Here is a 111,007-nt window from a genome sequence, read left to right as displayed (position 1 = left end):
CCGGAGCCGGCGGAGCTCAGCCGATCGACACCGCGGTCCAGGAGACCGGCGGCAGCTCGATGGTGATCGTGTCGCCGTCGCGACGGACCGTGTCGTTCGTCCGCAGCCCGACGCGCTCGCGGTTCCCGAGGTCGTTGACGGCGTGCACGTCGTCGTCCCAGACGCCCTCGGCACGGACGTCACCGTCGACCTGCAGGCCGGCCAGGTCGATCGTGACCGTGGTGGTCTCGGTCTGGTGGCGGTTCACGAGGAACACCGCCGCCTTGCCGTCCTCGACCGTGGCGGCCGAGTCGACGACCGGGACCTCGCCGTGCTTGCCGCCGTCGACGGTGTCACCGGAGGCCTTCACCTGCAGCGACGTGCCGTTCGCCAGGCGCGACGTGAGCGAGAACGGGAAGAACGTGGTCTGGCGCCAGGCCGGCCCGCCGGGCTCGGTCATGATCGGGCCGATCACGTTGACGAGCTGCGCGAGGCTCGCCGACGCGACGCGGTCGGCGTGGCGGAGCAGCGTGATGAGGAGGCCGCCGACGACGACCGCGTCCGCGACGGTGTAGACGTCCTCGAGGAGGCGCGGCGCGACCGGCCAGTCCTGGAGCTCGAAGGTCTTCTGCTGCTCGTTCCACTTGCTGAGCGACCAGACGTTCCATTCGTCGAACGAGATGTCGATCCGCTTGTCGGACTTCTTGTGCGCCTTGACGTGGTCGGCGGCGGTCGTGACCGTGTCGATGAAGTGGTCCATGTTCACGCCGGACGCCAGGAACGAGGACATGTCGCCCTCTTCCTCGTAGTACGCGTGGGCCGAGATGTAGTCGACGTCGTCGTACGCCTGCTCGAGGAGCCCGCCGACGAGTCCGATGGGGAGGGCGACTAGTGATGCGACGGTCGAGAGGACACCGATGACCGCCAGGGGCACGTCGGTGGTGATGGTGAAGTAGACGATCGTCAGCGGCAGCGTGAGGCCGGCGCCGATGGTGTCGGTCAGCACCGCGAACGTGACGAAGCGGTGTTCGCGCAGGTTCGCGAGTGAAGCCCGGAATCGGGCAGGGGCGAAGAGCATGGAGATGTTCCCGTGAAGTCAGCGCGCCGCCGCTGGGCGACGGCGCGGGCATGCAGAAGCACGCGAGCAGAACGCTCGCGGCGAGGAAGGCTGACCCTTGCTGGTCAGCTCAGTGCTGCGTTGCCATGACTCCGGGAGGGATCGGCCGCGGTCCGACAAGCTCGGGCGCAGGCTTCGTGGGGAACAGTCCACGAGGGGCGGTGAACGGCATCGTTGCCACCTTCCCCTCATCGGACCAGTCGTCGATCGCTAGCAGCGTTCATGTCCACAGATCAACGTCGCCGTCTTGGTTAGCGATAGCCCACTGAGACGACGAACGGCCGACCAGCGCTGGTCGGCCGTCCGTCGTCGAGCTTGTGCTCAGTGGGGCGGAAGAAGTCTCCGTACGCGGGTTCGGTGGACAAACGCCGACCTGCATCGTCGACTCCGAGCGTGACGACCTGCGGGCGAGCGGCGCGGCGTTCACCGGGAGCTGCGTGCCGCCGGGGTACCGGTGGTGTACGCGGTCGAGCCGGGGACCTTCCACGGACATCTCAACGACGACGGCACCGCCGAGGCCCTGCGCACGATCGACCGGTTCGCGGCGTTCCTGCTGGCGGACTGACCGCGGGCCCGGCTGGTGCGGCGGCGGCGGTACCGAGCCAGGTCAGTCGCCGGTCTGGGTGTCGGGGGCCGCTACCGGCTTGGACTGGCTCGAACCCCGCTGGCGCAGCCAGACCGTCGCGACCACCATCACCGTGATGACGAGGAACTCGGACTGCCAGTTCTGCATCGACTCGAACCAGAACTGCGACGTTCCGAGGTACTGCCAGCCGGTCACGACCGCGCCGCCGTGCTCGACCTGCTCCTCGTTGTACGCAGCGGCACCGCCGATGACGTGCCCGACGATGCTGCCGACGAAGAGCACGGCGAAGAGCAGCAGCAGCGAGTTCTCGTACAGCACGAGCGCCACGCCGCCGCGACGGACCGGCCACGGAGCGCGGTGTTCGCCCGATTGCTCCCGGGGATCGGCGTCCTGCGGTGCGTCGTCGTCGAGCGGCTTCGACTCGCTCGACCCCTTCTGGAAGAGGAACGTCGTGAGCACCACGTAGGACCCCATCTGGAGGAACTCGCTCTCCCAGTTCTCGAACGTCGCCTCGGCGAAGTCGCCGCTCGTGAGGAACCCCCACAGCGACTCGACCGCCTGACGGTGCAGCAGCGCGTCGTGCACGGACACCCGCCACCCCGCGAGCACCATGCCGACGAAGCACAGCAGGAAGACGATGGCGTTCGCGAGGAACAGTCCGTTCCGGCGGGCCCACGTCCATTCGCCGGGTCGATCCCGGAGCAGCACACTCATCAGCTCGGCCTCCCGTCGTCGTCCGGACGGGCCCGACCGTACTGCGGTCGGCCCGATCGTCGGTGCAGGAGGGGACACGGTGCGCGCGGGCACACGACACTGGCACGGCGCGAAAGCCGACACCTGGTTCTCCCACATCGCGTTCGTCACCCCCGGCAAAGACGTCCGAACGGAGTGGTTTGAACCAGTAGAGGATGCGGCGTACGGGCAACTTCAGCCCAGCACCACGGCTTGCTAGCGCCAGCGCAACGAGCAGAAATCGCCACTCCTGTGCCCGATAGCCGATCCACTACTGAGACAACACGACAGCTCATGCTGCGGCGTCTGGTACCTGAATGAGCAGCTCACCGACCTGACACTCGAGAGCGATGCAGATCGCTTCGAGCGTGCTGAACCGGACGGCCTTCGCGTGTCCGTTCTTCAGGATCGACAGGTTGACGGTGCTGACGCCGACGTGCTCCGAAAGCTCTACGAGTGTCATACCGCGGATGGTGAGGAGTTCGTCGAGCCGGCAGGCGATCGCCATCAGACCAGCCCAGATGCGTCATCCCGATATCCGGCAGCCGTCCGGAACACGGCAGCGAGTGCTGCAAGACCTGCGGCGGCGAAAATCGGCCAGAACGGTGCTCCGAGCTGGGGAGCATGACCGATGTATGTTCCGGTGAAGTCCGGCAGCGCAACGGCGATGTCCGGTTGGGTCAACTGGCTCACCAGCTCGAGGATCGCGGCGGCTTCGAAGCCGACGGCCACAATCACGGCGAGGGTGACAAGGGCGCGCGAGCAGGCGCGCGCGAATGGACGCCCGCTGCCGATGCTGCGCGTGACGAGCAGCAGACACACTGCAATACCCGCGGTGGTGAGGACCGCGGTGAGTTCGCCAAGGCTGTGGAACACAATCGTGGCCGCCGGGAGGTCGCGTACTCGTCCGATCATTTCCGTGACCGCCGGCGCTGTCCCGGCGACAACCTCTGCCCCATCAGTCTCAATCGCCGACTGGTGGATCGGGGACTCCAGCGACCAGGTCCAATCGATGCCGGTTGCGCGGTGCGCAAGCTGGTCGACCATCCCAGCGACGATGAACCACGCACGCACGGCGGAGACGACGATCGTGCCGAGGGACACGACGAACACGAAGCTGATCGAACTCTTCTGGCGGAGCGCAGTTGCTCGCTCATCTGGAAGTGACATGTCGACAGCATAACGAATTTCGTTATGCAGGCGGACGCGGCCGCTACATGTCGGTGTACGGCGTGAGTTGGGGCATCGTAGCGGCGCTCGGCGCCATCGTCGGGACGCAACTCCTCGCCCACCTCGACGTCGCCGGAACCTGGCTGGTCTTGGGCCTGCTCACCCTTCCACTCGCGGCAGCGCAACCACTTCTTGCCGCGACATCGAGACACTCAGGTCGACCCCGCAGCCCGTCTCGATAGCCGATCCCCTACCGGACAGGTTGGAAACCGTGTCTGACACCCCAGGTTCAGGGGCTGGCGTAGGAAGCTGGCGCGAGCTGAGGATCAGTGAGACGGTGGCCGGAGCCCGGTAAGCACCAGGGTGAGAACCCGATGCCATGCGTCTGTGGGTGCGGGCGGGGTCATGACGGATACGACTGCGGCACAGACTGCTCGAAAGTCGGCGAACGAGAAGTCATCACGGACCGACCCCTCGGCATGGTCGGCGGCGATGAGGGTGTCGATCGGCCCCTCCGACTCCTCGATCGCGAGGCGGACCTCGTTGCCGAGTTCTGTTGCGTGGCCCCGCAGTGCAGCACGCAGCGCACCGTCCTCTGCGGCGCTGGCCATGTACGTCTCGAGCAGCGTTCGCACGCGAGAGCGCCCGTCGGCCTGCTCGCCGGCGGATCGAACGGCATCGTCCGCGCGACCCGACGTACGACGCTCGGGATCCTCGGCGCAGAGCACGCATGCACCAGAGACGAGGCGCTCGAGCTCTACACACGCGCCGGCGCGGAGCTCCTCGGACACGACCTGACAGGAAAGATCACCGTCGGAGCACCAGCAGACTTCGCCGTCTACCCGGTCGACCTGCACCACGCCCCCGACGAAGCACTCGCCGGCGCCCACCCGACCGTCAGCATCCTCGCCGGCGAAGTGCTGAACCACCAGGAGGGGTCTCGATAGCCAATCGTCCACTGAGACGGCAGCGAGAGCTGCTCGCTACGACGACGGATACTCTTCGAGCGTGTTGTTCTGTCCATCCAAGGAGCCCGCACCGTCGCTACCCACGAATGTCGAGGCAGGGCTGTACAAGCTCCACCTTCCAGATGCTCCATCTGATCTCGCTGGCTATCTGTCCGTGCGCCCCGATCACGCGTACGAGGTGGAAGGGCCATGGTGGAACAGGCGGTGGGTCCGGCCCCGGCTCGTCGGTGACTGGTACGTCGACTTCTGGGACTTCGACACTCACCTCGCTTGGCCGGATGGGGCGCTGAGCTACGGCATCAGTGACGGGTTCCCGTTCGAGGCGGATGGGTTTGAGGAACTCGCGGGCGGGACGTTCTTGCTGCACGGCGTGCTGTTCAGCGTCGAGCGGGTCGACCCCGCGGAGAGCCCGAACGAGTACGGGACTCACTTTCACTTTCTCGATCTAGCCGAGTGGAAGCGAGCGAGGAGCGCACGATAGCCGATCGCTCAACGGGGCAGTTGGCACGTCCGTCCTGCGATGAAGCTCGCATCACAGATCGGATGGCTCTGGCTCGATGAGTTGCTGCGGTATCTGCGCCGTGCAGACCGCCCGGCCGCGAGGGAGTTCGCCGTGCTCCAGCTCGTAGTCGCATTCGCCGCACGTCGCGCCAGTCGTGTCTCGTTCGGTGGGGTGTTCGTCCCACGGGTGTGTACACGCGGGGCAAGCGTTCTCCCGGAGGCGTCTCGACACGGCGCGGTGGTCGAGGATGACCGGCGTGGTTCCGTCCCACGGCCGCCATCGCCACCAACGGCGGACCGCGACAGGAGTCGTGCTGACGTCAAGCAGTACCTGGCTCTGCACGGCCGTGGTCACGACGACCGTGCACGGGCTGACGCCTTGGAGCGTCACCGCCGACGCGGTCACGTCGACGGTCTCGAGGATGAGTTCGCCTATTCCGTCGGCGACATCAACGACGACGCTCACCGCATCGGGCACGGTCAGCGTGACGGGAAGTCGAACTGTCCCGGCGCTCGTGTCGTGCTCGACGACGGACCTGTGCAGCATGAACTCTCCGCTGACGACTCTTGCGGCGGTGACGTCGAAGGTGGCGTCTTCGAGCTTGTCGAGAGACCGAACGGGCATGGTGTGATCCTCGCACCCGGAGTTTCGGAGTCTTATAACTCTAGGCGAGCAACCGTCCGGTGACGGATCGGCCAACGGGCATCGTGGGTACCTACGACATACGCTCTAGCTGTGGAACCAGCTTCAGACGACGCCACGAAGCAGGTGGTTGGTGCTCGCTGGTGGGTGCCGTGGATGACGGGTCTCCTTGCCAGCGGCTTCGCACTCCTGGCACTGAGTTGGTACTTCCCGATCGCGGGGTTCATTCTCCCCGCGTACGTGTCGACGCTTGTTCTTGCTCGGCAGAGGGGCGGAAGCGCAAGTGCGCGGGCTCAATGGATTTTCGTCGGGTTCTGTGTGATCTTGTTCACTGGAATGGGGGCTGTTCCTCGGGGCCGTTGGGCTCTCGGTGAACCACCGGGAAAACGCAGTCCTCGGCCTAGTCGTTGGCGCCGTCCTGCTCGCGGTGGCCATCGGCGCGCTCGTTGCGATAGCTCGCATAGGCCGAAGGCCCCGCACTCAAAGCGGCCAATCCGACACGTAGCCCCTCCGATGAGCGTTCACCGGATGCCCGCTCCATCAGCCGTCCGATAGCCGATCGGCTACCGGACGTTCGAGGAGCTGCGCTACTCCCCCGGTGTGAGCAGCTTCGCTTTGTGTCGTCGTTCTGGTGACGGTCCGTGTCGGGCTAGGTCGAGCGCAGCCGGCGCTGGGTTGTGCCCGTTGCGCACTGCCCCTGAGTGGTGCGTCTGTCTGGCGGGTGTCCGGGCGGCTACTGCGGTCGGCCTGCCGGATGACCTTGTATGAAGTAAGGCTCAGCCCACCGCGGTACTACCGGACCTGACAGGGGGTTTCTCATCTGTGACCTAAACAGGGCACATCTCGATTCCGCCGAACGCCTCCTACGCTGCGCAAGTTGACAGCAACCCGTGTTGTCACCTGACTTAGGGAGTCTCGTGCACAGCTGGCTGCACTCTCCACACGTCCGACAGCGCAGTGTTGTCATCGCGGCTTTGGCTGCACTGGCACTCTTGGGACTGCTGCAGGTTCGGTTGACTCATTCGTTTAGGCCGCGAGTGCGACCTGTGGGTTGATGATCGTCTCGTACTCGATCGGGGTCAACTTGCCGAGACCTCGTTGCCGTCGTTTCCGGTGGTAGGTCGCTTCGATCCAGGTGATGATCGCGAGCCGGAGCTCTTCCCGGGTGGCCCATCGTGTCCGGTTGAGGACGTTCTTCTGCAGGAGCGCGAAAAAGGATTCCATCGCCGCGTTGTCCGCGCACGCCCCGACCCGCCCCATCGACCCAAGCAGCCCGGCGTCCTCGATCGCACGGACGAAGCGCTTGGAACGAAACTGGCTGCCGCGGTCCGAGTGCACGACCGTCCCGGCCGGGTTCCGGCGCTGCACTGCCATCTGCAGGGCCGCGACGGCGAGCGAGGAACGCATCCGGTCACTGATCGAGTAGCCGACGATGCGCCGCGAGCACGCGTCCTTGATCGCGCAGAGGTAGAGCTTGCCCTCACCGGTCCGATGCTCCGTGATGTCCGTCAACCACAACCGGTCCAGATCCGGTGCCGTGAACGCCCGTCGGACCCGGTCGTCGTGCACTGGTGGTCCCGCCTTGCGGTGCAGGCCGCGTTTCTTCGCGTGCAATGACCAGAGCCGCTGCTGGGAGCACAACCGCCACACCCGCCGTTCCGAAACCCGGTGGCCGGCCGCTTGGAGGTCGTCGGCGATGAACCGGTACCCGAACGTCGGGTCATCCCGGTGCGCGTCAATCGCAGCGTTGGTCAGGTGCGCGTCGTCCCAGTCGCGGTTCGACACGGGGCTCGCACGCCACCGATAGAACGCCTGCTTCGAGAATCCCAGCACCCGGCAGGCCACCGCGACCGGGATCCGGTCTGCGGCGAGTTCGAGGACCAGCGGGTAGATCATTTTGGGAGCTGCGACTGGGCGAAGTACGCCGCCGCCCGGCGGAGGATCTCGTTCTCCTGCTCGAGCAACCGGATCCGTTTCTGCGCGTCCCGCAGCTCCGCCTGCTCGACCGCTCTCCCCGACGGAGCCGCTGCAGCGCTGATGCCGTCGTCGCGGTCCGCGAGGCGCAGCCAGCGGGCCAGGCAGGACTCGGACACTCCGAAGTCCTTCGCGACCTGCCGCACCGACGCCTCACCCTTCCGAGCGACCGCGATCACATCACGGCGGAACTCTTCCGGATACGCCTTCACCATGGCGCACATCCTTCCAGCAGGAACCAGTGCCCCTACCTGTCAGGAGTCAACCAAACCTGCAGCAGTCCCCTTGGGCTCTTTCCTGGCCGCGACGCCAGCTCAGGCGCTGAGCGACACCGGTACTGGTGGCGTCTTCGTTCCGGTTGCTGGGGCGCGCATCGTCGATAGCGCGATGACCGGCAAGCAGTGGAAGACCGTCCAGGTCGCAGGCAAGGGCGGGGTACCCTCCGACGGTTCCGCTGGCGCCGTATCCGTCGTCGCGACGCTGATCGGGATCTCGAAGCAGGGCCTCCTGACCGGCCGTCCGAACGCGGACAAGCCGAGCACGACGATGGGGATCTACGGAGGCGAGAACAACCAGAACACCTCCTTCTCTGCCGTCCTAGCCGTCAACAGTGACGGCACCATCCAGGTGTCAGCGGAGACGAACGCTCGGCTCCTGCTGGACGTGCAGGGCTACTACACGGCGAACACCGATGGCACCGCACCGGGCGGCTTCGTCCCAATGAACGGCTCCCGCATCGTCGACACCCGCAACGGCACCGGCGCCCCCAAGGCGGCACTGACGTCGGGGAAGACGGTGGATCTGCAGGTCGGTGGTGTCGCCGGTGTTCCGAAGGATGCCTCAGCCGTCATCGTCAACATGATCGCCGCGAACACCGGCAGCACCTCTGGCTACTTCACCCCATACCCGACTGGCAGCACCCGTCCGCCGAACTCGTTCAACTACGCCGGCGGTGGCGTTGCGACGTCGATGCAGGCGCAGGTCAAGCTGTCCTCCGCTGGGAAGCTGACCGTGTTCAACCAGGACAGCACCGCCGACCTCGTCCTCGAGGTCCAGGGATACTTCACTGCCGCTGGTAGGGGTGGCGCCGTCTTCACCCCTGGTGCTGGGCGGGCCTACGACACTCGCACGAGCGGGAACACGGTCATGGGCAAGAACGAGACGCGTTCGATCCAGATCGCGGGCAAAGCGGGCGTGCCTGTCATGGGATCGGGCATCAACGCTGTCGTGCTGACCCTCACCGCGCTCAAGAGCACCGCCGGAAACGGAAACGCCACTGTCTGGGCCGATGGCACCACTCGCCCGAGCACGACCTCGATCAACTTCGACGAGACGACCATCCGCACCAACACCATCACCGTGCCTCTCGGCGCAAATGGGAAGGTGTCCCTCAACAATGTCGCGGACGCCACCAACTACGTATTTGACGTACAGGGGTGGTACTCAAACCCCTCCCCGGCGGTGATTCAGTGTGGCTCAATCGCGCCCGGTGCCTGGCTGAAGACAATTCCATCAGGGGGTGTTGATTGCACTATCACCGCTACGCCTGCTGACCGTTCGGGTGAATCCATCACGCTGATGCTGGATCAAAACGACCCAGTAAATGTCGCGCTCTCTGAGACGACCAAAACCTCCATCCCCGTCCACGTCCCGGATACACCAGGCCGGCACCTCATTTCGGTGAACAGAGACCAAGCTGATGGCACTGTCATGTCGGGAGCCTGGTTCGCCACTTTCGGTGACTGGACAACCTCCTCCTACCAGGTGACGCCCGAAGATGGCTCAACGTCATCGGCAGCACCGTCGCTCAGAATCTGGACCGAGGACTCGACAATCCCGAACGATGCAACGTACGTTTACAAAATTTGGGACACCCTGGACACTACGGCCGCGCCCATCGCAAGCCAGGATGGGCTGCAGGGTGGGTGGGATCTGCCAGCCGGCCTTCTCAGCGCTAACAAGACGTACTATTGGTCAGCACAGGCGACAGCAACGCTCGACGGTCAGCAGGGGCAGCTCACGACGGCGCTGAGTTCCTTCACGACCGACTCTTCGGCGCCGGACCAAGGCGGCGCTCCCGCGGACGCCGACAGCTACCCCGCACCGACGGACGGCGACGATACCGCCTCGCCTAGTACTGCGACCTTCCGGCGCTCGACGATTTCACCCTCCGTGCAGCTGGCCTCTACGACGCGCCTGATGCATACCGCATCCGTTCCCGGGCCAGTAGGCGAGGGTCTGCGGTGTAACAAGGACTACAACTACTCCACGTTCAACGGCGAACTTTCTCTTCGGCGAGACTGCGGAGCTCCTCGGGTCAAATGGGGCTTCCGTGCGAGTGTTATTTTCTGCTCGGGCGCAACATCAAAAACGCACGAAACCGGGATGCAGTGGTGGGATCACACTTCACGAACGTCCGCGAAGGGTTCCCCCCATGATGAGTATTATTGCACGTACTGGTTCCATGGCGTAATGTCAAACATCCAAGTGGGTCACCAGATCAGTTATTATGACTACATTTCCTTCCGCAAAACTGTTGCGGGCCGTCCCGGTACTGCATGGGTGGACTGCTCTGGCATCTTTATCGTGACAAATCGGACCCGCTGATGACTACAATCGGTCACGCAGAAGACCTTACTCGCAGCCTTATCGGGGGACTTCTGCGTGAGAATGAATTGGCGAGCTCGGAGCTGGAGTTCGTCGACGCGGATGGGCGCCGGCGGCCGGCGGACGCAGAAGTATCTGACTCGGATTTCCTCAAGATTGTTGTATTGGGCGAGGAGTTTCTGCTCGGGATGGTGAGGGGCCAGAAGGACTCCGATTGGATTCGCTCTTTTACTGATAATTTCACCACCTTTATCCAAGAGAGCAAATTTGGGTTCGGTGAAGCGCGGTAGCAATTAATCGCACTGAGTTATGCGTGCATAATTAGGGCGGGACTCGGAGCGCTTGCCGGGTCCTGCCCTGAATTCTCACGCAAGGTGGCGACGACCTCTGCCGCGAGCGGCGGATGAGTTCTACACGGTCAGGTTTGTGTGAGGTTCGCCCTTTGCAACCCTACGGCTGCGAGATGCCTCGACGTGTGGTCCACTCTCCCAGAGCAGACCCGCGTTGACCGGCTCGCAGCCATGTCTCGCACGAGTTCGGTGACTCTCGCGGCGTGGTGGTCGGTCACGAGACAAGACCAACACGGCTCGCGAGTGCGAAGTGGATAGTGTCGTCCGCGACCACAGGCGCGCTCGGATCGGCGTCCGATAGCCGATCGGCTACCGGACGGTGTGGCTTGCGGGAGTTGGGGGTGTGTCCCCCGACAGAACACGAGAGAAGACGAGCTGCGGGCTGTCATAGAAACGGCTCGTGATCCCTTCCTCGGCGAATCCAAGGCGACGGCATACCCGGTGCGAGGCACTGTTCCTCGGGTCAGTGACCGCCAGCACGGAAGCAAGCCCCCGACTGGCTGCGTCCGTGAGGGCGCCGGCGGCGGCCTCCGTCGCGAACCCGAGCGACTGAGCGCTCGGATGCAGGTGCCAGCCAATTTCGACGGGACGTTCGCCAGAAGCTCCAGCCGAGAGGTGTGCAGGCTTCAGTAAGAGGTTGCCCGCAAGCGCGTTCGAGTCTCGGCGCGCGATCGCCCAGATCCCGTGCACCGGGTGGTCGAGTGCCCGCCGTCGCTGAATCGAGGCGACCGCCTCGCTCTTGCTCCGCATTGGCGTGGGATCAGCGCCCAAGTACCTCACGGTCTCCCAGCGTGATTCGAGGTCGAACAGAAAGTCGGCGTCGCCTTCCTCCCAAGGTCGAAGAATCAGTCTGTCGGTGACGATCGAGCGCATCCGCCCACTCTCCTCGGCTGAGCGCACCAGCGCTAGGAGCGCCCTCGATAGCCAGTCGGGGAACACGAATGCCGCGTCCGTTAGACGGTCGTCAACCGGACGCTCGGCAGTGAGGACGAGGTCTTTGAACGACTGCGCCGTCGCACTGTCCGGATGAGTGGTCCGGAATAGGTTCCGGTGAAGGTCCGCTTAGCGAGACGGCCAAGCAGCTGAGTCGGCCTGCTCGTCGGCCTTCATTCGGCGCGACGGAACGCCGACTGGCCGGCCGAACGAATCACGTCCTCAGCTCGCTCGTTCCGAAGGGCTGCTGCTGGGCTCAGGCCGTTCAGGTCATCGTCAGGAGCATTCAGCGCGAGTTCGCAGACACCACGTTGAAGATCAACGGCGCCGCCCCCGGCCACGTCGCCACCGACTTCAACGACTTCCGCGGCACTCGCACACCCGACGAAGGTGCGGCTGTGGCGGTACGACTCGCGACCCTGCCCGCGGACGGCGCCACCGGCGCGGTCTTCGAGGACGACACGCAGCTCGCCTGGTGACCGGGGCACCCCGGCCGGTCGGCGCGCAGTCCGTCCTCCCCACGCACGGGTCGCTCCGGAGTGCCCGCCCGAGGCGACGGGTCAGAGCCGGCGGAGGTTGATCCACACCGCCCGGGCGGGCCGATCGGACACGTTGCTCACGAGGTGCGCCCGACGGGCACTGAACTGGGCGACGTCCCCGGCGGCGGCGGAGAAGATCTCGCCGCCGAGCTGCAGCTCGAGCTCACCCTCGAGCACGACCCCGATCTCGTCGCCCGGGTGCTGGGACGGCGTCCGGGCGTGCGAGGTGTGCGGGTCGAAGTCGTCGACGTAGACCTCGATGCCGAGGTCGGCCCGGTACGCGGCGGTCCGCCGGTGCAGACCACCGTCGGTGACGTCCCGGATCTGGTCGCGGAACTCGACGATCGGTGAGTCGTCCGCGCCGCTCTGCGCGAAGAGCGTCGTGATCTGGACCCCGAGGGCGCGTGCGATGGCGTGCAGGGTCCCGAGCGACGCGGTGGTCCGACCGCGCTCGACGGTGCTGAGCATCGACAGGCTCAGCGACGTGCGCTCGGCGAGGTCCTGGAGCGTGAGTTCGTTCTTCTGCCGCAGGGCCCGGATCCGCTCGCCGATGCCGACCACGACCGCGTCGAGGTCGTCGCCGTCCGGCACCGGGGCCGCGTCCGGACCGGCACTGGTGGCGGTCGCGTCCGCGCTGGTCGGGGTCGATGCCTGCATGCACCCATCATCGTCGGCGTGGCGCCCGTCGAGCGACGGGTGCGCCAGTGTTCACACACGGAAACACAGCTGCAACAATGTGAATGTAACTTTTCGCATCAGAGTGAAACACCCTGCTCGATCCCGATCCGCAGAGGACACCTGATGACCACCCATGCCGCTCCCCCGTCCCCGCCCACCAGCGCGCCCGCGCCCACCGTGCTCTCCGTGGGATTCGGTGAGCGACTGCCCGCCGGACGCACCGCGCTCTTCGCCGTCCAGCACCTGCTCGCCCTGACCGGCATCTGGGTCTTCCCGAACGTGATCGGCAGCGCGCTGAAGCTGTCGTCCGACGAGGTCGCCCTGATGATCCAGGCGTGCTTCCTGCTCACCGGCGTCGTGACGATCCTGCAGTCCAGCCGCGTGCTGAAGCTCCCCATCGTGCAGGGCCCGACGGCGGCGTTCATGGTCGCGATCATCTCGTCGGGCGCCGCGTACGGACTCGGGACGGCCTTCGGGTCGATGGCGGTCGCGGGACTCGTCTTCATGCTGCTCACCGTCCCCCTCAAGCGCTTCGGGCTGTTCGGGCACGTCAGCGCCTTCGTCTCCTCGCCCATCGTCCTCGGCACGCTGTTCGTCATCATCGGGGCGCAGCTCGCGTCCATCGGAGCGGGCGGCTGGTTCGGCACGGCCGGGACGCCGTCCTACGGTGTGCTCGCGCTCGTCGTGACGGTCGCCACCGGGCTGATCGTCCTGCTGTGCCTGGTCGTCGGCACCGGGATCCTCAAGCGGGGTGCGATCTTCTGGGGGATCGTCGGCGGAAGCATCGTCGCGCTCCTGGTGGGGCAGTGGTCGTTCCCCGACCTGTCGGCTGCGCCCCTGGTCGGGGCGCCGCACCTGCTGCCGTACGGCTTCGGGGTCTCCCTGCCCGTCGTGGTCCTGATGCTCGTCGCGTTCCTGCAGGCCGGCACCGAGTCGATGGGGATGTACACGATGATCGCCAGCTGGGGCGGTGAGACCGTCGACACCGCCCGGGTGAACCGCGGGTTGTTCGCCGAGTTCGCCGGCACGGTCCTGGGAGCGCTCTTCGGTGGGATCGGCACGACGTCGTACCCGGAGAACGCCGGCATCGTCCGGGTCTCCGGCATCGGCAGCCGGTTCGTCACGATGACCGCCGGGGGCGTCGCCGTCGCCCTGGCCTTCTTCCCCCCGGTCAGCCTGTTCCTGGCGGGGATCTCCGGGCCGGTCCTGTCCGCGGCGACGACGATCCTGTTCGGGATCATCGCGGTCAGCGGCATCCAGATGCTCGCCGCGGTGCGCTGGGACGACCTGAACCTCGCCGTCGGCGCCACCGCGTTCATCGTCGCCCTCGGCGCGCAGTTCATCCCGACCGCGATCTCGTCGGCGCTGCCGTCCTCGGTCGCCACGGTCGTGACCAGCCCGATGATGATGGGCATGTTCCTGCTGCTCGGGCTGCACGGGGCGGTGAACCACGGGCTGCGACCACTCCTCGCTCGTCGGGGTCAGCCCCGCCGGGTCGTCACCCCGCTCGTCCCCCGCACCGAAGGGAACACCCCCGCATGACCACGATCACCGTCCACGGCACCCAGCGCACAGCCGACCCGCAGGGGCCGCTCCGCGACTGGTTCGACCCCACCCACACCGCGATCGTTTCGATCGACATGCACGAGGGACACCTGTCCGAGGACCCGGCGTGCCCGTGCCCAGCTCCCCGCGGCCGTGCGATCGTCGGACCGATCGACGACTTCCACCGTGCGGCCCGCGCGCTCGGCATCCCGGTCGTGCACGTCCGGTCCGAGCTCCGCGCCTCCGGCATCGACGACGTCGGTGGGACGTCGGACAGCGCGTGGCGGACGACCTTCCCGCAGCACGTCGGTCCGATCCCCGGCGCGGCGGACCACGCACTCGCCGGGAGCCGGTGGACCCGGTTCGTCACCGAGGTCGAGCCGCAGGACGAGGTCGTGACCGGCAAGAAGCGCCTCTCCGCGTTCTACCCGACCGACCTCGACTTCCTGCTCCGTCAGATGGGCGTCCGAGCGGTGGTCCTCGACGGGATCATGGCCGACTGCTGCGTGCTCAACAGCGCGTTCGACGCGTCGAACCTGGGGTACCGCGTGTCCGTGCCGTCGGACCTGGTGCGCGGGACCGACGAGGGGCTCGAGCGCGCGGCGCTGTCGATGGTGTCGCTGCACCTGGGTGTGGTGACCGAGTCAGCCGAGCTCCTCGCTGCGTGGACGTCCGCGACGGTGGGCAGCCCCGGGCACCTGACCGCGTGACGACGACCGAGGAGCAGACAGCCCTCCCGACGACCGGTCGGACCGTCCGCGGGGCGTCCCCCGTGCCCGCCGCGGTCGTCACGGTCGGCACGATGGCACTGGCGACCGTGCCCACGCCGCTCTACCCGGCGTACGCACGCGCGTTCGACATCGACGAGACCGGCACCACGGTGCTCTTCGCGGTCTTCGCCCTGGGCGCCGTGGTCGGGCTGTCGATCGTCCGCACGCGGCGCTGCGCACGCTGGCCGGTCCGCGGTCGCATCGTCGTCGCCGCGCTGCTCGGGGCCGCGGCAGCCGTCGTGCTCGCGGTCGTCCCCGGTCTGCCCGCCTTCGTCGTCGGTCGGCTGCTGAGCGGCCTCGGTGTGGGCATCGCCGCCGCGAGCGCGGTCACCTTCGTCACCGACCGAGCCCGCGGAGCCGGGCGGCACGTCCGGTTCTGGGCGACCGTGACGCCGGGGCTCGCGATGGCCGGTCTGGCCCTCGGCCCCGCGGCAGCGGCGCTCCTGGTCGGGACCGGCGCGCTCCCGCGGTGGGCGCTGTACGTCGTGGTGGCGACCGTCCTCACGACGAGCGCCGCCCTGCTCGCACCCCGTGCCTCCCGTCCGGTCGTGCCGGAGGCGGCACACGGCGGACCGCAGCCGACGTCGGGTGCTGGCACGCGGTCACGCGTCCCGCGGTGGCCTGATCGTCTCGGCGCGTGCGCGGCCTTCGCCGTCACCGGTTGCTTCGGCGCGTTGACGCCGCACCTGCTCGCCGGCGGCGACCGTCAGCCGAGCGTGACGGAGGTCGGTGTGGTCGCCGCCCTGCCGTTCCTCGCCGGTGCGGTCGGGGCCACCGTGCTGTCCGAACGCGGCCGGTGGGCGTTCCCGCTCGTGGTGACCGGTTTCGTCCTGGTCGCGGTGTCGACCGCGACGGTCCCGGGGACGGTCGCCGGTACCGCCACGTTCGCCGTCGGGGCCGCGATCGCCGGTGCCGGCGCGGGGATCGTGTTCAGCCGCGCGCTCGGGTCCGCGCTGCGGAACGCGAGCCCGGACCGGCGTGGTGCCGCCGCATCCGACACGTTCACCTGCGCGTACCTCGGGCTCGCGGTGCCCGTCGTCGCGGTGGGGTCGCTCCTCGGCGTCGTGCCGCAGACCGTCGTGATCGTCGGGTTCACCGTCGTCCTCGCCGGTGTCGGGACGGTCCTGGTGCTGCGGCCCGGCTCGGGCCTCCGGGGCGCAGGACGGTAGCCGGTCGGTCGGACCCCTCGACAGCGCGCGTCCGTTCTGCCATCGTGTTATCGACCGATAACCCGACGGGAGGGCCGCCCCAGCATGAACGCGCGGCGTCTCCCTGCTCGGAACGACGAACTGCTCGCCGCCGCGGTGTCGGCGTTCGCCGCTCGTGGGTACTTCGGCACGACCACCGCACAAGTCGCTGCGGAGATGGGCGTCTCGCAGCCGTACGTCATCCAGGCCTTCGGCTCGAAGCGGGAGCTGTTCCTCCGTGCACACGCGCACGCCGGTGCGCGCATCGTGGCCGCGTTCCGCGCCGCCGGTCGTGACGGATTCGACCCGGCACGGCTGGGCGCGGCGTACATGCGGCTCGTCCGCACGGACCTGTCGGCCGTGCTCGTGCACGCCCACGCGTTCTCCGCGGCACCGGCGGAACCCGCGATCGCCGAGGAGGCGCGGCGCCTGTTCCGGGAGATCACCGCGGCCGTACGGGCCTCCGGTGCGACGGTGCCGGAGACCGCTGCGTTCCTCAGCCGCGGGATGCTCATCAACAACCTGCTCCTGATGGACGCCGCCGGCTCATCCGAGGACGCCGACGTCCTGGCCGTCGTCGCGGCGATCCTCGGCCCGACCGCACCGACCGCACCGACCGCACCGACCGTCCCCACCCGTCCACCGACTGAAGCAGGACCGAGATGACCGAACACGTCCCGTTCACCGACAACGTCACCGACCTCTCCAACGAGGACGGCTTCCAGTTCGAGTTCCGCTGCGAGCGCTGCGGCAACGGCTTCCGGTCCGCCTTCCAGCGTGACCTTCGCTCGACCGGACAGAAGCTCGCCCGCGGACTCAGCGGGTTCCTGGGCGGCCCACTCGCCCAGGCGGGCTACATGGCGGACCGGCTGCTCGACCGCGGGACGAACTCACCGGCGAAGGACGCGGCGCTCCGCACGGCGACCGCCGAGATCGCGCCCCGCTTCCACCAGTGCCGCGGCTGCGGTGACTGGGTCTGCGGCGACGGCTGCTGGAACACCGACGTCGGGCAGTGCGTCCGGTGCTCGCCGGTCGTCGTCGAGGAGCTCGCCCGGCTGCAGGCGGAGGCCCGACGGAGCCAGATGCAGCAGCGGCTCGAGTCCGTCGACCTGGTCGGGAGTACCCCGCTGTCGCAGCAGGCGCAGCCGCGGTGCCCGTCGTGCGGTGCGCAGTCCCGCGGCGGGAAGTTCTGTGTCGAGTGTGGTGCGTCCCTGATGACCACCCGCGCGTGCTCCGGCTGCGGCACCGACCTGGCGCCGAACGCGCGGTTCTGCGCGGAGTGCGGGACGGCTGCCTGACGATGGCTCTGCGGACCGGGAGCCTGCTCGTCGTCTCGGTTGCTCTGGTCATCGGGCTCTCGGGGTGCGCCGGGACTGGTGCGGGTGACGGGCCGACCGCCGGCACCACGCACGGCGCCTCGACGAGTGCGTCGTCCACGTCCTCGTCCGCTGCGTCCTCGCCCACGGCCGCGCCGGACGACGAGCGCGTCGCGTCCTTCTGCGCCGCGAACGCCGCGGCAGCCGAGGCCGTTCAGGGCGACGTCGCCGGGGACATCACGGCTCGACAGCGGCAGGCCGAGGCGACCCGGGCGCTCCTCCCGGTCCCCGGTGCCGCTTCCGATGTCTCCGCCGGAGCCGAGAAGTTCGCCGCTGCGGCCGACGAGACGGTCGCGATCCTCCGGACCTTCCCGCCCGAGAGCAAGGTGTCCGACGTCGGGACCGATCCGCGGTTCCTGCAGTCCGACGCGATGCGGGCCGCCGCGAGCGACGCCGAGTACCGGGCGTTCCTGGCGTGGGTGCTGCAGACGTGCATGACGACACAGTGAAGCGGGACCGGTCGACGCCCCCGGTTCTGGCTCCGATCCCAGTCCCTTCCTTCGAGAGGCATCAGCTCCCGGCACCGTCACACGGGCGGTCACCAGCTCCGCCCCGATCGTTCCGGTACTGTTCATGACGTACGAGGGGCGCGTCCCTATCGGGGGACCTCGTCTGGTTCGATTTCCGGAGCGCTCCACCACTTCACGCCGTTCGGCTGCTTCAGCCGTCCTCGGTCAGCAATCGCACGGTCGGCGCCCCGGGCTCGTTCCAGCGGAACAACACCAGGTGCCAGAGCCCTGGTCGCTTCCGGGACGGGTCGATCAGGCCGTGGGCCCCGGCCTCGACCAGGCGGTCGCGGACCGACCACGACGAGGGCACTCCCCCTGCGGCGACGACCTCCTGCCACGGCGCGGTCGCGTCGGCGAGGTCGATCCCCAGCTGCGCGAGGACCAGCGGGTCCCGCAGGTCGACGATCCGGGTCGCCTCGACATCGACCGCGACGATCGCGGGCTCTCGCGCCCGTGCGTCCCGGTGCGCGATCATCGCCGCCTCGACCCCGTCGACCGAGGAACTCAGGTAGAGGGTCGGTTCGTCCGCACGCGAGTACCGGCCGGGCAGACGGGACCCGGCGAGCACGGAGTCGTGGAACCGCGGGTCGACCGCGCGGTGGAACGTCCCCCGGACTGCGGGTCCGAGAGCCCACGGCACATCGCCCGTCATCGCAGCGGTCACGTCAGTACCCGCGTCGGTACAGCACCCGGAACACGACGACCCACGCGACCAGCAGGACGAGCCCGCTCCCGCCGACCCACGCCCCGACCGATCCCCCGGCGATCACGGCGACGAAGCAGCACGCCGCCAGGAGCCCGGTCACGACGGCGAGCGGGATCTTGTAGCGCACGGTCCAGGTCCGCTCCCCGACCCGTCGCAGGTCGTCGTCGTCCCCGCTCACCGCAGCTCCAACCCCGGGTCCGCCGCCCGGAACCGGTCCGCCAGGAACCGCCCGTTCACGACGACCGCCGCCGCGTCCCGCTCGACGGCCGCGTCGCGCATCCCGCGGGCGGCGGTCTCGAGCGCGTCGAGCTGCCGCCGCAGCGCCTCGAGCGGTGTGGACCCGTCGGACAGCCGGTGGGTGGCCGCCCAGTCCGCGGGCAGCGCCGCGTACGCCCGGAGCGTGTCCGGCAGGTAGACGGTCGCGGTGCGGGTGACGACGACCTCCGCGTCGCTCGCCAGGTCGCCGGCGACGCGCGCCAGCGCGTCGGTGAGCAGCTCCGCGATGCGGCCCACGGTGGTCGCAGCATCGGCCGGGAGGCGCGTGGCGGCCGCCGCCGACAGCGCGGCCAGTCCGCGTGGGACGTCCGCATCCGCGACACGGAACGCGTCGACGGTCCGGATGCCGAGCCTCCCGAGCGATGCGGCGACCGCCGCCGTGTCGCCGGCCGCGTCCGCGGCGACCGCCGCCACCTCACCGGCGAACAGGCCCAACCAGGTCCCGAGGGGCGGCTGCCGCCGGGCGATGGTGACCCCGCCGGAGACCTGGGCGGCCTCGGTGACGAGTCGTCGGCCGTCGAGCTGCAGGGTGAGCGTCTCGCTCGCGCCCGTCAGGCGGAGCGAGCGGACGGCGCCGGGTCGGCCGGCCAGGCGGTCGCCGAGCGATCGGCTGCGGTCGACCGCCAGGACCCGGTCGACGACCGCCGGGGGCAGGGCGCGGACGGCTGCGGTGGCGAGTCCGTCGAGCAGCGCCTGCGGGTCGTCGCCGGCATCGAGGGGTGCGATCGGTCCGTCGGTCATCGATTGGTGAGGGGCAGCACGAGCGTGGGGGTCTCGATGACGTGGTCGGGACGGAGCGAGCGCACGGCGGTGCCGATCGCGAAGAACTCCGTCGTGTGACCACCCCAGCGGTGCGGGAGCGACAGGAGCTGCACGCCGACGATGCCCTCGGCGGCCAGGTGCTCGGCCTCGCTCTGCATCCGGCCCATCGCGAGCTCCCGCGCGTCGTAGAGCGCCTCGGTGTACTGCGGGATCTCGGTGTTCATCCCGAAGGTCGTCATCGACGCCATCATCCCGCGGTGGGCGATGTGGTAGACGCAGGTGCCCATCGTCAGGCCGAGCGGGGCGTAGCCGGCCTGGATCAGCGTCCAGAAGTCCTGCCCGGACAGGTCGGACGTGAACGGCAGGCGCTTCGCGTTCCGCCAGGTCCCGGTGGGCGGCGGGGCGTCCGCGACGACGGCGGTGCCGACCGCGATGAACTCGGCGAGGTCGTTGCCGTACTCCTTGAACTCGATCTCGAGCCGGACCCCGACGATGCCGTCCGCGCCGAGCCGGTCGGCCTCGGCCTCCATCCGGGTCATCGCGAGCTCGCGGGCGTGGTACATCGCCTGGCTGAGCTTGTCGAGCTCCATGTTCTTGGTCCAGCGCCCGGTCTGGATGCCGACGTGGTAGACGCTCGAGCCCAGGACGAGGCCGACCGGGCGGAAGCCGGCCTGGCGGACGAGCAGGAACTCGTTGACGGACAGGTCCGAGGTGAAGAGCCGTCCCGCGCCGTCGGCGAGCCGGGCGGTGGCGTCCGCGGGGAGCGGCACGCTGCCGAGGTCAGGGGTGCTCATGGTCGGGCCTCTCGTGGGTCGGGTTCAGCGGTGGCGGGATGCGGAGCGGACGCCGGGGTCGGTCAGCGGGACGACGGTCGTGACGTCGCGCCGGGTGACGGCCTGCGCGGAGCGGTCACGGAACGCGTGCATCGGGCCGGGAGCGATCGCCGTGCCGATGAACAGCGCCTCGGCGTGCAGGTCGACCTCGTTCCCGCAGGACGTCTCGAACTCGCCGACCGAGCTGCCGGTGACGACCAGGTCCGAGGCGCGGAGGGTGCCCGCGCGACGGGTGAGCTGCTGCCGGGCGTCGTCCCGGGCTGCCTCGAGCAGGTGGGTGAGGCCGTCGACCTCGGTGTTGCCGGCCCACGTCGAGCGCTGCTGCTGCAGGAGCGCGTCCTCGTGCTTCGTCGACACGGAGAGCCCGAGGGCCATGCCGCGCGGGACGTACCCGGACTGCAGCAGGGCCGTGGTGTGCTCGGCCGAGAAGCCGGCGGTCCACGGACCGGGTGCTCCGGTTCGCGCGCCGGGTCCTCCGGTTCGTGGGCTGACGGACGTGTCGAGCGTCCGGACGGCGGTGCCGACGGCGGTGAACTCCCAGATCTGCCCGTCGAGCCGGCGGCGCCGGACCTGCACGCCGACGACCCCGTCGGCCGCCAGCAGCCCGGCCTCGGCCACCATCCGGTCGTGAGCACCGTGCCACGCCCGCGCGAAGGCCTGCACGTAGGCGCCGAAGCCCGCGTTCCGCCCACCACGGCCACCCGTGGTGAGGACCGGCGACGTCCAGCCGCCGAGCATCCCGCGGCCGAGGGCGCCCATCCCGCTCCCGCTGCCGGGGCCGAACGGGGACGCCGTCGCCCAGATGCCGCAGCCGCCGCCGGCCCAGCCGAGCTGCACGACCAGGGACCCGAAGACCTCGCCGACGGGCTGCAGGGCGACGGAACCGATCGCCGCGGCACCGGGAGCGGACAGCAGCGAGCCGGCGACACCGCTCTCCCGCTGGCGGGCGGCGCGGGCGTGCGCGGCCGGTGGGAGACCGTCGGACCAGGTCGCCATGCGCACCACCCCCGGGAGGCCGTCGTGCGTCGGATGCCGCACGCCGCTCAGCCTGGCACCGCCGGGGCCGGGTCAGTCGGTGCCTGTCGACAGTCTCAGTCGGCGCTGCGCTGTCGGGCCCGGCGCAGGGTCTCGCTCGGCTGCTCGCCGTAGCGCTCGGCGTACGAGGCCGCGAACCGACCGAGGTGCGTCAGGTGCCACCGCCGGGCGGTCTCCGCGACCCGGACGCCCTCGCCCCCCGCCACGAGGTCGCGGTGGGCTCCCTCGAGGCGCTCGGCCCGGAGCCGTTCCATCGGGGACTCCCCGTAGGCCCGACGCATCGCGCTCTGCACCCCGCGTTCGCTGAGTCCGACGGCGTCCGCGACGTCCCGCAGCGTCACCGCCTGCTGTGCGTGGTCGCGCAGCCAGGCGGCGGCCCGCGCGGCACTCGTGGTGGGCTCGGGCTCCTCGGCGTCGACGAGGGGGAAGGCGTCGATGACCGCGTCGGCGATCTCGGCGTTCAGGGCGAGGCGCTGGTCCTCGTCGATGCGCCCGTCCATGACCTGGGGCGCCCGGGTCCGGATGATCGCCCGGAGCGGTCCGAGGGCGACCTCGATGTCCGGCTGCTGGCCGAACACGAGCGGGCCGCGGACGAACCGGCCGCGGCGGGCGAGCGCCGCCCGGAGCACCCGGTCGGACAGGTGGAGGATCGTGATCTTGCGGGTGTCGGTCTCGAACGCGTACGACGACGAGGCGGAGAGCACGTAGGGGTGTCCGGGAACAGGGTGGAGCCGGGACCCGTCGCCCAGGTCCTCGACCACGGCGCTGCCGTCGCCGATCCAGAACACGATGTGCTCCGCGCGGGCGTCCATGCGTCCGGCCCGGGTCCCCTCGACCTCGGCGCCCCGCATGGACACGTCGGCGTCGCCCGCCCCGACGTAGCGGAAGGTCTCGAGTGCGCTGTCGACCCCGTCGCTGATCCCGTAGATGCCGTCGAGCTCGTCCCCGCGGTCCTCGCTGATCGCCTCGACGTGGAAGCGACGGAAGGACCGGGGCTCCCCCTGCTCCGGCATCGTGGACATGACGGCATCATGACAGCACGACGACCTTGCCCGCGATCCGACCCGCGGCGCCCTCGGCGTGCAGGGCCGGGAGTTCGTCGAGCGGGATGCGCCGCGTGACCTCGACGTCGAGCTCCCCGGCGTCGACGAGGGACACCAGCTCGGTCAGGCGAGCGCGGTCCGGCCGGACGAACACCGTCGCCGCGCGGACGTCGCGGGTGTCGTCGCCCGGGGTCGCCATGAACGCCGTGGTGCTGACGACGGTGCCGCCGTCGCGGACGAGCGCGACGAGCGCCGCGAACTCGTCCGGGTCGATCGGCGCGAGGTTGAGGAGCACGTCGACCGGCTGGTCGACCGCGTCGTGCAGGTCGGTGGTGGTGTGGTCGACGACCTGGTCGGCGCCGGCGGCCCGGACGGCCGCTCCGCTCCGCGGGCTCGCGGTCGCGACGACGTGCGCCCCGAGACGCTTCGCGAGCCGGACCACGTACTTGCCGACGACCCCGCCGGCGCCGACGACGAGCAGGCGCTGTCCGGCCGTGACGTGCCCGTCGTCGACGAGGGCCTGCCACGCGGTGAGCGCCACGGACGGCAGGGCCGCGGCGTCGACGAGCGGGATGCTGGTCGGCGCAGCGACGAGGGCCTCGGCCGGGGCGACGACGTACTCTGCGGCGCCGCCGTCGCGCTCCATCGGGAGGAACCCGACGACCGCGTCGCCGACGGTGAGCCCGGTGACGCCGTCGCCGAGCGCGTCGACCGTACCGGAGACGTCGTAGCCGGGGACGTGCGGCAGGACGACGGGGATCGGGAGGAACCCGCCCCGCATGCCGTTGTCCGCGGCGTTGTACGCCGATGCTGCGACCTGCACGCGGACCTCGCCCGCGGCGGGCTGCGGGACGGGGACGTCCTCGACCCGCAGGACCTCGGGTCCGCCGACCTCGTGGAACCGGACTGCCTTCATGGTGGCGCCTTCCGTCATGTGCTTCGAGTTCGAAGCATCTGACCGTGACGGTACACCTGCTTCGAGTTCGAAGCAACAGATGACAGCGGAACGGACGGGAGGCGCGTGGCGATGCCGCCATGCGCCTCCCGTCCGGACCTGGACCGGACCGCCTACCCGCGGTCACCCATCGCGTGTGCCGCCTGGTCGTACAGGCCGGTCGCCAGGTCGTTGAGGACCTGGTGGAGTTCGCCGCCGTGCGATCCGTCGACGGTGCGCAGCATCGCGCCGTAGCGCGCGCGGTAGTCGTCGACGACGGCCTCACCGTCGGGGAGCAGCCGCAGGAGCGACCCGCGCCGGTCCGAGGGGTTCGGTGCGCGCTCGACCAGCCCGGCCGCGCTCATCCGGTCGATCATGTTCGTCACCGCACCGGACGTGAGCCCGAGGTAGCCCGCGACCTCGGTCGGGGTCGAGTACCCCGTGTCGCTGACGAGCACGAGCGCCCGCAGGGCGTTCTCGTGGATCCCCGCGCGTGCGCTCAGCTCGCCGACCAGGCTCGTGTTCGCGCGGACGACGGCGGCGAAGGCGGCCATCAGGTCGGCGTCCGTGGAGGGTGCCACTCGGGTCTCGTCTCGTCGGAGGGGGACGGCGTCCCCCGCTCTGGGGTAAGTGTACGACTGGCCAAGTTGGTCAATGGTTAATTATCTTGATGAGTGAAGCAAGTCGGCCCGAACCACGTGCTTCACCTTCTTCCGAACACCAACCGAACCGATGAGGTACACCGTGTCCAAGCTCCGCACCTCCGCGATGAAGCGGGTCCGTTTCGCCCCCGTGGCCCTCGTCGCTGGCATCTTCGCCGCCGTCCTGCTCTCCCTCTCGCTCACCGGCACCCTCTCCGGGTTCGCCGCGAGCATCACGAACAGCGGCAACTCCGCCGCGTCCGGCACGCTCGTCATGCAGGAGCAGAACGCCGGAGCCACCGTCACGTGTCTCAGCACCGACGGCGGCTCGGTGTCCACCAACGCCGCGACCTGCTCGACGATCAACAAGTTCGGCGGCAGCACGACGATGACGCCGGGCAACACCGTCAACACCGCGATCTCGATCAAGAACACCGGCACCGCAAACGCGGCAACCTTCACGCTCACCCCGGGCGCGACCTGCACGCAGTCGAACAACGGCGCGCAGAACGGCACCGCGACCGACCTCTGCGCCAAGATGAACCTCGTCATCACCTCGGGCTCGACCACCGTCTTCAGCGGCACCCTCGCCAGCTTCAAGGGCGCGGCCGCCTCCGCCTTCACGATGCCGCCGGCCCCCGCCGCCGGTGCCGCGGTGCCGTTCAACTTCGCCGTCACGCTCGACAGCAGCGCCGGCAACACCTACCAGGGCCTCGCGGCGTCCGTCCCGATGACCTGGACGTTCACGGCCTGATCCGGCTCCGGTCCGGTCCCGCCCTGATCCCGGGCCCGGGCCCGGGCCTGGTCCCCGGCCCGACCAGGTCGCAGCTCCGACCCGACCAGCATCCCGACCCCGGGAGCGGCGCACGACACCCGGCGCCGCGACCGGCCTCCCGGTCCCCCACCGGGACCCACCCCCGGCGGTGTCCGACCGATCCCCCCATCCGGTCGGGCACCGCCTCCCCCGTCCACCACCGCCGCGTGACACCACGCCACCTCGCACCACGTCACGCCACGTCTCGTCCGATCGGAGCAGCGCATGAGCCAGACCGCAGCCCTCCCGCTCAGCGGAACGCTCGACCGCCCGTTCCTGCGCGGTCGGCAGACCAGCCGCTCGGAGACGGTCGCCGCCTGGACGGTCGCGGTCGTCGCGGCCCTGCTGCTCGGCGCCGCGGTCCTGTTCCTCGCCGCCGGCGGTCGCTGGTTCGTCGTCGAGACCCCCTCCATGGGCGAGGCCGCCCCGGTCGGCACCCTCGTGCTCGACCTGCCGGTGGACGTCTCGACCCTGCACGTCGGGGACGTCGTGTCCTTCGAGACCGCGGCGAACCGGGGCGTCGTCTACACGCACCGCATCATCGCGATCGACGCCCACGGCGGGCTCCACACCCGCGGCGACATCAACGGCGCGACCGACCCGTGGACGCTCGGCCAGGCCGACGTGATCGGCTCGCCGGCGCTCCTCGTCCCGCACCTCGGCTGGCTCTTCCGCGCCGCGCCGATCCTGCTCATCGGCACCCTGCTCGTGTGGACCGTCACGAGCGTCTTCACCGACCGGGTCACCCGGAGCAGCCTGCGCATCGCCGGCGGCGCGCTCACCGCGTCGTACGCGGCGTTCGTCCTCAAGCCCTTCGTCAACGTGACGACGATCACGAACACGTCCAGCCCCGCCGGGGTCGAGGCGACCATCGTCTCCTCCGGTGTCTTCCCCGTCCGGGTCGAGGCGCACGGCGGCAACACCCTGCACCTCGTCGACGGGCAGGTCGGCCGCGTGGTCATCCACGAGCTCACGGAGAACGGGCACTACCAGATGGCGTCGAACATCGACCTCGACCCGGTCGGCTGGGCCGCGCTCATCGCCGTGTGCCTGGTCCCGCTCGTCCTCTGCCTGGCCGTCGGCCGCGTCGAGACGGTGCGTGCATCGTGACGGGCCTGCACGCCCTCCCGCGCGTCCGCCGTCGCCCGCTCGCGCTCCTGCGGCTGCGCCAGCCCGCGCTCCGGCGCCTGCGCGACGGCCGACTCGTCGCGGTGCTGCTCGTGGTGGCGCTCGCGGCCGTGGTGCTCCTCAACCAGTTCGCGCCGACCCGCTCGGCGTACAGCGCGGTCGTCACGGACTCCACGAACACCGCGGGCACGGCGCCGTACTTCACCTGCGCCGGTGCGGTCAGCGCGGACGCCTCCGGTGCGCTCTTCGCCTACCGGCTCGGCGAGGCCTCCGGCTCCCGGACCGCCGTCGACGCGTCCGGCAAGGCCGCGAACGGCACCTACCAGGGCAGCATGGTCGCGGCGACGCCGAACCCGAACGGGTGCGTCCGGGACACCGGGACCGCGTACGTGCTCAACGGCTCGACGAGCTTCGTGTCGACGCCCCGCGCGTACACCAACCCGACGACCTTCAGCGAAGAGGTCTGGTTCCGCACCACGGTCGCCGGCGGCCTGCTCATCGGCTTCGGCAGCAGCCAGACCGGGACCTCCGGCCAGCACGACCGCCAGACCTGGATCAACCCGTCAGGGCAGCTGGTCTTCGGCGCCTACAACGGGACGACGCAGACGATCACGTCGCCGCAGACCGTCACCGACGGCGGGTGGCACCACGTCGTGTCGACGATGTCGCCCGGGAACGGGATGCGGCTGTACCTGGACGGATCGCTCGTCGCGTCGAACGCCGCCTACACCCAGCCCGAGAACGCCACCGGGTACTTCAAGATCGGGTACGACACCATCGCGTACTGGCCCGGTTCGCCGTCCAACTACTCCTTCACCGGTTCGATGCGCTTCGCCGCCGTCTACGGCACGGAGCTGACCGCGGCGCAGGTCGCCGCGCACGCGGCAGCCGGACGCTGACACCGCGGCGTTCGCCGACCGGGCCGCGACCGGACGGGAGGCGCGTGGCCGGCCCGCCACGCGCTTCCCAACCGTCCGTCGCGCACCACCGCGGGCCGGTGCGCCGACCGGACAGCCGTCCCGCGGAAACTCCGTGTCTTCCGGGGCGGCGCGCGTACCAAGGACCCTCACCGATCCACACGGAGGGACCACGCATGAGCAAGGAAGCGAACGCCGCCACGCAGGAGACGCTCGGGGGCATCCTCGAGGCACGAGACTGGGGTCGGATGGCCGAGGCGTGGCACGAGGACGTCGTCGACCACGATCCCGCGCCGGGTCAGGCGCCTGGCCTGCAGGGGATCGTCGACTTCTGGCAGGAGTTCACGACCGCCTTCCCCGACGTCACGCTCGAGGCCGACCCGCTCGTCGTGACCGACGACTTCGTGACCGCGGTCTTCACGATCCGCGGGACCCACACCGGACCGTTCCAGGGGCACGAGCCGACCGGCCGCTCCTTCGAGGTCCGCGGCATCCAGGTGTCGAAGTTCGTCGACGGTCGCATCGCGGAGCGGTGGGGCTCGACGGACCAGCAGGGCATCGAGGAGCAGCTGCAGCTCGGAGCGTCCGACGTGCAGTTCGTCAGCAAGGACTGACGAGCACTCGGGTACGCTCGCGCTTGTGCGTCTCCGGGTCCTCCTCGCCTCCGTCCTCGTCGCTGCGACCCTGCCGGTGGTGCTCGGCGCGGGACCCGCGTCGGCGCACGACGTCCTGGTGTCCTCGGACCCCGCGGCGGACGCGTCCGTGTCCGGCGACCTGGACCGGGTGACCCTGACCCTGTCGGAGCCGCCGCTGTCCGGCCTGCAGAGCGGGATCGTGATCAGCGTGACCGACGCCGCCGGCAGCGAGCACGCGCGGGGGGACGTCAGCACCGACGGGAACACCATCGGCACCGCGGTGGACCTGACGGACGCCGGGGCGTACCAGGTGCGCTGGCGGAGCGTGTCCGTCGACGGGCACCCGATCTCGGGCGAGTACGCCTTCACGTCGACCGGGGCGACGGCGACGGCGCCGGCGCCGTCCGCGTCGGCGCCGTCTTCGTCGGCCACGGCCGGTACTCCCGCCGTCGGCCCGTCACCGTCGGCCACCGCCACGGAGGTCGCGGAGGCGCAGGCCCCCGCGGCGCACCAGCACGGCGCCGCCACGACGATCTGGCTGCTCGCCGGACTCGTCGTCGTCGCCCTGCTCGCCGTGCTCGTCACCCGCCTGGTGCAGCGCCGGCGCGGCCCGGCGCCCACCGCCGAGGACGACCGGTGACGGCAGCCGCCGCCCGCGCCGCGCTCGCCGCCCTCGCTGCGGACCCGGCCCCGATCGCCCCGGTCATGCCGACGACGGCCGACCCGCGCGCAGCGGCCGTGCTCATGCTCTTCGGCGAACTCGACCACGTCCCGAGCACCCGTCCGGCGCGGGCCGAGGCCGTGCACCGGGACCTCGACGTCCTGCTGCTCGCCCGTGCTTCGACGCTCCGATCGCACCCCGGCGAGGTCGCCTTCCCCGGCGGACGGCTCGACCCCGGCGACGCGGACGCCCCTGCAGCGGCACTGCGCGAAGCCCGCGAGGAGACCGGGCTCGACCCGGCGGGCGTCGAGGTCCTCGGGACCCTGCCCGCCGTCCCGCTCGCGCACTCGAACCACCTGGTGCGGCCGGTGCTCGGCTGGTGGCGCGCACCGTCGCCGGTGCGGGTCGTCGATGAACGGGAGTCCGCAGCGGTCTTCCGGACGCCCGTCGCCGACCTGCTCGACCCGGCGGTCCGCGGGGTGACGGTCCTGCGCCGCGACGGCAGGGAGTGGCGCGGGCCGGCGTTCGCGGTGCACTCGGAGCAGGGCGTCCACACGCTGTGGGGCTTCACCGCGATGCTGCTCGACGGGCTGTTCGACCGCCTCGGCTGGACCGAGCCGTGGGACCGGTCACGCGAGCTGCCGCTGCCGACGGAGCGCTGACCCGTGCTGTCGACCGTGCTCGCCGGCGTGCCGTGGGCGGCCTTCGTCGTCCTGGTCGCGGTGGTGGTCGTCGCACCGTTCGTCGGAGTGCTGCTCGCGCGGACGCCGCGGACAACGACGGTGCTGCTCGTGCTCGCGACGCTGGCGGTGCTCGGGCTGACGCTGTACCCGGACGGTGACCCCTCGCCGGCGGCGACGTGCTCGGTGGGGCTGCCGTACCTGTCGCCAACCGCCGCGGAGTCCGTCGCGAACGTGCTGCTGTTCGTGCCGCCGGCGTTCCTGGCCGGGATCCGCTGGCGGCACCCGCTGGTGGCCGTGGCGGCGGCGAGCGGACTGTCCGCTGGCATCGAGGCGCTGCAGGCCGTCGTGCTCGGCATCGGCCGGGCGTGCGACACCGGCGACTGGGTCACGAACACCATCGGTGCCGTGGTCGGCTGCCTCCTCGCGTTCGCCGCTCTGACCGTGGTCCGCCGCCGGTGCGCCCGTGGTCGTAGGGTCGTGGCATGACCGTCGTCGCGCTCGTGTTCGCCGCCCTCGCAGCGCTCCTGCACGTGTACATCTTCGCGCTCGAGTCCGTCCTCTGGACCACGCCCCGCGCCCGGAACACCTTCGGCACGACCGCCGAGGAAGCCCAGGCCACCCGGCAGCTCGCGCACAACCAGGGCTTCTACAACCTGTTCCTCGCGGTGCTCGCGATCGTCGGCGTCGTCGTGGTCGCCGCCGGCGGCACCGCGGTCGGTCTCACGCTCGTGGTCGCGGGCACGGCGAGCATGCTCGGGGCCGCCGTCGTGCTGTTCGCGAGCGACGCCTCGAAGCGCCGAGCGGCGAGCACCCAGGGGGCCTTCCCGCTCCTCGCGCTGCTGTCGCTCGGCGTCGCCGCACTCGTCTGAACGAGCGCAGCCAGGAGCACGAGCGCAGCCCGGGCGCCCCCGCTCAGTCCAGCGACGCGAGCAGCGCCTCGACCCGGCCCCGGATCTCGTCCCGTACCGGGCGCACCTGCTCGAGCGGCAGCCCGGCGGGGTCGGTGAGCGCCCAGTCCTCGTAGCGCTTCCCGGGGAACACCGGGCACGCGTCCCCGCACCCCATCGTCACGACGACGTCCGCCTGCCGCACGGCGTCGGTCGTCAGGACCGCCGGCTCGGCCCCGGCGATGTCGATGCCCTGCTCCGCCATCGCCTGCACCGCGACGGGGTTCAGCCGGTCCGCGGGCTCCGACCCGGCCGAGAACACGTCCACCCGGTCGCCCGCCAGGTGCCGCAACCACCCCGCGGCCATCTGGGAGCGGCCGGCGTTGTGGACGCAGACGAACAGGACGGCGGGCTTGGTGTCGGTCACGTGACCATCCTGCCGCGGAAGCGGCGGGGCGGGGGTGCACCGCGCCTCCAGGCAGGGGGGTGCGGTAGCGTCCGCGACGTGATCGTCTGGATCAACGGCACCCACGGGGCGGGCAAGACCACGACGGCGCGGCTGCTGCAGCCGCTCCTGCCGGACGCGCGCGTGCTCGACCCGGAGAAGATCGGCGAGGTCCTGATGGACGTGCGGCCGCCGCTGCCCGACCACGGTGACTTCCAGCACTGGGCCCCGTGGCGACCGCTCGTCGTCGAGACCGCGACCCGGCTGCTGGACCACGTCGGGGGCACGCTCGTGCTGCCGCAGACGGTCCTGGTCGAGGCGTACTGGCGGGAGATCGCGGACGGGTTCGCGGCGCGTCGGGTGCCGGTCCGGCACGTGGTCCTCGACGCCGACCAGGACACGCTGCGGGCGCGGATCGAGGGCGACACCGTCGTGGGCTACTCGCTCTTCCGGATGAGCCGGCTCGCGCCGTACGCCGAGGCGGCGCGCACCTGGCTGCACGACGCGGCCCAGGTCGTGTCGACGGTGGGGCGCGCACCGGAGGAGGTCGCGCGCGAGATCGCGCGCAGCGTCGCGGCGGGCTGAGCCGGTGGGCTGATCCGGCGGCTGACCCGTCGGTCCGTCGGTCCGTCGATCCGGCCGTCGGTCCGGCCGTCGGCCTGGAGGATCGGAGCCGGTCAGGTGGACACGGCCGGCTGGCAGCGTGGGCACCACCACACCCGCCGCGGTGGGGAGCCGACCACCTCGACGTCGTCCCGTGCCCGGACGCTCGTCCCGCAGCGGAGGCACGGTCGTCCCGCCCGGCCGACCACCCAGTGCCGCTCGCCGCGGCGGAGGACACCGGTCGTCACCTGGTACGCGTCCGGGACCGTCGCCGAGTGCCGGAGCATCCGCTGCGCCGTGTCCACCAGCGTCCAGACGTCGACGGTGCCGATCGGCCGGTCCGGGTGCAGGCCCCGGACGAAGCCGAGCTCGTTCGCCCAGAGGTTCCCGAGGCCGGCCACCCGACGTTGGTCGAGCAGGGCACGGCGCACCGGCAGGTCCGGGTCGGCGGTCAGGCGGCGGACGGCCTCGGCGCGGTCGAGGTCGTCGTGCAGCAGGTCCGGCCCGAGGTGCCCGACGGCGCGGTGCTCGTCGCGGGTCGGCAGCAGCTCGACCACGGGCAGGTCGAGGCCCCAGACGGTCCGGCCGTCCTCGAGGGCCATCCGCACCCGGGCCTGCTGCGCGGCGTGCACGGGGAGCCGGCGCCCTGCGGCGGTCACGGTCCACGAGCCGGTCATCCGCATGTGGGTGTGCAGCGTGGTGCCGTCGTCGAACCGGGTGAGCAGGTGCTTGCCGTGGGTCGCGTGCCCGGTGATCCGGCGGCCGGTCAGCGGGGTGCCGGTCGCGTCGCCCCCGCGGAGCTCGCCCGAGCGGACACGGGCGCCGTCGACCGCGCGGAGGCGTGCCGCGAGTCGGTGGACGGAGTCACCCTCGGGCATGCGGCGACGGTAGTCCCGGCCGCCGACACCGGGACCGCGTGCGGTGGGTCGGTTCGTCCTGCCCGTGATGGAGCAGAAGACGTCGGGTGCTCGACCGGCGCCCGACGTCTTCTGCTCCGCCGAGACGGCGGCGGGTCTCAGGCGGCGGTGGTCTGCGGGGTCCGGAGTGCCGGGCAGTGCTCCGGGGTGGGGTGCTCGGTGATCGCGATGACCTCGTCCAACCGGGCGCGCGCGGCCTCGAGCTCGGCGAGCTGCGCCGTGATCCGGTCCCGCTCGGCGACGAGCAGGGCGAAGGTCTCCGGCGTCGCCCGCCCCGCGTCGACGCAGGGCAGTAGCTGCACCACGGTCCGACTGGGCAGGCCGGCGGCGAAGAGCTGCTGGACCAGGCGCACCCGGTCGACCGACGACTCCGTGTAGGTGCGTTGACCGCCCGCCGTGCGGACCGCGGTCAGCAGGCCCTGCTCCTCGTAGTACCGCAGGGAGCGGACGCTCACCCCGGTCGCCGCCGCGAGGTCACCGATGCGCACGTCTTCTCCGATCCGGGCTTGCACCTGACACTGATGTGAGGTCTTAGCGTAGCCGAGCCGTCGCGGGAAGTGCCCGCCCGGCAGGAGGACACCATGGACATCGCCGGATCCGTCGCACTCGTCACGGGCTCGAACCGGGGCATCGGCCGCCGCTTCGTCGAACAGCTGCTCGAGCGCGGCGCGGCCAAGGTCTACGCGACCGCCCGCCGCCCCGAGCTGGTCGACGTCCCGGGCGTCGAGGTGCTGCCGCTCGACATCACCGACGAGGCATCGGTCGCCGCCGCGGCCGCTGCGGCCCCGGACGTCACCCTGCTCGTGAACAACGCGGGCATCGCCACGACCGGGTCGCTGCTGCGCGGGGACCTCGCCGACGCCCGCCGCGAGATGGACACGCACTACTGGGGCACGCTCTCGGTGCTGCGGGCGTTCGCGCCGGTGGTGGAGCGGAACGGCGGCGGGGCGATCGTCAACGTGCTGTCCGCCCTGTCGTGGTTCGTGTACCCGGGGTCCGGGGCGTACGCGGCCGCGAAGGCCGCGGAGTGGAACCTCACCAACGCGGTCCGGCTCGAGCTCGTCGGCTCGGGCGTCACCGTGCAGGGGCTGCACCTCGGGGCGGCGGACACCGACATCATGGCCGGGTACGAGGGACCGATGATCGACCCGGCCGAGGTCGCACGGGCGTCCCTGGACGGCGTCGAGCGCGGCGTCGCCGAGGTCCTGGTCGACGAGTGGAGCCGGGGCGTCAAGGCGTCACTGCAGCACGAGCCGGAGGCGTTCTACCAGCAGTTCGCCTGAGCACGAGCCGGCCGAGCCCCGCCCGGCCGAGCCCCCGTCGGCCGGCGGTGCCTCCGGCACCGCTTCCGGCACCGCGGAGTCAGGTCACCAGCGGTGCGAGCACGTCGACGACCAGATCGGGACGGGTGACGAACGGGTGGTGCCCGGTCGGGAGCTCGACCACGTCCGAGGCCCGGGCGGCGTGCTCGCGCTGCAGCCCGGGGGTGGTGCTTCGGTCCTCGGTGCAGACGACCGCCGTCGAGGGGACGTCCGCCCAACCGGCCCGGGTGGTCGGCGTCCCGAAGGCGGCGGCCGCCTGCGTCGTGGTCCGGGCGAACGCCTCGCGCTGGGTCGCCGTGTCCCCGTCCTGCAGGAAGCGTGCGCCGAACGTGTCGACGTCGTACCCGTCGAGGGCGATGCGGCCGTCATCGACACGGATCGCCACCGGATCGGGCTCCGCGCCCATGATCGAGCCCTGCGTCGCCCCGACCGGCGGCGTGTAGCTCGACACCAGGACCACGTGCCGGACGGCCGGGTGGGTGCCGGCCTCGGCGATGACCGTCCCGCCGTACGAGTGCCCCACGAGGACGACGTCCCGGTGGGCGTCGAGCACGGCGCGGAGGGCGGCGGCGTCGGCGGCCAGGTCGGCGTCGGGGCTCCCGGCGTCGGGGCTGCCGGCGTCGGGGGTGCCGGGCACCTCACCGCAGGACGGCAGGGCGACGGCGACGCTCGCAGCCCCCGTGCGCTCGTGGAGCAGGTCGGCGGTGGGCTGCCACCACCATGCACCGTCGCGGACGAGGGCACCGTGGACGAAGACGACGGTCGCGGTCATGGAGCCGAAGGTAGGCACCCGCCTCGGCCGTCGTCCGGTCCGTTCGCTGACAGCGACCGAGCGGGGGTCGACCCCGTCGACCCCGTCAGCCGCGCAGGAAGTCCGCGATCGGGGTCGCGCCGTCGTTGAAGCGGATCGTCCGACCGGCCGTCGAGGGGTCCTCGAGCACGTCCGCCACCACGTGCGCGACGTCCGCGCGTGCCACCTGCGACGACGAACCGTCCCAGTCGACCCGGCCCGTGGACTCGTCGTCGGTCAGCGTGCTCGGCGCCACCACGGTCCACTGCAGGTCGGAGTCGCGCAGCACGGCGTCGGCGATCATCTTCGACTGGGCGTACGCGAAGAAGTCCTGGTCCTGCGGGATCCCGTGGTCGAGCTGCGACCCGGACCACGAGACCATCACGTACCGGTCGACCCCGGCGCGTGCCGCGGCCTGGACCGAGAGCACCGCGGCGTCGCGGTCGATCGCCCACGTCCGGTCCACTGACCCGCCGCCCGCTCCGGCCGACCACAGGACGGCGTCGTGCCCGCGGACCAGGTCCTCGAGATCGGTGAGGGATTGCTGCTGCACGTCGGCGATGCGGGGTTCCCCGCCGTGGGCACGGACGTCACCCTCCTGCTCCGGGTTGCGGATGACGGAGGTGACGCGGTGGCCCCGGTCGGTGAGGATGCGGGTCGCGAGGAGGGCGACCTTGCCGTGGCCGCCGAACAGGATGATGTCGCTCATGCCGCGGACGGTACGCGGACCGGCTCCGAGCGACCCGCACCGCGTGGTCCCCCGCAGGCCGTGCGCCCCGTCGTCAGTCGGTGGAGGTGCGCCGCCGCAGGCGCCGACGGACCGACGACCACGGCCCGGCCGCCGGGGTCCGTTCGCTCGGCGCCTCGACCTCGAGCCCGTAGTGCTCGCCGATGCGTTCGAGCAGGACCTCGCGCTCCGCCCGGTCGTACACGCGTCGCTCCCGCCGGAACGCGATCACGAGCGACCAGCACGTCAGCAGGAGCACGACGCTGAAGGGCAGCGCGGTCGTGATCGCCGCCGTCTTGAGCGCGTCGAGCCCACCGGTCAGGAGCAGCGCCACCGCGAGCAACGCCGTCACGAGCGCGAAGAACACGCGCAGCCGGTTCCGTGGCTCGAGCTGCCCGCCCGACGCGATCATCGCCATCACGAGCGACCCGGAGTCCGACGAGGTCACGAAGAAGATCCCGATCAGGATGATCGCCCCGAACGTCAGGACGACACCGGCCGGCAGGTCGCGGAGCAGCGTGAAGAGCGACCCCTCGACGTCGACGGAGCCGTCCGCACCGACGAGTCCCCCGGCACCGGAGACCTCGCGGTGGATGGCCGCGCCGCCCATCACCGCGAACCACAGGAAGGTCAGGAGCGTCGGGACGAGCAGGACGCCGAACACGAACTCACGGACCGTCCGGCCCTTCGACACCCGGGCGATGAAGATGCCGACGAACGGCGCCCACGACATCCACCAGCCCCAGTAGAATGTCGTCCAGGCGCCCTGCCACTCCTCGCCCGCGGAGCCCTGCTGGGCGGTGACGTTGAAGGACAGCCCGACGACGTTCTGCAGGTACGCGCCGATGGACTGCACGAAGTCGCGGAGCAGGTACTGCGTCGGTCCGACGACGAGCACGAAGACCAGGAGCGCGGCGGCGAGCAGCAGGTTGAGGTTGGACAGGATCTTCATGCCCTTCGCCACCCCGGTGACGAGCGAGACGATCGTCAGGGCGGTGATCACGGCGATGATCGCGATCTGGCTGACGGTGGTGCTCTCCGCGATGCCGGCGCTCTCGAGCCCGGCGCCGATCTGCAGCACGCCGAGGCCGAGCGACGTCGCGACGCCGAACAGCGTGCCGATGAGTGCGACGACGTCGATGACGTTGCCCCAGCCGCCGCGTACCCGTCGACCGAGGAGCGGCTCGAGCGCCCACCGGATCGACACCGGACGGCCGCGGCGGTGGATCGCGTAGGCCAGGGCCATCCCGAGCACGACGTAGATCGCCCAGGCGTGCAGCCCCCAGTGCAGGAAGGTCTGCGTCATGGCCTCCTGTGCCAGGTGCTGTTCCGACCCGGAGACCCCGGGGCGCGGCGAGGCGAAGTGGCTGAGCGGCTCCGAGACGCCGTAGAACACGAGTCCGATGCCCATCCCCGCCGCGAAGAGCAGCGAGAACCACGACCGGGTCGAGAACTCCGGTTCGTCCCGGTCCTTGCCGAGCTTGATGTCCCCGAACCGGCTGAAGCCGACGAAGAGCGCGAACGCGACGAAGAACGCCGCAGCGAGGACGTAGTACCAGCTGAAGTTCCGGACGATGCCGCGCTGCAGGGTGGCGAACACCGCCTAGGCCGATGCGGGAGCGACGAGCGTCCACCCCACGAACCCGAGCACGAGCACGGCGGCGGGCCAGAACACCCACCGGGCGACCCCGGTCGGCGGTGGCGTGGTGGTCGCAGGGTCAGCGGCGGGTGGTCTCGTCGTTGCCATCGGCCCATCGTGCCCGCCCGGCCTGCTCCCTGTCTGGATGCACAGGGAACGAACGCGCGGCGACGCGCGAGTACCGTCCGACGGGACACGACAGGAGCGTCATGAGCAAGCAGCAGCACGAGCAGCACACCCTCGTCCGGAGCCTCGCCCTCGGGGTCCTGAGCGGCGGACGGAGCAGCACCCCGCTGGCCGTCCTCGCCCTGAACCACGACAACAGGGCCGTCAAGGGTGACTGGCAGCAGTGGAAGGCGTTCAGCACGCCCCTCGGCCGCGGGCTCCTCGTCGCGTCCGCGATCGGCGAGCTCATCGGCGACAAGTCCCCGAAGGCCCCCGCCCGCATCTCCCCGATGGGCCTGGTCGGCCGCATCGCCGCCGGCGCGTTCGCCGGTGCCGCGCTCGGCACGACCGGTCGTCGCGACCTGCGCCTCGAGGGTGCGGTCCTCGGCGGCGTCGGCGCGGTCGTCGGCAGCTTCGTCGGCTGGGCCGCCCGGAAGTCGCTCAGCGGTGCCGGTCTGCCGGACGCCGTCGGCGCGCTCGCCGAGGACGCCGCCGTCATCGCCGGCTCGGTCCAGGCCGTCCGCAGCGCCTGAACGCTGCTCGCCCGTCGGGCGGGAGGCGCGTGGCGGACCCCGCCCCGCGCCTCCCGCCCGTCCCGCGGAGCACGGACAGGGCCTGTCGGGGCCGACCCGACGCGCCTAGCGTGAGCACCATGCGCATCGTCGTCATCGGGGCCACCGGCCACATCGGCACGTTCCTCGTCCCCCGTCTCGTCCGCGCCGGCCACGAGGTCGTGGCCGTGTCGCGGGGCACCAGCACCCCGTACGCCGACACCCCGGAGTGGACGCGCGTCGAACGCGTCGTCGCGGACCGGGAGCAGGAGGACCGCGACGGCACCTTCGGCGACCGGGTCGCGGCGCTCGCCGCGGACGCCGTCGTCGACCTCGTCTGCTTCACCGTCGAGAGCGCCGGACAGCTCGTCCGCGCGCTGCGCGGCAGCCGCACGCACCTGGTGCACTGCGGCTCGATCTGGCGGGCCGGCGTCTCGCACGTCCTGCCGATCACCGAGGCGACGATGACCCCGCCGTTCGGCGAGTACGGCGTCCGGAAGGACGCGATCGCACGGCTCCTGCAGGAAGAAACCGCCTCTGGTGGTGTCTTCACGACGTCCGTCCACCCAGGGCACATCAGCGGACCGGGGTGGATGCCGATCGGCCCGCTCGGCAACCTCGACCCGTCCGTCGTCACGAGACTGACCCGGGGCGAGACCGTCGAGGTGCCCGGCCTCGGTGCGGAGGCGATGGCCCACGTGCACGCCGACGACGTCGCCCAGCTGTTCCAGCTGGCGGTCGAGCAGCGTGACGCCGCGTCCGGCGGCGCCTTCTTCGCGACGGCTCCGACCGCGCTCACCGTGCGCGGGTACGCCCAGCTGGTCGCGTCGTGGGGAGGCCGGGAGGCACGGCTCGAGTCCGTCTCGTGGGACCGGTTCCGCGAGGTCACGGCTCCCGATCACGCCGACGCGAGCTGGCAGCACCTGTCGCGGAGCCAGGTGTTCAGCACCGCCGAGGCGGAGCGGGTGCTCGGCTACGCGCCGGCGTGGACGGCCTCGGAGACGGTGCGGGACGCGCTGCGGTGGCAGGTCGAGCACGGTGGGCTCGAGGTCGCGGCCGGGACCACGATCTGACGTCGGCTTCTCCCGTGGTGGAGCAGAAGACGTCGGGTCGCCCGGGCGCGCCCGACGTACTCTGCTCCATCGTGGGCGAGGGTGCGCACCCGACGGCGGTCGGGCTGACCGGTCCGCGTCAGTCGAGCTCGCGGAGCGGCACCGAGAGGATGCGGTCGTCGCCGTCCCGCGGGTCGCCGCGGCCGTCGGTGTTGTTCGTGACGAACCAGAGCGTGTCGTCGGGACCGGCGAGCACCGTACGGATCCGTCCGAACTCGCCGGCGAAGGACACCGTCGACGTCGTGGGTTCGGCGACCGGCACGGCCCGGACGGACTCGCCGCGCAGGTTCGCGACGTACACGGTGTCACCGATCACGGCGAGGCCGCTCGGCGACGCGTCGTCGGTCGCCCACTGCTGCACGGGGTCGACGAAGCCGCGGTCCTCGCCGCCGACGCCCTCGACCTCGGGCCAGCCGTGGTTCTCCCCCGCGACGATGACGTTGAGCTCGTCCCAGGCGTCCTGCCCGAACTCCGCGGCGAACATCGTGCCGTCGGCCGCCCAGCCCATGCCCTGCACGTTGCGGTGGCCGAGCGACCACACCGGTGAGCCCGGGAACGGGTTGTCGTCCGGCACCGCACCGTCCGGCGTCACACGGAGGATCTTGCCGGCGAGGGAGTCCCGGTCCTGCGCCGCCGGTCGGTCCCCGGCGTCCCCGACGCTCACGTAGAGCATGCCGTCCGGGCCGAACGCGATCCGGCCACCGTCGTGGAACGTGTTCCGGGGCAGGCCGTCGAGCACGGTGGTGGCGTCGCCGAGCCGGTACGAGCCGGTGTCGCCGGTCAGCGAGAAGCGCTGCACGCGGTTGCCGTCGTCGGCGGTCGAGTAGACGAACAGGTCGCCGTCGTGCAGGGCGAGCCCGAGCAGTCCCCCTTCGCCGCCGTGCCGGACGCCGGGGACGGTGCCGACCTCGCGGGTGGAGCCGTCCGCCCGCAGTTCGAGCACCCGGGCGGAGTCGCGCTCGCTGATGAGCGCGTCGCCGGAGTCGCCGACGGGGACGACCGACCACGGAGCGTCGAGTCCGGTCACGACCTCGGTCGTCGCCGCCGCGGTCGCCGGGCTGGTCCGGGACGGGACGCTGCTCGAGCCGGACGTGCCGGTCCCACCGGTGCCGTCAGGATCGCCGTCCGAGCAGGCGACGAGCGCCAGGGCTGCAGCCGCCGCGAGCCCGACCGCGGACCACGACCGACGGGCACGGCCGACGGACCGACGTCCGGACTCACGTCCGGCGCGGCCTCCGGCGGAGCGAGCGCTGCGGGTCGTGCGGGTGCTGCGGGTGGTGTCCACGGTGATCCTCCCGGTTCGTCCCCCGAGTCCACACGACGCAGGCGGGAAAGCCCTGAGGGTTCCTGGCCGTGCCTCCCAGGACGCGGGACGTCGGCCTACCGTCGGGCGCACACCACCTCCGGAAGGACCACCCATGACCACCATCGCCATCGTCGGCGCCGGCAAGGGCCTCGGCGCCGCGGTCGCCGAGCGCTTCGGACGCGAGGGCTTCGCCGTCGCCCTGATCTCGCGCAACCAGGACCGTCTCGACTCCCTCGCGGCACAGCTCGGCGAGTCCGGCGTGACCGCGAAGGGCTTCGCCGCGAACGTCCGGGACGGGGACTCGCTCCGTGCCGCGCTCGAGGCGGCCACGGAGCAGCTCGGCCCGATCGAGGTCCTGCAGTACAGCCCGCTGCCGGCGAAGGAGTACATGCGACCGGTCCTCGAGACGACCGCCGAGGACCTGGTCGGCCCGGTCGAGTTCTCGGTCTACGGCTCGGTGAACGCCGTCCGTCAGGTGCTCCCCGGCATGCGTGCGCTCGGCACCGGCACGATCCTGTTCGTCAACGGGGGCAGCGCGGTCCGTCCGGGCGCCCGCGTGACCGGCACGTCCGTCGCCTTCGCGGGCGAGAGCGCCTACGCGCAGCTCCTGCACGACGCCGTGGCCGAGGAGCACGTGCACGTCGGCCAGCTCATCATCCCGTTCGGCATCGACGACGGGCAGGACGCGCACTCGTCGGCGGCCGTCGCCGAGCAGCTCTGGACGATCCACTCCGAGCGCGGCGACTTCCGGACGTACGCGGAACCCCTGCCCGAGTGACCCCGGGCCGGGCCGACAGTCCGGTCCGGGTCAGGCGGCGGTGCGGGATATGGCGGCGGCCATCGCCCGCGCGACGCCCTGGTTCGCCTCGGCCGTCGGGTGGATGCCGTCCGGCGACGTGCCCGGCTTGTACGCGCCGTCGGCGGCACGCAGCGCCGTGAACGGGTCGACGAACGCCCACCCGTGCTCCGCCGCGTCGGTGCGCAGGGCGTCGGTGAGCACGATCTGACCGGTCCGACGGTCGGCGCCCCACCGGCTGTGGGTCCAGTCCGACGGCGGCCCGGCGACGACCAGGACGCGCTGCGCCCCGACCTTCCGGACGATCGCCCCGACGTTCGCGATCGTCGTCGCGGTCGGGACGGCCTGGTTGACGTCGTTCGTGCCGACCTCGACGACCAGGACCCGGGCGCTCGGCACGGGACCGATCTGCTGCAGCACCTGGTCGGCGCGGTACCCGCTGTGCGCGTAGCCGCCGACGGCGTGCAGCTCGTCGTCGGTCTCGAGCTGGTGCAGCCAGGAGTCCGGCCGTGCCGTGATCGAGTCGCCCGCGTAGGCGAACGGCACCGCTCCCGGCAGTGCGGGGGTGTCGAGCGCACCGGTCACGAACTGGTCGGGCGTCCGCGGGTCCGGCAGCGCGGTACCGGCGCGGTGTTCGGCGACGGCCGCCACGGGGCGGTCCTCGGCGCTCGCGGTGCGCGGCGTGGTGGTGACGAGGACGCCTGCGGTGACGAGGCAGGCTGCGGAGACGATGCTCGCCACGAGGACGAGCCGGCGGGTGCGGGACACGGGTACGAGCTTCTCCGGTGATCGGGGTGCGGGCCAGTCCCCCGAGCTGGGGAACGCGCGTTCTGGCTGAGGGTCCTCGCTGCCGTTCACAGGATCGCGGCCGGCGTCTCGACGAGGCGGTCGGCCCAGGTCGGTCGCGCGGCCACGGTGGTGCTGACGAGCACACCGGCGCCGTCCCCGGCCAGGCGACGGAGCAATCGTACGACGGTCGCGTCCCGCGGTTCGTCGGCGAGCACGAGCACCGGCGACCCGGCGATGTTCCGCGCGACGGTGACGAGCCGCTGCTCGGCCGCGGTCAGGTCGTCGGGGAGCGTGTCCGAGGGAGCGGTCACCCCGACCCGGGCGAGGGCGGTCGTCGCAGCGGCGATCGCTTCGTGGGTGTCCCACCCGTCGAGCTCGAGGGGCAGCGCGGTGTTCTCGAGCACCGTCAGCGACGGGACGAGGCGGTGGTCGGTGCACACCGTCCCGACCAGCCGTCGTCGGAGCGCCGTCGCCTCGGCGACGGCCAGACCGTCGAGCGTGCGGTCGCCGATGCGCGGCGCGTTCCGGACCGACGTCATCACCGCGGAAGCGCCGTCCCCCGTGATGGCGACCACCTCACCCGCGTCGACTCGCAGGACAGAACCACCATGGGTGGTCACCGCGACGATCGTCGCGGTCTGCCGCCGCCCCGTCCCGACGAACATGCCGCTGCCGGCATGCTTCGTCGCCGCACCCTGTGCCCCCACGTCGTCCCCCCGGTTCCGTCCAACGGACGAGACCAGTGTGCACCGGCCCCGCGTCCGCATGCGAGCGCCGTTGCCGAGTCGTGATGCAACGGACGGGAGGCGCGGTGCCAGCTGGCACCGCGCCTCCCGTCCGGTGGGTGGTCGCGTCCGCGACCCGCCCGCTCAGCCGTGCAGCTTCGACAGCTCCGCGAACTCGTCGTCGGTGAGCTCGATCGTCGCGCCCTGCAGGTTGTCCTCGAGGTGGTCGACGCTCGACGTCCCGGGGATCGGCAGCATGACCGGCGAGCGCTTGAGCAGCCACGCCAGTGCGAGCTGCGCCGGGGTCGCGCCCTTGCGCTCGGCGATCTCGGTCAGCGGGGAGTCCTCGCCCGTCAGGCCGCCGGTCGCGAGCGGGAACCACGGGATGAAGCCGATGCCCTGCTGCTCGGACCAGTCGAGGAGCTCCTCGGCGTCGCGCTTCTGCAGGTTGTACAGGTTCTGGACGGAGACGATCGTCGCGACCTCCTGGGCGGCCTTGACCTCGTCGACCGACACCTCGGACAGGCCGATGTGCCGGATCTTGCCCTCGTCCTGGAGCTTCTTGAGCTCGCCGACCTGGTCCTCGAGCGGGACCTTCGGGTCGATGCGGTGCAGCTGGAACAGGTCGATGCGCTCGAGGCCCAGGCGGCGGAGGCTCATCTCGGCCTCCTGACGCAGGTACTCCGGGCGGCCGACCGGCGGCCACTCGTTCGGGCCGGTGCGGGTGAGGCCGGCCTTCGTCGCGATGACGACGTCGTCGCCGTACGGGTGCAGCGCCTCGCGGAGCAGGTCCTCGGCGACGTAGGGGCCGTAGGAGTCGGCGGTGTCGAAGAAGTCGACGCCGAGCTCGACGGCGCGCTTGAGGACGCGGATCGCCTCGTCGTGGTCCTTCGGCGGGCCCCAGACGCCGGGTCCGGTGAGCTGCATGGTGCCGTAGCCGAGGCGGTGGACCTCGAGGTCGCCGCCGATGCGGAACGTGCCCGAGGCGGCGGCAGGACGGTTCGTGGTGTCGGTACCGGTGGTCATGTCCCCGGTCTACGCCGTGACCGTGTCCCGTCCCTGAGCCGGTGTCCCCCGCGGGTACGGGGTCTCGCCGCGGGACAGCCCGCCGACGAGCTTCGCGATGCGGTTCGCCCGCGCCGTGTCGCTCGGCGCCGTCACCACCCGGTGCAGCACGGCGTACCGGTTCGTGGCGTCGAGATCGGCGAACAGGGCGGCCGCGGTGGGCTCGGCGTCGAGGGCCGCACGGAGGTCGTCCGGCACGGTGACGGTCGCGGCGCCGGCGTAGGCCCGGTCCCACCGGCCGTCGGCCCGGGCGCGGTCGATCTCGGCCTGCCCGCGGGGGCGCATGCGACCGGACTCGGTCAGGGCCGCCACGAGGCCGATGTTGCGCTGCGACCAGAGCGAGGCGCGGCGACGTGGGGTGAAGCGCTGCCGGAAGGTCCCGGCGTCCCGCCCGCGCTTCTGCCCGTCGATCCACCCGGAGCAGAGCGCCTCGTCGAGGGCCTGGTCGTACGTCAGCGTCGTCGGTTCGGTCGTGCCCTTTTTCGCGAGCACGAGCCAGACGCCGTCCGGGTCGTCCTCGTGCTCGTCGAGCCACGACCGCCACGCGGCGGCGTCCGGGAGCACCAGGTCCTCGTCGTCCATCCGGTCATCGTAGGACGGCGGTCATCGTCTGACGGCGGTCACACCCAGTGCGGCTGGTCGAACACCCCGTCCGGGTCCGCCTGCTCCGCGATCCGGTGCAGCCGCGAGGTGTTCACGTCGAAGTACGCCGTGGGGTCGGTGATCGCCGCGTCGCAGTAGTTCGCGTACGCGCCGTCACCCCACGCCGGGGTCATCGCCTGCCGGAAGTCACGGACGTACGCGTCGAACGGTGCCGGGTCCGCGCCGTCGGCGAACACCGCCGTGTACTGCACGGTCATCAGGGCGTCCCGCCACGGGAACGCCGAGTCCGTCCGCCCGACGTCGGCCACGACGCCGCCGAGCGCGTCGAGCGAGGCCCCGCCCTCCCGGTTCCCGGCGACGTCCCCGGCCGCCGCGGCCCGTCGGACGAGCACGTCGACCTGGTCGTCGGTGAGCTTCCGGCCGCCGATGGACGACGTCGCGGCCTCGGACACGCGCTGCGGCGCCCCGGCGAGTCGCACCATGGCGTCGCCGTAGGACAGCTCGTCGGCGGTGTGCGACGTCGGCGTGGCGCCGGTGGCGGCGATGAACCCGTCGACGGAGGCGTCCGCCCCGGTCTTCGCGCCGGTCCACACGCCGGTGACGGTGACCGTCGGGGCGGTGTGCCTGGTGCCGTTCAGGAGCTTGAGGGTCGACCAGAGCTGCGGGTCGGCGACCGGCGCCCAGTCCTGCCACGCCCGCACCACCGCGGCCGCGGCAGACCAGGGGAACACGATGCTGAACAGCAGCACGTCCGGAGCGGGCTGCGTCCGGAAGGTCATCGACGTGACGACCCCGACCGTCCCGCCGCCACCGCCCCGGCACGCCCAGAACAGGTCCGGCTCGGCGGTCGCGGAGACCTGGTGCACGGCGCCGTCGGGCGTCACGAGCGTCACCCCCGTGAGCTGGTCGCACGTCAGGCCGAACGACCGGACCAGGACGCCCACCCCGCCGCCGAGCGTCAGTCCGCCGATGCCGACGGTCGGGCACGACCCGGCGCCGATCGCCCGCCCGGCCCGGGCCAAGGCCGCGTACACGTCGGCCAGCCGGGCTCCCGGACCGATCGTCGCGGTGTCCCCGTCGACGCGGACGGCGTCCAGGTCCTGCGTGCTGACCACGAGCGAGCGGGGGACGTCGGTCCCGGGCGCACCGCCGGCGGACCAGCCCGTGTACGAGTGCCCGCCGGCCCGGAGCGCGACCGGCGTGCGGGTGTTCCGGGCGAAGGCGAGCGCGGCCTGCACGTCGGGGACGCCAGCGATGCGGAGCACCGCCTGCGGGTCGGCGTCGTCGTAGCGGGGGTTCTGCAGCTTCCGTGCGGCGTCCCACCCGGACGACCCGGAGCGCAGGAGCGTCCCGGTGACGGCCGCGGCCAGGGCGTCCCACGAGTCCGGCCCTCCGGCGGCGGTCGGGGTCGGCGGGGTCGGCGTGGACGGTGCGCCCGAGGACGACGCGGACCCGGATGCGGACGGGCTCGGTGCCGGCCCCGGCCGCGAGCACGCGGCGAGCACCCCGACCAGACCGAGTCCGACCCCGCCGGCCAGCACCGTACGTCGACCCGGCGTCCCGCTCCCCCGTCGCTCCTGCACCCGACCTTCCTACGCCGAGGCGCCCCGGGCCGTGCGGGTCGGCGCCGCGCTGCTGATCCGCACCGCGTCCGCCCACGCGTGCACCCAGTCGGGCAGGGTGAGGTCCCGCGGCGCCCCGCCGGCCGCGGCGACGAGGTCCTCGGGCGTGACCGTGCCGCCGGTCCGACGGAGGAACCGGGCCTGCACGACCGCCCGCGCGACGACCGATCCCCGCCGCTCGAAGGTCTGCTCGATGTACACGGCGCGGTCGTCGACGCCGAGCACCCGGGTGACGAGGGTGAAGCGCTGCCCCAGCGTCAGCGACCGCTTGTAGGTGATCGTCTGCGCCGCGACCACGGCGTACCAGCCGCGCCTCGAGGCCTCGTGCCAGAAGCCGGACCGCGTGAGCAGGTCGTACCGACCGAGGTCGAGCATCGACAGGTACTTGCCGTTGTTCACGTGCCGCAAGGGGTCGAGGTCGGTGAGCGCGACCCGGAACGGCGTCCGTCCCTCGTCCCAGAGCGAAGGCCGTCGGCCCGAGCGGAGTCCCGCGAGACGGATGCGCACGGTCAGCAGGAACAGCCGCAGGTACAGGTTCACGGGCACGATCGAACCACAGCCCGGCGCCGACACGACAGACCGGCCAGGACGCGTGGGACGAGCTGGCTCAGCCGAGCGGGCCGCCCCCGGCACCGCTGATGCCCGGGTGCGCGGACTTGGCCTGCCCCTCGACGATTGCGTGCGCCGCCGAGGCCTGGGACATGGCCCGCTCCCCGATGCGCGGGTCGACCGGCTCCAGGTGCGCGAGCGTCCGTCGACGGCGCACGTTCTGCAGCTCGAGCACGACGAGCAGCGCGGCGATGGCCACGGCCACCCCGATGACGATCCCGATGACCACCACGGTGTCCCCCTCCGGTCGCACGGACCCTGTCCGTCCCCGCAGCCTAGCCCCGTCGGTGCCTCCCGCACAGGGGGTCGGCAGGAGTAGACCTGCACCCATGCAGACACACACGCTCGCAGACCTGGAGGTCGGCGCCGTCGGCCTCGGCACCATGGGCATGAGCGCCTTCTACACGGGCGCCGGCACCGACGACGACGAGTCGATCCGCACCATCCACCGCGCGATCGACCTCGGCGTCACACTGATCGACACCGCCGAGATGTACGGCCCGTACACGAACGAGGTCCTCGTCGGGAAGGCCCTGCAGGGTCGCCGCGACGACGTCGTCCTCGCCACGAAGTTCGGTCTCGTCGAGCACGTCCCCGGCGAGACCCAGCCGAGCACCGACCGCAAGCTCACGAGCGCACCGGAGTCCGTCCGCGAGGCGCTCGAGGGCTCGCTCCGCCGCCTCGGCACCGACCACATCGACCTCTGGTACCAGCACCGCGTCGACCCGGAGGTCCCGATCGAGGACGTCGTCGGCCAGCTCGCCGGCTTCGTGCAGGAGGGCAAGATCCGCCACTACGGCCTGTCCGAGGCAGGGTCCGAGACCATCCGCAAGGCCCACGCCGTGCACCCGGTGACCGCCGTCCAGAGCGAGTACTCGCTGTGGACCCGCGATCCCGAGGACGACGTGCTCGGCACCCTCCGCGAGCTCGGCATCGGCCTGGTCGCGTACTCGCCCCTCGGCCGCGGCTTCCTGACCGGTGCGATCACGAAGCCGTCCGACCTGGACGCCGACGACTTCCGCCGCGACAACCCCCGCTTCCAGCAGGAAGCGTTCGAGCAGAACGTCCGCATCGTCGACGAGGTCAAGGCCGTCGCGTCCGAGGTCGGTGGCACCCCGGCGCAGGTCGCGCTCGCGTGGCTCCTCGCCCAGGGCACCGACGTCGTCCCGATCCCCGGAACGAAGCGGGTCTCCCGCCTCGAGGAGAACGTCGGCGCCGCCGACCTGACCCTCTCGGAGTCCCAGCTGCAGCGCCTGTCCTCGCTGCCGGTCCCGACCGGCGACCGCTACCCCGACATGTCGAGCATCGGTCGCTGACGCGACCACAGGACGGACGGGAGGCCCGTGGCGGATCCGCCACGGGCCTCCCGTCCGTTCCGTCCCCATCTGTGGAACGCGCGTTCCGGCGCGCGGTCGCGTGATCCGGGCGACCCACCGCCGACACGGCACGGAAACACCCGCTCCGTAGCGTCCGAGGAAACGAGTCCGACGACGCCGAGGGGGCACCCGTGACCGACACGAACCAGACGACCGACGCCCGGCGCGAGGACGGCGTCGACACCGTCCCGCCGCTCGCCCGGCTGCTGCCGCTCGGGCTGCAGCACGTCCTCGCGATGTACGCGGGGGCGATCGCCGTGCCGCTCATCGTCGGCGGTGCACTCGGCTTCGACCGGGCCGACCTGGCGTTCCTGATCAGCGCCGACCTGTTCGTGGCCGGCCTCGCGACGATCGTGCAGTCCGTCGGCTTCTGGCGCTTCGGGGTCCGGCTGCCCCTCGTGCAGGGCGTCACCTTCGCCGCTGTCGGCCCGATGATCGCGATCGGGACCGAGCACGGGATCACGGCGGTCTACGGCGCGACCATCGCGTGCGGCGTGTTCATGGTCGTCGTCGCCCCGTGGTTCTCGCAGCTCGTCCGGTTGTTCCCGCCGATCGTCACCGGCACCGTCATCCTGATCATCGGCCTGTCCCTGATGAGCGTCGCCGCCGGCTGGGTCACCGAGGGCGGGAAGGACGGCGCCGCCCGTCCGCTCGACGTCGCCTTCGCCGCCGGGGTACTCCTCGCGATCGTCCTCGTCGAGCGCTTCGCGCCGCGGGGACTGGCGCGCGTCTCGGTGCTCGCCGGGCTGCTCCTCGGCACGGTCGTGGCGCTGTTCGTCCCGGGCATGGTGGACGGGTCCGGGATCGGCGACGCCGCCTGGTTCGCGGTCGTCACGCCGTTCCACTTCGGCCTGCCGACGTTCGACCTCGCGTCGATCGTGTCGATGCTCGTCGTCGGGCTCGTGATCATGACCGAGACCACGGGCGACATGGTGGGCGTCGGCGAGGTCGTCGACCGACCGGTGTCGAAGCGCACCCTCGCGGACGGGCTGCGGGCGGACGGGCTCGGCACGGTCGTCGGCGGGGTGTTCAACACGTTCCCGTACACGGCGTTCGCGCAGAACGTCGGCCTGGTCGCGCTGACCGGCGTGCGCTCCCGGTACGTCGCCACCGCCGCGGGCGGGATCCTCGTCGTGCTCGGCCTGGTGCCGAAGGTCGCGGCGGTCGTCGAGGCGATCCCGCACGCGGTCCTCGGCGGTGCCGGGGTGGCGCTGTTCGGCATGGTCGCGGCTTCGGGCATCAGGACGCTGTCGAAGGTGCGGTTCGACAACCGGAACGTGCTCGTCGTGGCGCTCCCGCTCGGGATCGCGCTGCTGCCGACCGTCGCGCCGTCGATCTACGCGGCGTTCCCGACGTGGTTCACGCTCGTGTTCGACTCGGGCATCTCGGCCGGTGCGGTCGCGGCGATCCTCCTCAACCTGCTGCTCGGGTCGCGGAGCGTCCGGGAGCGGTACGGCGACGACCCGGCGGTGGGGTCGTACGACGCGGTGCGGTCGACGGCGCCGATCGCGGTGCCGCCGCGGGGGTAGGCGGGGCGGGCGCCGCGCCCGCGGCGGTGCGCCCGCGCTGCTGAGTCTCGGGCCGCTCTGGCCGGGCCGCGTCCGCCGGTCAGCTGCCGCGGTAGGTGCTGTACGCGAAGGGGCTGAGCAGGAGCGGCACGTGCAGGTGTCCCGTCCCGGTGACGCTGAACGCCACGACGACGTACGGGTGGAACGTGGGCGTCCCCGACGCGCGGTGGTACGCCCCGGTGTCGAAGCGGAGTTCCAGGTCGCCGCGGGGCAGCACGTCCGGTCCCAGCCCGGTCCGCCCGTCGGCGTCGGTCTCCCCCGTCGCCAGCACCTCGCCCGCGGCGGTCCGCAGGGTCACGCCGACCCCCGCCGCGGGACGTCCGGACCCGGCGTCCAGGACGTGCGTGGTCAGGTGGGGCACGCCGAAGGTCGCCCGGATCCGGTGCTGCGCGATGTCAGCCAAGGCCGCAGTGGCCTCGCCGACCTCCGCCTCGGCGGTGTTGCCGAGCCGGCGCTCGAGCTCGGCCAGCAGCTCCTCCGGGGTCCGACCGGCGGCACGGACCAGGAACACCCGTCCGAACCGCTCCTCGTAGTCGGCGTTCCCCCGCGCGATCGCCGCCGTGACGTCGTCCGCCGCGGTCGCCATCGCCCCCTGCTCGCGCGCCGAGGACGCCTCGGTGGTGCGCTCGCCGATGCGGGGGTGGTGTGCGAGAGCCGCGTCGAGCTCGTCCGCGCCCCACTGCTCGGCGGCCGTCGCCGCGGCCGAGGCCAGGGCGGCGACGGAGCGGTACGGCCGCCCGGCGACCAGGGCGTCGGCCCACGCAGGAACGGCAGCCCAGTGCAGGGCGACGTCCCGGGCGTCGGCGGCCGGGGCGGTGTCGAAGTCACGAAGGTCCATCCGGTCACCCTAGGGACCGCCCGTTACCGCCGCGTTTCGGCGCCGCCCCCACCTTCCTTCCGCAAAACGCAAGGTCGGCGGTTCCTCGCAGCGACATACCGCTGCGAGAAGCCGCTCCCGTTGCGTTTTGCGGAAGCCAGCGCGACCCAGCAGGCCGGGGCCCGGGCCCGAGCTCACAGCTCGGCGGCGAAGGACGCGACGCGGAGCTGGAGGTCCTCGATGCGCCGGAGCCGGGCGCCCTCGACGTCGAAGCCCTCGTACGCCGGGGGCAGCGGTCGCCGGACGTTCCGCGAGCACTGGAAGTCCTGGCACACCAGGGTCCCGACGGTGTTCCCGTTCCGACCGGCCTTCCCGGATCGCTTGGCGGCGTAGAACACGACGTCGTTCGGCAGCTTGACGTCCTGGCACCACGAGCACTGCGCCCGGGAGCGCGGCGACGCCTCGGCCTGCCGGAACAGGATCCCGACGAGGTCGCCCTCGAGCGTGGGCACGACGGCGTACGCGCGCCGGGAGGTCTTCGGGTCGCGCCAGCCGAGGAAGTTGAGCGACTCCCACTCCAGCGTCTCGAAGTCGGTGGGCAGGGTGACGTCCCCGACCTCCTTGCGGGAGGCGTTGACGAAGGAGGAACGCAGGGTCTTCTCGCTGATGGGCAGCACGGTGTGGTCGCTTTCGGAAGTGCCCGGGCGCAGGGGAAGCGCCGCACGGGCGGAGGGATGGTCAGGGATCGACGACGGCGGCCGTGCCGAGGGGCACAGCCGGGGGCGTCACGCCCTGATGCCGGCGCTCAGCGCGCCGACCACCTCCTGCTGACTCACGGTTCCACCCTACGACGCGGTGTCAAGCCGAGCGCACGAGCACGACGGACCCGTCGTACGTCGGCCGGCGCCGCAGGTGTCCGTGCCGTCGGTCCCACTCGCCCGTCTCGAGCGCGGTGCGCAGCGCGGCCACCGAGCGACGGGCGGTGAGGTCGTCGACCGCGTCCCACGCCGGGTCCGCCGCCCGGGTGGCGGAGTCCAGCAGCCGCTCCGGTCGGGCGTAGAACGTCTCCGGGAATACTGCGACGCACGTGAACGGGACCGGCAGCCGCGTGCTCTCGACCGTTCCGCCGAGCGCTGCGGCCAGGCGGTCGAGTCCCGGGTACCCCTCGGCCCACGCGGCGCTCACGGCGGGGGCGTACTCGATCAGCCAGTGGTCCTGCACGCGCTCGGGGTCGACCGTCAGCACGACGACCGGGCCCGTGACGGCACGGCGGATCTCTGCGAGTCGTGCCTGCACCGCGGGCCACACACCCGGGGACAGCGCGACCACCGCCGCGTCCGCCGACGGCAGCGGACCGTCGAGGCCCACGCTGACGACCTCGCGGTCGGCCGGGGCGTACGGCGTCCCGTCGAGCGCGAGCACCGTGCGTGCGGGGCCGACGGCGGCGCGCACGGCCCGGGCGAACACGGGCTCGGGACGGCGGTCCCGGTCGGAGGCTGCGCCGATCACGACGCCACCCTACGTGGGGCGCTGCTACCGTCGCTGCATGATCTCCGGGGGATTCGCCGTCGTCAGCATCGTCTACCTGCTCGTGGTCGTGGCACTCGCCGTGCTGACCATCGCGCTCATCGTGCTCGTGTTCGCCGCGATCAAGGTGCTCCGCCTGTCCGCGATCGAGCGCGACCTGCATATCGAGCGGCTGCGGTACGAGGCGAGCGAGCGGACGTTCGACGGTCCCGGCCACGGCACGGAGACGGACGACCCCGCCGGCAGCACCGACTGACGAGCACCGACTAGCGGTCGTCCTCGGCGTCACCGGCACGCACCGCGGCGTACTGCTCCGCCCGCTCCGTCGCGGCCCAGGTCCCGAGCAGCGCCAGCGACCGCTCGGACTCGCTCCCGGGCTCGGCCGAGTACGAGAACATCGTCAGACCGGGGTCCGCGACGAGCTCGAGCGCCTCGAAGTCGAGTTCGAGCTCCCCGACGATCGGGTGCGCGATCCGCTTCTTCCCGCGTCGGTGCAGGCGTACGTCGTGCGCCGCCCACCACGTGCGGAACTCCTCGCTCCGCGTGGACAGCTCGCCGACCAGGGTCACCAGGCCGGGCTCGCACGGGTTCGCGACGGCAGCCGCACGGAGCACTGCCACGGCGTCGCGTGCCGTCGCCGCCCAGTCCGGGAAGAACTCGCGAGCCGCCGGGTCGAGGAACGTGAAGCGCGCGGTGTTCACCGGACGCCCGGGTCCGGCGAACATCGGGGCGTACAGCGCCCGGCCCAGCTCGTTCGTGGCGACGACGTCCCCGCGCTCGTTCCGCACCCACGCGGGCGCACCGGTGATCGCGTCGAGCAGCCGCTGCACACCCGGACGCACCCGGGTCGGGACGTTCCGGTGCATGACCTTCACGCCGGCGTTCGCCAGTCGCGCGAGGTCGAACAGATGCACGCGCTCGTCCTCGTCGAGCTGCAGCGCTCCGGCGAGGCCCTCGAGCACGCTGTCCGAGACGCCCTTCAACGAGCCGCGTTCGAGCCGCGTGTAGTAGTCGACGCTCACCCCCGCGAGCATGGCGACCTCGTGCCGCCGCAGTCCCGGCACGCGTCGGACCCCACCGCCGAACGACGGCATGCCGACCAGGTCCGGAGTGAGTCGCGCTCGCCGTGAGGACAGGAAGTCACGGATCTCGTTGCGCACGTCGATGCCCATGCATCGAGCCTACGTCGCGGGACCGGCCCCGAGACAGGTACCGCCAGTGCCGGTGACGCCCGTCGGGACGGCTCGCGACCGTCGCGGGGTGACCGACAGGCGGACTGGAGGCACGGTGCGGGCTGGCACCGCGCCTCCCGTCCGTGGCGGGTGACCGGCTGACGGACTGGAGGCACGGTGCGGGCTGTCACCGCGCCTCCCGTCCGGTGGGTCAGACCTGGGCGACCGGGGCGGGCGGCTCTGCCGGCGCGGGCACGCGGGGGGTGATCCGCACCCGCGCGACACGGTGACCGTGCATGGCGGTGACCTCGAGCCGGTGGTCCCCGGCCTCGACAACGTCACCGACGCGGGGCACCCGGTCGAGGCGGACCTGCACGAGCCCGCCGACGGTCTCGTAGTCGCCGTCGGGCAGCTCCGGGCCACCGTCGGCGGCGAGGTCCTCGAGCACCGTCGCGCCGTCGATGCCGTCGGTCTCGGCCGCGGGCTCGTCGTACTCGTCGCGGATGCGACCGACGAGGTCCTCGAGCAACGCCTCGAGCGTGACCATGCCGGAGCTGCCGCCGTACTCGTCCACGACGAGGGCGATCTGGTGTCCGTCGGTCCGCATGTCGGCGATCGCGCCGGAGAGCGACTTCGTCTCCGGCAGGGCGAGCACCGGCCGCACGAGGGTGGCGACCGACGCGGTCGGGTCGGCGGGGCGCAGGAGGTCGCGGAGGTGCACGAAGCCGGCGACGTCGTCGCGGGAGCCCGCGGTCACGAGGTACCGGGTGTGGCCGACCTCGATGGCGTGGTCCGTGGCGTCGGCGATCGTCATCGCGGCGTCGATCGTCGAGACGTCGTACCAGGGGCGCATCGACTCGCGGAGGATCCGGTCGCCGGCGTCGAGGGCGCTCCGGGCGATCCGGCGTCCCTGTGCGTCGATGGCGTCGTGGTCCTCGACCAGGCCGCGGAGCTCCTCGGTGCTCATCGACTCGCTGCGGGCGTCCGGGTCGCCGCCGAGCAGCCGGACGACGGCGTTCGTGGTCTTCGACAGCACCCAGATGACCGGGCGCATGGCGGTCGCGAAGCGGTCGAGCGTCGGTGCGACGGCCATCGAGAAGCCCTCGGCGCGCTGCAGGGCGAGCCGCTTCGGGACGAGCTCGCCGAACACGAGCGACAGGTACGCGATGACGAGGGTCATCAGCACGAGGGCGATCGCCTCGGCGGCGCCCCGGTCGAGCCCGATCCCCATCAGCAGCGGGGCCACGTCCGGGGCGATCGACGACGCACCGTAGGCGGCCGAGAAGAACCCCGCCACCGTGACGCCGATCTGCACGGCGGACAGGAACCGGTTCGGGTCCCGGCCGAGCGCGGCGACCCGGGCCCCGCGGGAGCCACGGCGTTCGAGTTGCTGCAGCTGGGACTCACGGAGCGAGACGAGGGCGATCTCGGCGGCGGCGAACACGCCGCCGACGAGCACGAAGAGGATGACGAGCCCGAAGGCGATCCAGGTGTCGGTGCCCATCAGCGGGACACCTCGGTGGGTCGACGACGGGCGGGCGGTCTGTGGTGATCGTCCATGGCTGTGATCCTGCACAGGATCACTGGGACGTCACCGCACCGGTGCTGCACGAGTGCTGTGCATGCGGGGTGCGGCCCGACCTCAGGTCGTCAGGGAGCGGCCGATCCGGGCTTCGAGCCACGCTTCGGGGTCGATCGGGGTGACGCCGTCCATCAGGACCTCGAGGTGCAGATGCGCCCCGGTCGAGACCCCGGAGGACCCGACCTTGCCGATGAACTCCCCCGCCTCGACCGTGTCGCCGGCCTTGAGCGGCGACGAGCCCGGGATCATGTGCCCGTACAGCGTCGCGACCTTCCGGCCGTCGATGACGTGGTCGATGATGACCGCCGTGCCGTACGAGAAGTACGTGCCGGAGACCCGGACCTTGCCCGCGGCGACGGCACCGATCGGCGCCCCCATGCCCGGGTTGAAGTCGAGCCCCTGGTGCAGGGACGAGCAGGCGCCGCACGGTGCGGAGCGGTACCCGAAGCCCGAGCTCATCCGCACCGGACCGGGGAACGGCGACCGGACCTCGCCGCCGTAGGACACCGACGTGCCGGGTGAACCGGCCGTGCCGCCGCCGACGGTGAACCCGTCGCGGTCGAGACCGTTCGCAGCGACGGCCTGGGTCACCGCGTAGTCCTGCGTGCGGATGATCGGCGCGATGGTCGACGTCGCGGTCGACGACCCGACGCTCGCGTGCGCCGGCATCGCCGACGCGGCGAACATCGCGAGGGCCGCTGCCGCGCTGGTGAGCGTGATGCGGCTGGCGCGGTGGCTGCGGGTCGGCCGGGAGGCACGGGGGACGGCCTGCACCGGCGCAGAGCTCCGGCGGCGGACGACCTTGGTGATCCGGGCGTCCACGTGCTCGGTGGCGACGCGGGCGGCGGCGGTGCGCTCACCCGCGCGCTTCGTGGTCGGTGCGGGGGTCGCAGCCGTCGGGGCGGGGGCCGCAGCGGTCGAGGCGGGTGTCGCAGCTGCGGGAGCGGCGGTCGTGACCGCCCGAGCGGAGGCAACGGGGGCGCCGGGAGCGTCGGTGTGCGTGATGCGGGGGCGGGCGGAGCGGGGGCGGCGTGCGGGCTTCCGGGCCGCGGCGCGCTCGGCCTCGAGGGCAGCGCGACGGGACAGGTGCACGACCGGGGTCCCCGGCTGCTGCTGGTCGTGGTCGTGTGTCGTCGTCATGGCCGCCCACCATTCTGCACGAGTCTGTCGCTTTGTACAGGCCTCGTCGTGATCTTCCCGTTACCGAACGGCTGGGAGGCTCCTGATCCGATCCGTGCGCTGCGTGCCGGCTGGGTGCGGGATCGGTAGTGTCCGAGTCCAGCGACCGGAAGGACCTGCGCCATGGCCCGAACGCCGCGGGAGCGACACGAACCGATCGACCTCGCGACCGCCGAGGTCGTGCTCGCGGGTTCCCAGGAGCTGCTCCCGGTGCTCCGCGCCGCGGCCGTGCGGGCCGGGGTGGACGCCACCCGGATGCGCGTCGTCGGCGTGGATGACCTGCCCGATCCGCACTGCTCCGCCGAGGCCGAGCTCGCCGTCATCGCGATCCGCCGTCCCGGCGAGGACCCCGCGTTCCACCGTGCGCACGAGGCCGCCGAGCTCATCGCGCCGCTGCTCGCGCCGAACGCGGTCCGCGTCGTGATCACCGTCTCCGGGGTGACCCGGCTGGCGCCGAAGGTCGAGCGGACCCTGACGTCCGAGGTGCTGCACCAGATCGGCGCTGCATCGGCGTCGTCGGGCTTCAAGCGCCCCTTCCGGAACCTGCGGGACCGCCTGGGCGTCGCGGGCCTGCGTGCCTCGGGTGTCCGGGTCTTCCGGATCACCGCCTGATCAGCCACTCGCTCGGTCATGCGTCCAGGCTGGCGCGCCGCTCCGGCTCAGGTGGCGTCGTCCGCCGAGCTGTGGACGGCTGATGCCTGCGCCCCCGGGTGTGGAGGAGCGTGGTGCGCCACGAGGGCCACGCTCCCCACGGCCAGGACGAGCGCGAGCGCGCCGGCCGTCACGGTCGTCCCGAGTCGACGGAGTCGCGAGGCGGATCCGCGGGTGCGTGGGGCGAAGCGGGCTGCCCCGCGACGCGGCTCCGGCCCGACGAGCCACGGCCCGCACCCGTCGGGATCGTAGGAGAACGGCCCCGCGCCGTCCGGTGCGTACCGGTGCGGACCGCTGCCGTCCACGGCGTAGGCCGACCGCAGGTCGTCAGCGGTCCACCCGAAGTCGGCCGGTGTTCGTCGTTCCCTGCCCATGTCGCGCTCCTGTCGGTCCTGCGGGAGACCATGGAACGCGACATTCCCAAGAGCGTCCGATGTTCCTCCCGGACATCCGCTGGACGTCTGCCGGAGGCGAGCCGGACGCCTGTCGCATACGCGCCGGACCAGGTATCTTGATGTCGAGACATCCCGCACCCCGAGTAGCGTGGACGTACCGACGGTTGAACAAGGGAGTACCCGCCAGCATGGCCAAGATCATCTACACCCTCACCGACGAGGCACCGTTCCTCGCGACCCACTCGTTCCTCCCGGTCGTCGAGGCCTTCGCCCGTACGGCCGGCGTCGACGTCGAGACGCGGGACATCTCGCTGTCCGGCCGGATCATCGCCCAGTTCCCCGAGCGCCTCAGTGACGAGCAGCGCCTGGACGACGCCCTGGCCGAGCTCGGCGAGCTCGCGAAGACGCCCGAGGCGAACATCATCAAGCTGCCGAACATCTCGGCGTCGATCCCGCAGCTCAAGGCCGCGATCAAGGAACTGCAGGCGCAGGGCTACGACCTGCCCGCCTACCCCGACGAGCCCACCACGGACGAGGAGCGCGACGTCCGCGCCCGCTACGACCGCGTCAAGGGCAGCGCCGTCAACCCGGTGCTCCGCGAGGGCAACTCGGACCGCCGCGCGCCGCTGTCGGTGAAGAACTACGCCAGGAAGCACCCGCACCGCATGGGTGCGTGGAGCGCCGACTCGAAGACGAACGTCGTGACGATGGGCGTGGACGACTTCCGCTCGAACGAGCAGTCGTGGATCGCCCCCGCCGGCGACACCCTGACCATCGAGTTCGTCGGCCAGGACGGCGAGACCACGGTCCTGAAGCAGTCGATCCCCGTCCTCGCCGGCGAGGTCGTCGACGGCACGGTGCTGCACGTCCGGGCGCTCGAGGCGTTCCTCCGTGACCAGATCGCCGCCGCGCAGGAGCAGGGCGTCCTGTTCTCCGTGCACCTCAAGGCCACGATGATGAAGGTCTCCGACCCGATCATCTTCGGCCACGTCATCCGCGCGTTCTTCCCGTCCGTGTTCGAGCGCTTCGGCGCCGACCTCGCCGCCGCCGGGCTCAACCCGAACGACGGTCTCGGCTCGATCCTCGCCGGGCTGGACAGCGTGCCGAACGGCGCCGAGATCAAGCAGGCGTTCGCGGACGGCATCGACGCCGGCCCCGAGCTCGCGATGGTCGACTCGGACAAGGGCATCACGAACCTGCACGTCCCGAGCGACGTCATCGTCGACGCCTCGATGCCCGCGATGATCCGCACCTCCGGCCACATGTGGGGCCCGGACGGCGAGGAGCACGACACCCTCGCGGTCATCCCCGACTCGAGCTACGCCGGCATCTACCAGGCCGTCATCGAGGACTGCCGCGCGAACGGCGCCTTCGACCCGTCGACCATGGGATCGGTGCCGAACGTCGGGCTCATGGCGCAGAAGGCCGAGGAGTACGGCTCGCACGACAAGACCTTCGAGGTCCCGGGTGCCGGTCGCGTCCGCGTGGTCACGAGCGGCGGCGAGACCGTCATCGAGCACGAGGTCGAGCAGGGCGACATCTGGCGCGCGTGCCAGACCAAGGACGTGGCGATCCGCGACTGGGTGAAGCTCGCGGTCACGCGTGCCCGCGCCACGGGTTCGCCCGCCGTGTTCTGGCTCGACGAGACCCGTGCGCACGACGCCAACCTGATCGGGCTCGTCCGCACGTACCTCGGCGACCACGACACCGACGGCCTGCAGATCGAGGTCATGTCGCCCGAGGACGCGATGCGCTTCTCGCTCGAGCGCATCCGTCGCGGCGAGGACACCATCTCGGTCACGGGCAACGTCCTCCGCGACTACCTCACCGACCTGTTCCCGATCATGGAGCTCGGCACCTCGGCGAAGATGCTCTCGGTCGTCCCGCTGCTCGGTGGCGGCGGGTTGTTCGAGACCGGTGCCGGCGGCTCGGCCCCGAAGCACGTGCAGCAGCTCGTCGAGCAGGACTACCTGCGCTGGGACTCCCTCGGTGAGTTCCTCGCGCTCGCGGTGTCGTTCGAGCACCTCGCGGGTGTGACGGGCAACGCGCGGGCGAAGGTCCTCGCGGACACGCTCGACCGCGCCACGGGCACGTTCCTCGACGAGAACAAGTCCCCGGGCCGCAAGATCGGCACGATCGACAACCGCGGCAGCCACTTCTACCTGGCGAAGTACTGGGCTGACGAGCTCGCCCGCCAGACCGAGGACGCCGAACTCGCAGCGGCGTTCCAGGGCCTCGCGGCGACGCTCGACGAGCACGAGCAGACCATCGTCGACGAACTCGTGGCCGTCCAGGGCAAGCCCGCCGACATCGGCGGGTACTACCGGCCGGACGACGCCAAGACGAGCGCCGTGATGCGCCCGTCGGCGACGCTCAACGAGGCGCTGGCCGCGCTGTAGACGCGCGCCGGTAAGGACGGGAGGCACGGTGCCAGCTGGCACCGTGCCTCCCGTCCGTCTGTGCGTGCGCCCGCGCTGCTCAGCTGGCCCGCTGGCCCGCTGGCCCGCTGAGCGGGCCATTTCTGTCACGCTCGGGGCCGAGCGTGACAGAAATGGCTCGCGCCGCGGACATGAGCGGCATGTCGTGCCCACTTGTGCGCCCGCCCACTCGTGCGCCCGCCCGCTCCCGCCCGCTCGTGCGCCCGCCCGCTCGTGCGCCTGCCCGCCCGTGCCCGCTCGGGCGTGCGTGCCTGCGCGCGCCGCGCCCGCGCCCCCGCGCCTCAGCCCCGCGACGGCACCGGCGGCCCGACCACCAGCAGCGCCGAGAACACGAGCGCCACCGCGACGACCCCGATGCCCGCCGCCACCGCGGGCCGGCGCACCACGAAGAACAGCAGGCGGTCCCACACGCCCGAGCGACCGTCCGGCGAGCGGCGCCATACCCCCTCGAGCATCCCGCGCCGGGCGACCGCGACCTCGAACGGCACCGTGGCGTAGGGCACGACCGCGCTCGCCCACCCGAGCACGAGCGCCCCCGCCGACCAGCGCTGGTTCACCGCGACGACCGTCGTCACGACCAGGTACGCCAGGAACACGAAGCCGTGCACGCTCCCGCCGATCCGCACTCCCCAGTCGCCGGCGTCCAGCCCGTACTTCAGGACCATCCCGGCGATGAGCAGCGTCCAGGTCACGAGTTCGGCCACCGCGGCGGCACGGAACAGGGATCGGGGAGTCATGCCGACATGCTGGTGCACGAACCGGGGAGACCGCCGACACGGGCACGGTAGCGTCGGGGACATGTCAGCGCCGACCGAGAACCGTCCCCTGAACATCGTCGTCTGGAACGAGAACGTGCACGAGAGCCGCGGTGACGAGACCGTGCTCGGGCACTACCCGGACGGCATGCACACCGTGATCGCCGCCGCCCTGCGCGAGCAGCACCCGACCGCCGAGGTCGCGACCGCGACGCTGCAGGAACCCGAGCACGGCCTGACCGCGGAGCGCCTGGCGTCCACCGACGTCCTGTTCTGGTGGGGCCACGTCGCCCACGACCAGGTCGCGGACGAGGTCGTCGACCGCGTGGTCGAGGCGGTGCACGCGGGCATGGGGCTCGTGGTGCTGCACTCCGGGCACTACTCGAAGCCGTTCACCCGCCTGATGGGCACGACGTGCTCCTTGAAGTGGCGGAACGACGGGGAGCGCGAGCTCGTCTGGACGATCGCGCCGGAGCACCCGATCGCCGCCGGCGTCCCGCACCCGATCGTCATCGACCGCCAGGAGATGTACGGCGAGTACTTCGACATCCCGCGCCCCGACGAGGAGGTCTTCCTGTCGACCTTCGCCGGCGGAGAGGTGTTCCGGTCCGGCGTCGCCTACCGTCGTGGCCTCGGCCGGGTCTTCTACTTCTCGCCCGGCGACCAGGAGTACCCCGTCTACCACCACCCGGACGTCCAGCGGGTGCTCGGGAACGCCGCTGCCTGGGCCACCCCGACCTCGGCGCGCCGGACGCTCAGCGCGGACCCCCACCCGCGGGACTGGTTCCTCGCCGGTGGAGCGGGTACAACGGAGGGGTGACCGACCAGCTCGACGGTGCGGACAGGCGCACCGCCGTCATCGAGGCGCTCGACGTCCTCGGCGCGGGTCCGGAGGAGCGGTTCGACCGCATCACCCGGATGACGCACGAGGCGTTCGGCGTGCCCCTGACGTTCCTCAACCTCGTCCACCACGACGTCGTCACGACGCAGTCGACCTTCGGGTGGCACCAGGGGACGAGCGTCCCGGCGAGCGAGCAGTTCTGCGCGACGACGGTGCTCACGCCCGAGCCGATGGTGATCCCCGACACGGCGCTCGACCCGCGCTTCGCCCACACCGCCGCGGTCGCCGAGCACGGCATCCGCTTCTACGCGGGCGCGCCGCTCAGCACGCTCGACGGCACCCGGGTCGGCACCCTGTGCGTGATGGACGCGCAGCCGCGTGAGTTCTCCGCCGCGGACGTCGCCCTGCTCCGTGACCTCGCGCGCTGGGCGGAGCGCGAGCTCGTCCACTCGATCGAACGCGCGCGGGTCCAGCGGGTGCTCACGGGGCTGCTGCCGGAGCCGCTCGTGCTGCCCGGCGGGACCGTGGACGGACTGGTCGTCCCGCACGAACGCGGCGGGGACCTCGTCGACTGGCGGGTCGCGTCCGACGGTGCGCTGCACGCGACGGTCGGCTCGGTGGCCGCCGCCGGTCGCGCCGCGGCGCTCCTCGCAGCCTCGGCACGCGCCGCGGTCGTCGCCCGCACGGACGTCGCGGTGGACGCGGCGATCACCGGCCTGGAGGCACAGCTCACCCCCGACCTGTCGGCCGCGGGGGCCGTCGGGTCACTGCTGCACGTGCGGCTCGACCCGACGGACGGCCGCGTCACGTGGGCGGACGCGGGCCACGGGCTCGCCCTGCTCGCCCGTGCGGACGGGTCGGTGACGCCGATCCGCTCGACGGACCGACCCTTCGGCCTGCAGCACACCGGGCACCGGCGCACCACGGGGTCGGCCGACCTCGGGCACGGGGACCGCGTCGTGCTGCTGACTGCCGGGGCGCTCGCGCTCGCCGGGGTGGCGGACGTCGACGGCTTCGCCGACGTGGTGGCCGCGCACCCGGACGACCTGCTCGGACACCTGCGCGGCCTGCTGCCGGCGGACGGTGCCGGGCGGGACCTCGCGGTCGTGCAGGTCGGGCGGACCTGACGCGCGCCGGGTCCGTCAGCGGACGGTGCTGCGCCGGGCGCGGTCCGGGCCGCCCGTGAGCGTGACGACCAGGAGCGTGCCGAGCAGCGCGAACCCGGCGAGCTCGACGCCGAGTCCCGCGGTCTTCCAGTACGCGCTGCCGACGACCTGCGGCTGCGTGATCGCGTCCGGCCACCACTGGTCGAGCGTCGGCACGGTGCCCGGGAACGGGTCGAGCCCCAGGACCACGAGCCCACCGAGCAGCAGCACGACCCCGAGGCCCGCCATCGCGGCCCGGGACCGGTGCAGCATCCGGACGATGAGCGCGGCGGCCATCCCGGCGAAGCCGACGACGGCGATCAGGAACGCGATCACGACGACGGGCTGGGGGGCCAGCGCGACCCAGTCGAGCACGGCGATCGGCAGCAGCAGCCACCGACCCGCTCGTGCCCAGGTCCGTGGGCTCCGCCATCGCTCCATGCCGGTCACCGTACGACAGTGCGCCGGGGGGTCCCCTGAGGACCCCGGAGCACACGCCCCGCGTCGCTACGATCGACTGCATGGCGCAGGACGGCAGGGTTCGGCAGCAGCGTGCGGTGGCGACCCGGGCGGCCCTCATCCGGGCGGCCGCCGGCGAGTTCGACGAGCGCGGGTACCGCGGGGCGTCGATGGACGGGGTGGCCGAGCGCGCCGGGCTGACCAAGGGCGCGCTGTACTTCCACTTCCGCTCGAAGGCCGACATCGCCGGCGCCGTGATCGCCGAGCAGCACGAGGTCTCGCGTCGGTACGCCGAGCAGGCGGCGCTCCGCGGCACCACACCGCTCGAGTCGCTCATGTGGATGTCGCAGAGCGTCGCGACGCAGATGGTCCGCGAGGTCGTCGTGTCCGCCGGCATCCGACTGTCGACCGACGAGCACGCGGTCGACGTCCCCCGGCGCGACCCCTACACGGACTGGATGCACCACACCGCGACCGTCGTCCGCCGGGCGATCGACGCTGGCGAGGTCGACCCGTCGTGGGACCCGGAGCTCGTCGGGCGCGTGATCAGCCCCGCGTACACCGGGGTGCAGATGGTGTCGGACCTGCTGCACGACCGCGCGGACCTGTACGAGCGGCTCCGCGAACTCTGGTCGGTCCTGCTCTCCGGGATCGTCACGGAGCAGACCCGCCCGGCGATCCCCCGCCTCGTCGCGATCATCGCGCCGGACCCCGCCCCGGCCGACTGAGCGACGCGGGTCCCCCCAGGGACACCCACGTCGTCTGGGTGTGAGGATACCAAGGAGTACGTTTCCGCTCGATCCCCCGTTCACGGGGAATCGAGGATCGTTCCACTACCGTGACCGGATGCCCACTCCGCCCGCCGAACACGACGTCGACGTCGCACTCGTGGCGGCCCTGCTCCGGGACCAGCACCCCGACCTCGCGGACCTGCCGCTGCGGGTCGCCGCGAACGGCTGGGACAACGTGCTCGTGCGTGCCGGGGACGACCTGGCGGTGCGACTCCCCCGCCGCGCCGCCGCAGCCGTCCTCGTCGAGCACGAGCAGCGCTGGCTGCCGGACCTCGCGGCGCTCGTCGCGGACGTCGTCCCGGTCCCGGCGCCCGTGCGCACCGGCCGCCCCGCGCTCGGCTACCCGTGGTCGTGGAGCGTCGTCCCCTGGTTCGCGGGCACCCCGGCCGGACCGGTCGCGCAGGGCGAGCGGGTCGCCCGGGCGCTCGCCGCGTTCGTCCAGCTGCTGCACGTCCCCGCACCGGCGGACGCGCCCGTGAACCCGGTCCGTGCGGTGCCCCTCGCGACCCGCGACGCGGCGGTCCGCGCGCGCCTGGACGGACCCGGCGTGCCGCGGGCCTTGGCCTTGGGCGAGGCCTGGCGGACCGCGGTGGCCGCACCCGCGCACCACGGGCCTCCCGTCTGGGTGCACGGCGACCTGCACCCCTGCAACCTGCTCGTGACCGACGACGCCGACGGCGCACGCCGCCTGGCGGCGGTCGTCGACTTCGGCGACGTGACCGCGGGCGACCCCGCCGTGGACCTCGCGACCCGCTGGCTGACGCTCGACCGGGAGGCACGGCGCACCTTCACGACGGCCGTCGCGGCCGACGACGCCACCTGGACGCGCGCCCGGGGGTGGGCGGTCGCCATCGCCTCGGCGCTCGCCACGAGCGACGAACACGCCTTGCGGACGGTCGCGGCACGGGCCATCGACGCGGTGCTGGACGACTGAGGTCGCACGGGCTTATCGTTCCCTCACCTGTCCGTGCACTGGAGATCGGAGGGGCCTGATGACCCTCGAGTTCCGCGTCCCGCACGACGTCGACACCGACGCCTCCCCCGCCCCGTCCGCCCCCGCCGCAGATCGTCCGCGGCACGGACTCCGTGCACTCCTCGACCGCTGGGCGGTCCGCCGAGCCGCGGCGCGCGACCGACGGATCGTCGAGCACCTCCGGGAGCTCGACGACCTGCAGCGCCTGCTCACCACCGCGCGCGAGGTCGTCGAGCGCGGCTGGACCCAGCACGCGTGGTTCGCGTACCTCGACGAGCACGGACGGGTCCGCAAGGCCTCGAGTGCCGCGGCGATGGACGTCCAGGGCCGGCCGCTCGTCGCCGCGTGCCTGGTCGGCGCGGTCGTCTCCGCCGCCGGTGGTCCGCAGGCGGTGCACTCGCAGCCGGTGCAGCGGGCGCTCGACCTGGTCTGGCACGCACTGGCCCGTGACGAGGGACAGCCGGTCGCCTGGTGTCCCGCACCGGACCTGCGGATGGCCCGGGTCCGCGACCTGACGAGCTGGAACGACGCCCCGACGCGCACGGCCGCCGAGGTCGCGTCGCTGCTCCTGACCGCGGAACGCGTCGCGGTGCACGAGTCGGAGCGCGTGCAGGCCCGACGGGTGGCAGCATCGGCGACATGACGAGTGCCGATCCGGTCCCCGAGGTCACCCCCGCCCAGCCGACGGCGTCGATCGCCGCGACCGGCCTGTCGTCGCTGTCCGCCGAGGGCACCACGCCCACGACGGACGCGGCGATGGTCAAGGAGACGCTGCACCGGTACCTGCAGAAGCACCGCGCCGCGCTGCTCGCGAAGCTCGACGGGCTCGCCGAGCGGCAGGCCCGGTGGCCGCTGACCCCGACCGGGACGAACGTGCTCGGCCTGGTCAAGCACGTCGCGGGCGTGCAGGCCGGGTACCTCGGGCTCGTGTTCGACCGGCCGCTGCCGGACGCCCCGGCCTGGCTCGACTCGTGGGACGGCGCCGACATGTACGCGTCGCTCGACGAGTCGATGGCCGACGTCGTCGCGTTCCACCACCGGAGCGCCGCGCACGCCGACGCGACGATCGCGGCGCTCGACCTCGACGCCCGCGGGGTCGTCCCGTGGTGGCCGGAGGACCGCCGCGAGGTCACGCTCCACCGGATCCTCGTGCACATGGCGTACGAGACCGCCCGGCACGCGGGGCACGCCGACATCGTCCGCGAGATGCTCGACGGTCTTGCAGGCGACGGGGACGGCAACCTCGCCGCGAAGACGCCCGACGAGTGGGCGACGTGGCGGGCGCACCTGGTCGACATCGCCCAGCGGTCCGGGTTGCCGCGGTCCGACCGATAGCCGAGGGTCGTTCGGTATCGTTACCACTCTCCCAGGTTGACACCGAGGGGTACGTCCTGACCAGGGGTTCTCGTCTGGGCGAACGCCCAGGAACGTCCTGTTCCGAACCTTTGCCGTTGTACAAGTACGGGGTGTCCTGCGTACGGTCGGACGGGTTCGTGCCCCGTCGAGTGGGGCGTTCGGCCGACAGGGAGGGGTGCCCACCCGTGTTCCAGTACGTCTCGGAGCGATGGGACCAGATCTGGTTCTCGTCGTGGCAGCACTTCTCGCTGGTGGTCCAGTGCACGGTGCTCGCGACGCTCATCGCCGTGGTGCTCGCCACGCTCGTGTACCGCAGTCCACGGCTCAGCTCGGCCGCCAACGCGATCTCGGCGATCGGCCTCACGCTGCCGTCCTTCGCCGTCATCGGCCTGCTCATCGTGCCGCTCGGGTTCGGCGTCGTGCCCTCCGTCGTCACGGTCGTCTTCTTCGCCACGCTGCCGATCCTGCGGAACGCCGTCGTCGGGCTCGCCGAGATCCCGCCGACCGTGGTGGAGTCCGCCCGCGGCATCGGGATGAGCCGGATCCGCACGCTCGTGCAGGTCGAGCTCCCGATGGCGTGGCCGATCATCCTCAGCGGCGTGCGGGTCTCCGCGCAGATGGTGATGGGCATCGCCGCGATCGCCGCCTACGCACTCGGCCCCGGACTCGGCGGCTTCATCTTCTCGGGCCTCTCCCGCCTCGGCGGGGCGAACGCCCTGAACTCGGTCGTCGTCGGGGTCATCGGGGTCGTCCTGCTCGCCCTCGTCCTCGACCTGCTCCTCATCGGCCTCGGCCGCCTGACCACCTCGAGAGGTATCCGTGTCCAGCACTGACCACGCCACCACCGACCACGCATCCGGCACCGCGCCCGAGGGGGACGTGACCGGCCGGAGCATCCTGCTCGACGAGGTCACCAAGCGCTACCCGGGCCAGCAGAAGCCCGCCGTCGACGGCATCACGCTCGAGATCCCGGCCGGCAAGGTCGTCATGCTCGTCGGCCCGTCCGGCTGCGGCAAGACCACGACCCTCAAGATGATCAACCGGCTCATCGAGCCGACCGAGGGCCGCATCGTCGTCGGCGACGAGGACGTCACGAGCATCGACGGCGACGAGCTCCGCCGCCGCATGGGCTACGTCATCCAGGCCGGGGGACTCTTCCCGCACATGACGGTCGCCGCGAACATCGCGATCGTGCCGAAGATGCTCGGCTGGTCGAAGGAGAAGATCGCGGCGCGCGTCGACGAGCTGCTCGACCTCGTCTCGCTCGACCCGGACACCTACCGCGACCGCTTCCCCCGCGAGCTCTCCGGCGGGCAGCAGCAGCGCGTGGGCGTCGCCCGAGCGCTCGCCGCGGACCCGCCCGTCCTGCTCATGGACGAGCCCTTCGGTGCCGTCGACCCGATCACCCGGCAGCGCCTGCAGGATGAGCTCCTGCGCATCCAGGAGGAGCTGCACAAGACGATCGTCATCGTCACGCACGACTTCGACGAGGCCGTGAAGCTCGGTGACTGGATCGTGATCTTCACCGAGGGCGCGCACATCGTGCAGTACGACACCCCGGAGCGGATCCTCGCGGAACCGGCCAACGAGTTCGTCGAGAACTTCATCGGCTCGGGCGCCGGGCTCAAGCAGCTGACGCTGAACCGCGTCCGCGACGTCGAGCTCGCCCCCGCGGTGACCTGCTCGGCCGGCGAGGAGACGAAGGCCGTGCTGCAGCGGATGGACGAGGCCGGCGGGCACCAGCACGCCGTCGTCGTCGACCGGCGCCAGCGTCCGGTGGGGTGGCCGACCCGCCGTCAGCTCGAGCGCCTGACCCGGGTGCCCGAGGGGATCGAGCCCGACCTGCCCGTCGTGGGCGAGGCCGCGACGCTCAACGACGCACTCGACACCATGCTCGTGTCGAGTGCCGGTGCGGCGCTCGTCACCGGTCGCGGCGAGTCCTTCCGCGGCGTCATCACCGTCGAGACCGTGATGGACGCCATCACCCGGTCCCGTGCGGCCGCCGCGTCCGACCAGGCGTACGCCCCGGTCGGCACGAACACGAACCCGATCGAGACCCTGCCGTCCTCGCCGGCAGCGCCGACGATCGCCGCCTCCGGGGAGGAGCTGTGACCGCGGTCGCCGCCGGCCCGACCGCCGGAGCCGGCACCGCCGAGCGCACCCCGTGGAAGGGCCTGCTCGTCCAGCCGATCGCGATCCTGGTCGTCCTCGCCGGGTTCGTCGTCTGGCTCGCCACGGCGGACCTGACGGCGACCGAGCGTTCGACGCTCAACCCGAGCGGCATCCTCGACCTGACCGGGCAGCACCTGGTGCTGACCCTGCAGGCGACGGTGCTCGTGCTCGTGATCGGCATCCCGCTCGGCGTGCTGCTCACCCGCGGGCCGTTCCGCCGGGCGAGCACGGCCGTGATCGCCGTCGCGAACTTCGGCCAGGCGGCCCCCGCGGTCGGGCTCATCGTGCTGCTCGCGGCGTGGCTGGGACTGAACAGCTGGTCCGCGGTCGTCGCCCTCGTGCTCTACGCGATCCTGCCGGTGCTCAGGAACACGATGCTCGGCGTGCAGAGCGTCGACGAGCGGCTCGTCGAGGCCGGGCGGGGCATGGGCATGAGCGCCTTCGCCGTCCTGCTCAAGGTCGAGCTGCCGCTGGCCGTACCGGTGATGCTCTCCGGCATCCGCACGGCGCTCGTGCTGCTCGTCGGCACCGCGAGCCTGGCGACCTTCGTCGGCGCCGGTGGTCTCGGCCTCCTCATCACGACGGGCGTGAACCTGTTCCTGCCGAAGGTGCTCGTCTCCGGGGCGCTCCTCGTGGCGCTCCTCGCCCTCACCATCGACTGGATCGGCCGTGTCGTCGAGACGGTCGCGCGACCGAAGGGACTCCGATGACCCCCGACAGCCCGACCCACGGCCCGACCGGAGCCGACGCTGCGGGCGCACCCCGTGCCTCCCGTCCGTCGGTCCGTCGCCGCGTCCTGACCGCCGCCGCCGTGGCGGGGGCGAGCGCCCTCGCCCTGACCGGCTGCGGCCTGCAGCCCGCCGCGTCCTTCGTCCCCGGAGCGGCACCCGGCTCGATCCAGCGGATCGACGACCTGCCCGACGACGCACACCTGACGGTGACGTCGAAGAACTTCACCGAGCAGCTCGTGCTCGGCAAGATCGCGGTGCTCGCCGCGAAGGCCGCCGGGTTCGACGTCACGGACGAGACGAACGTGCCGGGATCGGTCGCGGTGCGCGAGCTGATGACCTCGCACGGTGCGGACTTCACGTACGAGTACACGGGCACCGCCTGGCTGACCTTCATGGGCCACGAGCAGGGGATCCCGGACAAGACCGAGCAGTGGCAGGCGGTGAAGCAGGAGGACGCCGGCAACGGGCTGACCTGGCTCGAGCCGGCGCCGATGAACAACACGTACGCGTTCGCGGTCCGGGACGAGGCCGTGTCCGAGCTCGGCGACGTGCAGACCCTGTCGGACATCACGAAGCTGCCGCTCGACCAGCGCACGTTCTGCGTGGAGTCGGAGTTCAACTCGCGTGCGGACGGCTTCAAGCCGATGCTCGAGAAGTACGGGCTCGAACTCGGCGGCTCGGGGGAGAACGGCGTGCCGACCTCGAACGTCAGCATCCTCGACACCGGGACCGTCTACACGGCGACCGACCGGGGCAAGTGCAACTTCGGCGAGGTGTTCACGACGGACGGGCGCATCAAGTCGCTCGGGCTGACGGTGCTCGAGGACGACCGCGGGTTCTTCCCGGCGTACAACGTGGCCCCGGTGATCGACTCGGCGACGCTGCGCGAGTACCCGCAGCTCCGCGACGTGTACGACCAGATCTCGCCGAAGCTGACGGACGCCGTGCTGCAGGAGCTGAACCGGCAGGTCGACGTCGAGGGGCGGGAGCCCGCGGACGTTGCGTTCGACTGGATGGTGCGGGAGGGCTTCATCACGAAGCCGTAGCGGGCTGCGCGGGCGCCGGGTGGGCGGGTGCGCGGGTTCGCGTGGGTGAGCGGGTGCGCGGGTTCGCGGGTGCGCGGGTTCGCCTGGGTGAGCAGAAGACGTCGGGTCCTCGAAGGAGACCCGACGTCTTCTGCTCACCCACGGGATGCGTCGGGTGCCGACGGACGGACTGGAGGCACGGGGCTGGTCAGGCCAGGCGGGTCGCGGTGTCGCGGATGGTCGCCACCAGGCGAGCGCGCACGTCGGCGGGGTCGGACCCGTCGCCCTTCGCGGCACTGCGGAGCCCGGTCATGCACATGCCGAGGAGCATCTCGGCGGCCTCGGGCGTCGCCGCGTCCGGACCCCAGGCCGGGTCCCGCGCGAGGATCGTGCGGACGGCCCCGGTCATCGCCTCGGCCACCAGCGTCATCCGGGCGACCTGCCGGCGCATGAGCTGGGGGAAGCGGACGACGACCTCCTTGCGGTCGACGCGCTCGGACTCGTCGCCGAACGAGTCGCCGAACACCAGGAACGCCAGGTCCACGACCGCCTCGACCACCGGACGCCCGGCCACGGCCTGCAGGTGCGCGTCGAGGGTCTCCGGGGACAGGTCGAGCTCGGTGTGCCCGAGGACCGCGTCCTCCTTGCTCTCGAAGTAGTTGAAGAAGGTGCGCGGCGAGACGTCCGCGCGCGCGGCGATCTGCTCGATCGTGGTGCGGTCGAGGTCGTGCTCGAGGGCGAGGGACCGGGCCGCCCCGGCGATGCGGCGGCGGGTCTCGAGGCGCTTGCGGTCGCGCAGGCCCATCGTGGGCACGGGCGCGGTGTCGGACATGGCTCGACTGTAACCGTCGGCGGGCTGCAGAAGTACAGTGTGTGCAAACTTGCAGGGACGCAGGGTGTTCTCCGGAGCGCGGCAAGTCCGTCGCGATCCGGACCGGACGGCGGGGCGACGCGTGCATAGTGTCGGACGCGTGGCGGCATCCGGACGGGACCTCGGGGACGGGTACAGGCTCACGCTCCGCGACCTGACCACGGTCGACGCCGTGCACGAGCTGGTACAGGCGAACCTCGACCGGCTCCGGACCGCCGAGCCGTGGGCGTGGGCGCCGACGAGCCGCGACGACATGCTGCGGTACACCGAGCAGCTGCTCGGGCAGTACGCCATGGACCGGGCGGTGCCGTGCGTCGTCCGGTCGGCGGAGCGCGTCGTCGGGGTGGCGTCCCTGGCGGTCGACCCGTACCTCGGGCAGGCGTCGCTCGGCTACTGGATCGATGCCGACTTCGAGGGCCGGGGGATCGTGCGGCGTGCTGCGTCCGTGCTCGTGGGGGTCGCCCGCGAACGCCGGGCGGCGCGGGTGGAGATCCGGACCGGCGTCGACAACGTCCGGAGCCGAGCGCTCGCGGAACGCCTCGGCTTCGTGCACGAGGGGACCCTGCGGAGTGCGTTGCCGCTCGGTCCTCGGCGGATCGACGTCGCGGTGTACGGCCTGGTGTTCTGACGCTGCGTGGCTACGTGGCTGCGCGGGCTCGTGCGGACGGGCCTGCGCGCGTGCCGGGTCAGCGGCCCTGGGTCGCTCCGGTCCACAGTGCGAAGGCTCCGCCGACCACCAGGAGCACGACGAGCAGGACCCAGACCGCGAGCGCGACGAGGTTGAGCAGGATGCCCCAGCCGGCGCGGCCGCGGGCCAGTGGCTCCCGGCTCCGCGACGCGATGCCCAGGCACAGTCCGACGACCGGGGCGAGGAACGTCCAGCCGGCCAGGAGCGAGCAGATGCCGAGGACGAGGCTCGCGGTCCCGAGACCGGTGCGGGGGGAGTGCGGCGTGGTGTCCATGTCCTCGACGGTACGGATCCGCCGACGGTCGTGCGTCCCTCCGCGGTGTGATCCCCGGGTCCCCCTGCGGACGGACGGCCGAGCGCCGGTATCGTCGGAGCATGGCCCTGTTCGGACGACGCAACAAGCACGACGTGCGCGACCGCCCCGTGAGCCAGGTGGAGTTGAAGCGTGCCGTGGACGGGGGGTTCCTCATCGCGAAGGCCGCGATCGTGGTCGCCGTGGCGAACCGGATCATCACGAACTCCCTGCGTGACCAGGGGTACTTCGACCACGCCGTGATCGCCGAGGCCACGCGCGAGGAACTGCACCGCATGGCCGAGGAGGAGCGCGGGGACGCCGCCCGGATGCGGGAGATCCGCGCGACCTCGAGCAAGCAGAAGGGCCGGTCGCGGCACCAGCACGACTACAAGCGCGGCGACGACCTGAAGCTCCGCACCCGTGAGGCCACGTACGAGCAGCTCGCGACGATGCTCGACCGTCGCCGGGACGACCAGGGCTTCGTCGACGGGATCGTCCTGCAGGCGCGGGCACGGGCGTGGGACGACATCGGCACGACCGTCGTCGGGCGGCTCGGGTGGGCGCAGCGTCCGACCGAGGGCTACGAGGTCGGTCGGGACGAGCGCGTGCAGCAGATGCTCGACGAGGACTTCGCGGCGCTGCTCGCCGAGCACCCGCTGGGGGAGTCGCCCGCGACGACCCCGGCGGACGCCGACGAACCGGACGACCTCGACGCCCCCGACGAGGGCACCGACCCGGCCGACGCGGACGCCGCTCGCCCCTGACCGCACCCGAGGCCACCGGTCCCTAGGCTCGACCCATGGTGGATGCGGTGGTCGTCGGAGCCGGACCGAACGGACTCGCGGCGGCGGTGACGCTCGCACGCGCGGGCCTGTCGGTCGAGGTCGTCGAGCGGAACGACACGATCGGCGGCGGCGCCCGGACGGCCGAGCTCACGCTGCCGGGCTTCCACCACGACGTCTGCTCCGCCGTGCACCCGATGGCGCTGCATTCCGAGTTCTTCCGGCTGTTCCGCATGGAGGACCGCATCGAGCTCCGGCTGCCCGAGGTGCAGTACGGGCACCCGCTCGACCGGGGTGACGCCGGCATCGCCTACCAGGACATCGACCGGACGGCGGCGGCCCTCGGGCTCGACGGGCCGGCGTTCCGGAACCTCATGGCACCCCTCGCACGCAGCGCCGACCAGGTCGCGGACTTCGCCACGGACGCCCTGCTCCACGTCCCGCGGCACCCCCTCACCGTGCTGCGCTTCGGACTCCGGGCCCTCGAGCAGGGCTCCGCGGCCTGGAACGTGCGCTTCCGCGAGCAGGTCGCCCCCGCGATGGTGTCCGGCGTCGCCGCGCACTCGATCCAGCACATGCCGTCGCTGTCCACCGCGGCCGCGGCCCTGTCGCTCGGCTCGTACGCGCACGCCCGGGGCTGGCCGGTGCCGATCGGCGGCAGCCAGGCGATCGTCGACGCGCTCGCCGCGGACCTGCTCGCCCACGGCGGGCGGATCGAGACCGGACGGGAGATCCGGTCCCTCGGCGACCTCACCCCGGCCAAGGCGGTGCTCTTCGACACGAGCGTGCCGGGCATGCTGCGGATCGCCGGGAAGCAGATCCCCACGCCGAAGCGCGGGGCACTGCGGCGTTTCCGGTTCGGGAACGCGGCGGCCAAGGTCGACTTCGCCCTGTCGGACCCGGTGCCGTGGACGAACGCGGAGCTCCGGAAGGCCGGGACGGTCCACATCGGTGGGACCCGGTCGGAGATCGCGGCCGCCGAGCACGCCGTGGCGCACGGCCGGCACGCGGACCGACCGTACGTCCTCGGGAGCGAGCCGACGGTGGTCGACCCCGGTCGGGCGCCTCGCGGCAAGCACGTCTTCTGGGCGTACGCGCACGTGCCGGCGGGCTCGGACGTCGACCCGACCGAGGCGGTGGTGCGGCAGGTCGAGCGGTTCGCGCCGGGGTTCCGCGACACGATCCTGCAGTCGGCCAGCCGGACCGCCGTGCAGATGGCCGAGTACAACCCGAACTACGTCGGCGGGGACATCGCCGCCGGCGCCGCGAGCTTCTGGCAGCTCGTGAAGCGCCCCGTCCTGTCGAGCGACCCGTGGCGGATGGGCGGCGGCATGTACCTGTGCTCGGAGGCGGCCGCCCCCGGGCCCGGCGTGCACGGCATGGCGGGGTGGCACGCAGCCCGGAGCGTGCTGCGGCACACGTTCGGGCTGTCCGAGCACGTCGACCTCGCACCGGAGGAGTGACCATGGCCAAGAACGTCAGGAACCTGCGCTGCAGCCCGGAGGACGTCTTCGACGTGCTCCGCGACGGCTGGCTCTACCCGACCTGGGTGGTCGGCGCCTCGCGCATGCGCGGCCAGGACCCGGGCTGGCCCGCGGTCGGCACCGAGCTGCACCACTCGTTCGGCATCTGGCCGTTCCTGATCAACGACACGACGACCGTCCTCGAGGTCGACGAGCCCCGCCGCCTGGTGATCCAGGCGAAGGGCTGGCCCGTGGGCGAGGCCCGCGTCGAGGTCACGGTCGAGGAGCACCCGCGCGGCTGCCGGGTCACCCTGCGGGAGAACCCGGTCCGCGGTCCCGGGGCGCTCGTCCCGGGGTTCATCGCGCAGCCGGGCATCTGGATCCGGAACAACGAGAGCATCCGGCGGCTCCGCTGGGTCGCGGAGGGCCGGTCGCGGAACGGGTGACGTGACGGCCTGGAGGACCGTGGCGGGCCCAGCCACGATCCTCCAGGCCGTCGTCCGGTCACCCTTCGCGACTGAAGGCGCTCGCGCGCCGCACCTGGTCGTCCGTCAGGGCGACCCCCGTGTACCGCTCGAACTGGCGGGCCGCCTGGAGCGCGATGACCTCGGCCCCGGTGACCACCTGCTTGCCGGCCGCGCGTCCGGCGCGCACCAGCGGCGTCTCGGAGGGGAAGGCGACGACGTCGAAGACGGTCGTCGCGGTGTCGATCCGGTCCTGCTCGAAGGCGAGCACGTCCTGCTCGTCGCCCTGCATGCCGATCGGGGTGACGTTCACCAGGACGTCGGCGTCCGGCGCCTGCTGCTCGGACGCGACCCAGTCGAAGCCGTACTGCTCGGCGAGGGCGGGACCGGCCTCGGTGTTGCGCGCGACGACCGTCAGGCGCTCGAAGCCCGCGCCGCGGAACGCCGCCGTGACGGCCTTCGCCATGCCCCCGGAGCCGCGGAGCACCACACGGGACGCGCGGTCGACGCCGTGGGTGTCGAGCAGGGACGCGACGGCCTCGTAGTCGGTGTTCGACGCGGTGAGCACACCGTCGTCGTTCACCACGGTGTTGACGGACCGGATCGCCTCGGCGGACGGCTCGACGACGTCGACGAGGGGGATGACCGCCTCCTTGAAGGGCATCGACACCGAGCAGCCGCGGATGCCGAGCGCACGGATGCCGGTCACGGCGCCGGGCAGGTCCGTCGTGGTGAAGGCCTTGTAGGCGTAGTTCAGCCCGAGCTCGTCGTAGAGGAAGTTGTGGAAGCGGGTGCCGATGTTGCTCGGTCGTGCGGCCAGCGAGATGCAGACCTGCATGTCCTTGTTGAGGATGGGCATGGGTCGAGTGTCCCACGGACATGCCGATGGAGCGGTCCACTCTGCGCGCTGACCGCCTGCCCGTCCGGACGGGTTAGTGTGGCGGGGTGCCGGTCTCCGTCTTCGATCTGTTCAGCGTCGGGATCGGCCCGTCGAGTTCCCACACCGTCGGGCCGATGCGTGCCGGAGCGGCCTTCGCGGCCCGGCTGGCCGGGGCACCCGTCGCGACGCTCGACGTCCACCTGTACGGCTCCCTCGCGTCCACGGGGCAGGGACACGGCACGCTCGGAGCGGTCCTCGCCGGCCTGATGGGCTCCGACCCGGAGACGGTCGACCCGGACGCGATGGCGGCCGCGCTCGCCGAGCTCGAGCGGACGGGGGAGCTGCCGCTGGCCGGGGGACCGACCGTGCCCTTCCGGCAGGCCGACATCGTGCTGCACCCGCTCACCATGCTGCCCCGGCACCCGAACGCGATGCGCCTGGGTGCCCGCGACGCCGCGGGCACCGTGCTCTCCGAGGAGACGTACTACTCGATCGGCGGCGGGTTCGTCACGAGCGACACCGAGGGCGCCGTGGCCGAGGCCGCCATCCCCGTCGACGATGCCGTGCCCCACGCGTTCTCGAGCGGCGCCGAGCTGCTCGCCGCCTGCGCCGCGACCGGCCTGCCCGTCAGCGGCATCGCGATGGCGAACGAGACCGCCTCGCGCACCGAGGAGCAGGTCCGGGCCGGACTCCTGCACGTGCACGACGTGATGCGCGCGAGCGTCGACCGGAGCATCCGCCGCACCGGGACCCTGCCGGGCGGGCTGACCGTCCGTCGGCGCGCCGCGAACTGGTACGAGCAGCTCACCCGCGACGACCCGCACCACGACCCGCTGTTCGCGATGGAGTGGGTCAACCTGACGGCGATGGCGGTCAACGAGGAGAACGCCACCGGCGGCCGGGTCGTCACCGCGCCGACGAACGGTGCCGCCGGGATCATCCCCGCGGTGCTGTACTACGCGCTCACGTACGTGTCCGAGGTCGCCCCGGACGAGCGCGACGACGCCGTGGTCCGCTTCCTGCTGACCGCCGGGGCGATCGGCTCGATCTACAAGGAGCGGGCGTCGATCTCCGGCGCCGAGGTCGGGTGCCAGGGCGAGGTCGGTTCCGCGGCGTCGATGGCGGCCGCCGGGCTCGCCGAGGTGCTCGGTGGGACGCCCGAGCAGGTCGAGAACGCGGCCGAGATCGCCATGGAGCACAACCTCGGGCTGACCTGCGACCCGATCGGCGGGCTCGTGCAGATCCCGTGCATCGAGCGGAACGCCATCGCGGCGAACAAGGCGATCAACGCGGCGCGGATGGCGCTGCGGGGCGACGGGGTGCACCACGTCTCGCTCGACCAGGTCGTCGAGACCATGCGGCAGACCGGCGCGGACATGTCGACGAAGTACAAGGAGACCGCGATGGGCGGGCTCGCGGTGAACGTCCCGCTCTGCTGACGCGCTGCCGCAGTGCCGCGCTGCCGCTGCTGCGCTGCCGCACTGCTGCGCCTCCGCCCTGCTGGGACCGGACGCACGAACGCCCCCACCGTTCCCGGTGGGGGCGTTCGACGGTCCTGCTGCGGTCAGGCGCGGCTACCGCGACGGCCCGTGATGAGACCCCAGATGACGAGCACGACGAGCGCGCCCAGGATCGCGATGATCCACGACTGGATGCTGAAGAAGCCGTTGTACCCGACGCCGAAGACCGCGCCGCCGATCCAGCCGCCGATGAGGGCACCGATCACGCCGAGCACGAGGGTGGCCAGCCAGCCGCCGCCCTGACGACCCGGGAGGATCAGCTTGGCGATGGCACCGGCGATGAGGCCGAGGAGGATGAAGCCGAGGAAGCTCATGGTGATGTCCTTTCAGACGAGGGGGTGGAGCGTGATGGGCCGGGGGAGCCGGCCCGGGGTGCGTCAGGACGCGAGGTCGACCGCGGGGACGAGCGGTTCGTTGCCCGGAGCCGACGACGTCTGGGCGCGCAGGAGCGCAGCCATGTCGATCGGCTCGGTGGGGAGGTGTTCCGTACGCATCGCGCTGTCCTCCGGTCGTTTCAGTAGTTTGACTAACTACTTGTACTCCCGGCCTGCTCCATGGGTTCCCAGCGCGTGCTGGTGTGCGTTTCCTGGATCATTTCCGTGTGGTTGCCCGGAGTCAGTCCTCGAGCATCTCCAGGCGGGTGGACCCCGGAGCGACATGGTGCTGCCCGTCGTCGGTGCGGACGATGAGCGACGGGCGGTCACCGGCGTCGAGGACGTCCACCGCGGTGCCCGCGACCGTCCGCCCGCGGTCCCGGTAGCGGACCACGGCGTGGATCGGCACTTCGTCCGGGTCCACCGGCCGCCAGCCGAGCGGTCGCGCGGTGTTCGTTGCCATCCGGACATCATGGCGGCTGTCCACTTCACGCACCCAATCGACGAGCGCGGCTCACCTGCACGCGGCTGCCCCGCGCCCGGTCGCCCTGGGATCGGAGGGCGGTCGGCGGCTGGCGGGTAGCGTCCGCGCCATGAGCGAGCCCGACCGTGACCACCTGGACGACGGCGTCGACATGAGCTTCGAGGAGCGGCGCCAGGACACCCTCCGCCGGATGTCGGGCTCCGACGCGCACGACGCCGATCCGCGGGTCGCCGTCTCACGGGCCGAGGACGGAGACGTCCGGATCGACGTCGCCGACACCGCCGCGGTGCGTCCCGGCGACGCCGACGCGTCGGACCCACGAACCGACTGACCCGATCCGGACCTGACACCCGCGCGTCCGGCGCTCGCGAGACGCAACGGGAGCGGTTGCTCGCAGCGCAGTACCGCTGCGAGGAACCGCCGACCTTGCGTTTCGCGGAACAGCAGCGGCGGCAGCGGCAGCGAGCGCGCCCGGCGGGGGAGGACGGTGGTGCGCGGCATGATCGTAGGGTGCACCTGGTCCTCCACCGCGTCGACGGCGGCGTCACCGCGACGCCCCTGACCGACGCGGGGGCGTCGGCGGGCGAGCCGACGCGCCTGGACGAGCCGCGCCTCCCGGCCTTCGTCGCGGCGCACGACGGACCGGACGTCCGGTGGGTCTGGGACGACACCGCTCGCTGGTACCCGGCCGTCCTGCGGACCGGCGGCCGCGTCGGCCGCTGCACCGACCTGCGCCTCGTGCGCCGCATCCTGCGCGGCGCGCTCGCGACACGGGGCACCGCGCTCGCGGCGGCCCCGCCCGACACGTGGGACGACCCCGGCCAGGAGGCACGGGTCACCCGACCGACGCAGGCGTCGCTCTTCGACGACGCGCTGTTCACGGTCGCACCGGCCGACGACGCGGCCGACCCGGTGGCCGAGCTGCGCGCGCAGCTCGACGCGGTCGTGACCTCCACCGCGCCCGGTGCCATGCGGCTGCTGACCACCGCGGAGTCGGCCGGTGCGCTGGTCGCCGCCGAGATCCTGCACGCCGGGCTGCCGTGGCGGGCGGACGTGCACGCGCGGCTGCTCGAGGACGCGCTCGGCCCGCGGGTCCCGTCGGGCGTCCGACCCCGTCGGCTCGAGGAGCTGGCCGTCGTGATCCGCGGGCACCTGGCGGACCCGACGCTCAACCCGGACTCGCCGACCGACGTGCTGCGGTCCCTCCGTGCGGCGGGCCTGATGGTCGCGAGCACGCGCAAGTGGGAGCTGCAGGAGCTCGAGCACCCGGTCATCGCGCCGCTGCTCGAGTACAAGAAGCTGTCGCGGCTGATGACGGCGAACGGGTGGACGTGGCTCGACGAGTGGGTGCAGGACGGGCGGTTCCACCCGAAGTACCTGGTCGGCGGCGTGGTGACCGGGCGCTGGGCGGCGGACGGCGGCGGCGCCATGCAGCTCCCGAGGACGGTCCGGTCCGCGGTCGTCGCGGACGAGGGCTGGACGTTCGTGGTCGCCGACGCGGCGCAGCTCGAGCCGCGGGTCCTCGCGGCGATGTCCGGTGACCGGGCGATGGCGGCGGCGGGGGACGGCCGCGACCTGTACGACGGCGTGGTGGCCTCGGGTGCGGTCGAGACCCGGCAGCAGGCGAAGGGCGCGATGCTCGGTGCGATGTACGGCGCGACGCAGGGCGACGGCGGCCGGCTCGTGCCCCGGCTGGCGCGGGCGTTCCCGGCGGCGCTCGGACTGGTCGACCGGGCGGCCCGGGCGGGGGAGCGCGGTGAGCCGGTGACGACCCTGCTCGGACGGACCTCGCCGGTGCCGGACGCGGCGTCCGCGGCGGCGCGGGCGCGGGCGTGGTCGGTGGACGGCACCCCGGCGCAGCAGCGGGCCGTCGAGTCGCGGGCGCGGAGCTGGGGGCGGTTCACCCGGAACTTCGTCGTGCAGGGCACGGCGGCGGAGTGGGCGCTCGCGTGGATGGGGTCCCTGCGCACCCGGCTCCTGACGCGGTTCCCGGGGCCGGTCACCGACGGGCCGCACCTGGTGTTCTTCGTGCACGACGAGCTCGTCGTGCACACCCCGGTCGAGCACGCCGAGTGGGTGGCCGAGCAGGTCCGAGCCGCCGCGGTGGACGCCGGACGCCTGCTGTTCCGGGACTTCCCCGTGGTGTTCCCGCTCACGGTGTCGACCGTCCGCGACTACGGGGCAGCGAAGGACTGACGGCCGCGCGCGGCCGGCGCCACCCGCGGCCGTGCGCTCGCAGGTGCGGGCGGGCAGGGTGGGTCGATGCAGCAGCAGCGAGACCACGAGGAGCCGGAGGGCACCGCCGACGCCGTCGCGCGCCGGGTCGTCGACGCCGAGCGCGCCGCCGCCCCGCAGGACCGGCACGTCGGTGACGTCGACCTGACCTCGTGGCGGTCCCGCGCCGGGCACGCCGTCGCCGAGGTCTGGGCGGCGCTCGGCCGACGGTACGGGGCGCTGCCGCTCCTGGTCCTGACGCTCCTGGTCGGCATCGGGATCGCGGTCACGGCGACCTGGGCGGCGTCCGAGGTCTACGACGCCGTCCGCGAGCACGACGACGTCGCCGTGCTCGACCGTCCGGTGCTCGACTGGATGCTCACGATGCGCTCCCCGACGGCCGACCGGCTCGTCACGTGGTGGACCGACATCGCCGGCACGGTCGGGATGCCGATCGTCGCCGTGCTGTTCCTGGTCGGCTTCACGGTCCAGCGGCGCGCCTGGACGCCGCTCGTGCTGCTCGTCGCGGCGAGCGGCGGATCGCTCCTCATGACCATCGCGGGCAAGGACCTGATCGGCCGGGCCCGTCCGCCGCTCGCCGACGCGGTGCCGCCGTACGAGCACTCGCCCTCGTTCCCGTCCGGTCACACGCTCAACGCCACCGTGGTCGTCGGCACGATCGTGTACCTGCTCATCCTGCGCCAGACCCGCACCGTGACCCGAGTGTGGACGATCGTCGTCGGCACCCTCTTCGTGCTGTCGATCGGCGTCTCGCGGGTCTTCCTCGGCCACCACTGGACCACCGACGTCCTGGCGGCGTGGGCCCTCGGAGCGGCCTGGCTGGCGATCGTGATCACCGCCCACCGGCTGTACCTGACGGCCCTGCGCCGCGGTGCCGACCCGGTCCGCGGGTCGTCCCCGGTCAGGTCGTCACGGTAGGTTCCGGGGCATGGCAGAACGGGTCTTCGGCGGTCGGTACCGCGTCACCGGGACGCTCGGACACGGTGGCATGGCCTCCGTCTACCGGGCGGTGGACGAGCAGCTCGGCCGCGAGGTGGCGGTCAAGGTCTTCCGCATCGGTGCCGTCGACCACGGGGAGCGCGCCCGCGCCGAGGCCGAGATCCACACGCTCGCGGCGCTCCGCAGCCCCGCGCTCGTCACGCTCTACGACGCGGCGCTCGACGACGACGAGGGCGACTCCTACCTGGTGATGGAGCTCGTCCCCGGGAGCGACCTCGCCACCCGTCTGCACGAGGGCGTGCTCGACCCGGCGACCACCGCGCGCCTCGGTGCGCAGGTCGCCGACGGGCTCGCGGCGGTCCACGCGCAGGGCATCGTGCACCGCGACGTGAAGCCCGCGAACGTCCTGCTCGAGAGCGACGGCGAGCACGTGAAGCTCGCCGACTTCGGGATCGCCCTGCTCCGTGACGCCGCCCGGGTGACCGGCACCGGCACCGTGATGGGCACCGCCGCGTACATCTCGCCGGAGCAGGTCACGGGGCACGAGGTCACCGGCAAGGCGGACGTCTACGCGCTCGGCCTCGTGCTGCTCGAGTGCCTGACCGGGAAGCGGCCGTTCCCCGGCAGCGCGGTGGAGTCGGCGACCGCGCGGCTCGCCCGTGGCCCGGAGATCGACCAGCACCTGCCGACCGCCTGGCGGACCCTGCTGCACGTGATGACGGCGCAGGACCCCGCCGACCGACCGAGCGCCGCCGAGGCCGCGCAGCGACTCCGTGCCCTGGGCCGTGACGACGCCGCGCCCGCCACGCAGCTGCTGCCGGCAGGGCCGGGGACGATGACCCGCGCGGCCGGTGGCGCAGCGGGGGCGGCCGCGGGTGCCGCCGGTGCGCTCCTCGATGCCGGGGCCCCGGACGCAGCGCACGGCGACCAGGCGACGCAGGCGATGCCGACGGGCGGCACGGAAGCGCCCACGCAGGCGTACGACCGGACGGCCGTGCTCGGGCAGCCCGGTCGCGCAGCGGGGCAGGACGACGTCGCGACGACCGTGCTCGGAGCCCAGCGCGGCGGTGCGGGTGCCGGTGCGGCCGGTGCCGCGGCCGGAGCGGCAGGCGGTGCTGCGGCAGGCGGGTCCGCTCGACGGACGGACGACGACGGGCGACGCCGTCGCGGGCCGGTCATCGCGGCGGTGGTCATCGGTATCCTGGTGCTCGCCGGCATCGTCGTCGCGGTCGTCGCCCTGGGCGGTGGCTCGAGCACGCCGGCGCCGACGGAGTCCGGCCAGCCGACCCAGCAGTCGAGCGAACCGGCCGAGGAACCGAGCAGCGAGCCGTCGCAGGAGCAGTCCAGCGAGCCGGAGCAGCAGCCGAGCCAGCCCCAGGAGCAGCCGAGCGATCCCGAGCAGCAGCCGAGCTCGCCGGCGGACGACCCGACCGTCGGACCCCAGCCGGGCGGTCCCGCCTCGAACCCGGTCCAGTCTCCGCAGGGCGGTACCGATCAGGGCAACGCCGGCCCCGGCAGCAACAGCGGGCCGGGGAACGACAACGGCAAGGGCAAGGACAAGAAGGACCCGGCCGACACGACGGTCGGCGAGACCCTGCCGACCACGCCGACCGTCGGCTGACGGCGGCTGCGCAGGGGTTTCGTCGACACCCTGGAGGAAATAGGGTCGTCGGGTGCGTGAACTGCGACGGAGCGGTGGCCCGACGACGGCGGTGGCGGCCCGGGACGGGGTCGGTTGGGACTCGGCCGAGGCCTGGCTGCTCGAACGCCCGGCGGGGGAGACGACGGTCGAGGGGGTCCTGCCCGGCTTCGCCGGACGGGCGATCGCACCCGGAGACGAGCTGTCGTGGGTCTGGTTCCCCGAGCGCACCCTGCCGGCCGGTCACGACGAACCCGACGAGGCGGACCTCGCGCACTTCTGGGACGCGACGGCCGCCGACCTCGACGTCGTCCTGACCGACGGCCGACGGCTGAGCGACACCGCCCACGACCAGTACGGCGCCGGCCTGACGCCCGCGGCCCAGGCGGCGGCGAAGACGCAGTGGGTCGACCAGTGGAACCGTCGCGCGGTCGACCTCACGCCGTTCGCCGGTGCCGTCGTGGACCGCCTGGAGGCACGGCTCGGCGCCGCCGGACCGGCTGCGGACGACGACGGGGAGCGCCCGGCGCTGCGCGGTTGGTTCGACGCGGTCCGGATCGGACCGGCGCGCCCGGAGCCGGCACGGCTGATCGACCACGTCCGCACGACCCGCGGCACGCAGTCGTCGTCGCGGTCCTCGCGCGGCAACACCGCACCGGTCGTCGGGGTGCCGCACGGCGGGGTGCTCGGCCTGCCGATGACCGACGCGTCGAGCAGACACTGGCCGTACGCGTACCAGGAGCACGCCCGGACGGAGCCGGACGGCCGCGTCCGGTCCGCGCTGCAGGGCTTCGCCACGAGCCACCTGCCGTCGCCCTGGATGGCCGACCGCGGGGTGTTCCAGCTCATGCCGTCCCCGCTCGACGAGCCGGACGTCGACCGGACCGCCCGGGCGCTGGGCTTCGACCACGACGACGAGCAGGACGGGCCGCACCGCTACCGCGTCGCCCTCGACCAGGGCGTCACCGCGACGATGACCGCGGGGGAGTTCGCCCTGGGGTTCCGGTTCACCGGCACCCGGGCCGTCGTCCTCGACCACCACGGCCGCGTCGACGACGTCTCGGTGGCGATCGTCGACGGCACGGCCGTGGTGGAGTGCCTGCTCGACGACCGGCCCGGCACCCCGCCGCACCACGTGCACGTCCGGATCGCCGGAGCCACCGCGGACCGCACGGTCGTCCGGGACGGCATGCTCCGCGGCTGGGTGCAGGTCGACGGCGCCGCCGCGGGGCACACCGACGTGGTGCTCGGCATCTCGACGGTCTCGATCCAGGACGCCCGCGCGAACGCCCGTGCCGCCGGGGACGTCGACACGATGTGCGTGCGGGCCGAGGCCGCCTGGACCGCCGCCCTCGGCACGCTCGAGGTCGAGGGAGCGACACCGGACCAGCTCGTCTCGCTGTACTCCGGCCTGTACCGGCTCTTCCTGTTCCCGCTCACCGCGGGGGAGACCGCACGAGACGGCGTCCCGCGGTACCGCTCCCCGTACGGCGACGTCCTCGCCGAGCCGATCCGCGACGCCCCGGGCCCCGAGGTCGTCGAGGGCACCCTCAGCACCACGAACGGGTTCTGGGACACCTACCGGACCGCCTGGCCGCTCCTCGCGCTCCTCACCCCGGACCGGGCGGGTGCGCTCGCCGAGGGGGTCGTCGGCCACTTCCGGGACGGCGGGTGGACGCCGCGGTGGAGTGCCCCCGGCGCCGAGGACTGCATGACCGGCACCACGAGCGACACGGTCTTCGCGGACCTCGCCGTGAAGGGCGTCACCGGCTTCGACCTGGCGACCGCCTACCGGAGCGCGCTGCGGAACGCGACCGTCCCGGCACGGGACGAGCGCGTCGGGCGGAAGGGGATCCTCCCGGCCGTGTTCCGCGGCCACGTCGACACGGCGACGCACGAGGGCATGAGCTGGACCCTCGACGCGGCGATCAACGACTGGGGTCTCGCGGTGATGGCGGGCCTGCTCGCATCGCGGGCGACGACCGCGGACGACCTGGCCCGGTACGAGGCCGAGGCGGAGTGGTTCGCGCGCCGCTCGCTGCGGTACCGGAACGTGTTCGACGCCGAGCGCGGGTTCTTCGTCGGCCGCGACCCCGACGGCTCGTGGCGGGTGGGGACGGAGTTCGACCCGCGCGACTGGGGCGACGACTACACCGAGACCAACGCCTACGGAACGGCGTTCACCGCACCCCACGACCCGGCGGGCGTCGTCGACCTGCACGGCGGCCCCGAGCGCTTCGACGCGGCGATCGACCGGTTCTTCGCGACCCCGGAGACCGGCGCGACCGTGCACTCGGGGTCCTACGGCTTCGCGATCCACGAGATGACCGAGGCGCGCGACGTCCGGATGGGCATGCTCGGGCTGTCGAACCAGCCGGCGCACCACATCCCGTTCTTCCCGATGGCCACCGGGCGCCACGACCTGGCGCACCGCGTCGTCCGGGAGTGCCTGGAGCGGCTGTTCGTCGGGTCGGACCTCGGGCAGGGGTACCCGGGCGACGAGGACAACGGCGAGATGAGCGCCTGGTACGTCCTCGCGACGATCGGGCTGTACCCGCTCACGCCGTCGACCGGGGCGTACGTGCTCGTGCCGCCGTCGGTCCGGCGGACGGTGCTGCGGCCCGCCGGTGGGGCGTCGGGTGGATCGCCGACGGTGATCGAGGTCACGGGTGACTCGTCGGGTCCGTACGTCGCGTCGGTGACGGTCGACGGCGAACCGTGGACGTCCGTGAGCATCCCGCACGCGGTCGTGGTCGGGGCGTCGCGGATCGTGTTCACGCTGTCCGACGAGCCCGCCGGGTGGGCGGCGGACACCCGGCCCCTGTCCGCGTCCGAGGTGCACGGGTACCGGGACGTGCCGTGGGACCTGCTGCCCGGCGGCGTGACCGGGGCTGCTGGTGCGCCGGTGTCCGGGCCCGCTGCTGCGCCGGTGTCCGGCGATGCTGCCGCGTTGGCGGACGACACCGGGCGGACCGTGACGGCGCTCGCCGCGGCGTCCGCTGTCGCGTTCGCGGTGCCGGAGGTGCCCGCGTCGCTGTACACCGTCACGGTGGCTGAGCCGGGGTCGTACTCGTGGGACGTGTCGCTCGGCGAGGCCCGGGCGTCGGTGCGGGACGCCGCGTTCGCGTGGCCGGGGCAGACCCGGGTGTTCCGGTTGCAGGGCGTCGGCACGTCGTTCCGGTTCACCGCGGTGACCGACCTGCGCCTGACGCAGCTCGAGCTCGTCGCGGCGGACGGACAGCGTTGACGCGCCGTCCACCCGCCCGGAGCATGCTGCGACCATGTCGATGAGTGCACCGTTCGATCCGGAACAGCCAGGCGCCGACCTCCCCGTGGACGGTTCGGACGCGACCGAACTCGAGGTGGAGGAGGACCGCGGGGCCGACGTCGGTCCGGACGCGGCCGATCCCACCCGCGGGCCGGTCGACCACCACGAGGAGGACGAGGCCGGCGGCGGCCCGGTGTTCCGACGCCCGCAGGCGGGTGAGCGGCTGCACCCCGACGACCTCTGAGTCGAGAACCTCTGCGTGCCCACCGCGTGCTCCCCGCGGATTGCCAAGCGCGGCGGGCATGCTCTCCGGCATGTCGATTGCGAACTCGTTCGACCCGTCGCAGGGCCGCGCGATCCCCGAGGACCAGGTGGACGAGGACGGGCTGGAGCTCGACGCCGAGACGGCGGCCGCGCTCGGGATCTCGTTCGACGTGGTCGGTGGTGCGTCCGCCGACCCGACCCGGGTGTCACCCGTGGACGTCGCCGTGCCGAGCGCGCCCCGCGACGCGGACTGAGCCGGGCGCCGGGGCCCCGGCCGCCGGGTGGTTCGGCGTGCTCCCGCACAACCGGGAGCACGCCGCGCCACGGGGCTCCGCGGTACGGCGTGCTTCCGGTTGTGGCGAGCGCCGCCGAGGCCCGGGCGCGCTCAGGGGACGGTGTGCCCCGCGGCGGTGAAGATCCGGTACCACTCCTCGCGGGAGAGCACGACGTCCGACCCGGCAGCGGCCTCCCGGACGCGCTGCGGGTTCGTCGTGCCGAGCACCACCTGGAGGTGCGCGGGGTGCCGGGTGATCCACGCCACGGCGATGCCCGTCGGGGTCACCCCGTGCGCGGCCGCGACCTCGTCGAGCACGTCGTTCAGCTCGGCGTACTGCTCCCGGTCGCCCAGGAACACGCCGTCGAAGAACCCCTTCTGGAACGGCGACCAGGCCTGCAGGGTCACGCCGGTCATCCGCGCGTGGTTCAGGATGTCGTTGTCCCGGTCGATGGACTGGTCGAGGCCGCCCATGTTGGCCGCGACCCCCTGCGCGATGACGTTCGCGTGCGTGATGCTCAGCTGCACCTGGTTGAACGCCAGCGGCTGCCGGACGTGCTGGCGGAGCAGGTCGACCTGACCGGGCGTGTGGTTCGAGACGCCGAAGTGGTGCACCTTGCCGGCGGCGTGCAGCTCGTCGAAGGCGCGGGCGACCTCCTCCGGCTCGACCAGGGCGTCGGGCCGGTGCAGCAGCAGGACGTCGACGTAGTCCGTCCGCAGGGCCTCGAGCGACTCGTGCACCGACTCGATGACGTGCTCGTACGAGAAGTCGAAGTACCCCTGCCGGATGCCGACCTTGGTCTGCAGCTGGATCGCCTCGCGCTCCGAGGACGACAGCGTGACGGCCTCGCCGAAGCGGGCCTCGCACCCGTGCCAGCCGCCGTAGATCGCGGCGTGGTCGAACATCGTGACGCCCCCGTCCCGCGAGGCGGCGTACAGCGACCGGATGTCCTCGTCGCTCATGTCGTTGATCCGCATGAGCCCGACGACGACGTCGGACGCGGTGAGGTCGGTCTGTGGCAACTCCAGTGTCTTCACGTGCTCGATCCTGCCAGCCGAGCCGCTCCGCAGGCAGGCCCTGCGGGTGCCCGTCGGCGAGGCCGGTCGCGTCCGACGCGACCAGGCGACGGACGGGAGGCGCGTGCCGGGCCGGCACCGTGCCTCCCGTCCGGTGGGGGTGCGGCCCGTCAGCGCGCGCCGGCGCGTGCCGGCGTGAGCAGCCCCAGGAACGCGAGGTCGTCCGCGACCTTCGCGATGAGCGCGTGGTCGAGCGACGGGATCGTCGGGGAGCCGAGCGGTCGGACCCGGCGGACCGCGGCGGCGAAGCCGTCGGCGGGGATCGCGGAGCCGGCGTGCGGTGCCTCCGGGACGGCGAACGCGTGCATGAGCGGCAGCACCGATCGGGCGCGGTCCTCGTCCGGCAGGGCCGTCAGGGCCTCCCGGAACCGCGTGACCCACTCGGCGTGGTCCGCGATCCGCTCGACCGCGTGCCCGTCCTCGACCAGCCAGTCGACGAACGTGTCGAGCGAGACGCCGTCGTCGTGCGGGTTCACGACGTTGTAGGTGTGGTGGCCCGAGGTGACCGCGGCACCGATCGCGTCGATCGCCGCGGCCGTGAAGTCCGCGGGCAGCCCGTCGTAGTGCGACCGCTGCCGGGAGCCGTCCGGTGCGGGCTGCACGAACGACGCCGGCGCGAGGCCCGTCGCGAGCACGCTCCAGACCAGCCGCGTGAACACGTCGGGCAGGTTCACCTGGCCGCGCCAGCGGGGGTGCGCCAGGACCATGTCGGAGCGGAACACGGCGACGGGGACGCCGTGGTGCTCGTGCGCCTCGCGGAGCAGCACCTCGCTCGCCCACTTGCTCGCGCCGTAGCCGTTCGCGTACTCGTCCGCGACCGTCCACTCCGGGATCGTCGTACGGATGTCCGCCCGCTCGTCGAGCGCGGCCGGGGCGTCGGGTGCGACGTCCTCGGTGGTGCTCGGTCGGGCACCGCCTGCGACGGCGACGCTCGACACGAACGTGACCGGGACGCTCCCGGCGGCGATCGCGAGGCGCAGGACCTCGGCGGTGCCGACCACGTTCGGGCCGAACAGCGCGGAGTACGGCAGCACGTGGTTCACGAGGGCCGCGGCGTGCGCGACGAGGTCCACGCGGGCGGCGAGGTCCCGCCACCGGGCCTCGTCGAGGCCGAGCAGGGGCTCGCTGACGTCACCGGCGACCACCTCGAGCGCGCCGTCGAGCTCGCCGAGCCGCGCGACGAAGGCGGGGTCGGCGGCGAACGCGGCCTCGAGGCGCCGTCGGGCCTCCGCGTCGTCGGCACCGCGGACCAGGCAGACCAGGGTGCCGCCGACGGGAGCGAGCCGCTCGAGCCAGTCGATGACCGTGAAGCGGCCGAGGTAGCCGTTGCCGCCGGTGAGCAGGACGGTGCGGGGCCCCGCGTCGGTCCCGGCGGCAGCTGCCCGGCTCGCTGCCGGGTCCGCTGCCGCCCGGCTCGCTCTCGGCCGCCCGACCGGTTCGGGGACGGTGCCGAGCAGCCGGTCGAGGCGCAGGTCCGCCGCGCGCAGCACCGTCGGGTCGGCGCCGTGCACGCGGGCGACGGACGGTCGGTCGTCCGCGGCGGACCGCTCGACGAACGCGGCGACGGCGGCGAGGTCGTTCGTCGGGTCGGTGATCACGCCGACGGGGACCTCGGCGTCGAACACGTCCTCGAGGATCCCCGAGAACGTCAGGGCGGAGAGCGAGTCGCCGCCGAGGTCCGAGAAGCGTGCGGCCGCGGCGGTCTCGGGGGAGACCTCGGCGTGCAGGAACTCCTGCGCCGCACGGACCACGGTGTCGACGACCGGCTCGTCGGCCACGTGCTCGCGGAGGGCCGCGACGAGGGTGCCGCTCTGCTGCGCGTCGACGGCGTCGTACACCGCGGCGAAGCGCTCGCCGTAGCGCTCGGTGAAGCGCGGGCGCAGGAGCTTCCGGGCGTCGGAGAGCATGCCGTTCTCGACCGTGAAGGGGTCCGGCTCGACGATCACGCCGCGGGGCACCTCGTACGGGGCGAGTCCGTGCTCCCGCGCGGTGCGCTGCAGGGCGGCGAGGACGTCGCGCTCGGTCGCCGCCGGGTCGGTGGGGACGACCACGGCGAGCAGGAACGCGTGCCGGCTGTCCCCGTGCAGGGCGACCTGGCGGACCTCGGGAGTGCCGCCGTAGGTCGCCTCGAGCGCGGCGACGGCGACGAACTCGCCCTGCGAGAGCTTGATCACGTTGTTCCGGCGGTCGAGGTACGCGTACGTGTCCGGGCCGGTCTGCGCCATCACGTCGCCGGTGCGGTAGAAGCCGTCCTCGTCGAAGACCGCGGCGGTGACGTCCGGGCGGCGGAAGTACCCGGGGATCACGGCCGTGCTCTTCACGAGCAGCTCGCCGCGCGGGTGGGGTCGGTCGGTGGTCCGGTAGCCGAGTTCGGGGACGTCGACGAGCTTGTGCTCGGTGACCGGCGGCTGCTGGACGACCCCGTCGCGCAGGATGCTGCCGGCCTCGGTCGAGCCGTAGAGGTCGTGCAGGGTCGTCCCGAGGCAGTCCTCGACGTACGCGCGGAGCTCGGGGGTCAGGGGTGCGCTCGCGCAGATCGCCTGCCGGATCCGTCCGCCGAGCGCTCGGACGCGCAGGTCGGCCTGCACGGCGGCGCGGACGGCGGCCGGGTCGGTCGCATCCGCCTCGGCCAGGCGGCGCTGTTCCTCGCGCTCGCCCTCCTGCCGGATCATCTCGGCCACGCGGGGCACGAGGACGAGTTCGGTCGGGGCGTACACCCGGAGGTCCTCGAACAGGGTCGACAGGTCGGTGGACGTCGCGAGCGCCAGGGTCCCGCCGCGGCCGAGCGTGGCGAGCACGGCGGCGCGTCCGGTGAGGTGGCTCATCGGCAGGTAGGCGTACCCGACGACGTCGGCGGTCGGGGCGGCAGTGGTGTCCGGGGTAGGGCGGTCGGGCCGCAGCGCGTGCCACAGCCGTTCGACCATGGCCCGCGTGTACATCGCGCCCTTCGGGGTGCCGGTGCTCCCGGAGGTGTAGAGCAGGAGCGCGAGCGGGTCCTCGCCCGCAGCCGGGTGCCACGGCGTCGGGCGGGACAGGTCGGTGCCCCGGCCGACGAGCGCGCCGAGCGTCGGCAGGCCTTGGTCCCCGTCCTCGTCGCCGGCGTCCAGCAGCACGGTCCGCACCGCGGCGTCCGACGTCGCGAGCACCGCCCGGGCCGTCGGCAGGTGCTCGGCCGCGACGCCGAGCCACACCGGCTCGGTCTCGTCGACGATCGCCCGGAGCGCCGACACCGGCGCGCTGGTCTGCAGCGGCACGGTCACCGCGCCGAGGATCCAGGCCGCGAGCTCGAGCGTCACGACGTCGGCGGTCGCGGCGCCGAGCACCGCGACCCGGTCGCCCGCCGAGACGGTCTCGCCCAGGACGGCCGCGACCGACCCGGCGCGGTCCCAGAGCTCCCGGAAGCTCGTGTCGGTGACGGTCGTGCCGTCCCGGTGCCGCAGGGCGGTGCGGTCCGCGTGCTGCGCGAACACCGCCTCGACCGACGTGTCGTCGTGGTGCTGGTCCATCGTTCGTCCCTTCGTCGTTCCTCGGGCGCGCCCCTGCGCGTCCGTCTCAGCGCTCGTGGAGCGCCGCCCCCGCCAGCGCCGCCCCCGCCAGCGCCGTCCCCCGGTCAACCGCCCAGTGCCCCGTCGCGGTGAACGCCGGCCCCCGGCGCTCGGTCGCGGTGAAGCTGCCGTCCCGGTGCAGCTCGACGGTTGCGCCGTCGATGCCGAACCAGCCGCCGTGCGCCGCGGTCCGCGCCTTCGCGACCGCTTCGGACGCGGCGAGCAGCACGCTGTCCGGACTCTCAACCCCGATCCGGCGCAGCGCACGCAGACCGGCCGTGACCGGCGTGCTGTCCAGGTCCGCGATGCGTGCGAGCACCCCCGCGGGCAGCGGTGCCGCCGGGGTCGCGTCGATGCCGATGCCGGCGTGCTCGTCGCGGCGTCCGACGGCGCACGCGCGGAGTCCGGTGCAGTGCGTGATCGTGCCGACGACCCCCTCGGGCCAGACGGGCGCGCCGTCCCGCGCGACCGGCAGGGTCCCCGCGCGGATCCCGGTCGCCGCCAGGGCGCGGCGGGCGAGCAGCCGTCCGGTCAGGAACTCCGCTCGGCGGGCGGGCAGCGCTCCTGCGACCGCGGCCGCCTCGTCGTCGGCGAGGGTCCCCTCGAGGTCCTGCGTCGCGGTCGCGACGACCACCGAGGCGGGCAGGAGCGCCGACCAGGGGGACCTCCGTCGAAGTTGCACATTGCAATCAGACGCCGGTTCCCTCGGAGTCCCCCGAACGGGGCACGTTGCCGGCGGGGTCGGGGAGCGTCCGCGACGTCGGTCAGGCGGGCAGCACCGCGACGACCGCGTGCCGGTCGCCCCACGCCGCGGTCAAGGTCTCGCCTTCTGGGACCGGGAGACCGACGACCCGGAGCACCACGAGGTCGCCGTGGTCGGTCCGGACGGTCGTCTCGGTGCCGTCGGTGTGCGCCGCGACCGTCGTCACCGTGGGGGAGACCGCCGCCGTGCCGCTGCCGTGCGCCGTTCCCTCCTTGTCGAGGTGTCCGGTGCCGTCGGCGCGCTCGAGCTCGGCCTCGTGGCCGCCCGTCGCGATCGCGCGCCGCACGACGTCGGCGTAGACCGGGTCACCGGCGGCGTCGTACACCCAGCGGCGACCGAGCACGGAGTGGTCCATCTCGGTGACGAGGTGCGCCCGAGCAGCGTCGAGCGGCGCTCCGCGGTACGTCAGCGGCGTGTGCAGGAGCCGGCCGTCCGGGGTCTGCACGAGGAGCACCTCGACGCCGACCTCGCCCGCGGGGTCGTCGAAGCGGAAGCGCGTCACGACCTCGACGGGATCGCCCGCCGTCAGGCCGCTCCACGGCTGGGCCGGGAGCCAGGCGGCGAGGGCCTCGGCCTTGGACGGTCGGAGTGTCGCGCGGTGGATGACGGCCATGGACCGACGCTACCGAGCCGTCGCCTCAGTGCACCGAGAACCCGCCGTCGACCGCGATCGACTGTCCCGTGACGTAGGCGGACCCGGGCCCGGCGAGGAAGACCGCCGCGGCCGCGAAGTCCGAGGCCTCGCCGTTCCGGCCGACGAGCGTGCGGGCCGCGAGCGCGGCGACCCGTTCCGGATCGGCGGAGAGCCGTCGGTTCAGCGCGGTCTGCACGAAACCCGGCACCAGGACGTTGGCGGTGACCCCACGGCCCGACCAGGCCTCTGCCTGCGACCGGACCAGCGCCTCCAGGGCGGCCTTGGAGACCCCGTACGCGCCGCTCGCGGCGAACGGTCGGTGGGCCTGCTGCGAGCTGATGCCGATGATCCGGCCGTACCCGCGTGCCGCCATGCCCGGCGCGAGCCGCTGCCCGAGGACGAACGGTGCATCCAGGTTCACGGCCATCGTCGCGTCCCAGGTGGCCTCGTCGAGCTCCGGCATCGGCGGGCGCAGGTTGACCCCCGCCGAGTTGACCAGGACGTCGACCTCACCGACGGCATCGGCCAGGGCGTGGGCGCCGCCCCGGGTCGACAGGTCCGCGACGAGACCCGTGGCGGATCCGCCCGCGTGCTCGATCGCGGCGACGGTCTCGTCGATGGTGGAGCGTGTCCGGGCTGCGACCACGACGTGCGCCCCGGCGTCCGCCAGTGCCTCCGCGATCGCCCGCCCGATGCCGGAGCTCCCGCCGGTCACCAGGGTGCGACGTCCGTCCAGACCGAAGAGCTGCTCGAGCGACATCGGGCCAGGGTAGCGAGGCTGCGTACGCTGTGGGGGTGCGCGACGACCTGCTCCCCGTGCTCGCCTGCCCCGTCTGCGCCGAGCCGCTCGCCCGCGTCGCCGACGGCTCGGTGGGCTGCACGACCGGACACCGGTACGACGAGGCGAAGCAGGGCCACCTGACGCTGCTGCCCGCGAAGCGCCGCGCACTGACCGCGGACACGCCCGCGATGGTCGACGCCCGGCTGCGCTTCCTCGGCCGCGGGCACTACGCCCCGGTGGAGCGGGCGCTCGCCGCGGTGGTCGCCGAGACGACGGCGCCCGGCGTCGTGCTCGACGTCGGGTCCGGGCCCGGCACGTACCTGGCCCACGCCCTCGAGACCGGGGCCGCGGCCGACCGCCTCGGCGTCGCGCTGGACCTGTCCGCCGTGGCGATCCGTCGTGCCGCGCGCATCCACCCGCGGGCGGGAGCCGTCGTCGCGGACGTGACCGAGCGCCTCCCGGCCGTCGACGACGTGGCCGCGGTCGTGCTGGACGTCTTCGCGCCACGCAACCAGCGGGAGTACGCGCGGGTGCTGCACCCGGCGGGGGCCCTGGCGGTGGTGACCCCGCGGACCGGCCACCTGGCGGAGCTCGCCGAGGCGACGATCGCGGTGGACCCGGAGAAGGAGCGGCGGCTGCACGACTCGCTGACGCCGTCGTTCGTGCTGCGGAGCTCGAACGACCTGACGTGGACGATGGAGCTGACCGCGGAGGACGTGCACGACGTGGTGCACATGGGGCCGAGTCACCACCACGTGGACCCGGAGCGGACCTTCGGGTCGGCGACCGTCACGGCGGCGGTGACGGTGAGTACCTGGACGCCGGTGGGCTGAGGGCGCCGCGCGTCTGGTGCGGTGCCCGTGCGTTCGTGGAGCAGAAGACGTCGGGTCGCCCGGGACGGACCCGACGTCTCCTGCTCCATCGACGAGGCTGACGCGGCAGCGCTGACGCGGCAGCGCCGACGCACCCGCGCCGTGCCTCAGCCCTGCAGCGCCGCCACGTCCAGCTGCCACACGACCCCGAACCGGTCGCGCAGCTGACCGGCGAGCGGCGCCCACGGCGACGGCCCGAGCGGCTGCCGCACCTCGGCGCCATCGGACAGCCCGTCCCAGTACCGGGTGACCTCGTCCGCGTCGTCGCCGTGCACGAAGACGTAGAAGCCGTTCGTGCCCTGGTCGTACGGCTGGTCCGGCCAGACGTCGAACGCCATGATGCGGAAGCCGGCCTCGGTGGTGACCTGTCCGAAGACGATCCGGTCGGCCCAGGCCGGGTCCTGCGACGCGCCCATCTGGCCGTAGGTGGTCGCCTGCACGGTGCCGCCGAAGGCAGCCGCCCAGAAGTCGAGGGCCTCGCGGGCCTGTCCGTCGAAGTTGATGTGGGTCGTGATCTCGATGCTCATGGGACGAGGATGTCGGGCATTGCGGTCAGATCGTGACCGCTTCTCGGGGCATGATCGTGGACATGGCCGATCCGTCCTCGCGCATGCTCGCGCTGCTCTCCCTGCTGCAGGTGCACCGCGAGTGGCAGGGCGACGAACTCGCGACCCGACTGGCCGTCAGCCCGCGGACCCTGCGCCGCGACGTCGACCGGCTCCGCGACCTCGGCTACCGGGTCGAGGCCGTGCGCGGGCCGGCGGGCGGGTACCGCCTGGGCGCCGGGTCCGACCTGCCGCCGCTGCTCTTCGACGACGAGCAGGCCGTCGCGGTCGCCCTCGCCCTCGCCGTGGCGCCCGCGTCCGGCGCCGACATCGCCGAGGCCGCCGCCCGTGCGCTCACCACCGTCCGACAGGTCATGCCGGAGCACCTCCGGAACCGTGTGGACCTCGTCGACGCCGTCACCGCACCCGGCACGACGCGTGCGGACCCGGAGGTGCTGGTCGCCGTGAGCGCCGCCGTGCACCGCCACGAGGTCCTGCGCTTCGGCTACGGCGAGCGCGACACCCTGCACCGGGTCGAGCCGCACGCGGTCGTCGCGCGGAGTGGCCGCTGGTACCTGCTCGCGTGGGAGCCCGAGCGCGACGACTGGCGGACCTACCGCGTCGACCGGATCGCGCCGCGGATGCCGACCCGACTCCCGTTCACCCCGCGTCCGGTGCCGGGCGGGGACGCCGCCGCGTTCGTGTCGGCGCGGTTCCGGGGCTCGGACCGCGACGACGTCTGGCCGTGCACGGGTTCCGTGCTGGTGCGCGCCGAGGACGCGGCGCGGATCGCCCCGTTCCTGCCGGAGGACGCCGTCGTCGAGGCGCTCGGTGACGGCCGCAGCCGGGTCACCCGCGGGTCGTGGTCCTGGGACGGACTCGCGGGTGCGTTCGCCGCGTCCACCGTGCCCTTCCAGGTCGAGGGGCCGGACGCGCTGCGCGACGCGGTCGCCGCGCTCGCGGGTCGGCTGCAGGAGGCCGTCGGCGATCGACCCCCGTCAGTTCGTCCCTGATCGCCGAGGGCCGTTCCAAAGCGGTTCGCTGAGCCAGGCCGGGTCGGCACCGGTCGACCGGACGTCGATGCCGTCGATCTGCGGGAAGTCAGCCAGCAGCGCCGCGGTGCGCCGCTGCCAGTCACCGTCGGACGGGACGGACTCGAGCAGGTGCGCGAGCACCGCGAGGACCTCGTAGACCCCGAACCGCTTGGGTGCGGCTCCGGATCCGAGGTGCGCGAGTGTGGGGACCTGCGTCGCATTCGGTCGTTTCGGTGCGGCGACGAGCTTGCGGTTGAACAGCCGGGCGTGGTGCGCCGCGACGTTCCGGACGTAGTTCACGGACGCGAGCCAGCTCCGCATCAGTTGCTTGGTCGGCACCGAGAACGCCGCCGCGACCTCGGTGGCGAGGTCGTTCCGGAGACCGCTGTACAGGCGGCACACCTGCCCCAGTTCGAGCAGCTCCACGACGACCCAGATCGGCATGTGGCCGTCGTACCGCTCGCGGAAGTGCGCGACGAACGACTCGTCCGACCGCGCGCATCGTTCGTCGAGCCGTTCCAGCCACCGCTGGTGTTCGCTGCGCGGGTCAGTGCCCGGACGTGGTGCGGTGAAGGCCGTGCTGAAGACCGACCGGTCTTCGTGCGCGAACGGTGCGACCCGGCCGAGGACGTGCGCCAGCCGGGTGCGGACCGCGACCTCCACCCGCTCCACCGCCTCGAGCACGAGCAGACGCAGGGCGCGGTCGAAGACGATCAGCGCACACGCGTCGTCGAAAGCCGCCGTCGGACGGAACCGCTCCTCGACGAGTGTCGCCGCGCGTCCGTGTTCGTCGGTCACACTGCGGGACACGCGGAACGGGTAGAGGTAGCCCGTCAGTCGGTAGTAGCCGACCTCGGCGAGGACGGCCGCCGCGCGGTCCGGGTCAGCGATCGAGAGCCCGCGTCCGCGCAGGGTCGCGATCTGGTCGTCGATCGACAACCACGGCTTCGTGTACGGCAGCTCGTCTCCCCCGGTACGAGAAAATCGGCCCGAGCCGTGAGGCGAGCGGGCCGATCATGATGCTGCAACGGTACCAGCGCGGCTCCACCTCGGCAACGGGGGGGAACCACCGCGGCTCGCGCCGCGACGGGCGTTAGGGCGGCGCATGCGTCCGTCAGCAGGCCGTCAGGATCCCGTTAGGACCGACCTGGAGGCGCGTCACCGGATCCAGCATCGGTTCCGCACCACACGTGGTGCGGCCCGAACCGCCCGGCTCGGACCCCGCAGCAACCCTGGAGTCCCTCGTGTTCGACGTCTTCGTCGTCGCCGGTGTCCTCGCCGTGTTCGGCGTGGTGGCACTCATCGCCAAGGGGGTGGAGCGGCTGTGATCGTCGTCACCATCGCCGCAGCCGTCCTCGGCATCGCATCGGTCGTCTACCTGGTGTGGGCCCTGGTCCACCCGGAGCGCTTCTGATGGCGGGCTCCACGGTCGACACGTGGGCCGGCATCGCCCAGGTCGCGACCCTCGTCCTGCTCCTCGTCGTCGCCTACCGTCCGGTCGGCGACTGGATGGCGCACGTGTACACCCCGACGAAGCACACCCGCGTCGAGCGCGGGGTGTACCGGGTGATCGGGGTCGACCCCGACGCCGAGCAGTCCTGGCCCGCGTACCTGCGCGGCGTGCTGCTCTTCAGCGTCGTCGGGGTGTTCGTCGTCTACCTGCTGCAGCGCATCCAGGTCGTGCTGCCGGGCGACCTCGGGCTGCCGAACGTCGGGCCGTCGCTCGCCTTCAACACGGCGGCGTCCTTCGTCACGAACACGAACTGGCAGTCCTACTCACCCGAGGCCACCCTCGGCTTCTCGGTGCAGATGGCGGGCCTCGCGGTGCAGAACTTCCTGTCCGCAGCGGTCGGCCTCGCGGTCGCCGTCGCCCTGGTCCGCGGGTTCGCCCGCCGGAAGTCGGGCACGCTCGGCAACGTCTGGGTCGACGTGGTGCGCGGCACCGGTCGCCTGCTGCTGCCCGGCGCGTTCGTGTTCGCGATCGTGCTCATCGCGGGCGGCGTCGTGCAGTCCTGGGGTTCCGGGATCGACGTCACCACCCTCGCCGGAGGCACGCAGCACATCCCGGACGGCTTCGTCGCGTCGCAGGAGGCGATCAAGGAGCTCGGCACGAACGGTGGCGGCTACTTCAACGCGAACTCGGCGCACCCGTTCGAGAACCCGCAGGCGTGGACGAGCCTCGTCGAGGTCTTCCTCATGCTCGTCATCCCCTTCTCGCTGCCGCGCACCTTCGGGCGACTGGTGGGCGACGACCGCCAGGGCTACGCGATCCTCGCCGTGATGGGCGCGATCTTCCTCGTGTCGCTCTCGGTGATGTCGATCGCCGAGCTCGCCGGCGGCGGGACCGCGACCCAGGCGGCCGGTGCCGCGATGGAGGGCAAGGAGATGCGCTTCGGCATCCTCGGCACGACCCTCTTCGGGACGACCTCCACCGCCACGTCGACGGGCGCCGTGAGCGGCATGTTCGACAGCTTCACGCCGATCGGCGGCATGATGGCGCTCCTCAACATGATGCTCGGCGAGATCAGCCCCGGCGGCGTGGGCTCCGGCCTGTACGGCATGCTCGTGCTCGCGGTCATCACGGTGTTCATCGGTGGGCTGCTCGTCGGACGCACCCCGGAGTACCTCGGCAAGAAGATCCGTGCCCGTGAGATGACCTTCGCGGCGCTCTACATCCTCGTCACGCCGACCCTCGCGCTGCTCGGCACCGGACTGTCCCTGGCGATCCCCGGCGTCCGTGAGCAGGTCCTCGGCACGAGCATCTTCAACCCGGGCAACCACGGGCTGTCCGAGCTGCTGTACGCCTTCACCTCGGGCGCGAACAACAACGGCTCGGCGTTCGGCGGCCTGACCGCGAACACGACGTGGATGAACTCCGCGCTCGGCGTCGTGATGCTGCTCGGTCGGTTCATCCCGATCGCGCTCGTCCTGGCGCTCGCCGGGTCGCTCGCCGCCCAGGACAAGGTGCCCGAGACCAGCGGCACGCTGCCGACGCACCGACCGCTGTTCGTCGGCCTGCTCGGTGCCGTCGCGGTGATCGTCACCGCCCTGACCTACTTCCCGGTCCTCGCCCTCGGACCACTCGCAGAAGCACTCGCCCGATGAAAGCCCAGCCGATGTCCAAGGACACTGCAATGACCACCGCGACCGACGCGCCGGAGACGACCACCGCCTCCAGGCCGACCACCTCGTCCGCCTTCGGACCCCGACAACTGGCGGCGGGCCTCCCGGGTGCCCTGCGCAAGCTGGACCCGCGCCTGATGTGGCGCAACCCCGTCATGTTCATCGTCGAGGTCGGTGCCGCGCTCACCACGGTGACCGCCTTCGTCGAGCCGTCCGTCTTCACCGCCGCGATCGCGGTCTGGCTCTGGCTGACCGTCGTCTTCGCCAACCTGGCCGAGGCCGTGGCCGAGGGCCGTGGCAAGGCCCAGGCCGACACCCTGCGGAAGACCCGGTCCACCACGAGCGCGCAGCGCGTCCGTGGGTACGACGCGACCGGCGACCCCGCCGCCCTGCACGCCGAGACCGAGGAGCTCGCCTCCGTCGACCTCGCCAAGGGGGACGTCGTGGTCGTCGTGGCCGGCGAGGTCGTCCCCGGTGACGGCGACGTCGTCGACGGCATCGCGAGCGTCGACGAGTCGGCCGTCACCGGTGAGTCCGCGCCCGTCATCCGCGAGTCCGGCGGTGACCGCAGCGCCGTGACGGGCGGCACCCGGGTGCTGTCCGACCGGATCGTCGTGCGGATCACCTCGACCCCCGGCGAGACGTTCATCGACCGGATGATCCGCCTGGTCGAGGGTGCTGCGCGGCAGAAGACGCCGAACGAGATCGCGCTGAACATCCTGCTCGCGTCGCTGTCGATCGTGTTCGTGATCGTCTGCCTGACGATGCAGCCCATCGCGGGCCTCGTCGGCGCGACCGTCAGCGTGCCGGTGCTCATCGCGCTGCTCGTCTGCCTCATCCCGACCACCATCGGCGCGCTGCTCTCCGCGATCGGCATCGCCGGCATGGACCGGCTCGTGCAGCACAACGTCCTGGCGATGTCCGGCCGTGCGGTCGAGGCCGCCGGTGACATCACGACCCTGCTGCTCGACAAGACCGGCACGATCACGTACGGCAACCGCCAGGCCTCGCGCGTGGTGCCGGTCCCCGGGGTGCCCGAGCGCACGCTGCTCGAGGCCGCCGCGCTGTCGAGCGCCGCGGACAGCACCCCCGAGGGACGCTCGATCGTGACGCTCGCAGCGGCCGACGGTGTCACGCCGGGCAACCCCGCCGGGGCGACCGAGGTGCCGTTCACCGCGCAGACCCGGATGTCCGGCCTCGACCTGGCCGACGGTGCGCAGATCCGCAAGGGTGCCGCGGCCGCCGTGCTCGCCTGGGCCGGGGATGCCGATCCCGCGGTCGTGGCCGCGGTGGACGCCACCGTCGCCGAGATCTCCGACCAGGGCGGGACGCCGCTCGTCGTCGGACGCCGGGACGCGTCCGGCGCCGTCGCCCTGCTCGGCGTCGTGCACCTGAAGGACGTCGTCAAGGACGGCATGGCAGCCCGGTTCGCCGAGCTCCGGAGCATGGGCATCCGCACGGTGATGATCACCGGCGACAACCCGCGCACCGCGAAGGCGATCGCCGCCGAGGCCGGTGTCGACGACTTCCTCGCCGAGGCCACCCCGGAGGACAAGCTCGCGCTCATCAAGCGCGAGCAGGAGGGCGGCAACCTCGTCGCGATGACCGGTGACGGCACGAACGACGCCCCCGCCCTGGCGCAGGCGGACGTCGGCGTGGCGATGAACACCGGCACCACCGCCGCGAAGGAGGCCGGCAACATGGTCGACCTCGACTCCGACCCGACGAAGCTCATCGACATCGTCCGGATCGGCAAGCAGCTGCTCATCACCCGCGGCGCGCTCACCACCTTCTCCATCGCCAACGACGTCGCGAAGTACTTCGCGATCATCCCGGCCATGTTCCAGGCGGCGTTCCCCGGCCTCGCGGCGCTCAACATCATGGGGCTGCACAGCCCGTCGTCCGCGATCCTGTCCGCGGTCGTCTTCAACGCCCTCGTCATCGTGGCGCTCATCCCGCTCTCCCTGCGGGGCGTGCGCTACCGGGCGGCCTCCGCGTCGTCCGTCCTCGGACGCAACCTGCTCGTCTACGGGCTCGGCGGCGTCATCGTCCCCTTCGTCGGCATCAAGCTGATCGACCTCGTCGTCGGTCTCATCCCGGGGTTCTAGTCCAATGGCATCCGTACGGTCCACCTTCCGCTCCACGGGCGTGGCGATCCGCCTCACCCTCCTGTCCACCGTCGTCCTCGGCGTCGCCTACCCGCTCGCGGTGTGGGGCGTCGGCCAGGCCGCCTTCCACGACCAGGCGAACGGCTCGATGGTCACCGACTCGTCGGGCAAGGTCGTCGGCTCGTCCCTCATCGGGCAGTCGTTCGACGGCAAGGACGCCGACCGGTGGTTCCAGTCGCGTCCGAGCGCCGCGGGCGAGAAGGGCTACGACGCGAACGCCTCGTCCGGCTCGAACCTCGGCCCGTCGAACCCCGACCTGACGAAGGCCGTCGAGGAGCGCCGCGCCGCGCTGGCGAAGGCCGACGGGGTGTCCGCCGCGGACGTCCCCGCCGACGCGGTCACGGCGTCCGGCTCCGGGCTCGACCCCGACATCAGCCCGGAGTACGCGCTCCAGCAGGTGTCCCGGGTGGCCTCGGCCCGCGGCCTGTCCGCCGACGCCGTCCGCAAGCTCGTCGACGACCACACCGAGTCCCGGCAGCTCGGGTTCCTCGGCGAGCCCGTCGTCAACGTGCTCGAGCTGAACCTGGCGCTCGCCGCGACGCGCTGAGCGTTCCCGATGGCACCGTGCGTCGCACCCCGGTCCGGACGTCGCACCCCGCAGTGTCGGGGTGCGGTGTCCGGACCGGGGTGCGATCCACGAAGGACGCACCGCACAGCGGAGCACGCACCGAACAGCGAGAGGATGACCCCGTGAAGCGAGGCAAACTGCGGGTCCTGCTCGGCGCGGCCCCCGGCGTCGGCAAGACGTTCACGATGCTCGAGGAGGGGCACCGCATGCAGGCCGAGGGCCGCGACGTGGTGGTCGCCGTCGTCGAGACCCACGAGCGTGCCGCCACCGCCGCCCTGGTCGACGGGCTCGAGGTCGTCCCGCGCCGGATCGTCGAGCACCGCGGGGTGTCCCTCGACGACATGGACCTCGACGCCGTCGTCGCCAGGGCCCCCGACGTCGCCCTGGTCGACGAGCTCGCGCACACGAACGCCCCCGGCAGCCAGAACGAGAAGCGGTGGCAGGACGTCGAGGCGCTCCTCGCCGCGGGCATCAGCGTCATCTCGACCGTGAACATCCAGCACATGCAGTCCCTCGGCGACGTCGTCCGCGAGATCACCGGCACGGTGCAGCGCGAGACCGTCCCGGACGCCGTGGTCCGCGCCGCCGACCAGATCGAGGTCGTGGACCTCGCCCCGGCGTCCCTGCGCGAGCGGCTGTCGGACGGGCTGGTCTACCCGGCCGCCCGTATCGACGCGGCCCTGTCGAACTACTTCCGACTCGGCAACCTCACCGCCCTGCGCGAGATCGCCCTGCTCTGGCTCGCCGACGAGGTCGACGACGCGCTCAAGGCCTACCGCGCCGAGCACGGCATCGACCACCGCTGGGAGACCCGCGAGCGCGTGCTCGTCGCCCTGACCGGCGGGCCCGAGGGCGAGACCCTGCTGCGCCGCGGTGCCCGCATCGCGGCCCGCAGCGCCGGCGGCGAGCTCGCGGCCGTGCACGTCACGACGAACGACGGGCTCCGCGTCCGGCACCCGGGCGCCCTCGGCAAGCAGCGCACCCTGCTCGAACAGCTCGGGGGGACGTACCACCAGGTCGTCGGCGACGACGTGCCGACCACCCTGGTCCGCTTCGCGAAGTCGATCGACGCGACCCAGATCGTCATCGGCGTCAGTCGGCGCACACGGCTGGCCGCCGCCATCACCGGCCCCGGCATCGGCAACACGGTCATCCAGGAGTCCGGCGACATCGACGTGCACGTCGTCACGCACGAACGGGCCGGCGGCGGGTTCGCACTGCCGAAGCTCGGCGGCAGCCTGTCCCGGGCCCGGATCGCCGCGGCGTTCGTGCTGTCGCTCACGGTCGGGCCGCTCCTCACCTGGCTCCTGTCGCGCACGAACGACCCGGACTCCATCACGGTGGACGTGCTCGCGTACCAGCTGCTCGTGCTCGTCGTGGCCCTGGTCGGGGGGATGTGGCCCGCCGTCTTCGCCGCGGTGCTGTCCGGGCTGAGCCTCGACTTCTTCTTCGTGCAACCCCTCTACCAGGTCACCGTTCAGCAGCCGTGGCACCTCGTGGCCCTCGTGATGTACGTGATCAGCGCCGTGCTCGTCAGCTTCGTGGTCGACCGGTCCGCGCGCCGGAGCCGTGCGGCCCGTCGGGCGGCGGCCGAGTCGGGGCTCCTCGTCGGGATCGCCGGCAGCGTCCTCCGCGGCGACGACGCCCTGCAGGCGCTCCTCGACCGGACGCGCGAGGCGTTCGGGTTCACCGGCGTGCGGATCCGGCAGGGCGACGAGGTCCCGGCCACGTCGGGCACGTTCGCGGGCGCGCCGGACGCGACCACGAGCCTCCCGTCCGGTGCCGTCCTGGAGTTCTCCGGTGCCCCCGACGACCCGACCCAGCGCCGACTGCTGCGGGTCGTCGAGCAGCAGCTCGACGCCGCCGTCGAGCACCGCGAGCTGACCCGCACCGCGGTCGACGCGGAGCGCATCGCGGCCGCGGACCGGGTACGGAGCGCCATCCTCGCGGCCGTCGGCCACGACGTGCGGCGGCCGATCGCGGCCGCGTCGGCGGCCGTGCAGACGCTGCACGCCGCCGACATCGAACTGTCCCCGGCCGACCGGGAGGCCCTGCTCACCACCGCCGACGAGAGCCTGCGCCAACTCGCCGGTCTGCTGGCCGACCTGCTCGACGTGAGCCGCGTGCAGGCCGGGGTGCTCGCCGTCACGCCGCTGCCGACCGCCCTCGAGACGGTCGTCGCACCCGCCCTCGACGAACTCGAGCTCGGACCGGACGACGTCGACCTCGACCTGCCGGGCGACCTGCCGCCCGTCCTCGCCGACCCCGTGCTGCTGCAGCGCGTCGTCGTGAACCTGCTCGCGAACGCGAGCCGCTACGCGCCGGACGGCACCCGGGTCCGCGTCGCCGCGAGCGCCTTCGGTGGCGGGGTCGAACTCCGTGTCGCCGACCGCGGACCCGGCATCCCCGAGGACCGACGCGACGACGTCTTCCAGCCGTTCCAGCGGCTCGGGGACACCGACAACGAGACCGGCCTCGGGCTGGGACTCGCGCTCGCACGCGGGTTCACCGAGGGCATGGGCGGCACGATCGAGGTCGACGACACCCCCGGCGGGGGCCTGACCGTCGTCGTGCGGCTGCCGATCGCCGGACACCTGGGAGTGGATGTCAAGTGAGCACCAAGGTCCTCATCGCGGACGACGACGCGCAGCTCGTCCGTGCGCTCTCCGTGACGCTCGCCGCCCGCGGGTACGAGGTCGCGACCGCCCGCGACGGCCGTGCCGCGATCGACGCCGTGATCACCGAGCGCCCGGACATCGTGATGCTCGACCTCGGCATGCCGCGGCTCGACGGCATCGGCGTGCTCGAGGGCATCCGCGCCTGGTCCCAGGTGCCCGTCCTCGTGCTCTCCGGGCGGACGGACTCGTCCGACAAGGTCGACGCACTCGACGCCGGCGCCGACGACTACGTGACGAAGCCCTTCCAGATGGACGAGCTGCTCGCCCGCCTCCGGGCCCTCGGCCGCCGGCAGGCCACCGCCGCGGCGACCGCCGGTGCGACCCCGACCGTGGTGATCGGGGAGCTCGTGGTGGACCTCGTCGCGAAGCAGGTCACCCCGCCATCCGGCCCAGCGATCCGGCTGACGCCGACCGAGTGGCGGCTCCTCGAGGTGCTCGTGACGAACCCCGGGCGGCTCATGACCCGCGAGATGCTCCTGACCGAGGTGTGGGGTCCGACGCACGGGAACGACTCCGGGTACCTGCGCCTCTACATGGCGCAGCTGCGGCGGAAGCTCGAGCCGGAGCCGTCGCACCCGCGGTACCTGGTGACGGAGTCGGGGATGGGGTACCGGTTCGCGCCGAACGGAGGTGGGGGCCTTCCGTCCTGAACTGCGCCCGACGCGCGTCGGCGCCGCCGACGTCCCGGACCTCCACGCCTTCCTGACCGCGTGCGACCTGATGGTCGCCGGGCTCGCCGAACCAGCGGTCCGCCTGTGGGTGGTCCGGGACGCGGCCGGCTCCGTCATCGCCTCCACCGGGTCCGAGACGGGGTCGAACGGGAGGCACGTCCTCCTCCGCAGCGTCGCCGTCGGTCCGGCGCTCCGCGGCGCCGGAACGGGGACGGCGCTGGCGCGGTTCGTGATGACGGCCGCGGCGGCAGCGGGCGCGCGGCGTGCGTGGCTGTTCAGCCGCCGGTCCGGCCCGTTCTGGCAGGGGCTCGGGTTCGCGCCCGCCGACCGCGAGGAGCTCGCCACCGTGCTCGCGGGTGCGACCCAGGTCGAGCTGTTCCGTGCGAGCGGACAGCTCGGGCGCGAGGTGGCGTGGAGTCGCCCGCTGGGGCGGCGGGAGGTCTTTCGGTGCAGCTCGTGCCCGGCCGGAGTCGTGTCTTGATGCCCGATCGTGGAGCAGGTGCCCTCGGGTCGGAGGGCACCTGCTCGTGGTTCTCGGCGTCGGTGACGTGGTGATCAGCTGGGGAGGCCCTACCGCGGTGATCGGCGGCGGGCTGGAGCGACGGCCGGCAGAGTCGCCGCGGCAGCAGCGATCGCGAGGGTGGCGAGCCCGGTGCCGACGGCGATCGATGGCCCCGCGGACACTGCCCAGGTCGCTCCTCCGAGCGCTGTCGCGGCCCCGGCGCCGTACATGAGCGCTGCCGGGACTCTTCGGCAGCGGGACCGGGCCCAGTTGTTGCCGGGCCTGATCAGCCGCGGTGGGTACACCATGAGGATCACGAGGATCACCCAGGCGAGGCTGTAGGGCGTTCCGAGGGCATCCCGGGCAACGTCGAGCGCGGTCACGGCGACGGCAACGCCGAACCCGGCGATGCTCAGCGTCAATCCCAGGCGGGTGGGTGGCACGACTTGCTGATTCGACATGGTGAGCCTGCTCCCGTTCCCTACTTCCGGCAGTTGACGATCACCGGGTAGGGCGGGCCTGCGGAGATGACCTTCTGGAGCGCGATGCACCTGCCTGCGTTGTGCGCTCGCTTGGTCATGTCGACCACGATCCCGGTGGCGATGCCGCAAGCCCATGCTGCCGGCCCGCAGGCGGCCGCGATGATCGCCGAGACCGTTGCGAAGGAGCCAGTCGCCATGTAGGCGGTGTCGGCCTTGGAGTAGATGAGCGTGCAGTGGATCAAGTTGCACTCGAGCGTCGGGTGAGCCACGTAGACACGGTTCGACGGTCCGGTCGTGGACTGGCTGAGTTCGACCGTCGTCCGGATGGATCCATCTTCGTAGGTCCGCGTCGTGACCATGCCAGCCGCTTCCTGTGTCTCGACAGAAGAGATCGGCACCGACGAGCTGAGCTCCGAGTCGAGGGAGTCGCCGGCACGGAGCTTGCTGATCAAGCGGTCCTCGATCGACGTCGAGAGCCCGGCTTCTCGGATGGTCGCGCGGATGCGGTCCTCCTCTGCCGGTGCGATCCGGCTCGGTGCGGCGTTCGCGGGTGCTGCCATCAGGGACGTTGCGATGATCGCGGCAGTGATCGCGAAGACGCTGGTGAGGAGCGAAGGACGTGAGCGACTCATGTCAGCCTTTTCTTCGGCCTGCTGGCCATTGGTCGGGTCGGCCTCGTTGCCGACGACCCCAGCCTGACGACTGGTATCTGGAATGTCAACGGCGGCCCCGCAGCTGCGTGTGTGCCCGCTGCGCGTGCCCGGCGATCCCTTAGGCGCGTCCAAGGCAGCAGCGGGCGTCCGCGAACCTGTGCGCCGCACGCTCGGGGCATGACCGAGACGATCCCCGCCGAGCGACCGCGCCTGCTCCCACCTCCCACCCGTCCCCACGGCGTCCGGGACCGCCTGGCCGGTCTCGTCCGGGGCCGGGCCGACGCCGCACGGTGGGAGCGTCCGGCGTTCCTCGGCCTGCTGTTGGCGACGGGTGTGCTCTACGTCGTGAACCTCAGCGTGAACGGCTGGGCGAACGCGTTCTACACCGCGGCCGTCCAGGCGGGCAGCCAGAGCTGGGAGGCGTTCTTCTACGGGTCCTCCGACGCCGCGAACGCGATCACCGTCGACAAGCCTCCGGCGTTCCTGTGGGTGATCGGCATCTCGGTGCGGCTGTTCGGACTGAACTCCTGGGCGGTCCTCGTGCCGCAGGCGCTGATGGGTGTCGCGTCGGTCGCGGTCCTGTACCGGATCGTCCGGCGGCGGTTCTCGGCCGGGGCCGCGCTCGTCGCCGGGGCGGTGCTCGCCACGACGCCGGTGGCGACGCTGATGTTCCGCTACGACAACCCCGACGCGCTGCTCGTGCTGCTGACCGTCGGCGCGATCGCCCTGACCCTGCGCGGGGTCGAGTCGGGTCGGATGCGCTGGGTGGTCTGGGCCGGGGTGCTCGTCGGGCTCGGGTTCCTGACGAAGCAGCTGCAGGCGTTCCTCGTGCTCCCACCGCTCGTCGGTGTGTACCTCGTCGCGTCGCCCCGGCCGGTCCTCCGGCGGATCGGGCACCTGCTCGCCGCGGCGCTCGCCGTCGTGGTGTCCGCCGGGTGGTGGGTCGCGATCGTCGAGCTCGTGCCGGCATCGGCCCGGCCGTACGTCGGCGGGTCGCAGACGAACAGCTTCCTCGAGCTGACCTTCGGCTACAACGGCCTCGGTCGGGTCACGGGCGACGAGACCGGCAGCGTCGTCCCCGGCGGAACCACCGGCGCTGGGTCGTGGGGGTCGACCGGGCTGACGCGGCTGTTCGGCTCGGAGTTCGGCACGCAGGTCACCTGGCTCCTGCCGACCGCGCTCGCCCTGCTCGTGGTCGCCCTCGTCGCGGTCGGGATCCGGCGGCGGACCGACCCGCGGCTCGCGACCGTGCTCGTGCTGGGCGGGTCCCTGCTCGTCACGGGCCTGGTGTTCAGCTTCATGGGCGGGATCTTCCACCCGTACTACACGGTGGCCCTCGCGCCGTACATCGCCGGACTGGTCGGCATCGGCGCGGGACTGCTCTGGCAGCGCCGGAGCGAGCTCGCCTGGCGCATGGTCGCCGCGGCCGTCGTCGCGCTCTCCGGAGCGTGGTCGTTCGCCCTGCTGTCCCAGGCGTCGTCGTGGCAGCCCTGGATCCGGTGGGTGGTCGTCGCCGCGGCGCTCGCCGGGGCGGTGCTCGTCCTGCTGCCGCCGCGGGGCAGGGGTCTCGCGGGTGCCACGGTCGCCACCGTGCTCGTCGCGGCGCTGCTCGGCCCGACGGCGTTCTCGGTGCAGACCACCACGGTCGGGCACACCGGGGCGCTCCCGACCGCCGGGCCGAGTGTCTCGTCGGGTGGCTTCGGCGGCGGCCGCGGCGGTGCCCCCGGTGGCCAGGGCGGACCCGGTGGCCAGGGTGCGCCGGCGGGCACCGGTGGTCCGGGTGGCCAGGCGGCCGGTGGCGTTCCTGGCAGCCAGACCGACGGCCAGGCGGCTGGCGGCCAGGCAGCCGGTGGCCGACCCGGTGGCACGACGAGCGGGGGGATGAACCTGCTCGGCGGGTCCACCGCGGTGTCGGACGCCGTGGTCTCCACCCTGAGCGCCGACGCCGACGACTACACGTGGGCGGCCGCGACGGTCGGGTCGAACAGCGCCGCCAGCTACCAACTCGCGACGGGCGATCCGGTGATGGCGATCGGTGGCTACAACGGCACCGATCCCGCCCCGACCCTGGCGGAGTTCCAGCGGCTCGTCGCGGCGGGCAAGATCCACTGGTTCGTCGGCGGCAGCTCGGGCACCGGGAGCGCGAACAGCAGCGGGAGCGACGCCGCCGAGCAGATCGCCGAGTGGGTCGCCGCGCACTACGAGGCCGAGACGGTCGACGGCGTCACGATGTACGACCTCACGCCGACCTCCTGACCCCGACGGGCCGCCCGGGTCCCGCGCGGCCTGATCGGTGGAGCAGAAGACGTCGGGTCGCCCCGGGCTCACCCGACGTCTTCTGCTCCACCACGGCCCGGGGCATCCAGGACGGTGCGGCGGTGGCGGGCGGTACCGTCGAGCCGTGACGATCGCGCTCCGCCGGGTGACGGCCGACGACTGGGCCACGTGGCGCCCCGTCCGGCTCGCCGCCCTCACCGACGCCCCGGAGGCCTTCGGCTCCCGGCTCGCCGACTGGCAGGACGCCCCCGAGGCCCGCTGGCGCGGCCGACTGTCGCTGCCGGGCGCGGTCGACCTGCTCGCGATCGAGCACGACCGGTCACCCGAGCAGGCACCGCAGCGCACGCCCGACCCTTCGCCCGGCCGCCCCGTCGGCATGGCGACCGGCGTCCCGTCCGCAGAGGACCCCGCGGTCGCCGAACTCACCTCGATGTGGGTCGCCCCGGAGGCCCGCGGCCACGGCATCGCCCGTCGGCTCATCGACGCCGTCGCCCGAGCGATGGCCGAGCACGGTGCCGCTCGCCTCGAGCTCTCCGTGATGCCCGACAACCACCGCGCCCGACGGACCTACGAGCGCGCCGGCTTCACGCTGACCGATGCTCCGAGCGACGAACTCCCGGACGGACGGCACGAGCTCGTGATGGTCCGCGAGCTCGCAGCCGAGCGCACCCTGATCGCCTACGAACGCGGAGCCGATCGCTACGCCGAGCGCACCGACGACCACCGCGCGGGCCTCGTCGACGACCTGCTGGCCCTGGTCCCCACGGGGTCGCAGGTGCTCGAGCTCGGGTCCGGCCCGGGTCGGGACGCGGACGCCCTCGAGGCCGCAGGTCTCAGCGTCGACCGCACCGACGGCGCCGCCGCCTTCGTCGACCGTCTCCGGGCGGCCGGACACGACGCGCGCCTGCTCGACGTCCGAGACGACGACGGCCCTCGCGACGCGGGCGGGTGCCCGACGCCCTGGGGCGGCCCGTACGACGCCGTGTTCGCGAACGCCGTCCTGCTGCACGTGGACCGGGACGACACCCGCCCCGTGCTCGACCGCGCCCGCCGCGCGGTCCGCCCCGGTGGCGTCCTCGCCGCCACGGTCAAGCGCGGCGACGGCGACGGGTGGAGCGACCGCAAGCTCGACGATCCCCGCTGGTTCACCTACTGGACCGAGGACGCCCTCGCCGCCGTGGTCACCGCCGCCGGTTGGTGCGGGGTCACCGTCCGCGAGACCACCCGTCCCGGCGCCGACGAGCGCTGGCTGACCGTCACGGCCCACCGGCCGGAGGAGGACTGACCGTGCACCGTGCCCGCAGGTGGACCGCCTGGACCCTGGCCGTCGTCGTGCTGCTCGCGGTGGTGTTCCTCGTGTACGCGAACACCGTCATGCAGGGCACCCGGAGCGCTGCGCTGCAGGTGTGGCGCGACGACCGCGTGGCGGTCCGTGACGTCGGCGACGCCGTGCTGATGACCCCGACCGGCACCGCGGACGGGACCGGCATCGTGTTCATCCCCGGCGCGAAGGTCGATCCGTACGCGTACATGGCGACGTTCCGGCAGGTCGTCGCCGCGGGGACGACGGTCGTCATCACGAAGCCGACGCTGAACCTGGCGTTCTTCGACACCCGCCCGCTCGCGACGTTCGAGGCGCACGCCCCGCGCGTCACGACGTGGGCCGTCGGCGGGCACTCCCTCGGCGGTGTCCGTGCGTGCCAGCTCGCGCAGGACGCCGACGGGCTGCTGCTCCTCGGCAGCTACTGCGCGAACGACATCGCCCGCTCGTACATCGACGTCCTCAGCGTCTCCGGGTCGCGGGACGGGCTGTCGACGCCGGACAAGGTCGCCGCTGCGCGCGACCAGCTGCCCACCACCGCGCGGATGGTCGAGGTCCAGGGCGCGAACCACGCCGACTTCGGCGCCTACGGCGACCAGCCCGGCGACCGGCCGGCGACGATCTCGCGTGCCGAGGCGCGTACCCAGATCAGCGCGGCGATCGAGGACTGGGTGGGCACCCTGCACGGACGCACCCTGCGCTGACGAGACCGCAGGCGGTGACCGGATGACGGACTGGAGGCACGGTGCCAGCGGACACCGCGCCTCCAGTCGGTCGTCCACGCACCCGGGTGCGCGTTCCTGCCCATCGCACCCGACATGAGAGACCGATCCGCGCGTCGGAGGACGGAAGGAACGACGACCGACGCGCAGAACGGCACCCGATGCGCGGAACGGCAACCGTCGCGCGGATCGGCACCCGGTGAACGGTTCTCCACAGCTCCCCGGCGAGCCTGGGTGTCCGGGCTGGAGCGGTCCTAGACTCGATCCGAGCCGAACCGACCACCGCGAGCAGAGGATCCCCGATGACGACGCCGGACCGGCGCACCCCCGCGCGACTCGCCGACACGCGAGCGCTCCTGTTCGACCTCGACGGCGTCCTCACGCCGACGGCCGATGTGCACATGCGCGCCTGGAGCCGGCTGTTCACCCCGTACCTGGCCGCACACGGCGTCGCGGCGTACACCGAGCAGGACTACTTCGACTCGATCGACGGCAAGCCCCGCTACGACGGGGTCCGCTCGTTGCTCGCCTCGCGAGGGATCGAGCTGCCCGAGGGCACCCCGGACGACGCCCCCGACGCCGACACGGTGTGCGGGCTCGGCAACCGCAAGAACGCCGAGTTCACCGCCGAGCTGACCGAGCACGGCGTCGAGCCGTACCCGGGCTCCCTGCGCTTCCTGACCGCCGCGATCGACGCCGGGGTGCAGGTCGCCGTGGTGTCGAGTTCCGCGAACGCCACCCAGGTGCTCCGCACGGCGGGCATCCTCGACCGCTTCCCGGTCGTCGTCGACGGGCTCGTCGCGCGGCAGGACGACCTCGCCGGCAAGCCCGCGCCGGACACGTACCTCGACGCCGCGGAGCGCCTCGGACGGACCGCCGCCGAGTGCGTCGTGGTCGAGGACGCCACGAGCGGCGTCGAAGCCGGCCGGAACGGTGCCTTCGGCCTGGTCGTCGGCGTCGACCGCGGCGCCGGTGCGGATGCCCTCCGCGCGCACGGTGCCGACGTCGTCGTCAGCGACCTCGACGAGCTCGTCGACCAGCTCCCCGCCTGACCACGCGACCCCATCGCGACACCACCCCACCCACCCCGCACTCCCTCCCACGGAGCACACTGCATGAACCCCATCACCTCCGACCCCCTGGACCGCGTCCGCTACCCGGTGGACGAGTGGGCGCTCGTCGAGACCGAGTACGCCCCCGACGAGCAGGGCGTCGCGGAGACGAACTTCGCCGTCGGCAACGGGTACCTGGGCCTCCGCGGCAACCTCGACGAGGGCCGCGGCGGCGTCCAGT

120 protein-coding genes and 1 pseudogene (1 of these 121 running past the window's edge) are annotated in these 111,007 nt (G+C 72.5%); 65 read left to right on the top strand and 56 right to left on the bottom strand.

Translation table 11 applies throughout. The features are described 5' to 3' along the window. Positions 1 to 16: 16 nt before the first annotated feature. The 5 genes from FB462_RS00850 to FB462_RS17885 all read right to left on the bottom strand — a co-directional run bounded on the left by FB462_RS00850 (position 17) and on the right by FB462_RS17885 (position 4,195). Positions 17 to 1,057 (bottom strand): alpha-L-arabinofuranosidase C-terminal domain-containing protein, encoded by a 1,041-nt coding sequence (locus FB462_RS00850; protein ID WP_244289123.1) that lies wholly within the window; start codon positions 1,055 to 1,057, stop codon positions 17 to 19. Between the two features lie 646 nt (positions 1,058 to 1,703). Continuing rightward, a complete protein-coding gene (locus FB462_RS00845; protein ID WP_058743344.1) occupies positions 1,704 to 2,396 on the bottom strand; it encodes a DUF6766 family protein in 693 nt (230 codons plus the stop codon). 310 nt (positions 2,397 to 2,706) lie between these two features. Beyond that, positions 2,707 to 2,922 (bottom strand): helix-turn-helix domain-containing protein, encoded by a 216-nt coding sequence (locus FB462_RS00835; protein ID WP_141859555.1) that lies wholly within the window; start codon positions 2,920 to 2,922, stop codon positions 2,707 to 2,709. Beyond that, entirely contained in the window at positions 2,922 to 3,584 is a 663-nt protein-coding gene (locus tag FB462_RS00830; RefSeq protein WP_141859553.1) for a hypothetical protein, read from the bottom strand. Before FB462_RS00830 ends, FB462_RS00835 begins: the two co-directional genes overlap by 1 nt. A 326-nt stretch (positions 3,585 to 3,910) precedes the next feature. Continuing rightward, the gene (locus FB462_RS17885; RefSeq protein WP_368075798.1) at positions 3,911 to 4,195 is read right to left on the bottom strand and encodes an SbtR family transcriptional regulator; all 285 of its coding nucleotides are present in this window, start codon (positions 4,193 to 4,195) and stop codon (positions 3,911 to 3,913) included. Between FB462_RS17885 and FB462_RS17880 the strand changes: the two genes are divergently transcribed. Further along, on the top strand, positions 4,145 to 4,531 hold the full coding sequence (locus tag FB462_RS17880; protein WP_368075799.1) for an amidohydrolase family protein: 387 nt from the start codon (positions 4,145 to 4,147) through the stop codon (positions 4,529 to 4,531). The genes FB462_RS17885 and FB462_RS17880 overlap by 51 nt on opposite strands. Before the next feature lie 61 nt (positions 4,532 to 4,592). Continuing rightward, complete coding sequence (locus FB462_RS00820; RefSeq protein ID WP_141859549.1) at positions 4,593 to 5,033, top strand: hypothetical protein; 441 nt, start codon at positions 4,593 to 4,595, stop codon at positions 5,031 to 5,033. 51 nt (positions 5,034 to 5,084) lie between these two features. Here FB462_RS00820 and FB462_RS00815 read toward each other — a convergent pair whose 3' ends face one another. Further along, complete coding sequence (locus FB462_RS00815; RefSeq protein ID WP_141859547.1) at positions 5,085 to 5,678, bottom strand: hypothetical protein; 594 nt, start codon at positions 5,676 to 5,678, stop codon at positions 5,085 to 5,087. A 1,044-nt stretch (positions 5,679 to 6,722) separates the two neighbouring features. Then, positions 6,723 to 7,885 (bottom strand): IS3 family transposase gene (locus tag FB462_RS00810; protein ID WP_114850488.1). Its coding sequence is split into 2 segments (ribosomal slippage): positions 6,723 to 7,606 and positions 7,606 to 7,885, totalling 1,164 coding nucleotides; the frame shifts between segments, so codons are not numbered across the junction. 70 nt (positions 7,886 to 7,955) lie between these two features. On the opposite strand from FB462_RS00810, the gene FB462_RS00805 reads away from it, so the two are divergent. Then, complete coding sequence (locus FB462_RS00805) at positions 7,956 to 10,277, top strand: hypothetical protein (RefSeq protein ID WP_141859545.1); 2,322 nt, start codon at positions 7,956 to 7,958, stop codon at positions 10,275 to 10,277. A 659-nt stretch (positions 10,278 to 10,936) separates the two neighbouring features. Here the strand turns inward: FB462_RS00805 and FB462_RS00795 are convergent. After that, on the bottom strand, positions 10,937 to 11,500 hold the full coding sequence (locus FB462_RS00795) for a GNAT family N-acetyltransferase (RefSeq protein ID WP_141859541.1): 564 nt from the start codon (positions 11,498 to 11,500) through the stop codon (positions 10,937 to 10,939). Positions 11,501 to 11,871: 371 nt separating this feature from the next. Between FB462_RS00795 and FB462_RS17140 the strand changes: the two genes are divergently transcribed. Next, positions 11,872 to 12,039 (top strand): Rossmann-fold NAD(P)-binding domain-containing protein, encoded by a 168-nt coding sequence (locus tag FB462_RS17140; protein WP_167509953.1) that lies wholly within the window; start codon positions 11,872 to 11,874, stop codon positions 12,037 to 12,039. An 81-nt stretch (positions 12,040 to 12,120) separates the two neighbouring features. On the opposite strand, the gene FB462_RS00790 is transcribed toward FB462_RS17140, so the two are convergent. Then, on the bottom strand, positions 12,121 to 12,756 hold the full coding sequence (locus tag FB462_RS00790) for a helix-turn-helix domain-containing protein (protein ID WP_141859539.1): 636 nt from the start codon (positions 12,754 to 12,756) through the stop codon (positions 12,121 to 12,123). 207 nt (positions 12,757 to 12,963) lie between these two features. Here FB462_RS00790 and FB462_RS00785 point away from each other — a divergent pair, with 207 nt between their 5' ends. From FB462_RS00785 to FB462_RS00760, 6 genes are all read left to right on the top strand, one after another. After that, a complete protein-coding gene (locus FB462_RS00785; protein ID WP_208738876.1) occupies positions 12,964 to 14,319 on the top strand; it encodes a uracil-xanthine permease family protein in 1,356 nt (451 codons plus the stop codon). After that, the gene (locus FB462_RS00780; RefSeq protein ID WP_141859535.1) at positions 14,316 to 15,032 is read left to right on the top strand and encodes a cysteine hydrolase family protein; all 717 of its coding nucleotides are present in this window, start codon (positions 14,316 to 14,318) and stop codon (positions 15,030 to 15,032) included. Before FB462_RS00785 ends, FB462_RS00780 begins: the two co-directional genes overlap by 4 nt. Then, a complete protein-coding gene (locus tag FB462_RS00775) occupies positions 15,029 to 16,261 on the top strand; it encodes an MFS transporter (protein ID WP_141859533.1) in 1,233 nt (410 codons plus the stop codon). The genes FB462_RS00780 and FB462_RS00775 overlap by 4 nt, the downstream gene beginning before the upstream one ends. 84 nt (positions 16,262 to 16,345) lie before the next feature. Further along, positions 16,346 to 16,945 carry a TetR/AcrR family transcriptional regulator gene (locus FB462_RS00770; protein WP_141859531.1) on the top strand — a complete coding sequence of 200 codons (600 nt, stop codon included), beginning with the start codon at positions 16,346 to 16,348 and terminating at the stop codon, positions 16,943 to 16,945. Next, entirely contained in the window at positions 16,942 to 17,577 is a 636-nt protein-coding gene (locus FB462_RS00765; RefSeq protein ID WP_141859529.1) for a zinc ribbon domain-containing protein, read from the top strand. Before FB462_RS00770 ends, FB462_RS00765 begins: the two co-directional genes overlap by 4 nt. Positions 17,578 to 17,579: 2 nt before the next feature. Beyond that, positions 17,580 to 18,104: a hypothetical protein gene (locus FB462_RS00760; protein WP_141859527.1), complete on the top strand. Its 525-nt coding sequence runs from the start codon at positions 17,580 to 17,582 to the stop codon at positions 18,102 to 18,104. A 211-nt stretch (positions 18,105 to 18,315) separates the two neighbouring features. Here FB462_RS00760 and FB462_RS00755 read toward each other — a convergent pair whose 3' ends face one another. The 8 genes from FB462_RS00755 to FB462_RS00720 form a co-directional block, all read right to left on the bottom strand. Further along, the gene (locus FB462_RS00755) at positions 18,316 to 18,828 is read right to left on the bottom strand and encodes an RES family NAD+ phosphorylase (protein WP_229666849.1); all 513 of its coding nucleotides are present in this window, start codon (positions 18,826 to 18,828) and stop codon (positions 18,316 to 18,318) included. A 1-nt stretch (position 18,829) separates the two neighbouring features. Continuing rightward, positions 18,830 to 19,048: a hypothetical protein gene (locus FB462_RS00750; protein WP_141859525.1), complete on the bottom strand. Its 219-nt coding sequence runs from the start codon at positions 19,046 to 19,048 to the stop codon at positions 18,830 to 18,832. Next, complete coding sequence (locus FB462_RS00745; RefSeq protein WP_141859524.1) at positions 19,045 to 19,887, bottom strand: hypothetical protein; 843 nt, start codon at positions 19,885 to 19,887, stop codon at positions 19,045 to 19,047. Before FB462_RS00745 ends, FB462_RS00750 begins: the two co-directional genes overlap by 4 nt. After that, positions 19,884 to 20,702: a heavy metal-binding domain-containing protein gene (locus FB462_RS00740; protein WP_141859522.1), complete on the bottom strand. Its 819-nt coding sequence runs from the start codon at positions 20,700 to 20,702 to the stop codon at positions 19,884 to 19,886. Before FB462_RS00740 ends, FB462_RS00745 begins: the two co-directional genes overlap by 4 nt. A 24-nt stretch (positions 20,703 to 20,726) precedes the next feature. Next, entirely contained in the window at positions 20,727 to 21,737 is a 1,011-nt protein-coding gene (locus FB462_RS00735) for a heavy metal-binding domain-containing protein (protein ID WP_141859520.1), read from the bottom strand. 95 nt (positions 21,738 to 21,832) lie between these two features. Then, positions 21,833 to 22,798: a helix-turn-helix transcriptional regulator gene (locus tag FB462_RS00730; RefSeq protein WP_141859518.1), complete on the bottom strand. Its 966-nt coding sequence runs from the start codon at positions 22,796 to 22,798 to the stop codon at positions 21,833 to 21,835. A 7-nt stretch (positions 22,799 to 22,805) separates the two neighbouring features. Then, positions 22,806 to 23,735 (bottom strand): NADP-dependent oxidoreductase, encoded by a 930-nt coding sequence (locus FB462_RS00725; protein ID WP_141859516.1) that lies wholly within the window; start codon positions 23,733 to 23,735, stop codon positions 22,806 to 22,808. Between the two features lie 152 nt (positions 23,736 to 23,887). Further along, positions 23,888 to 24,334 carry a MarR family winged helix-turn-helix transcriptional regulator gene (locus FB462_RS00720; RefSeq protein WP_114849241.1) on the bottom strand — a complete coding sequence of 149 codons (447 nt, stop codon included), beginning with the start codon at positions 24,332 to 24,334 and terminating at the stop codon, positions 23,888 to 23,890. 151 nt (positions 24,335 to 24,485) lie between these two features. Between FB462_RS00720 and FB462_RS00715 the strand changes: the two genes are divergently transcribed. The 8 genes from FB462_RS00715 to FB462_RS00680 all read left to right on the top strand — a co-directional run bounded on the left by FB462_RS00715 (position 24,486) and on the right by FB462_RS00680 (position 30,101). Beyond that, complete coding sequence (locus tag FB462_RS00715) at positions 24,486 to 25,148, top strand: COG1361 family protein (protein WP_141859514.1); 663 nt, start codon at positions 24,486 to 24,488, stop codon at positions 25,146 to 25,148. A 285-nt stretch (positions 25,149 to 25,433) separates the two neighbouring features. Further along, positions 25,434 to 26,318, top strand: a complete 885-nt coding sequence (locus FB462_RS00710; protein WP_141859512.1) for a S26 family signal peptidase — start codon at positions 25,434 to 25,436, stop codon at positions 26,316 to 26,318. Further along, positions 26,315 to 27,235: a LamG domain-containing protein gene (locus FB462_RS00705; RefSeq protein WP_229666847.1), complete on the top strand. Its 921-nt coding sequence runs from the start codon at positions 26,315 to 26,317 to the stop codon at positions 27,233 to 27,235. Before FB462_RS00710 ends, FB462_RS00705 begins: the two co-directional genes overlap by 4 nt. A 194-nt stretch (positions 27,236 to 27,429) precedes the next feature. Beyond that, positions 27,430 to 27,867 (top strand): ester cyclase, encoded by a 438-nt coding sequence (locus FB462_RS00700; protein WP_141859510.1) that lies wholly within the window; start codon positions 27,430 to 27,432, stop codon positions 27,865 to 27,867. A gap of 25 nt (positions 27,868 to 27,892) precedes the next feature. After that, positions 27,893 to 28,528, top strand: a complete 636-nt coding sequence (locus tag FB462_RS00695; RefSeq protein ID WP_141859508.1) for a copper resistance CopC family protein — start codon at positions 27,893 to 27,895, stop codon at positions 28,526 to 28,528. Between the two features lie 65 nt (positions 28,529 to 28,593). Further along, positions 28,594 to 29,211 (top strand): NUDIX hydrolase, encoded by a 618-nt coding sequence (locus FB462_RS00690; protein WP_114849525.1) that lies wholly within the window; start codon positions 28,594 to 28,596, stop codon positions 29,209 to 29,211. 3 nt (positions 29,212 to 29,214) lie between these two features. After that, on the top strand, positions 29,215 to 29,718 hold the full coding sequence (locus FB462_RS00685) for a VanZ family protein (RefSeq protein ID WP_141859506.1): 504 nt from the start codon (positions 29,215 to 29,217) through the stop codon (positions 29,716 to 29,718). Further along, entirely contained in the window at positions 29,715 to 30,101 is a 387-nt protein-coding gene (locus FB462_RS00680; protein ID WP_141859504.1) for a DUF1304 domain-containing protein, read from the top strand. Before FB462_RS00685 ends, FB462_RS00680 begins: the two co-directional genes overlap by 4 nt. 43 nt (positions 30,102 to 30,144) lie before the next feature. Here FB462_RS00680 and FB462_RS00675 read toward each other — a convergent pair whose 3' ends face one another. Next, positions 30,145 to 30,546, bottom strand: a complete 402-nt coding sequence (locus FB462_RS00675) for an arsenate reductase ArsC (protein ID WP_058740639.1) — start codon at positions 30,544 to 30,546, stop codon at positions 30,145 to 30,147. A gap of 78 nt (positions 30,547 to 30,624) precedes the next feature. On the opposite strand from FB462_RS00675, the gene FB462_RS00670 reads away from it, so the two are divergent. Continuing rightward, positions 30,625 to 31,149, top strand: a complete 525-nt coding sequence (locus FB462_RS00670) for an AAA family ATPase (RefSeq protein ID WP_114849249.1) — start codon at positions 30,625 to 30,627, stop codon at positions 31,147 to 31,149. Between the two features lie 92 nt (positions 31,150 to 31,241). Here FB462_RS00670 and FB462_RS00665 read toward each other — a convergent pair whose 3' ends face one another. Further along, complete coding sequence (locus tag FB462_RS00665; RefSeq protein WP_141859502.1) at positions 31,242 to 32,045, bottom strand: DNA-formamidopyrimidine glycosylase family protein; 804 nt, start codon at positions 32,043 to 32,045, stop codon at positions 31,242 to 31,244. 137 nt (positions 32,046 to 32,182) lie between these two features. Continuing rightward, the gene (locus FB462_RS00660; protein ID WP_141859500.1) at positions 32,183 to 32,572 is read right to left on the bottom strand and encodes a MerR family transcriptional regulator; all 390 of its coding nucleotides are present in this window, start codon (positions 32,570 to 32,572) and stop codon (positions 32,183 to 32,185) included. Positions 32,573 to 32,665: 93 nt separating this feature from the next. Here FB462_RS00660 and FB462_RS00655 point away from each other — a divergent pair, with 93 nt between their 5' ends. After that, on the top strand, positions 32,666 to 33,367 hold the full coding sequence (locus FB462_RS00655) for an SDR family oxidoreductase (RefSeq protein ID WP_141859498.1): 702 nt from the start codon (positions 32,666 to 32,668) through the stop codon (positions 33,365 to 33,367). 79 nt (positions 33,368 to 33,446) lie between these two features. Here the strand turns inward: FB462_RS00655 and FB462_RS00650 are convergent, their stop codons facing one another. The 4 genes from FB462_RS00650 to FB462_RS17875 all read right to left on the bottom strand — a co-directional run bounded on the left by FB462_RS00650 (position 33,447) and on the right by FB462_RS17875 (position 36,670). Further along, positions 33,447 to 34,178 (bottom strand): alpha/beta hydrolase, encoded by a 732-nt coding sequence (locus FB462_RS00650; protein ID WP_141859496.1) that lies wholly within the window; start codon positions 34,176 to 34,178, stop codon positions 33,447 to 33,449. An 85-nt stretch (positions 34,179 to 34,263) separates the two neighbouring features. Further along, positions 34,264 to 34,905, bottom strand: a complete 642-nt coding sequence (locus FB462_RS00645) for an SDR family oxidoreductase (RefSeq protein WP_141859494.1) — start codon at positions 34,903 to 34,905, stop codon at positions 34,264 to 34,266. A 73-nt stretch (positions 34,906 to 34,978) separates the two neighbouring features. Next, positions 34,979 to 36,523, bottom strand: coding sequence for a BCCT family transporter (locus FB462_RS00640; RefSeq protein ID WP_373286851.1), 1,545 nt, complete (start codon positions 36,521 to 36,523; stop codon positions 34,979 to 34,981). 3 nt (positions 36,524 to 36,526) lie between these two features. Continuing rightward, positions 36,527 to 36,670, bottom strand: coding sequence for a hypothetical protein (locus FB462_RS17875; protein ID WP_373286850.1), 144 nt, complete (start codon positions 36,668 to 36,670; stop codon positions 36,527 to 36,529). 101 nt (positions 36,671 to 36,771) lie between these two features. On the opposite strand from FB462_RS17875, the gene FB462_RS00635 reads away from it, so the two are divergent. Both FB462_RS00635 and FB462_RS00630 read left to right on the top strand, forming a co-directional pair. Then, on the top strand, positions 36,772 to 37,260 hold the full coding sequence (locus FB462_RS00635) for a DUF4126 family protein (RefSeq protein WP_167509952.1): 489 nt from the start codon (positions 36,772 to 36,774) through the stop codon (positions 37,258 to 37,260). Positions 37,261 to 37,379: 119 nt separating this feature from the next. Further along, positions 37,380 to 38,351, top strand: coding sequence for an NAD-dependent epimerase/dehydratase family protein (locus FB462_RS00630; protein WP_141859490.1), 972 nt, complete (start codon positions 37,380 to 37,382; stop codon positions 38,349 to 38,351). A 118-nt stretch (positions 38,352 to 38,469) separates the two neighbouring features. Here FB462_RS00630 and FB462_RS00625 read toward each other — a convergent pair whose 3' ends face one another. Further along, positions 38,470 to 39,675, bottom strand: a complete 1,206-nt coding sequence (locus FB462_RS00625) for a PQQ-dependent sugar dehydrogenase (protein ID WP_229666846.1) — start codon at positions 39,673 to 39,675, stop codon at positions 38,470 to 38,472. Between the two features lie 133 nt (positions 39,676 to 39,808). On the opposite strand from FB462_RS00625, the gene FB462_RS00620 reads away from it, so the two are divergent. After that, positions 39,809 to 40,474 (top strand): SDR family NAD(P)-dependent oxidoreductase, encoded by a 666-nt coding sequence (locus FB462_RS00620; protein ID WP_141859485.1) that lies wholly within the window; start codon positions 39,809 to 39,811, stop codon positions 40,472 to 40,474. Between the two features lie 30 nt (positions 40,475 to 40,504). Here the strand turns inward: FB462_RS00620 and FB462_RS00615 are convergent, their stop codons facing one another. From FB462_RS00615 to FB462_RS00585, 7 genes are all read right to left on the bottom strand, one after another. Beyond that, the gene (locus tag FB462_RS00615) at positions 40,505 to 41,260 is read right to left on the bottom strand and encodes an SGNH/GDSL hydrolase family protein (protein WP_167509951.1); all 756 of its coding nucleotides are present in this window, start codon (positions 41,258 to 41,260) and stop codon (positions 40,505 to 40,507) included. A gap of 86 nt (positions 41,261 to 41,346) precedes the next feature. Further along, the gene (locus FB462_RS00610) at positions 41,347 to 41,988 is read right to left on the bottom strand and encodes an ATP-binding cassette domain-containing protein (protein ID WP_147281397.1); all 642 of its coding nucleotides are present in this window, start codon (positions 41,986 to 41,988) and stop codon (positions 41,347 to 41,349) included. Between the two features lie 162 nt (positions 41,989 to 42,150). Next, positions 42,151 to 43,032, bottom strand: a complete 882-nt coding sequence (locus FB462_RS00605; RefSeq protein WP_058740627.1) for an aldo/keto reductase — start codon at positions 43,030 to 43,032, stop codon at positions 42,151 to 42,153. 9 nt (positions 43,033 to 43,041) lie between these two features. Further along, a complete protein-coding gene (locus FB462_RS00600; RefSeq protein WP_141859479.1) occupies positions 43,042 to 43,653 on the bottom strand; it encodes a YdeI/OmpD-associated family protein in 612 nt (203 codons plus the stop codon). A 38-nt stretch (positions 43,654 to 43,691) separates the two neighbouring features. Continuing rightward, positions 43,692 to 45,257, bottom strand: coding sequence for an FAD-binding oxidoreductase (locus FB462_RS00595; RefSeq protein WP_141859477.1), 1,566 nt, complete (start codon positions 45,255 to 45,257; stop codon positions 43,692 to 43,694). Between the two features lie 9 nt (positions 45,258 to 45,266). Further along, positions 45,267 to 45,836: an acyl-CoA thioesterase gene (locus tag FB462_RS00590; RefSeq protein ID WP_114849259.1), complete on the bottom strand. Its 570-nt coding sequence runs from the start codon at positions 45,834 to 45,836 to the stop codon at positions 45,267 to 45,269. Positions 45,837 to 45,903: 67 nt separating this feature from the next. Beyond that, positions 45,904 to 46,158, bottom strand: coding sequence for a hypothetical protein (locus FB462_RS00585; protein WP_114849260.1), 255 nt, complete (start codon positions 46,156 to 46,158; stop codon positions 45,904 to 45,906). Positions 46,159 to 46,234: 76 nt separating this feature from the next. Between FB462_RS00585 and FB462_RS00580 the strand changes: the two genes are divergently transcribed. Further along, the gene (locus FB462_RS00580; protein WP_141859473.1) at positions 46,235 to 47,221 is read left to right on the top strand and encodes an aldo/keto reductase; all 987 of its coding nucleotides are present in this window, start codon (positions 46,235 to 46,237) and stop codon (positions 47,219 to 47,221) included. 191 nt (positions 47,222 to 47,412) lie between these two features. Beyond that, the gene (locus tag FB462_RS00575; RefSeq protein ID WP_229666845.1) at positions 47,413 to 48,810 is read left to right on the top strand and encodes a nucleobase:cation symporter-2 family protein; all 1,398 of its coding nucleotides are present in this window, start codon (positions 47,413 to 47,415) and stop codon (positions 48,808 to 48,810) included. Positions 48,811 to 48,889: 79 nt separating this feature from the next. On the opposite strand, the gene uraH is transcribed toward FB462_RS00575, so the two are convergent. From uraH to FB462_RS00555, 4 genes and pseudogenes are all read right to left on the bottom strand, one after another. Then, positions 48,890 to 49,210 carry a hydroxyisourate hydrolase gene (gene uraH / locus FB462_RS00570; RefSeq protein ID WP_058741990.1) on the bottom strand — a complete coding sequence of 107 codons (321 nt, stop codon included), beginning with the start codon at positions 49,208 to 49,210 and terminating at the stop codon, positions 48,890 to 48,892. Between the two features lie 18 nt (positions 49,211 to 49,228). Beyond that, a pseudogene (uraD, locus tag FB462_RS00565) lies at positions 49,229 to 49,687 on the bottom strand (2-oxo-4-hydroxy-4-carboxy-5-ureidoimidazoline decarboxylase); the annotation flags it as partial. 173 nt (positions 49,688 to 49,860) lie between these two features. Continuing rightward, entirely contained in the window at positions 49,861 to 50,343 is a 483-nt protein-coding gene (locus FB462_RS00560) for an FBP domain-containing protein (RefSeq protein ID WP_141859471.1), read from the bottom strand. A gap of 181 nt (positions 50,344 to 50,524) precedes the next feature. Further along, complete coding sequence (locus FB462_RS00555; protein ID WP_114849263.1) at positions 50,525 to 51,175, bottom strand: SAM-dependent methyltransferase; 651 nt, start codon at positions 51,173 to 51,175, stop codon at positions 50,525 to 50,527. Positions 51,176 to 51,212: 37 nt separating this feature from the next. Between FB462_RS00555 and FB462_RS00550 the strand changes: the two genes are divergently transcribed. Continuing rightward, positions 51,213 to 51,449 carry a hypothetical protein gene (locus FB462_RS00550; protein WP_141859469.1) on the top strand — a complete coding sequence of 79 codons (237 nt, stop codon included), beginning with the start codon at positions 51,213 to 51,215 and terminating at the stop codon, positions 51,447 to 51,449. A 10-nt stretch (positions 51,450 to 51,459) separates the two neighbouring features. Here FB462_RS00550 and FB462_RS00545 read toward each other — a convergent pair whose 3' ends face one another. The 3 genes from FB462_RS00545 to FB462_RS00535 all read right to left on the bottom strand — a co-directional run bounded on the left by FB462_RS00545 (position 51,460) and on the right by FB462_RS00535 (position 55,087). Next, the gene (locus FB462_RS00545; protein ID WP_188868861.1) at positions 51,460 to 52,365 is read right to left on the bottom strand and encodes a helix-turn-helix transcriptional regulator; all 906 of its coding nucleotides are present in this window, start codon (positions 52,363 to 52,365) and stop codon (positions 51,460 to 51,462) included. A 211-nt stretch (positions 52,366 to 52,576) separates the two neighbouring features. Further along, a complete protein-coding gene (locus FB462_RS00540) occupies positions 52,577 to 53,869 on the bottom strand; it encodes a hemolysin family protein (protein WP_141859467.1) in 1,293 nt (430 codons plus the stop codon). A gap of 138 nt (positions 53,870 to 54,007) precedes the next feature. Then, complete coding sequence (locus FB462_RS00535) at positions 54,008 to 55,087, bottom strand: M23 family metallopeptidase (RefSeq protein WP_141859465.1); 1,080 nt, start codon at positions 55,085 to 55,087, stop codon at positions 54,008 to 54,010. A 162-nt stretch (positions 55,088 to 55,249) separates the two neighbouring features. On the opposite strand from FB462_RS00535, the gene FB462_RS00530 reads away from it, so the two are divergent. Continuing rightward, positions 55,250 to 55,738 (top strand): hypothetical protein, encoded by a 489-nt coding sequence (locus FB462_RS00530; RefSeq protein ID WP_114849267.1) that lies wholly within the window; start codon positions 55,250 to 55,252, stop codon positions 55,736 to 55,738. 47 nt (positions 55,739 to 55,785) lie between these two features. On the opposite strand, the gene FB462_RS00525 is transcribed toward FB462_RS00530, so the two are convergent. Continuing rightward, positions 55,786 to 56,151, bottom strand: a complete 366-nt coding sequence (locus FB462_RS00525) for a hypothetical protein (protein WP_141859463.1) — start codon at positions 56,149 to 56,151, stop codon at positions 55,786 to 55,788. A gap of 209 nt (positions 56,152 to 56,360) precedes the next feature. Here FB462_RS00525 and FB462_RS00520 point away from each other — a divergent pair, with 209 nt between their 5' ends. Beyond that, positions 56,361 to 58,571: an NADP-dependent isocitrate dehydrogenase gene (locus FB462_RS00520; protein ID WP_141859461.1), complete on the top strand. Its 2,211-nt coding sequence runs from the start codon at positions 56,361 to 56,363 to the stop codon at positions 58,569 to 58,571. A 320-nt stretch (positions 58,572 to 58,891) separates the two neighbouring features. Here the strand turns inward: FB462_RS00520 and FB462_RS00515 are convergent, their stop codons facing one another. Beyond that, positions 58,892 to 59,347, bottom strand: coding sequence for a DUF3817 domain-containing protein (locus FB462_RS00515; RefSeq protein WP_141859459.1), 456 nt, complete (start codon positions 59,345 to 59,347; stop codon positions 58,892 to 58,894). 61 nt (positions 59,348 to 59,408) lie between these two features. Between FB462_RS00515 and FB462_RS00510 the strand changes: the two genes are divergently transcribed. Next, complete coding sequence (locus FB462_RS00510) at positions 59,409 to 60,185, top strand: ThuA domain-containing protein (RefSeq protein WP_180225932.1); 777 nt, start codon at positions 59,409 to 59,411, stop codon at positions 60,183 to 60,185. Further along, the gene (locus FB462_RS00505) at positions 60,182 to 61,333 is read left to right on the top strand and encodes a GAF domain-containing protein (RefSeq protein WP_114849271.1); all 1,152 of its coding nucleotides are present in this window, start codon (positions 60,182 to 60,184) and stop codon (positions 61,331 to 61,333) included. The genes FB462_RS00510 and FB462_RS00505 overlap by 4 nt, the downstream gene beginning before the upstream one ends. Before the next feature lie 15 nt (positions 61,334 to 61,348). Here the strand turns inward: FB462_RS00505 and FB462_RS00500 are convergent, their stop codons facing one another. Further along, a complete protein-coding gene (locus FB462_RS00500; protein ID WP_114849272.1) occupies positions 61,349 to 61,792 on the bottom strand; it encodes a disulfide bond formation protein B in 444 nt (147 codons plus the stop codon). Positions 61,793 to 61,872: 80 nt separating this feature from the next. On the opposite strand from FB462_RS00500, the gene FB462_RS00495 reads away from it, so the two are divergent. The 8 genes from FB462_RS00495 to FB462_RS00460 all read left to right on the top strand — a co-directional run bounded on the left by FB462_RS00495 (position 61,873) and on the right by FB462_RS00460 (position 68,879). Beyond that, on the top strand, positions 61,873 to 62,538 hold the full coding sequence (locus FB462_RS00495) for a ScbR family autoregulator-binding transcription factor (protein ID WP_083519857.1): 666 nt from the start codon (positions 61,873 to 61,875) through the stop codon (positions 62,536 to 62,538). Positions 62,539 to 62,656: 118 nt separating this feature from the next. Then, a complete protein-coding gene (locus FB462_RS00490) occupies positions 62,657 to 63,535 on the top strand; it encodes an aminoglycoside phosphotransferase family protein (protein ID WP_114849273.1) in 879 nt (292 codons plus the stop codon). 58 nt (positions 63,536 to 63,593) lie between these two features. After that, positions 63,594 to 64,217 (top strand): DUF6197 family protein, encoded by a 624-nt coding sequence (locus FB462_RS00485; protein ID WP_114849274.1) that lies wholly within the window; start codon positions 63,594 to 63,596, stop codon positions 64,215 to 64,217. Further along, positions 64,214 to 64,909, top strand: a complete 696-nt coding sequence (locus FB462_RS00480; protein WP_114849275.1) for a DinB family protein — start codon at positions 64,214 to 64,216, stop codon at positions 64,907 to 64,909. Before FB462_RS00485 ends, FB462_RS00480 begins: the two co-directional genes overlap by 4 nt. Before the next feature lie 206 nt (positions 64,910 to 65,115). Further along, positions 65,116 to 65,763, top strand: a complete 648-nt coding sequence (locus FB462_RS00475) for an ABC transporter permease (RefSeq protein WP_114849276.1) — start codon at positions 65,116 to 65,118, stop codon at positions 65,761 to 65,763. Then, positions 65,750 to 67,042 carry an ABC transporter ATP-binding protein gene (locus FB462_RS00470; RefSeq protein WP_114849277.1) on the top strand — a complete coding sequence of 431 codons (1,293 nt, stop codon included), beginning with the start codon at positions 65,750 to 65,752 and terminating at the stop codon, positions 67,040 to 67,042. The genes FB462_RS00475 and FB462_RS00470 overlap by 14 nt, the downstream gene beginning before the upstream one ends. Continuing rightward, positions 67,039 to 67,812 (top strand): ABC transporter permease, encoded by a 774-nt coding sequence (locus tag FB462_RS00465; protein WP_114849278.1) that lies wholly within the window; start codon positions 67,039 to 67,041, stop codon positions 67,810 to 67,812. Before FB462_RS00470 ends, FB462_RS00465 begins: the two co-directional genes overlap by 4 nt. After that, positions 67,809 to 68,879, top strand: coding sequence for a glycine betaine ABC transporter substrate-binding protein (locus tag FB462_RS00460; RefSeq protein ID WP_114849279.1), 1,071 nt, complete (start codon positions 67,809 to 67,811; stop codon positions 68,877 to 68,879). Before FB462_RS00465 ends, FB462_RS00460 begins: the two co-directional genes overlap by 4 nt. A gap of 187 nt (positions 68,880 to 69,066) precedes the next feature. Here the strand turns inward: FB462_RS00460 and FB462_RS17470 are convergent, their stop codons facing one another. Beyond that, positions 69,067 to 69,690, bottom strand: a complete 624-nt coding sequence (locus FB462_RS17470; protein ID WP_058741306.1) for a TetR/AcrR family transcriptional regulator — start codon at positions 69,688 to 69,690, stop codon at positions 69,067 to 69,069. A gap of 139 nt (positions 69,691 to 69,829) precedes the next feature. Between FB462_RS17470 and FB462_RS00450 the strand changes: the two genes are divergently transcribed. Continuing rightward, on the top strand, positions 69,830 to 70,357 hold the full coding sequence (locus FB462_RS00450) for a GNAT family N-acetyltransferase (protein ID WP_167509950.1): 528 nt from the start codon (positions 69,830 to 69,832) through the stop codon (positions 70,355 to 70,357). Positions 70,358 to 70,415: 58 nt separating this feature from the next. Here FB462_RS00450 and FB462_RS00445 read toward each other — a convergent pair whose 3' ends face one another. Beyond that, on the bottom strand, positions 70,416 to 70,691 hold the full coding sequence (locus FB462_RS00445; RefSeq protein WP_141859455.1) for a hypothetical protein: 276 nt from the start codon (positions 70,689 to 70,691) through the stop codon (positions 70,416 to 70,418). 101 nt (positions 70,692 to 70,792) lie between these two features. On the opposite strand from FB462_RS00445, the gene FB462_RS00440 reads away from it, so the two are divergent. Genes FB462_RS00440 through FB462_RS00430 form a run of 3 tightly spaced genes read left to right on the top strand, consistent with a single transcriptional unit; the run spans position 70,793 to position 73,403 of the window. Beyond that, positions 70,793 to 71,476 carry a hypothetical protein gene (locus tag FB462_RS00440; protein WP_141859453.1) on the top strand — a complete coding sequence of 228 codons (684 nt, stop codon included), beginning with the start codon at positions 70,793 to 70,795 and terminating at the stop codon, positions 71,474 to 71,476. A gap of 35 nt (positions 71,477 to 71,511) precedes the next feature. After that, a complete protein-coding gene (locus tag FB462_RS00435) occupies positions 71,512 to 72,957 on the top strand; it encodes a phytoene desaturase family protein (RefSeq protein WP_141859451.1) in 1,446 nt (481 codons plus the stop codon). Between the two features lie 2 nt (positions 72,958 to 72,959). Then, positions 72,960 to 73,403: an SRPBCC family protein gene (locus FB462_RS00430; RefSeq protein ID WP_058741311.1), complete on the top strand. Its 444-nt coding sequence runs from the start codon at positions 72,960 to 72,962 to the stop codon at positions 73,401 to 73,403. Between the two features lie 58 nt (positions 73,404 to 73,461). Here FB462_RS00430 and FB462_RS00425 read toward each other — a convergent pair whose 3' ends face one another. After that, complete coding sequence (locus FB462_RS00425; RefSeq protein WP_141859449.1) at positions 73,462 to 74,280, bottom strand: shikimate 5-dehydrogenase; 819 nt, start codon at positions 74,278 to 74,280, stop codon at positions 73,462 to 73,464. Positions 74,281 to 74,366: 86 nt separating this feature from the next. Between FB462_RS00425 and FB462_RS00420 the strand changes: the two genes are divergently transcribed. Beyond that, on the top strand, positions 74,367 to 75,740 hold the full coding sequence (locus FB462_RS00420) for an L-serine ammonia-lyase (RefSeq protein ID WP_141859447.1): 1,374 nt from the start codon (positions 74,367 to 74,369) through the stop codon (positions 75,738 to 75,740). Positions 75,741 to 75,865: 125 nt separating this feature from the next. Here FB462_RS00420 and FB462_RS00415 read toward each other — a convergent pair whose 3' ends face one another. Next, on the bottom strand, positions 75,866 to 76,135 hold the full coding sequence (locus FB462_RS00415; protein ID WP_058741314.1) for a GlsB/YeaQ/YmgE family stress response membrane protein: 270 nt from the start codon (positions 76,133 to 76,135) through the stop codon (positions 75,866 to 75,868). Positions 76,136 to 76,436: 301 nt separating this feature from the next. Beyond that, positions 76,437 to 76,658 (bottom strand): hypothetical protein, encoded by a 222-nt coding sequence (locus FB462_RS00410; protein ID WP_058741315.1) that lies wholly within the window; start codon positions 76,656 to 76,658, stop codon positions 76,437 to 76,439. A gap of 130 nt (positions 76,659 to 76,788) precedes the next feature. Here FB462_RS00410 and FB462_RS00405 point away from each other — a divergent pair, with 130 nt between their 5' ends. The 7 genes from FB462_RS00405 to FB462_RS00375 all read left to right on the top strand — a co-directional run bounded on the left by FB462_RS00405 (position 76,789) and on the right by FB462_RS00375 (position 85,278). Then, positions 76,789 to 77,010 (top strand): hypothetical protein, encoded by a 222-nt coding sequence (locus FB462_RS00405; RefSeq protein WP_058741316.1) that lies wholly within the window; start codon positions 76,789 to 76,791, stop codon positions 77,008 to 77,010. Between the two features lie 179 nt (positions 77,011 to 77,189). Then, the gene (locus FB462_RS00400) at positions 77,190 to 78,875 is read left to right on the top strand and encodes a bifunctional 3'-5' exonuclease/DNA polymerase (protein WP_141859445.1); all 1,686 of its coding nucleotides are present in this window, start codon (positions 77,190 to 77,192) and stop codon (positions 78,873 to 78,875) included. 66 nt (positions 78,876 to 78,941) lie between these two features. Next, positions 78,942 to 79,832 (top strand): phosphatase PAP2 family protein, encoded by an 891-nt coding sequence (locus FB462_RS00395; protein ID WP_141859443.1) that lies wholly within the window; start codon positions 78,942 to 78,944, stop codon positions 79,830 to 79,832. A 10-nt stretch (positions 79,833 to 79,842) separates the two neighbouring features. Continuing rightward, positions 79,843 to 81,474, top strand: coding sequence for a serine/threonine-protein kinase (locus FB462_RS00390; RefSeq protein WP_141859441.1), 1,632 nt, complete (start codon positions 79,843 to 79,845; stop codon positions 81,472 to 81,474). Between the two features lie 52 nt (positions 81,475 to 81,526). Next, entirely contained in the window at positions 81,527 to 84,739 is a 3,213-nt protein-coding gene (locus tag FB462_RS00385; protein WP_229666844.1) for a GH92 family glycosyl hydrolase, read from the top strand. A gap of 34 nt (positions 84,740 to 84,773) precedes the next feature. Next, complete coding sequence (locus FB462_RS00380) at positions 84,774 to 85,004, top strand: hypothetical protein (protein ID WP_058740758.1); 231 nt, start codon at positions 84,774 to 84,776, stop codon at positions 85,002 to 85,004. A 70-nt stretch (positions 85,005 to 85,074) separates the two neighbouring features. Next, positions 85,075 to 85,278, top strand: a complete 204-nt coding sequence (locus FB462_RS00375; RefSeq protein WP_141859439.1) for a hypothetical protein — start codon at positions 85,075 to 85,077, stop codon at positions 85,276 to 85,278. 131 nt (positions 85,279 to 85,409) lie between these two features. Here FB462_RS00375 and FB462_RS00370 read toward each other — a convergent pair whose 3' ends face one another. The 5 genes from FB462_RS00370 to FB462_RS00350 form a co-directional block, all read right to left on the bottom strand. Next, a complete protein-coding gene (locus FB462_RS00370) occupies positions 85,410 to 86,336 on the bottom strand; it encodes an aldo/keto reductase (RefSeq protein ID WP_141859437.1) in 927 nt (308 codons plus the stop codon). A 149-nt stretch (positions 86,337 to 86,485) separates the two neighbouring features. Continuing rightward, on the bottom strand, positions 86,486 to 89,881 hold the full coding sequence (locus tag FB462_RS00365; protein ID WP_141859435.1) for a thioester reductase domain-containing protein: 3,396 nt from the start codon (positions 89,879 to 89,881) through the stop codon (positions 86,486 to 86,488). A gap of 46 nt (positions 89,882 to 89,927) precedes the next feature. Next, the gene (locus FB462_RS00360; RefSeq protein ID WP_141859433.1) at positions 89,928 to 90,602 is read right to left on the bottom strand and encodes a 4-phosphopantetheinyl transferase; all 675 of its coding nucleotides are present in this window, start codon (positions 90,600 to 90,602) and stop codon (positions 89,928 to 89,930) included. Between the two features lie 82 nt (positions 90,603 to 90,684). Beyond that, positions 90,685 to 91,296 carry a CG0192-related protein gene (locus tag FB462_RS00355; protein ID WP_141859431.1) on the bottom strand — a complete coding sequence of 204 codons (612 nt, stop codon included), beginning with the start codon at positions 91,294 to 91,296 and terminating at the stop codon, positions 90,685 to 90,687. Between the two features lie 25 nt (positions 91,297 to 91,321). Then, on the bottom strand, positions 91,322 to 92,077 hold the full coding sequence (locus tag FB462_RS00350; RefSeq protein ID WP_141859429.1) for an SDR family NAD(P)-dependent oxidoreductase: 756 nt from the start codon (positions 92,075 to 92,077) through the stop codon (positions 91,322 to 91,324). A gap of 35 nt (positions 92,078 to 92,112) precedes the next feature. On the opposite strand from FB462_RS00350, the gene FB462_RS00345 reads away from it, so the two are divergent. After that, positions 92,113 to 92,931 (top strand): putative RNA methyltransferase, encoded by an 819-nt coding sequence (locus FB462_RS00345; RefSeq protein WP_141859426.1) that lies wholly within the window; start codon positions 92,113 to 92,115, stop codon positions 92,929 to 92,931. Positions 92,932 to 93,077: 146 nt separating this feature from the next. Here the strand turns inward: FB462_RS00345 and FB462_RS00340 are convergent, their stop codons facing one another. Next, on the bottom strand, positions 93,078 to 93,497 hold the full coding sequence (locus FB462_RS00340; RefSeq protein WP_141859424.1) for a VOC family protein: 420 nt from the start codon (positions 93,495 to 93,497) through the stop codon (positions 93,078 to 93,080). A 32-nt stretch (positions 93,498 to 93,529) separates the two neighbouring features. Between FB462_RS00340 and FB462_RS00335 the strand changes: the two genes are divergently transcribed. Further along, positions 93,530 to 94,528, top strand: a complete 999-nt coding sequence (locus FB462_RS00335) for a helix-turn-helix transcriptional regulator (RefSeq protein WP_373286848.1) — start codon at positions 93,530 to 93,532, stop codon at positions 94,526 to 94,528. On the opposite strand, the gene FB462_RS00330 is transcribed toward FB462_RS00335, so the two are convergent. Continuing rightward, the gene (locus FB462_RS00330) at positions 94,514 to 95,488 is read right to left on the bottom strand and encodes an Abi family protein (protein ID WP_167509949.1); all 975 of its coding nucleotides are present in this window, start codon (positions 95,486 to 95,488) and stop codon (positions 94,514 to 94,516) included. The genes FB462_RS00335 and FB462_RS00330 overlap by 15 nt on opposite strands. A 251-nt stretch (positions 95,489 to 95,739) precedes the next feature. On the opposite strand from FB462_RS00330, the gene FB462_RS17135 reads away from it, so the two are divergent. The 8 genes from FB462_RS17135 to FB462_RS00295 all read left to right on the top strand — a co-directional run bounded on the left by FB462_RS17135 (position 95,740) and on the right by FB462_RS00295 (position 104,238). Next, positions 95,740 to 95,877 carry a hypothetical protein gene (locus FB462_RS17135; protein WP_167509948.1) on the top strand — a complete coding sequence of 46 codons (138 nt, stop codon included), beginning with the start codon at positions 95,740 to 95,742 and terminating at the stop codon, positions 95,875 to 95,877. Beyond that, a complete protein-coding gene (locus FB462_RS00325) occupies positions 95,874 to 95,963 on the top strand; it encodes a potassium-transporting ATPase subunit F (RefSeq protein ID WP_058729515.1) in 90 nt (29 codons plus the stop codon). The genes FB462_RS17135 and FB462_RS00325 overlap by 4 nt, the downstream gene beginning before the upstream one ends. Next, on the top strand, positions 95,963 to 97,654 hold the full coding sequence (gene kdpA, locus FB462_RS00320) for a potassium-transporting ATPase subunit KdpA (protein ID WP_141859420.1): 1,692 nt from the start codon (positions 95,963 to 95,965) through the stop codon (positions 97,652 to 97,654). Before FB462_RS00325 ends, kdpA begins: the two co-directional genes overlap by 1 nt. 29 nt (positions 97,655 to 97,683) lie before the next feature. Next, positions 97,684 to 99,780: a potassium-transporting ATPase subunit KdpB gene (gene kdpB / locus FB462_RS00315; RefSeq protein ID WP_058740721.1), complete on the top strand. Its 2,097-nt coding sequence runs from the start codon at positions 97,684 to 97,686 to the stop codon at positions 99,778 to 99,780. A 4-nt stretch (positions 99,781 to 99,784) separates the two neighbouring features. Beyond that, positions 99,785 to 100,387, top strand: coding sequence for a potassium-transporting ATPase subunit KdpC (gene kdpC / locus FB462_RS00310; protein WP_114849299.1), 603 nt, complete (start codon positions 99,785 to 99,787; stop codon positions 100,385 to 100,387). 143 nt (positions 100,388 to 100,530) lie between these two features. Further along, positions 100,531 to 103,023 carry an ATP-binding protein gene (locus FB462_RS00305; RefSeq protein ID WP_141859418.1) on the top strand — a complete coding sequence of 831 codons (2,493 nt, stop codon included), beginning with the start codon at positions 100,531 to 100,533 and terminating at the stop codon, positions 103,021 to 103,023. Continuing rightward, positions 103,020 to 103,736, top strand: a complete 717-nt coding sequence (locus FB462_RS00300; protein ID WP_058740724.1) for a response regulator — start codon at positions 103,020 to 103,022, stop codon at positions 103,734 to 103,736. The genes FB462_RS00305 and FB462_RS00300 overlap by 4 nt, the downstream gene beginning before the upstream one ends. Then, on the top strand, positions 103,717 to 104,238 hold the full coding sequence (locus tag FB462_RS00295) for a GNAT family N-acetyltransferase (RefSeq protein ID WP_229666843.1): 522 nt from the start codon (positions 103,717 to 103,719) through the stop codon (positions 104,236 to 104,238). The genes FB462_RS00300 and FB462_RS00295 overlap by 20 nt, the downstream gene beginning before the upstream one ends. Before the next feature lie 89 nt (positions 104,239 to 104,327). On the opposite strand, the gene FB462_RS00290 is transcribed toward FB462_RS00295, so the two are convergent. Together FB462_RS00290 and FB462_RS00285 are read right to left on the bottom strand one after the other, a co-directional pair. Next, positions 104,328 to 104,720, bottom strand: coding sequence for a hypothetical protein (locus FB462_RS00290; protein ID WP_141859416.1), 393 nt, complete (start codon positions 104,718 to 104,720; stop codon positions 104,328 to 104,330). A 20-nt stretch (positions 104,721 to 104,740) separates the two neighbouring features. Next, positions 104,741 to 105,526 carry a hypothetical protein gene (locus FB462_RS00285; RefSeq protein ID WP_141859413.1) on the bottom strand — a complete coding sequence of 262 codons (786 nt, stop codon included), beginning with the start codon at positions 105,524 to 105,526 and terminating at the stop codon, positions 104,741 to 104,743. Positions 105,527 to 105,571: 45 nt separating this feature from the next. Here FB462_RS00285 and FB462_RS00280 point away from each other — a divergent pair, with 45 nt between their 5' ends. The 5 genes from FB462_RS00280 to FB462_RS00260 form a co-directional block, all read left to right on the top strand. Beyond that, positions 105,572 to 107,650: an ArnT family glycosyltransferase gene (locus FB462_RS00280; RefSeq protein ID WP_141859411.1), complete on the top strand. Its 2,079-nt coding sequence runs from the start codon at positions 105,572 to 105,574 to the stop codon at positions 107,648 to 107,650. 145 nt (positions 107,651 to 107,795) lie between these two features. Next, the gene (locus tag FB462_RS00275) at positions 107,796 to 108,956 is read left to right on the top strand and encodes a GNAT family N-acetyltransferase (protein WP_141859409.1); all 1,161 of its coding nucleotides are present in this window, start codon (positions 107,796 to 107,798) and stop codon (positions 108,954 to 108,956) included. Between the two features lie 2 nt (positions 108,957 to 108,958). Then, a complete protein-coding gene (locus FB462_RS00270) occupies positions 108,959 to 109,696 on the top strand; it encodes an alpha/beta hydrolase (RefSeq protein WP_141859407.1) in 738 nt (245 codons plus the stop codon). Between the two features lie 320 nt (positions 109,697 to 110,016). Further along, the gene (locus FB462_RS00265) at positions 110,017 to 110,766 is read left to right on the top strand and encodes an HAD family hydrolase (RefSeq protein WP_141859405.1); all 750 of its coding nucleotides are present in this window, start codon (positions 110,017 to 110,019) and stop codon (positions 110,764 to 110,766) included. A gap of 63 nt (positions 110,767 to 110,829) precedes the next feature. Beyond that, positions 110,830 to 111,007, top strand: the start of a protein-coding gene (locus FB462_RS00260) for a glycoside hydrolase family 65 protein (RefSeq protein ID WP_141859403.1). 2,333 nt of this gene lie beyond the right edge of the window; 178 of the gene's 2,511 nt are visible here — the first part of the coding sequence; the start codon lies at positions 110,830 to 110,832; its stop codon lies off the right edge, out of view.

The sequence above is a fragment of the Curtobacterium citreum genome, assembly GCF_006715175.1.
In the GTDB taxonomy this organism is placed as follows: domain Bacteria; phylum Actinomycetota; class Actinomycetes; order Actinomycetales; family Microbacteriaceae; genus Curtobacterium; species Curtobacterium citreum.
Note: the sequence above shows the minus strand (reverse complement) of the source record. Positions and strands in the feature narration are given on the sequence as shown.

Coding starts and splice junctions, on each gene's coding strand:
- FB462_RS00280 (WP_141859411.1), top strand. CDS start 105,572: ATGACCGAGACGATCCCCGCCGAGCGACCGCGCCTGCTCCCACCTCCC.
- FB462_RS00735 (WP_141859520.1), bottom strand. CDS start 21,737: ATGGCGACCTGGTCCGACGGTCTCCCACCGGCCGCGCACGCCCGCGCC.
- FB462_RS00635 (WP_167509952.1), top strand. CDS start 36,772: ATGAGCAAGCAGCAGCACGAGCAGCACACCCTCGTCCGGAGCCTCGCC.
- kdpB (WP_058740721.1), top strand. CDS start 97,684: ATGACCACCGCGACCGACGCGCCGGAGACGACCACCGCCTCCAGGCCG.
- FB462_RS00415 (WP_058741314.1), bottom strand. CDS start 76,135: ATGAGCTTCCTCGGCTTCATCCTCCTCGGCCTCATCGCCGGTGCCATC.
- FB462_RS00520 (WP_141859461.1), top strand. CDS start 56,361: ATGGCCAAGATCATCTACACCCTCACCGACGAGGCACCGTTCCTCGCG.
- FB462_RS17470 (WP_058741306.1), bottom strand. CDS start 69,690: ATGTCCGACACCGCGCCCGTGCCCACGATGGGCCTGCGCGACCGCAAG.
- FB462_RS00380 (WP_058740758.1), top strand. CDS start 84,774: ATGTCGATGAGTGCACCGTTCGATCCGGAACAGCCAGGCGCCGACCTC.
- FB462_RS00510 (WP_180225932.1), top strand. CDS start 59,409: ATGTCAGCGCCGACCGAGAACCGTCCCCTGAACATCGTCGTCTGGAAC.
- FB462_RS00480 (WP_114849275.1), top strand. CDS start 64,214: ATGACGAGTGCCGATCCGGTCCCCGAGGTCACCCCCGCCCAGCCGACG.
- FB462_RS00605 (WP_058740627.1), bottom strand. CDS start 43,032: ATGACCACCGGTACCGACACCACGAACCGTCCTGCCGCCGCCTCGGGC.
- FB462_RS00765 (WP_141859529.1), top strand. CDS start 16,942: ATGACCGAACACGTCCCGTTCACCGACAACGTCACCGACCTCTCCAAC.
- FB462_RS00350 (WP_141859429.1), bottom strand. CDS start 92,077: ATGTCGCTCGAGCAGCTCTTCGGTCTGGACGGACGTCGCACCCTGGTG.
- FB462_RS00355 (WP_141859431.1), bottom strand. CDS start 91,296: ATGGCCGTCATCCACCGCGCGACACTCCGACCGTCCAAGGCCGAGGCC.
- FB462_RS00435 (WP_141859451.1), top strand. CDS start 71,512: ATGGTGGATGCGGTGGTCGTCGGAGCCGGACCGAACGGACTCGCGGCG.
- FB462_RS00690 (WP_114849525.1), top strand. CDS start 28,594: ATGCCGACGACGGCCGACCCGCGCGCAGCGGCCGTGCTCATGCTCTTC.
- FB462_RS00725 (WP_141859516.1), bottom strand. CDS start 23,735: ATGAAGGCAGTCCGGTTCCACGAGGTCGGCGGACCCGAGGTCCTGCGG.
- FB462_RS00740 (WP_141859522.1), bottom strand. CDS start 20,702: ATGAGCACCCCTGACCTCGGCAGCGTGCCGCTCCCCGCGGACGCCACC.
- FB462_RS00715 (WP_141859514.1), top strand. CDS start 24,486: ATGAGGTACACCGTGTCCAAGCTCCGCACCTCCGCGATGAAGCGGGTC.
- FB462_RS00495 (WP_083519857.1), top strand. CDS start 61,873: ATGGCGCAGGACGGCAGGGTTCGGCAGCAGCGTGCGGTGGCGACCCGG.
- kdpC (WP_114849299.1), top strand. CDS start 99,785: ATGGCATCCGTACGGTCCACCTTCCGCTCCACGGGCGTGGCGATCCGC.
- FB462_RS00365 (WP_141859435.1), bottom strand. CDS start 89,881: ATGGACCAGCACCACGACGACACGTCGGTCGAGGCGGTGTTCGCGCAG.
- FB462_RS00390 (WP_141859441.1), top strand. CDS start 79,843: ATGGCAGAACGGGTCTTCGGCGGTCGGTACCGCGTCACCGGGACGCTC.
- FB462_RS00395 (WP_141859443.1), top strand. CDS start 78,942: ATGCAGCAGCAGCGAGACCACGAGGAGCCGGAGGGCACCGCCGACGCC.
- FB462_RS00540 (WP_141859467.1), bottom strand. CDS start 53,869: ATGGGCACCGACACCTGGATCGCCTTCGGGCTCGTCATCCTCTTCGTG.
- kdpA (WP_141859420.1), top strand. CDS start 95,963: ATGGCGGGCTCCACGGTCGACACGTGGGCCGGCATCGCCCAGGTCGCG.
- FB462_RS00645 (WP_141859494.1), bottom strand. CDS start 34,905: ATGAGCGACATCATCCTGTTCGGCGGCCACGGCAAGGTCGCCCTCCTC.
- FB462_RS00445 (WP_141859455.1), bottom strand. CDS start 70,691: ATGGACACCACGCCGCACTCCCCCCGCACCGGTCTCGGGACCGCGAGC.
- FB462_RS00745 (WP_141859524.1), bottom strand. CDS start 19,887: ATGACCGACGGACCGATCGCACCCCTCGATGCCGGCGACGACCCGCAG.
- FB462_RS17885 (WP_368075798.1), bottom strand. CDS start 4,195: ATGGCCAGCGCCGCAGAGGACGGTGCGCTGCGTGCTGCACTGCGGGGC.
- FB462_RS00795 (WP_141859541.1), bottom strand. CDS start 11,500: ATGCGCTCGATCGTCACCGACAGACTGATTCTTCGACCTTGGGAGGAA.
- FB462_RS00410 (WP_058741315.1), bottom strand. CDS start 76,658: ATGGCAACGAACACCGCGCGACCGCTCGGCTGGCGGCCGGTGGACCCG.
- FB462_RS00525 (WP_141859463.1), bottom strand. CDS start 56,151: ATGGGCAGGGAACGACGAACACCGGCCGACTTCGGGTGGACCGCTGAC.
- FB462_RS17875 (WP_373286850.1), bottom strand. CDS start 36,670: ATGGCAACGACGAGACCACCCGCCGCTGACCCTGCGACCACCACGCCA.
- FB462_RS00340 (WP_141859424.1), bottom strand. CDS start 93,497: ATGAGCATCGAGATCACGACCCACATCAACTTCGACGGACAGGCCCGC.
- FB462_RS00780 (WP_141859535.1), top strand. CDS start 14,316: ATGACCACGATCACCGTCCACGGCACCCAGCGCACAGCCGACCCGCAG.
- FB462_RS00405 (WP_058741316.1), top strand. CDS start 76,789: ATGAGCGAGCCCGACCGTGACCACCTGGACGACGGCGTCGACATGAGC.
- FB462_RS00620 (WP_141859485.1), top strand. CDS start 39,809: ATGACCACCATCGCCATCGTCGGCGCCGGCAAGGGCCTCGGCGCCGCG.
- FB462_RS00815 (WP_141859547.1), bottom strand. CDS start 5,678: ATGCCCGTTCGGTCTCTCGACAAGCTCGAAGACGCCACCTTCGACGTC.
- FB462_RS00530 (WP_114849267.1), top strand. CDS start 55,250: ATGGCCCGAACGCCGCGGGAGCGACACGAACCGATCGACCTCGCGACC.
- FB462_RS00830 (WP_141859553.1), bottom strand. CDS start 3,584: ATGTCACTTCCAGATGAGCGAGCAACTGCGCTCCGCCAGAAGAGTTCG.
- FB462_RS00580 (WP_141859473.1), top strand. CDS start 46,235: ATGCAGACACACACGCTCGCAGACCTGGAGGTCGGCGCCGTCGGCCTC.
- FB462_RS00515 (WP_141859459.1), bottom strand. CDS start 59,347: ATGACTCCCCGATCCCTGTTCCGTGCCGCCGCGGTGGCCGAACTCGTG.
- FB462_RS00460 (WP_114849279.1), top strand. CDS start 67,809: ATGACCCCCGACAGCCCGACCCACGGCCCGACCGGAGCCGACGCTGCG.
- FB462_RS00845 (WP_058743344.1), bottom strand. CDS start 2,396: ATGAGTGTGCTGCTCCGGGATCGACCCGGCGAATGGACGTGGGCCCGC.
- FB462_RS00850 (WP_244289123.1), bottom strand. CDS start 1,057: ATGCTCTTCGCCCCTGCCCGATTCCGGGCTTCACTCGCGAACCTGCGC.
- FB462_RS00535 (WP_141859465.1), bottom strand. CDS start 55,087: ATGACGACGACACACGACCACGACCAGCAGCAGCCGGGGACCCCGGTC.
- FB462_RS00290 (WP_141859416.1), bottom strand. CDS start 104,720: ATGTCGAATCAGCAAGTCGTGCCACCCACCCGCCTGGGATTGACGCTG.
- FB462_RS00760 (WP_141859527.1), top strand. CDS start 17,580: ATGGCTCTGCGGACCGGGAGCCTGCTCGTCGTCTCGGTTGCTCTGGTC.
- FB462_RS00550 (WP_141859469.1), top strand. CDS start 51,213: ATGATCTCCGGGGGATTCGCCGTCGTCAGCATCGTCTACCTGCTCGTG.
- FB462_RS00375 (WP_141859439.1), top strand. CDS start 85,075: ATGTCGATTGCGAACTCGTTCGACCCGTCGCAGGGCCGCGCGATCCCC.
- FB462_RS00655 (WP_141859498.1), top strand. CDS start 32,666: ATGGACATCGCCGGATCCGTCGCACTCGTCACGGGCTCGAACCGGGGC.
- FB462_RS00485 (WP_114849274.1), top strand. CDS start 63,594: ATGACCCTCGAGTTCCGCGTCCCGCACGACGTCGACACCGACGCCTCC.
- FB462_RS00710 (WP_141859512.1), top strand. CDS start 25,434: ATGAGCCAGACCGCAGCCCTCCCGCTCAGCGGAACGCTCGACCGCCCG.
- FB462_RS00500 (WP_114849272.1), bottom strand. CDS start 61,792: ATGGAGCGATGGCGGAGCCCACGGACCTGGGCACGAGCGGGTCGGTGG.
- FB462_RS00630 (WP_141859490.1), top strand. CDS start 37,380: ATGCGCATCGTCGTCATCGGGGCCACCGGCCACATCGGCACGTTCCTC.
- FB462_RS00425 (WP_141859449.1), bottom strand. CDS start 74,280: ATGCCCATCCTCAACAAGGACATGCAGGTCTGCATCTCGCTGGCCGCA.
- FB462_RS00665 (WP_141859502.1), bottom strand. CDS start 32,045: ATGCCCGAGGGTGACTCCGTCCACCGACTCGCGGCACGCCTCCGCGCG.
- FB462_RS00440 (WP_141859453.1), top strand. CDS start 70,793: ATGGCCCTGTTCGGACGACGCAACAAGCACGACGTGCGCGACCGCCCC.
- FB462_RS00770 (WP_141859531.1), top strand. CDS start 16,346: ATGAACGCGCGGCGTCTCCCTGCTCGGAACGACGAACTGCTCGCCGCC.
- FB462_RS00730 (WP_141859518.1), bottom strand. CDS start 22,798: ATGTCCACGATGCCGGAGCAGGGGGAGCCCCGGTCCTTCCGTCGCTTC.
- FB462_RS00680 (WP_141859504.1), top strand. CDS start 29,715: ATGACCGTCGTCGCGCTCGTGTTCGCCGCCCTCGCAGCGCTCCTGCAC.
- FB462_RS00600 (WP_141859479.1), bottom strand. CDS start 43,653: ATGGACGACGAGGACCTGGTGCTCCCGGACGCCGCCGCGTGGCGGTCG.
- FB462_RS00650 (WP_141859496.1), bottom strand. CDS start 34,178: ATGACCGCGACCGTCGTCTTCGTCCACGGTGCCCTCGTCCGCGACGGT.
- FB462_RS00430 (WP_058741311.1), top strand. CDS start 72,960: ATGGCCAAGAACGTCAGGAACCTGCGCTGCAGCCCGGAGGACGTCTTC.
- FB462_RS00545 (WP_188868861.1), bottom strand. CDS start 52,365: ATGGGCATCGACGTGCGCAACGAGATCCGTGACTTCCTGTCCTCACGG.
- FB462_RS00835 (WP_141859555.1), bottom strand. CDS start 2,922: ATGGCGATCGCCTGCCGGCTCGACGAACTCCTCACCATCCGCGGTATG.
- FB462_RS00700 (WP_141859510.1), top strand. CDS start 27,430: ATGAGCAAGGAAGCGAACGCCGCCACGCAGGAGACGCTCGGGGGCATC.
- FB462_RS00265 (WP_141859405.1), top strand. CDS start 110,017: ATGACGACGCCGGACCGGCGCACCCCCGCGCGACTCGCCGACACGCGA.
- FB462_RS00790 (WP_141859539.1), bottom strand. CDS start 12,756: ATGCAGGCATCGACCCCGACCAGCGCGGACGCGACCGCCACCAGTGCC.
- FB462_RS00490 (WP_114849273.1), top strand. CDS start 62,657: ATGCCCACTCCGCCCGCCGAACACGACGTCGACGTCGCACTCGTGGCG.